This is a genomic window from Amycolatopsis australiensis (assembly GCF_900119165.1).
Lineage (GTDB): Bacteria > Actinomycetota > Actinomycetes > Mycobacteriales > Pseudonocardiaceae > Amycolatopsis > Amycolatopsis australiensis.
On sequence record NZ_FPJG01000006.1, the window covers coordinates 6364518 to 6478413 of the forward strand.

A 113896-nucleotide genomic window follows, 5' to 3' on the forward strand; every position below is an offset into this window, starting at 1 on the left:
GGGGAGAGCGCGATGACGGTGTGTCCGCAGTGGACGGTCGGGGCGGCGGGCCCGCCGGTGGGGCCGTTCGGTCTCGGCACGTCGGCGGCGCGGATCGGGACCCAGTTCGCCCCGGCGCCGGGGCCGGATCCGGCCTACGCGTACCTGCCGTGGGGTGACGGCAGCGCGTCGCCGTTGTACTGCCCCGTCCAGGGCCGCGTCGACGACAGCCTGGCCGCGGAAGTCGACCGGCGGCTGGTGGCGTGGGCGGCCGGCTGCGGCTTCACCGGCGAAGGCCTGGAGCAGATCGCGCGAGCCGGCTTCGGCAGGCTGGTCATGCTGGCCCACACCGACTGCGACGACCCCGACCGGCTGCTGGTCGCGGCCCAGCTGAACGCCACGTGGTGGGCGGCCGACGACTACTACGCCGACGACAGCACGCTCGGCGCGGCGCCCACCGAGCTCCCGCCGCGGCTGGCGCTCGTCATGGCGGCCATGGACCCGGTCGCGCCGGCCGGGGAGTTCACGGCCCCGCTGGAGGAGGCCCTGCGGTCGGACCCGATCCTGGTCGGGCTGCACTCGGCGATCGAGCACCTGGGCAGGCACGGCTCGCCGGTGCTGGTGCAGCGCGTCTGCTACGCGACGTTCTCGATGTTCGTCAGCTGGGACGCCTACGCGGCGTGGCGTCACACCGGCCGCTACCCGCCGGCGTGGGAGTACCTGGCCGCACGTCAGCACGACAGCTTCTACACGTCGATGACGCTCGTCGACGCCGTCGGCGGTTACGAGCTGCCCGCGCCGTTCTACTACGACCCGCGCGTGCGGGCGGCGATGATGCGGGCCGGGACGGCGTCGGTGCTGGTCAACGACCTGCATTCGGTCGCGAAGGACGCGGCCGACGAGAAACCGGTCTGCAACATGGTGCTGCAGATCGCCGCCGACCGCGGCTGCCCGGTCGGCGAGGCGGTGGAGGCCACCGTCGACCTGCACAACCAGATCGTCCACGAGTTCGAGGAGGGCCACCGGGAGCTGATGGCCGTGCCGTCCCCGGAGCTGCAGCGGTTCCTCGTGGGTGTCCGCTCGTGGATGGGCGGCGGCTTCACCTGGCACGCCACCAACCCGCGTTACCAGTCTTGACCTTGTTCCGACCAATCCTCATCGATGGGTGGTTTTCGCTGTGACTGTGACCGACCCGGTGGAATCCGACGAGCAGGCGCCGTTGAGTTTGGGGCGGGCCGCGGCCCGGACGTTGGCGACGACGACGAAGTCGGTGCCGCAGATGCAGGGCATTTCCTCGCGGTGGCTGCTGCGGGTGCTGCCGTGGGTGGAGGTCTCGGGCGGCACCTACCGGGTGAACCGGCGCCTGTCGTATGCGGTCGGGGACGGGCGGGTCACGTTCACCTCGACCGGCAGCCAGGTGCGGGTGATCCCGCCGGAGCTGGGCGAGCTGGCCCCGCTGCGCGGGTTCGCCGACGAGGAAGTCCTGGCCGAGCTGGCCGACCGGTTCACCCAGGCCGAGTACCAGCCGGGGGACGCGCTGGTGGAGTTCGGGTCACCGGCCGATCAGGTGTTCCTGATCGCCCACGGCAAGATCAGCAAGGTCGGGACCGGCGCCTACGGCGACCAGACCGTGCTGGGCACCCTGGCCGACGGTGACTACTTCGGCGAAGCCGCCCTGCTCTCCGGCGAGGAGATCTGGGAGTTCACCGCCAAGGCCGTCACCGCCTGCACCGTGCTCACCCTGCCCCGGGCAGCGTTCGAGGACGTGCTGTCCCGCTCGGAAAACCTGCAGGCGCACCTGCACGAATTCGCAGCACGCGGGTCGGGGGCCCGCAACGACCACGGCGAGGCGGAAATCGCGCTGGCCTCCGGACACGACGGGGAACCGGTCCTGCCGGGCACCTACGTCGACTACGACGCCCAGCCACGGGAATACGAACTGTCGGTGGCCCAGACCGTGCTGCGGGTGCATTCCCGGGTGGCGGATCTGTACAACCAGCCGATGAACCAGATCGAGCAGCAGCTGCGCCTGACCGTGGAAGCCCTGCGGGAACGACAGGAACACGAACTGATCAACAACCCCGGGTTCGGGTTGCTGCACAACGCCGACTTCGCCCAGCGCATCCCCACCCGCACCGGCCCACCCACCCCCGACGACCTCGACGAACTGCTCGCGCTGGTGTGGAAAGACCCCGGGTTCTTCCTCGCCCACCCCAAAACCATCGCCGCGTTCGGCCGGGAATGCACCAAAGCCGGCATCTACCCCGACACGGTCGACCTCGGCGGCCACCAGATCCCGGCCTGGCGCGGCATCCCCATCCTGCCCTGCAACAAAATCCCCGTCACCGACACCCGCACCAGCTCCATCCTGCTGATGCGCACCGGCGAACAAGCCCAAGGCGTGGTCGGACTGCACCAAACCGGGCTCCCCGACGAATACCAGCCCGGCCTCAACGTCCGGTTCATGGGCATCTCCGACCAGGCCATCATCTCCTACCTCGTCTCCGCCTACTACTCCGCCGCCGTCCTCGTCCCCGACGCCCTCGCCATCCTCGAAGCCGCCGAACTCGGCCGCGAAAGCTGACCACCATGCCCACACCCACCACACCCCCACGCCCACCCGAACACCAGCCACCCCACCCCAGCACCGGCCTGCCCCCCTCGGCACACGGACCCACCGGACTCGGCACCACCGCCACCCGCATCACCCCCACCCGCGCCAAACCCGAAACCGGCCAGCGGATCAATCCCGCCACGGTCCTCCCGCCAGCCACCACACCCACCGACGGCAAATCCCAGCCCGGCAGGCGGGTGGGCCCGTGACCGCCATCGAAGAGCGGCACACACCACTGTCACTGAGCACCGCCGCCGCCCGGACCCTGGCCACCACCACCAAAACCATCCCCCACACCCGGGCCACCAGCCCCCGCTGGCTGCTGTCCCAGCTGCCCTGGGTTGACCTGCCCGCCGGCAGCTACCGCATCAACCGCCGCCTCACCTACATCCTCGGCGACGGCAAACTCACCTTCTCCACCACCGGTGCCCACACCCGCGTCATCCCCACCGAACTCACCGAACTGGCCCCGCTACGCGGCTTCGCCGACGACAGTGCCCTGACCACCCTCGCCGACGCCTTCGAACAACGCCACCACGAGCCCGGCGACACCATCACCACCGAACACGCCCCGCTCGACGCCCTCATCCTCATCGCACACGGCAAGATCACCCGTCACACCACCGGCCCCTACGGCGACGAACTCACCCTCACCACCGCCACCACCGGCGACCACCTCGGCGCCGAACTGCTCACCACCTCCACTGCCACCTGGCCTTACACCGCCCGCGCCGCCACCCCGGTCACCACCCTCGTCCTGCCCGCCACCGCCTACACCCGCCTCCAGGACAGCCTGCCGACGCTGCGCAGCCACATCACGACCGTCCTCAGCCGACCGAAGCCGCCAGCGAACACCAAAGGCGAAGCCGCCATCGACCTCACCGCCGGCCACGACGGCGAACCACGCCTCCCCGGCACCTACGTCGATTACGACCCCGCGCCCCCCGAATACGACCTCGCGGTCGCCCAAACCCTGCTGCGCACCCACACCCGCGTCACCGACCTCTACAACGCCCCCCACGACCAGCTCCACCACCAACTTCGCCTCACCATCGACGCCCTCCGCGAACGCCAGGAACAGGACCTGATCACCGACCCCGGCTTCGGGCTGCTCCACAACGCCGCGCCCCAGCACCGCATCACCACCCGCACCGGCCCACCCACCCCCCACGACTTCGACGAACTGCTCACCCGCCGCCGCAAGACCAAGTTCTTCCTCGCCCACCCCCGCGCCATCACCGCCTTCGCCCGCGCCTGCACCCGGACCCGCACCTACCCCGCCACCACCACCCTCGACGGCAAACCCGTCATGGCCTGGCGCGGCGTCCCCATCCTCCCCAGCGACAAAATCCCGATCACGCCGTACGGAACCACCTCGATCCTCGCCCTGCGCACCGGCGAAAAGGACAACGGCGTCATCGGCCTGCGCCCGGAAACCCTGCCCGACCAGCACGAACCCGGCCTCAACATCCGGTTCGCCGGCACCAGCGACCAAGCCATCACCGGCTACCTCGTCTCCGCCTACCACTCCACCGCCGTCCTCGTCCCCGACGCCCTCGGCATCCTCGACGACGTCGAAATCGGGCGACCGTGAATCCGTAGCCGCGCCGGCGGGCGAAGTCAGAGCACGAAACCCGCCGGGAAAGGATCCTCCGGGTCGAGCAGATACGTGGCTGTGCCGGTGATCCACGCCCGGCCCGAGAACTCGGGGATCACCGCCGGCAGGCCGCCCACCGTCGTCTCCGCCACCAGCTCGCCGGTGAACGTCGTGCCGATGAACGAGCTGTTCTCGAACTTCGTGTGCAGCGGCAGCCCGCCGCGAGCGTGCAGCTGGGCCATCCGGGCTGACGTGCCGGTGCCGCACGGTGACCGGTCGAACCAGCCCGGGTGGATCGCCATCGCGTTGCGGGACGTGCGGGCGTCCGAACCCGGTGCGAGAAACTGGACGTGCTTGCAGCCGCCGATCAGCGGGTCGGCCGGGTGCTTCGGCGGACGCTGCTCGTTGATCGCGCCCATGATCGCCAGGCCCGCCGCAAGGATCCGGTCTTTCTCCGCCCGGTCGAACGGGATGTCCACCCGGGACAGTTCGAGGATCGCGTAGAAGTTGCCGCCGTAGGCCAGGTCGTAGCGGACCGGTCCGAGACCCGGGACCTCCACGACCGCGTCACGCTCGGCCAGGAACGAGGCGACGTTGCGCAGCTTCACCCGCGTCGCCCGGCCGTCGCGTACCGAGACCTCCGCGCGCACCAGCCCGGCCGGGGTGTCGAGGCGCACCACGGTCGTCGGCTCGGTGACCTCCACCATGCCGGTCTCCACCAGGACCGTCGCCACGCCGATCGTGCCGTGGCCGCACATCGGCAGGCAGCCGGACACCTCGATGTACACGACACCCCAGTCGGCGTCGTCGCGGCAGGGCGGCTGCAGGATCGCGCCGCTCATCGCCGAATGCCCGCGCGGCTCGTGCATCAGGAACTGCCGGATGTGGTCCAGGTGCGCCGTGAAGTACCGACGGCGCTCGGCCATCGTCGTCCCGGGAATCGGGGCGACGCCGCCGGTCACGACGCGCGTCGGCATGCCCTCGGTGTGCGAATCGACCGCCGTGATCGCCCGTGACGACCGCATCACGCCACGCCCAGCGCGGCCAGCGCGCGGCCCATGTCGGCACGGACCCGCGCGCGGACGTCGTCGGGCAGCGGGCCCCGCGGCGGCCGGCAGGGCCCGCCGTAGCGGCCCACCATGTCCATCCCGAGCTTGATCGCCTGGACGAACTCGGTGCGCGAGTCCCAGCGGAACGCGGCGACCAGCGGCTCGTACAACGCCTTCGCCTCGTCGAGCTTGCCCGCGGTGGCCAGCTCGTGCAGCCGCGCCGACTCGGCCGGGAAGACGTTCGGGAACCCGGCGAACCAGCCCGTCGCGCCCATGAGCAGGCTCTCCAGCACGACGTCGTCGGCGCCGCCGATCACCGCCAGGCCCGGCGCGCGCTCGCGGATCTCCAGCACGCGCCGGACGTCGCCGGAGAACTCCTTCACCGCGACGACGTTGTCGATCCGCGCGATCTCGGCCAGCAGAGCGGGGGTGAGATCGACCTTCGTGTCGAACGGGTTGTTGTAGACCATCACCGGCAGCCCGACGGACGCGACCGCTTCGAAGTGCGCGACCACCTCGCCGGGGTTGGCGCGATAGAGCGTCGGCGGCAGGCAGAGCACGCCGTCCGCGCCGTCCTCGGCCGCCAGCTCGGCCCAGTGGCGCGCCTGGTGCGCGCCCGGGGCGTGGACTCCGGCGACGACGATCCCGTCGGCGCCGACCGCCTCGATCGCGGTGCGGGTGACGCGGCGTCGTTCGTCGTCGGTGAGCGAGGAGTACTCGCCGAGGGAGCCGTTCGGCCCGACACCGCGGCAGCCGTGGTCGACCAGCCACCGGCAGTGCTCGGCGTAGGCGTCGTAGTCGACGGCCAGCCCGGCGGGCGCGGCGTCGTCGGCGCGGTAGGGCAGCGCGGCGGCGACGACCACGCCGCCGAGGTCGCGGGTGGGCATGGCTCAGGTCTCCTCCGGCTCGGCGAGCTCGCCCAGGCGGATCGGCTGGGCGATGGGGCGGTGGTGGCGTTCGGCGACGCCGCACAGCTCGGCGACGGTGGGGCCGCACATCCGGCCCTGGCACGGGCCGAGCCCGGCGCGGGTGCCGAGCTTGAGCGCGTGCGGGCCCGCCGTGAGCGGGTCGGCGGCGGCGCGGGCCAGCTCGCCGTACGGCGTTTCCTCGCAGCGGCAGACGATCGTGTCCTCGCGCAGCCAGCCGGGCCACGCCGCGCCGATCGGATGCGCGGCCGCCAGGCGACGGGCGAACGCTCGGGCGCGGTCACGCCTGCGCAGCAGGGCCCGGCCGGGCGTCCCGCCGGCCGCCGCACACCCCGCGACCGCGCCTTCCGCCGCCGCGGCGGCCGCGCCGCCGATCCCGGTGATCTCGCCGGCGGCGAACACGCCGGGGACGCTGGTGCGCTGGTCGCCGCCGACCCCGACGAACCCGCCGTCGAGCACGCAGCCGGCCGCGACGGCCAGTTCGGGCTGCGGCACGAACCCGTGCCCGGCACAGACGGCGTCGACCTCGAAGACCCGCTCGGTGCCGGGCACGACCGACCAGTCCGCGCGGACCCGGGCGGTGACGGCTTCCCGGACCCGGTCGTCTCCGCGGGCTTCGACGACCGCGCGGCCCAGGTGGTACGGCACGCGGTGACGAGCGAGCGTCCCGGCGTAGCGGGCGAGCTCGCCGAGCTTTCCGGGAACCTTCCAGCCGGTGAGGACCGTCGCCGCCGTGCCGGCCTCCAGGACGGCGACCACGCCGGCGCCCACGCCCAGCAGCGAGTCGGCGACGGGCAGCAGGAACGGTCCCGTGCCGGTCACGAGCACCCGCCGCCCGACGGCGACCCGCTCCCCCTTGGCCAGCGCCTGCGCGGCGCCCGCGGTGAAGACGCCGGGCAGCTGCCAGCCGGGGAACGGCAGGGTCCGGTCGTGGGCGCCGGTGGCGAGGACCAGCGCGTCGGGCTCGAGGACGTGCCGCTGCCGGCCGGCGCCGTCGGCCGGGCCGCGCAGGAGGTGGACCCGCCGGCCCTCCAGAGCCCACACCGTGCTCCCGGGCCACCACGTGCACCGGTCCAGCAGCTCCTCGAAACCGTGCCGGGCGCCCGGCAACGTCCGGTGGTACTGCCCGCCCGGCGCGTCGGCCTGGTCCAGGACGGTGACGTCGGCACCGGCGCGCAGTGCGTGTTCGGCGGCGGCCAGCCCGGCCGGCCCGGCGCCGACGACCACGACGCGCGTCACCGGTCCTCCCGGGACTGGGTCCGGATCTCGTCTCCGTCCGCGGCGCGGCGGCGGCAGGCCCGGACGTCGGCGACGCCGTTCACGGTGACCAGGCAGTCGAAGCAGGCGCCGATGCCGCAGAAAACGCCGCGGGGTGCGCCGGAGCGGGTGGTGCGCCAGGAGATCCGCCCGGCGGCCAGGAGGATGCCCGCCACGGTCTGGCCCGCGAGACCCGGCACGGTCTCGCCGTCGACGGTGATCGCGATCGGCCGCGCCGCCCACCCGCTCACGCCAGCACCGCCGGACGGTCCACAGTGAACTCTTCGGCCGGCATCGACGGGGTGGCTCCGGTGAGGAGCTCGCGCAGCAGCCGCGCGGTACCGACGCTCAGGCCGATGCCCGCTCCTTCGTGTCCCGTGACGTGCCAGAGGTTGCCCAGCCGCGGGTCTTCGCCGATCACGGGCAGATGATCGTCCACATAGGGCCGGAAGCCGCCGTAGGCGCGCATCACCGCGGCGCCGGCCAGCGACGGGAACAGCCGCAGTGCCTTGGCCGCGATCGCGCCGAGGACGTCCGGCAGGATCGCGCCGGCGAAGCCCACCCGGCGGCGGGACGAGCCGATCAGGACCGTGCCGCCGCGAGTGGCCTCCACGACGGCGGAGGTCTGCAGGTCTTCGTCGCCGGAACCGACCGCACCGACGTAGTCGGCGTCGTAGACCTTGTGCCGCACCACGCCGGGCATCGGGGTGGTGACCAGGACTTCGCCGCGCCGGGGCCGGACGGCGATCGGCGCGCCGAGGCGTTCCGACACGATGCCCGACCACGGGCCCGCCGCGTTGACGACGACGTCGGCTGCGAGGACCTCGCCGGGCACGCGGACCCCGGTGATCCGGCCACCGTGGACGACCGCGCCGAGCACTTCGGTGCCGGTGCGCAACCGGGCGCCGTGGCCGAGCGCCGAACCGAGCAGGGCCACTGCCGCGCCGGCCGGCTGGACCTGCGCGTCCTCGGGGTAGTGGACGGCGGCGGTCACGTCACGGGTCAGCGCGGGTTCGGCGGCCGCGACGTCCACAGCGGACATGGGCTCGGCCCGCACTCCGGCCGCGGACTGCCGTGCCGCGAACTCGGCGAGCGCCCGCGCGCCGGCTTCGGTGGTGGCGACGACGATGCCGCCCTTGGGGTCGAACTCCGCGGCGGCGGCCCGTGGCCCGAGTTCCGCGACGACCTGCGGCCACAGCCGGGCCGACAGCTGGGCGAGCCGCAGCTCCGCGCCCGGCCCCTTGTCCGAGACGAGGAGGTTGCCTTCGCCGTGCGAGGTCGTGCCGCCCGCCGGGTGGCCGCGGTCGGCGACCACGACGTCGAAGCCGGCGAGGCTCAGCTCCCGCGCGCAGGCGGCGCCGACGGCACCGGCCCCGATCACCACCGCGCGCGTTCGGTTCATCGACCCTCCGCTGTTCGGCAAAGCGAACGCTCGGAGGTTAGGTCGCGCGCGTCGGCGGTGTCAATCCCGCAGCACGGGGTGCGGCCGTCCGTCGAGGCGTTCGTCGGCGCGGTACTGCAGCAGCAGGACCGAGTGCACGGGCGCGGCGAGCGCGGTGTAGCTGTGCGGTTCGCGGGCGTCGAAGGCGACGTAGTCGCCCGGCCCGAGGTCGACGGTCCGGCCCGCGACCTCGACGCGCAGCCCGCCGGTCTGCACGACGGTGTGCTCGACGCCGACGTGCCCCTGCGAGCGCTGCGGCGCGTCGCCCCGGACGACCTGGTCGTAGACTTCGAAAACGCTGCTGTCGGCTTCGATCCGGCGCAGCGGCCGCAGGTCGACGCCCTCGCCGCGCAGGACCTCGACCTCGGCGGCCCGCACGACGGTCAGCCCGCCGCGCGGCCGGTGGTCGAGCAGGTCGGAGATGGCGACCTCGAGGGCGCGGGAGAGGCTGAAGACGGTCTCGATGGTCGGGTTCCCGGTGCCGGCTTCCAGCTGCGAGAGGGTCGCCTTGCCGATCCCGGACCGCCGCGACAGCTCGGAAAGCGACAGCCCGCGCGCCCCCCGTGCGGCCCGCAGGTTGACGGCGAGCATGTCCCGGATCGACGGTGCCTCGTCGGCGGCAGTGTTCGGTAAAGCGTCCATCGAGCCCTGTCTCCGTTCGGCTTGCCGTACGGGCCAGGGTCATGATGCCATGCCGCGTCGCGTGCCAGAATGAGCGCCGCCGTTTCATCGCACCGGGGGATGCTTTCCGTGGAGATCTCGCTTTCGTTCGTGGCCACGCCCGAACTGGCCAAGCAGTCGTACCGCGCCTGCCACCCGAGCGCCGCGGTGGCCCGGTGGCTGCCCGCCGCGATCTACGTGGTGCTCGGGCTCTTGGCGACGGCCGAAGCCGTCCGGGGCACGGAACCGGACCCGACCGGGCTCGGCGTCGGCGTGCTGGTCCTCCTCCTGGGCATCGCCTGGCCTGCCCTCCACGCGCGGCGCGTGGCCCGGATGCTGCGGCCGTACGCCGAGCCCGCGCCCACGCGGATCGTGCTGACCGACGCCGGGTACGCCGTCGAGGCGCCCGGCCGCACGATGACCCGGGTCTGGGCCACGTTCAAGAGTGCCGCCCTGGTCCGCGGGTTCTGGGTGCTGAAAACGGCGTCGGAGGGCTCGGTCGCGTTCCCGGCGAATCTGCTCGACGCCACCCGGACCGAGGTGTTCCGGGCCGCCATGCGAGAGAAGGGCCTGCTCACGCCATGACGGCTCAGAACCCGAGCCACCGGCGGTAGGCGGGCAGGTCGACGTTGCCGCCGCAGACGATGGTGACCACGTGCCGTCCGGCGAAGCGGGCGGGGTCTTCGAGGATCGCCGCCAGGCCGAGTGCCGCCGACGGCTCCACCACCAGGCCCGCCCGCTCCAGGAACAGCCGCATTCCCGCGATGATCGACTCTTCCCGGACCAGGACCGCGTCGTCCGCCACGGCGAGCAGGTCCGCCAGCACGTCCGGGATCGGGCGCCGGGCCGCGACGCCGTCGGCGATCGTGGCCGTCGAGTCCGTCGTGACGACCCGACGTTCGCGCCACGACAGCGTCGTCGCCGGCGCGCCCGACGGCTGGACCGCGATCACCTCCGTGCCCGGCAGGCACGCCTTCACGACGTGCCCGGCCCCCGTGGCCAGCGCGCCGCCGCCCAGCGCGATCAGCACCGCGTCGAACGGCCCCGCGTCCGCCAGCTCCAGGCCGATCGTCGCCGCGCCTTCACAGGTCTCGACGTCCAGGCTGTCCTCCACCAGCCGGACACCCCGCTCGTCCGCGACGGCCCGCGCCCGTGCGCGTGCCAGGTCGAAGTCGCCGTCCACCAGCTCCAGCCTCGCCCCCAGCGCGCGGATGCGCTCGAGCTTCGCCGCCGGCGCGGACGGCGACGACACCACGGTGACGTCCAGCCCGTGCCGCCGTCCGGACCAGGCCAGGGCCTGGCCGAGATTGCCCGCGCTGGCACACACCGCGGCCCGCTCGCCGCGGCCGGCGAGCCCGCTCACGACGACTTCGGTGCCCCGGCCCTTGAAGCTGCGGACCGGGTTCGCCGTCTCCAGCTTGACGCTCACGCGGCAGCCGAGCGCGCCTTCCAGGGGTTCGCAACGATACAGCGGGCTGTCGAGGAAGACGGGGTCGATCACGCGGCGGGCCGCCCGGATCCGGGCGAGGTCGAGGCGCGTTTCCGGCACGGTTCCGCAGCATAGCCTGGTTCCCGCGTCCGCAGCGCCCAGCGCGTCAGGCGCGGGATCGGCGCGACGGCGGCCAGGAACACCCCGGCGACGAGCACCCAGCCCAGCGCGCCGAGCCCGCCGACCGCCAGCGTGAACACGCCGGGACCGACCATCTGCACGGTCGCCGTCGCCGCTTCGCTCGCGCCCTGGTAGGCGCCCTTCGCCTCTTCGCGCATCAACCGCACCGACAACCCCCAGTTCGCGGCCACGTAACTCAGCTCGCCCACGACGTGCAGCACGGCCGCGAGCACCACCACCGTGACGGCCCCGGCCCCGGCGCCCCCCGCGGTCGTGGCGAGCAGCAGGCAGCTCGCCGCGAGGACCACGCCGGACACCACCGCGGTCCGCGCCGCCTGCGTGGCCGTGCGCCCGAACCGCGCGAACGGCACCTGGAACACCGCGATGCCGACCGAGCTGACCACCACCACGACGCCGCCGAGCCCGAGCGGCAGCCGCGTCGAGCCGGACAGCCACAGCGGCAGCCCGGCCGACAGCATGGCCCAGCACAGGGAAAGCACCGCGGTCGCGCCGGCGACGCTCAGGTACGGCCGGTCGCCGAGGACGGCACGGGCACCCGGCTTCCGCGCCGGGACCGGGGCGGGCGCGGGCACCAGCAGGGTCGCCGCGGCGAGGACGAGGAAGCTGGCCGCGTTGCCGGCGATGGCCAGCGTGTACGCCCACCGCGCGTCGGCGGTCAGGACGAGCGCCCCGAGGCCGGCGCCGGCCGCGTACCCGACGTGCTGCGCGACCCGCTGCTGCGCGAGCGCGCGCATCCGGCGTTCCGGCTCGGCGACCAGCCCGGTCACCAGGGCCGTCCGGACGGCCGTCCCGCCGGTCGCCAGCGCGGTGAACAGCACCGTGACGGCGAGGAACGACCAGGTCCCGCGCACCGCGAGGTACCCGGCCATCGCGGCGGCGCGCACGAGCGTCACCGTGACCAGCACCGGCCGCGCGCCGCACCGGTCGGCGAGCGCGCCCAGCGGGACCGCGGCCGCCATGCCGAGCGCGCTCGCCACCGCCAGTCCGGCGCCGACCGTGACCGGCGGCAGGCCGAGGACCCGGGTGAAGTACAGCGCCCAGATCGTGAACCACAGGCCGTCGCCGAGCGCGGACACGCCGCGGCCCCAGAGCAGGCTCTTCAGTCCCATGCATCCACCCTTCACGTCATCGTGAATGGTGACATACCCGCAATCACCGTTCAGCAATCCATGAAGAGTGCTAGGGTTGCGGTCATGGGCGGACTGGTCGATCCCGGCAACGCCGTCCAGGGCGCGATCGTGGCGCTGACACGCGAGCTGGCCGACCCGGTGCGGCTCACCGCGCTGCAGGTGCTGGCGGCGGAAGGCCCGCACACGATGGTGCAGCTGGCCGATGCACTGGGCGTCACCGCGCCACGGCTGGGCAACCACCTGGCGCGGCTGCGGGCGGCCGGGCTGGTGACGGTCGAGCACGCGGGGCGGCACGCGGTCTACCGCGTCGGCCGCGACGACCTGCTGCCGGTGCTCACCGCACTCGCCCGCTACGGCGGCAACGACGCGATCACGCCGCCGCGCGCACCGGAGTCCACTGTGGACATCGCGCACACGTGCTACGACCACACGGCGGGACGGCTCGGGGTGGCGGTGTTCGCGATGCTCGTGGACCGCGGCGCCCTGCGGCCCCCGGACGGCTCGGCACCCGACCTGACCCTGGGCGACGACCTGACGGCGTTCCACGACCTCGGCGTCGACCCGGCGGAGGTGCACCCGGCCCGCCGCCGGCTGGCGACGGCCTGCCTGGACCGGACGAACCGCATCCCCCACCTCGGCGGCGTCCTGGGCCACGAGGTGCTGGCGGCGCTGCTGGCCGCGGACTGGGTCCGCCGCGGCCCGCGCGACCGCGAGCTGCGGATCACCCCGCGCGGCCGCGACCGGCTCGGCGGCCTCCTGCCCGGGTTCGAGGCCGCCTGACCCAGTCGGTTCGGTGACGCGGCGGGATGCGCACTGTCCTTTCCGGCTTCCGGCCCGCTCGACCTCGGCCGCGCCCGCGGCGCGGCGGGATGCGCACTGTCCTTTCCGGCTTCCGGCCCGCATGACCTCGGCCGGGTCCGCGGCGCGGCGGGCCCTGGGGACAACCTCGACCCAGGCAGCGGCCAGCGGCCCTCCCCCGGTTCTTGGGCGCTCGACTCGACCGGGTCCGCGAGACGGCGGGCCACGGCACAGCAGACCTGGAGCCGGGCAGCGCCCGCGGCTACCGGCCCCGCATGACCTCGGCCGGGTCCGCGACCACCGGCCCGGCACCCTCCCGGCTTCCGGCCCGCGCAACCCGTCGTATCCCCGCCGCCGTTCGGTGCCTCCTGGATGCGGATGTAACCCGGGTCGCCGTCCCAGCGACTTCCCAGCATCCCGAGTGGAGCGAAGGTGAGCGGATGAGCGCGGCGGACCCGGGCAGGCGGCACCTCGTCGTCTGCTGTGACGGCACCTGGAACACGCCGGACCAGCTGCAGCAGGGGCAGCCCGCGCCGACGAACGTCGCGCGGATCCGGCACGCCGTCGCCGATCGGGACGATCAGCTGCGGTACTACCACCCCGGTGTCGGCACCGGGCCCGGGCTGGTGAACCACCTCGAAGGCGGGCTGGTCGGCAAGGGCCTCTCGGACAACGTCAAGAGCGCCTACGGCTGGCTCGCCCGGCACTACCGGCCCGGCGACGCCATTCACCTCTTCGGGTTCAGCCGCGGGGCGTTCACCGTCCGCAGCCTCGGCGGCATGCTCGGCCGGTGCGGGCTGCCCGCCGGACTCCGGGACGCCGGCCCGACCGAGTTCTGGGCCGCGGTCGACGCGCTCTTCGCCGACGGCTACCGGGCCGGGGCCGCCGGAGCGGCCGAGCCCGTGCCGATCGAGTTCCTCGGCGTCTGGGACACCGTCGGTTCCCTCGGCATCCCGGACTGGCTCGGCCCGCTGAAGCTGCTCGAAGACCACGTCGGGCACCTCCCCCGGTTCCACGACACGAAGCTCGGCGACCACGTCAAGCACGCCCGCCAGGCACTGGCGATCGACGAGATGCGCGGCCCGTTCATGCCGACGCTCTGGTCGAACCTGGACGAAGTGGACGGTGACCGGACCGCCGAGCAGGTCTGGTTCCCCGGTGACCACTGCGACGTCGGCGGCGGCCACGACCGCTGCGGGCTCTCGGACGGCGCTCTGCAGTGGATGATCGACGAATGCCGGTCCGTGACGGACCTGGTCTTCGACGACGCCATGTACAAGCAGATCGTGCCGGACCCCCAGGACGTGCTGCACAACTCGCTCCACGGCGTCTACTCCGTCCTGTGCCCCGCCCCGCGCGCGATCCCGTTCATCGCCGCCGGCCGCCCCGAGGTCGCGCCGTCCGCCGTGGACCGGCAGGCGACGCCGCCGATCACCAGCGGTCCGTACCGCGAGGGCCGCCGGCTCGCGGCAGGCGCATCCGCGACCGTCGACGTCTACGCCGGGAAGCCGTGGAACTGGACCGGGCTCTACCTCGAGCCGGGCGAATACCGGTTCACCGCCGAGGGCACCTGGCTGAACGGCAAGGTCGCCCACCACCCCGACGGGTCCGAAGCGGACGCCCGGCTGGACTTCCAGGACGTGCTGCACACGCTGGCCACGGCGTCGTCGTGGCTGCAGACCCAGCTCGCCCGGCTCAACGAAAGCCAGGCGCGGGCGTTCGGTGGCCGCCGCTGCCCGGACGCGCGCTGGATGGCGCTGATCGGCACGGTCGCGGCCCAGCAGCTGGACCAGGACGACGTGCAGCAGTCCTACGACCCGATCGTGCTCGGCGGCGGCCCGGTGACGTGGGCCATCGAGAAGCAGGGCTACTTCCACGCCTACGCCAACGACTCCTGGCTGGGCTACTCGAGCAACCGCGGCTCACTCCGGCTGACGGTCGAGCGCCTTTCCTGACCACGCCGCGCGTTCGCGATCGCCGGGCGAACGCGCCGCTGTAGCGGACCCGCGCCGGGTACACCTTCGCGTACAGCGCCGCCTGCGGGCCGCAGGTGAACCCGAGGCGACCGAGAACAGCACCAGCGCGAGCACCAGCAGGCCCACATTCGCTCGCCGGTGGACGGTCGCCGAAACCGAAGACACCGTCGCCGCGTGGCGCGGGCGGCCGGCTACGACGACCCGTCCGCGGCGCCGGCCCCCTCGGACTGGCGCCGCGGAGCAGCCCGGCTCAGTTCGTGAGCGTCGCCGGGTCGCTGGTGCTGGGCCGGCCCGTCTCCAGGTGGCCCGCCAGGCGGCGCAGGAACTTCGGGTCGCCGTCCGAAGTGATCGAGACGTCGTACCAGTTGTTCGCGGCTCGCGTGTCCACGTGCTCGACCACCCGCGCGCCCGGGCGCAGCTGCCGCGTCGCCGAACGGCGCCCGTACCCGTCCGAGACGGTCAGCCGCACCGGTGCGGTGCCGCCGTTGGTCAGGACCAGCACCAGGTTCCCGCCCTCCTGCCGCGCGCTCACCTCGGGCCCGGCGACGGTGCCGCGGAACTGCCGCACGAACCCGTTGGGCCCGTAGGCCGTGTAGTCGTACGCGCCCGGGGCGGGCAGCGTCGCCGGCAGCGACTTGCCGGCGCCGGCCGTGTACGTCCGCGGCTCACCTGACGGCGTCACGACGTAGAACGTCGCGCCCGCGCGGCCGTGGCTGGCGAAGTCCACCGTCAGGGTGCCGCCGGCCAGCCGGGCGTCCGCCGTGAGGTCGTAGGGCAACGCGCGCGCCGGCCGCAGCCCGCGTTCCTGCCTCGGCAGCACCGGGTTCGCCGGGACCGCGGGCACGTAGTCGGGGTGCCGCTTGCGGTCCGGCGGCTCGTAGCCCGCGGTGTCCGGCAGCGCGGGCACCCGCGCGTCCGTGCGGGCGAAGTCGAACGCCGATGTCAGGTCGCCGCAGACCGAGCGCCGCCACGGCGTGATGTTCGGCTCGTGGACGCCGAAGCGGCGTTCGATGAACCGGATGATCGAGGTGTGGTCGAACGTCTCCGAGCAGACGTAACCGCCCTTGCTCCACGGCGAAACCACGAGCATCGGGACGCGCTGGCCGAGCCCGTACGGCCCGGCCGGGTTCGCCGCCGACCCGGCGAAGATCTCGCCCGCCGTGTCCACAGTGGACTGCCCGGCCGACGCGTACGGCGGGACGACGTGGTCGAAGAAGCCGTCGTTCTCGTCGTAGGTGATCAGCAGCGCGGTCTTGCTCCACACGTCCGGGTTCGCGGTCAGCGCGTCGAGCACCTGCGCGATGTACCAGGCGCCGTAGTTCACCGGCCAGTTCGGGTGCTCGCAGAACGCCTCCGGCGCGGTGATCCAGGAAACCTGCGGCAGCTTCCCGGCCTTGACGTCGGCGCGCAGCTGGTCGAAGTAGCCCTCGCCGGCCTTCGCGTTCGTGCCGGTGCGGGCCTTGTCGTACAGCGGGTCGCCGGGCCTGGCGTTGCGGTAGGAGTCGAAGTACAGCAACGAGTTGTCGCCGTAGTTGCCGCGGTAGGCGTCGTCGATCCAGCCCCAGCCGCCGGCGGCGTCGAGGCCGTCGCCGACGTCCTGGTAGATCTTCCACGACACCCCGGCCCGCTCCAGCCGCTCGGGGTAGGTCGTCCAGGAGTAGCCCTTCTCGTCGTTGCCGAGGACCGGGCCGCCGCCCTTGCCGTCGTTGCCCGTGTACCCGGTCCACATGTAGTAGCGGTTCGGGTCGGTCGAGCCCATGAACGAGCAGTGGTAGGCGTCGCAGACGGTGAACGCGTCGGCCAGCGCGTAGTGGAACGGGATGTCCTCGCGGGTCAGGTACGCCATGGTGGTCGAGCCCTTGGCGGGCACCCACCTGTCGTAGCGGCCGCCGTTCCACGCGGCGTGCGTGTCGTTCCAGCCGTGCGGCAGGTCCTGGATGAACTGCAGGCCCAGGTTGTCCGCTTCGGGGCGGAAGGGCAGGATGTCGCGCTTGCCGTCCGACTGCGCCCACACGGTCTTGCCGTTCGGGAGGGTCACCGGCCGCGGGTCGCCGAAGCCGCGCACGCCGCGCAGCGTGCCGAAGTAGTGGTCGAACGACCGGTTCTCCTGCATGAGGACCACGACGTGCTCGACGTCCCGCAGCGTGCCGGTGCGCCGGGCGGCGGGGATCTCGGCGGCGCGGGCGATGCTGGTGGAGAGCGCGGAAAGGGCGGCGGTGCCGCCGGCCAGCTGGAGGAAACGCCGGCGGTTGACGTCCGTCATGGGAGCTCCGGGGGGGTCGGGGTGGCGAGCCGGGTCATTGTGTGCGGTCGATCGCGAACCTGTGCCGGGCCCGAGGCTAACTCCGCGCGAAACCCTGGTAAACGGCTCGGTCCCGACGACCGCCTCGCCACGCCCCCCGCGATCGCCGGTCCGGGTCCGGATCACCGCGGCGGGCCGCCGGTGGCTCGAGGAGCTCCGGCGGCCGGCGCAGCGGGCGATGGCCGCCCTGTTCCGCGGGTTCACCGCCGCGGAAACGACCCGGCTGGGGTACCGGTGCCTGCGGCTGGTGGAGTACCAGCAGCACCTGGTCCGGCACCTGGCGGACCGATGACCGACACGACCCGCAGCACCGTCCATGCCTGATCGGTGCGGGGCCGGCCGGCCGGTGACCCGGCAGCGGTGACCCGCCCGGGTGCCCGGGTCGTGGTGGCCGCGGGCTGAGCTCGAACTCCCGGGCGGGCACCGCCGCGGCCGGTTTACCCCGTGCCACCCGGCACAAACCCCGCACGCAGCGCGTACCGGCGCTCGGCGTAGGCGAGGTCGTCGCGCCACAGGCGGGCCGCCGTCCGGCGCATCAGCGGGCGGATCGCCGGGGCCAGCCTGGCCGCCGCCGCGAACCCCGGGCGCGCGGACGCCGCGATCGTCGCCTCGACGACCGCGGTCCGCGGGCGGCCGTCCGGGCCCGGGCCCAGCGGCGTCGCGTGCGTCTCGACGACGCTGCCTTCCCCTTCGCCTTCGACGATGCGCATCACCACCGTGCGCGGCTCGGGGCAGGTGAACTCCGCCAGCACCGGCACGCCCCAGCGCCCCGCGAGGCGGAAGGTCACCTCGACGACGAACCGGTCGTCGCTGTCGCCGGCGCCTTCGGGCGGCGCTTCGAGCACGCGCAGCCGGCTGAACGAGTACGGGTGGAACCAGGCGCCGTGCCACGGGTCGAGCCGGTTCGCCACGACGTCCTCCGGCTCGCACGTCCCCGTCAACGTCGCCACGGCGTCGATCCGCGCCCCGCCGGCAGGCCGGGCCGGGACCACCGGCGCGGCCGACGGCGGTTCCCCGCCGAGCCGGTCGAGACGCGCCCAGACGAGCACGCCGTCGTCGTGGGCGGGCACCGGCGACCACGTTCCGCGGCGGGTCCCGTCGAGGCGCAGGCCGTGCCACCGGCAGACCAGCCCGCCGCCGTCGACTCGCGCACCGGCGAGCGGCGCGCCCAGGTGCGGGCAGGCGCCCGGGCCGATCCGGACCGCGCCGTCCGGCCCGCGCCACGCGACGAGCTCGCGGCCGCCCACTGTCACGCCGGAAGGCCGGTCGGCGCGCACCGCACGGCTCGCGGCGACGACGAACCAGTTGCCGGACGGGCGGGCCGCCGCGCGCTTGCCCGCCGCGTCGATCAGCGCGGGCGAGCACTCGCGGTAGGTGGGTTCCTGCTTGGCCCACCGCGGTTCCCGGAACGGCTGGACGGGCCAGCGCCGCGGCCACCGCGCGGCGATCCGGTGGCTGACGTTCATGGCTCCATGGTGGCCGATCCGCATCGGACCCGCAACGCAGTGCTTCAGGCGGCAGGCGCTCGTTTATTCGAGCACAACCGGGGTACCAGCGTTACGATCCGGCGTGCCGCGACGTTCGCCGAGTTCGCGCATCGATTGTGCATCGCGACGGGGCGAGAGGAGCCCGATGACCGTGATACCCGCGGCCGCCACCGGGTCGGTGGCGTGGCTCGACGCGCTGCGCCGCCGGTGCGGGACCGACGTCCACGCCTTCGTCACCGACCGGGTCCGGGAACACTTCACCGGGCGTGCGGCGGAGACACCGGCCGTCACCGCGCTGCCGGAGTTCGTCACCGGCGGGAAGTTCCTCCGGCCGACCTTCGCCTACACCGGCTGGCGGTGCGGCGGCCCGGAAAGCGCGGCCGCGCTGCGGGCCGCGGCCAGCTTGGAACTGCTGCACTGCTTCGCGCTGGCCCAGGACGACGTCATGGACGGCTCGGCGCGGCGGCGCGGCCGTCCGTCGCTGCACGTGCTGTTCGCCCGCTGGCACGAGGGCCAGCGCCTGGGCGGCTCGGCGGCGCGCTTCGGCGAGTCGGCCGCGGTGCTGATGGGTGATCTGTTCCTCGTCTGGTCCGGGCAGCTGCTGCACGGGAGCGGGCTCGACGCCGGCGCGCTCGCCCGCGGCCGCCCGGTGTACGACCTGCTGCGGTCGGAACTGGCGGTGGGCCAGCTCGGCGACCTGGTGAACGACGCCCGCGCGCTGCCGTCCTGGACCGACGTCGTCGACGTGGTCCGGCGCAAGTCGGGCAACTACACGGTCCGCCGCCCGCTCGAGTTCGGCGCGGCGCTGGCGGGGTGTTCCGCCGAGGTCATCACGGCGCTCGCCACGTACGGCGGTCTGCTCGGCGAAGCGTTCCAGTTCCGCGACGACCTGCTGGGCGTGTTCGGCGATCCGGCGGTGACGGGGAAGCCCGCGGGCGATGACCTCCGCGAGCGCAAGGCGTCGAGCGTGGTGGTGCTCGCCCGGGAGCTGGCCGACCACCGGCAGCGCGCCGGGCTCACGGAACTGCTGGCGGCGACGGAGATCGACGACGGCGTGGTGGCGCGCTGGCGGGACCTGATCACCGCGACGGGCGCGCGCGACCAGCTGGAGAAGATCATCGACGACCGCGTGCGCCGTGCCCTGGAAGCGATCGACCAGGTGCCCCTGCCCCGCCAGGCGGCTTCGGCACTCACGGTCCTCGCCGGCCGCTGCACGGAGAGAGCCCGATGAGGACGGTCACCGGGCGCACCGACCGGGTCGTGGTCGTCGGGGCCGGGCTGGCCGGGCTCTCCGCCGCCCTGCACCTGGCCGGGCGCGGGCGGCAGGTCACCGTCGTCGAACGCGATCCCCGCGCCGGCGGGCGGACCGGCCGGGTGGTCGTCGACGGCTACCACCTCGACACCGGGCCGGCCGTGCTGACCATGCCGTCGATCCTCGCCGAGGTGTTCGCCGCCGGAGGTGCCGACCTCGCCGGCCACCTCTCGCTCACCCGGCTCGACCCCGCCTACACCGCCCGGTTCGCCGACGGTTCCGCGCTGCGAGTCCACACCGACCCCGGCCGCATGGCCGACGCCGTGCGGGAGTTCGCCGGCCCCGCCGACGCGGCCGGGTACCTGCGGCTGCGGGACTGGCTCACCCGGCTGTACACCGCGGAGTTCGACCGGTTCGTCGCGGGCAACATCGACTCGCCGCTCGGGCTGCTCACCCCGGACCTGGCCCGGCTCGTCGCGCTCGGCGGGTTCCGGCGCCTCGACGGGAAGATCGGCACCTTCCTGCGCGACGAACGGCTCAAGCGCGTCTTCACCTTCCAGGCGCTCTACGCCGGCGAGTCGCCGATGCGGGCGCTCGCGCTCTACGCGGTCATTTCCTACATGGACACCGTCGGTGGCGTGTACTTCCCGGCGGGCGGGATGGCCGCGGTGCCCCGGGCGCTGGCGGACGCCGCCGCGCGCGCCGGGGTGGAGTTCCGGTTCGGCGAGACCGTGACGGCCCTGGAACGCCGGGGCGCGCGGGTCACCGCCGTCCGCGGCACCGGCGGCCGGATCCCCTGCGACGCCGTCGTCCTCACCACCGAGCCGCCCGAAAGCCACCGGCTGCTCGGCCGCGCCCCGCGCCGCGTGGTCCCGCTGCGCCCGGCGCCGTCGGCGCTGGTGCTGCACGCGGGCGGCCGCGCGGACGAGCCGCCCGGCCACCACACGATCTCCTTCGGCGACGGCTGGCGCTCGACCTTCCGCGAGCTGATCACCGAGGGACGGCCGATGAGCGACCCGTCGCTGCTCGTCACCTGCCCGACGGCGACCGACGCCGGGCTGGCGCCGCCGGGACGGCAGCTGTTCTCGATCCTGGCGCCGGTCCCGAACCTGCGTCGCGGCCCCCGCGACTGGGACCGCGAAGCCGGGCCGTACGCCGAAGAAATCCTCGGCCACGTCCGGGCCCGGCTGCTGCCGGGTTTCGAGCCGGAGTTCCGGTTCGTTCTCAGCCCCGCGGACTGGCAGCGCCGGGGCATGGTCGCGGGCACGCCGTTCAGCTACGCGCATTCGTTCGGCCAGACCGGGCCGTTCCGGCCGCGGAACCTCCCGCGGGGCACGGAGAACGCCGTCCTCGCCGGCGGCGGCACGGTCCCCGGTGTCGGCGTCCCCACCGTGCTGCTGTCCGGCAGGCTGGCGGCCGACCGGATCACCGGCGCCGTGCCCGCCGGCCTCGTCCGGGAGGGCGCCCGGTGACCCGCCGCGAACTCGACGCCGCCGGCATCACCCGGCCCGAACTGCGCCAGGCGTACCGGCGCTGCCGCGAGCTCAACGCCCGCCACGGCCGCACCTACTTCCTCGCCACCCGCATGCTCAGTCCCGCCCAGCGCCCGGCCGTCCACGCGCTCTACGGGTTCGCCCGCCGGCTCGACGACCTCGTCGACGAGCCCGCGCCCGGCGCCACCCCGGAGTCGCTGGCCGCCACGCTGCGGGAGGTCGAAGCCGGCTTCCTGGAAGAACTCGCCGCCGGGCGCAGCGACGACCCGCTGCGGGCCGCCGTCATCGACACCGCCGCCCGGTACGGCATCCCGGAACCGTGCTTCCGCGCGTTCTTCACGTCGATGCGGATGGACCTCACGGTGACCGGCTACCCGACCCGCGCCGCGCTCGACGAGTACGTGCACGGCTCGGCCGAGGTCATCGGGCTGCAGGTGCTGCCGGTCCTCGGCACCGTCGTCCCGCGGCAGGAAGCCGCGCCGCACGCCGCCGCGCTCGGCAAGGCCTTCCAGCTGACCAACTTCCTGCGCGACGTCGCCGAAGACCTCGGCCGCGGCCGCGTCTACCTGCCCGCCGACGAGCTCGCCGCGTGCGGTGTCGACCGCGACCGGCTGGCCTGGTGCGCCCGCACCGGCCGGATCGACCCGCCCGTGCGGCGGGCCCTCGCCGGCCAGGTCGCGCGCACCCGCCGCGTCTACGCCGAAGCGCGGCCCGGCATCGCCATGCTGCACCCGGCTTCGCGACCCTGCGTGTCGACCGCGTATGCCCTCTACGGCGGGATACTCGACCGCGTCGAAGCCGCGGAGTACAACGTCTTCGCCGGCCGGGCGCGCGTGCCCCGCCGCCGGCGGCTGGCCGCGGCCTGCGACGCGCTCGTCCGCGCCCACTGGGCCCGGCGGCGGCACCCGGTGGTGACCTGACGTGGGCCGCGCCGAATACCTGCTCGTCCTCGGCGCCTGCGTGCTCGTGACGCTGCCGCTGGAGCTGGCCGGCGCCCGGGTGTACCGCCGGCCGGCCCGGCTGGCGCGCGCCGTCCTGCCGGTGGCGCTGGTGTTCCTGGTGTGGGACGCCCTGGCCATCGCGGCGGGTGTCTGGGACTTCGACCCGGCGTTCGTCTCCGGGCTGCGCGTGCCGTTCGGGATCCCGCTCGAAGAAGTGCTGTTCTTCGCCGTGGTGCCGATCTGCGGGGTGCTCACCTACGAGGCCGTCGGGCTCACCGGACGGCTGCTGCGGCGGGTGCGACGCTGATGCCGTGGGGTTACACGGTTCCCGCGGCCGCCGCCGTGCTCACGGTCGTCGCGGCCGAGCTGTGGCTCCTGCGGACCGGCCTGTTCCGGCGGCCCGCGTACTGGGTCACGATGGCGATCGTCGTCGCGTTCCAGATCCCGGTCGACGGATGGCTCACCAAGCTGTCCGCGCCGATCGTCCGCTACTCCCCCGGCGGCATCACCGGCTGGCGGTTCCCCTGGGACATCCCGGTGGAGGACTTCCTGTTCGGCTACGCCCTCGTCACCGCGGTCCTGCTCCTGTGGGAACGCGGGAAGCCGCGAAAGGACCGTGCATGAACCCCGACGGCCTGCCCCGCACCGAAGTGCCGGCGGCGTTCGACGCGGGCGCCGCCGCCTACGACCGGCTCGTCGGGCTGAACCCCGGCTACCACCGCGACCTGCGGATTTCGGCGCGCCGGCTGCTCGGCCGCGGCGGACGGCGGATCCTCGACGCCGGCTGCGGCACGGGCGCGTCCACGGCCGCGCTGCTGGCGGTCGCTCCGGGCGCGCGCGTCACGGCGATCGACGCGTCGGCCGCGATGCTCGCCGAGGCCCGCGCGAAACCCTGGCCGTCCACTGTGGACTTCCGGCACACGCCGGCCGAAGAGCCGCCCGAGGGTCCGTTCGACGCGATCTTCGCCGCGTACCTGGTCCGCAACCTCGCCGACCCCGACGCGACGCTGCGGCGGCTGCGGGGGCTGCTGCGTCCCGGCGGGACGATCGCGCTGCACGAGTACTCCGTGCGCGACTCCCGCCGCGCGCGCTGGGTGTGGAACGCGGTGTGCGGCGCGATCGTGATCCCGCTCGGGCGCGTCGCGACCGGCGACGCCACGCTCTACCGGCACCTGCGCCGCAGCGTGCTGGCGTTCGACGGGCTCGCCGACCTGGGCGACCGGCTGTCCCGGGCCGGCTTCACCGACGTCCGCACCGGCACCGTGCCCGGCTGGTCGCGCGGGATCGTCCACACGGTCCTGGGCACGGCGCCGTGAGCGCGGGACGCGACCGCCGGGCGGAGACGCACCCGGCACCCGGCGGGGTTCCCGACGCCGGGCTGCTCGGCCGCCGTCCGCGCGCCGCCGTCGTCGGAGGTGGCATCGCGGGGCTCGCCGCGGCGACCGGGCTGGCCGAACGCGGGGTCGCCGTCACGCTGTTCGAGCGCGAAGCCCACCTCGGCGGCCGCGCCGGCGGCTGGCCGGAGCGGCTCCCGGACGGCACCGCGGTCACGATGAGCCGCGGCTTCCACGCGTTCTTCCGGCAGTACTACAACCTGCGGGCGCTGCTCGCCCGCACCGACCCCGGCCTGGACCGGTTCGCCCCGGTGCCCGACTACCCGCTGGTCGACCCGCACGGGCGCACCGACACGTTCGCGGGGCTGCCGCGGACGCCGCCGGTGAACGCGCTCGCGTTCGCCCTGCGCAGCCCGACGTTCCGCGCCCGCGACCTGCTGCGCCTCGACGGGCGGCGGGCGCTGCCGCTGGCCACGGTACGGGTGCCCCGCGTCTACGAGCAGCTCGACCACCTCGACGCCGCGTCCTTCCTGAGCGCGATCAACTTCCCCGCGGCGGCACGGCACCTCGCGTTCGAGGTGTTCTCACGCAGCTTCTTCGCCGACCCCGGCGAGCTTTCGGCGGCCGAGCTGGCGACGATGTTCCACCTGTATTTCCTGGGTTCGTCCGAAGGGCTGCTGTTCGACGTGCCGGCCGAGCCGTTCCCGCAGGCGCTGTGGAATCCCCTGGCCGAGTACCTCGCGGGGCGCGGCACCGACATCCGCTGCGGGACCGCCGTGGACGGGATCGTCCGGGCGGACGGCGGGTTCCGGGCCGGCGGTTCACGGTTCGACGCCGTGGTGCTGGCTTGCGACGTCCCGGGGCTGCGCCGGCTGGTCGCGGCGTCTCCGGAGCTGGGTACGCCGGCGTGGCGCGCGGCGATCGACGGCTTGCGCACGGCACCGCCGTTCGTGGTGCGGCGGCTGTGGCTCGACCGGCCGGTCGCGGCGGACCGGCCGGCGTTCCTCGGCACCGGGGGTCTCCCGCCACTGGACAACATCAGCGTCCTGGACCGGTACGAGGGCGAAGCCCGCCGGTGGACGCGACGCACGGGCGGCTCGGTGGTGGAGCTGCACGCGTACGCGTCGGACGGGGCGGGGCTCGACAAGCGCCTGCACGAGCTGTACCCGGAGACGGCGGGCGCCCGAGTGCTGGGGGAAATCACGCTGACGCGGCAGGACTGCCCGCTGTTCCCGGTCGGCGGTTTCGCGCACCGGCCGGGTGTCGCGACGCCCGAGCCGGGTCTGGTTCTGGCGGGCGACGCGATCCGGGTGGACCTCCCGGTGGCCTTGATGGAACGCGCGGCGACAACGGGCTGGGCGGCGGCGAACAGGCTGCTGACGGAGTGGGGCGTGGCGGGCCACCCGCTGCGCACGGTCCCGAACCACGGACGGCTCCGCTGGCTCGACCGCCTCACCCGGGCCAGCCCGGACACAACCTGACGGGCGGCGGCGCTCGGCCCGGCCACCGCCCCGCGGCCCGCCGGGCACAACCCGACCGGCAGCGACCGCTGGGACCGCGGCCGCCGCCCGCCGACGGGCCGGGTGAGGGCTCAGCCGGTGATCCGGACGATGACCTGCTCGTTGGCGTAGGAGTAGCCCTCGTAGCTCACCGACACCCCGGTGCGCTCGACGTACTCCCGCAGCGCCCGGTACTCGTGCTCCTGCCAGCCCGGGAAGTTGAAGAACTCGTCGAACACGAGCACCGAGCCCGGCCGCAGCCGGGGGCCGACCAGGTCCAGGACCGTCTTCGTGGAGCTGTAGAGGTCCGCGTCGACGTGGACGAAGTCGACCGGTCCGGGGTGGGCGTCGAGGAAGCCCGGCAGGGTGTCGGAAAACCAGCCGACGACCAGTTCGGCGCCGGCGACGTCGGGCAGCCCGTCGACGCTGAAGCTGCCCGCCGGGAAGTCGACGCGCCAGTCTTCGGGCAGGCCCTCGAAGGAGTCGAAGCCGAACACGCCGCCGGAGGTCCGGGCGGCCGCGATGATCTTCAGTGTCGAGCCGGTGTAGACGCCGAATTCGAGCGCCATACCGCCGGTCGGCGCGAGGGAAAGCGCGTGTTCGAGGGTCCGGTGCGGATCGTCGAACCGCGGCGCGTCGGGCATGTGGGCCCGGACGAATTCGGCGGATTCGTGGGCGGCTTGCCGGTCGGCCGCGTAGACGACGTCGCGCCGCGTGCGGATCTCGAACTCGATGAGCCGGTCGTAGATCCGCCGGTTCTCGGCCCGCAGTTCGGCAAGCTGCTCTTCCTGCCGTCTCAGCAGAGGGACGACGGCGTCCGTGACGGCGTTCATCAGCCGTGCCCGGATCGGTTGCAGCAGTCGGTCCCGCCAGGATGTGCCCATTGCCGAAGGGAGTCCTCTCGTCGCAGGCTGCGGAGTATAAGGCATCTGCCGAAGCGCGTTGCGAGACTCCGCCCGCCGGGCGAAATGTCCGACCTCAGCGTTCTCTCAGGAAACGCGCCGCCCGTCATCGGACGCCGGCGTCCGGGCGGCGTCGAGGATGAAGCCCCTCGCGGAGGCGGCCGCCGGCGGAGACCTCGGCAGCGGGCGGGCGATGGGCGTGGCCTGCGACAGTTCGGCGACGCCGGGTTCGCGGCCGGTGAGCGTCGGCTTTCCGGAGCCGGGCCGCGCGACGATCGCCAGGGCCTTCGTTCGCTCAGCTTCCCCTCAACAGCCTTGTCCTAGTCTCGATCGTGGCGCACCGGTTCGGGACGGGAGGTCTGATGCCAGCAGGCGTGATCGTGGCCGTGATCTGTTCCCTCGGCACCGCCGCGTTGCTCGTGTGGGGACCACGGCTGATCTCGGCCGGCATTTCGACGGAGCCGCACGCGCATCTCCCGCGGCCACCCGTGGCTGCGGCTGAGCAGCCTCGTGACCGACCTGCCGGCCGCCCGCGCCGGTGAGGCACCGGGCCGCACCCGCGTCCGGGCTTCCCGCTCCTACCTGTCCTTCACCAACGCGACGGCCTTCAGCCCGACCGACGTCCTGTTCAAGTGACGGCGGCGTGGCGCGTAGGGTACCGGCGCCGGCAGGCGCAGCAGGACGCCGAACTTGCCCGGCCCGTGGTGGCGCAGCGCCGCGACCGCTTGGGGCTCGTTGCGGGCGCAGTTGGCCAGGATGCCGAACAGCGCCATGGTGGCCAGGATCGACGATCCGCCGTAGGAAACCAGCGGCAACGTCACCCCGGTGACCGGCAGCAGCCCCACCACGTACCCGATGTTGATCGCCGCCTGGGCCACGACCAGCAGGGTCAGCGTGCCGGCGACGATCCGGATCCACGGGTCGAGGTTGCGGCGCGCGATCCGCATCCCGGCGATCGCCACGCCCGCGTACAACGCGATCACGAAGACGCAGCCGACGAAACCCAGCTCCTCGCCGATGAGCGCGAAGATGAAATCGTTCTGCACACCCGGCAGGTAGCCCCAGTTCGCGCTGCCCCGGCCCAGTCCCCGGCCGAAGAAGCCGCCGTCGGCCAGCGCGTACAACGCCTGGGTCGTCTGGTACGCATCGGCGCTCGGATCCGACGAGGCCGACAGGAACGACAGGACGCGCGCCGTCCGGTAGCCGGCACTCAGGGCGAGAACGGTGAACCCGGCGGCCGCGCCCACCAGCAGTGCGGCGAACAGCCGCGCCGGGATGCCCGCGAACCACAGCAGGCCCAGCATGACGATGCCGAGGGTGATGGTGCCGCTGAGGTTGGGCTGCGCCATGACGAGCGCGAACAGCACCAGCGTCACCGGCACCACGGGGACCATCAGGTGCCGCCACTTGTGCAGCAGGTGGTGCTTGGCGACCAGGACGTGCGCGCCCCACAGGGCGAGCGCCAGCTTGGCCAGCTCGATCGGCTGCACGGACTGCCCGGCGATGACGAACCAGCGTTGCGCGCCGCCACCGGTCGACCCGAGCGGGGTCAGCACGGCGACCAGCAGACCGGCCGACAGGGCCATCGCCTTCCCGGCCAGCCCGCGGATCTTCGCGATCGGCATCCGCAAGGCGAGCCAGAACACCGCGGCACCCAGGCCGACGTAGGTGATGTGCTTGAAGAACAAGCTGTACTGGCCACCGCCGGTGCGCGGGTCGTAGGACGACACCGACGAAGCGCTCAGCACCATCACCAGCCCCATGACCACGAGAATCCCCGTCAGGGCGAGCACCAGGTGGAAGGACGCCAGCGGGCGCGTCAGCCAGCCGACCAGTCCTTCGCGCACGGCGCTCATCCGTGACGCGGCCGTGCCGTCGCGCGCGGCGGACGGCGATCCGGGTCGGGCCGTTGGCAATGGACACTCCTGTGGTTCGGCGCTTTCCCGGACCGTAGCCGGGCCCCGCTGACAGGAGGCTGAGAAAGCGGCCCGGGGTGCGCCGAACCGTCAGCCGATGCCGAGCACGGACTCGGCCGTCGTCCAGTCGGTGAGCATCGCGTCCTGGGCGGCGGTCAGCGTGACCCGGCCGGCGCAGACCGCCTTTTTCACCGCGTTCTCGACGGAGTCCTTGGTGTAGGAGTTCTCACTGCCGGCGTGCGGCTCCGGCCACAGGTTGCGTGGATCCCGCGGCGCGCCGCCGAGTTCGAGGGGCAGGAAGTGGTCCTCTTCGTAGTCGGACATCGCGGTGTCGGCGTAGCCGTAGTCGCGGATGCCTTGCTGTTTCAGGCTGTTGGTGTAAGTCGTCGGCGGGCGGATCGTCGCCGTCCAGCCGGACACGCAGATCGTCGAGCCGATCGTGGCCTGGGTGACGTCCGGGTTGAGCGCCCCGGGGGTGCAGGCCGGGTCCGGCAGCGGCAGATCAGCCTGCGAGCACGTCGAGGTGACCGTGCTCGCGTGCGCCGCGGGAGTGGCAACGCAGGCCAGGACGAGAGCGGCCACGGGCGCGACGGACCGCAAAAGGGTGACGGACATGGGAATCCTCCGGCAGCGGCGGGGACGGTGGACCGGACGCGTCCAGAGTCGGCGCCGCACGTGCCGGTCACCACCTACGTCGGTAGGGAATCGCCCGCCGACCAAAGTAGGTGGGGGTCAAAACGCCGGACCCGACGAAAGTCTGAGGCGGTTCGCGACGAAAGTCGGGCCCGCTCGCCCGTCGATTCGTCCCGTTCGAGTCCGAAGGGGACGGCCTGGCCGAATGGTCCGCGGACCATTCGGCCGAACCCCCGTGGTGGCAGCCGATGCCGATTGCGTCACCGCCGTCCACGAGCCTCCGGCGACTGTATAAACAGGACACCCATGGGATCCCCTGCCGATCGTCCGCATTCCCCCAGGAGGGATCGATGCGCCGTCCGTCCCGAAGAATCCTCGCCGTCGCCGGCTTCGCGGCACTGGCCCTGACCACGCCCGCCGTGCCCGCCACGGCATCGCCGGCCACCGGCACCACCGTCCACCCGACCGAACACGTCTGCGCCCAGGTCGCGAAACCGGGCATGGCGACGTGTTTCGCCGAACGGCAGACCGACACCATGCGCGCCGCGCTCGCGCCGAACGCCCTGCCGAGCGGGTTCGGGCCGTCCGGGCTGCGCTCCGCCTACAACCTCACGGCGAGCGGCAGCGCGTCCGCGACGGTGGCCATCGTGGACTCCAACGACGACCCCAACGCCGAGTCCGATCTGGCCACCTACCGCTCGACCTACGGCCTGCCCGCCTGCACCACGGCGAACGGCTGTTTCAAGAAGGTCAACGAAAACGGGCAGAGCAGCCCGCTGCCGGCCGCCGACAGCGGCTGGGCCGGGGAGATCTCCCTCGACGTCGACATGGTCTCGGCGATCTGCCCGAACTGCCACATCCTGCTCGTCGAAGCGAACCAGCCGAGCATGGCCGACCTCGGGACCGCCGTGAACACCGCCGTGTCGATGGGCGCCAAGTACGTCTCCAACAGCTACGGCGGAAGTGAAGACGGCACCGAGCCCAGCTCCGACTCGAGCTACTTCCACCACCCCGGCGTCGCCATCACCGCCAGCACCGGCGACAACGGCTACGGCATCAGCTACCCGGCCTCGTCCCAGTACGTCACCGCCGTCGGCGGGACCTCGCTCACCCAGGGCGGCGGCACGCGCGGCTGGACCGAAACGGCGTGGAGCGGCGCCGGCAGCGGCTGCTCGACCAGCGTCACCAAGCCCGCCTTCCAGAACGTGAGCACGGGCTGCGCCAAGCGGGCCGACGCCGACGTCTCCGCCGTCGCCGACCCGCAGACCGGCGTCGCGGTGTACCAGACCTACGGCGGCAGCGGGTGGGCCGTCTACGGCGGCACCAGCGCGTCCTCGCCGATCATCGCCTCGGTCTACGCGCTCGCCGGCACGCCCGGCGCGTCCGACATCCCGGCCGCGTACCCCTACTCGCACGCCGGCAACCTGAACGACGTCACCTCGGGCAGCAACGGCAGCTGCTCGGTGACCGTGCAGTGCCAGGCGGGCGCGGGGTGGGACGGCCCGACCGGGCTCGGCACCCCGAACGGCACCGCGGCCTTCACCGCGGGCACGTCCACCGGGGGCGTCACGGTGGCGAACCCGGGCAACCGGACCAGTGTCACGGGGACCGCGACGAGCCTGCAGCTGTCCGCCTCGGGCGGCACCGGCAGCTACACCTGGACCGCCACCGGCCTGCCGGCCGGCCTGTCGATCAGCACCTCGGGCCTGATCTCCGGCACGCCGACCACCGCCGGGACCTACTCGGTGACGGCCACCGCGAAGGACTCCTCCGGCGCCACCGGCAGCACCACCTTCACGTGGACGATCACCTCGTCGGGTGGCTGCTCCGGCCAGAAGCTGGCCAACCCCGGCTTCGAAAGCGGCGCGACGGCGTGGACCGCGTCCAGCGGCGTGATCACCACCTCCGCCGACGGCGAGGCGCCGCACTCCGGCACCTACCTCGCCTACCTCGACGGCTACGGGACCACCCACACGGACACGGTTTCCCAGTCGGTCACCATCCCGGCCGGGTGCCACGCGACGCTGTCGTACTACCTGCACGTCGACACCGCGGAAACCACGACGACGACCCAGTACGACAAGTTGACGGTCAAGGCGGGCTCGACGACGCTGGCGACGTACTCCAATCTCGACCAGGCGAGCGGCTACCAGCAGCACTCGGTCGACGTCTCGGCGTTCGCCGGGCAGACGGTGACGCTGACCTTCACCGGCACCGAGGACTCGTCGCTGCAGACCTCGTTCTGCCTCGACGACACCGCGCTGACGGTGAGCTGATCCCCGTGCCGTGCCGGTCCGCCGACCGGCACGGCACGGTTTCACCGGTCGCTCAGCGGCGGGCGCTCAGCGCCCCGCGTTTGACGATCCCGATCACGCCCGTCGCGACGAACAGCACCGCGCCGACGATGATCAACCAGAAGAGCCCCTTGACCACGATGCCGAGCACCACCAGAACGGCCCAGATCACCAGCAAACCCACCAGCAGTCCCATGAGGACTCTCCTTCCACACCGTCGGCTCCGGACGCAGCGGACATACCCGCCGCCCGGGTGGTTCACGCCCGGTGCCGTGGCCACGCTCTCAGCGTCCTCACAGGAGAACTCCGCGAAGGTGGCACGAGGCCGAAAGGAGGCCGGCGTGCGGACGTCCGCGACAGCGCTCACAGTGGCCTTGACCTGGGCCGCGGTCACGGGCTGCGCAGCGGCTCCCGCCGGGCCGCATCCCTTGGCCCCGCCGATCCCCGGCGACCCGATCGACCTCACCGCGTTCACGGCGTCGCCGTGCGGGCTGCTGGACGCCGGCCAGCTCGCGCACTACTACGTGACAGCACCCGGCACCGTGCAGCACGCGGCATGCGTGTGGCAGCCCGGGGACACGACGGGCCTGACGTACGAGGCGTCCGTCGACACCACCGGCGGCGGCCTCGAATCCCTGTACCGGCACCGCGCCACCGTGAACGGCTTCGACCCGGCGACGGTGCACAGCTACCCGGCGATCCACCGCGACAGCCACGCCGGCCGGTGCACCGTCCAGGTCGGCGTCGCGAACGACACGCTGCTGACCGTCGTCGTCGAGGCCACCGACACCGCTCTCAGTGCTCATCAGGACCCTTGCGGTGAAGCCGACCGCTTCGCCGGAAGCATCGTCGGCTACCAGGGGCACCGCGCGCCTTAGCCGCGGCGGCCGGCTCTCACGGGAGCAGGCCGAGGCGCCGCGCCTGCGTCACGGCCTCCATCCGGCCCCGGGCGCCCAGCTTGGCGAGAAGGTTCTTGACGTGGTCCTTCACCGTGTAGACACCGATGCCCAGCCGCTCGGCGACGGCCTGGTTCGGCAAGCCCGTGGACAGCAACGCCAGCACGTCCTGTTCCCGTGCCGTCAGGTGGGGCGCGTCCGCCGGCGCCGGCTCGCCCACCAGCAGGCCCGCGGTGTTCAGCAGGCGCTCGCGTAGCCGGGGGTCGCCGACCTCACCGGCGAGGGCCCGCAGGTCCGCGTAGGCCTCCGCCACCCGTGAACGCCGCATGCTGTCGTCGGCGGCGTGCCGGTCCCGCAGCCGCCGGAGGACGTCGGTGACGGCCAGGTCCTGTTCGAGGGCGCGCGCCTCGTGCGAAACCGCGTCGAGCAGGCGGCCCATCTCCTGCTGGCTGGTGCGCAGGGCGACGTAGAGCACCGCGACCGTCCGCCGCGCCACGACCACCGGGGCCGCCGCCATCGCCCGCAGCGCCTCCGCCCGGATGACCTGGTCGTAACGGTGCGTGATCGCTCGTGAAGCGACGTAGTCACGCAGGGACAACGCGCGCTGCTGGTAGGCGACCCGGCCGCCCACGCCTTGCCCGGCGCCGAGCAGGACTCCGCGCAGCGGCCCGACCACGGGACCGTCGAACGCGTTCAGCAGCACCCCCGATCGTGTGACCTGCCCGGCGAACGCCAGGTTCACCCCGGTCCCGGCGCGCAGCCGGGCCAGGGCCGCGGTCACCGCCGGGGCCAGCGGGTCGACCCCCCTCTTCGGAGGGTGGGCAGCAGCGTCGCTCACGGCGACAGTGTGACCCGGCCGGTGAGCCGCTGACAATCACCCGCCGTCCGAGCCGGACCAGAGAAGCCCCGGAGAGCCTGATGCAGCCTGGAACTCGCGATGTACCGCCGGTCGTCGACGCCTGGCTGGCGGCGTACGACACCGCCGAGGCGGACGCCGCCCACCTGCTGTGCGACCGCCACGACGCCGAGGCCGTCGCCTTCACGTTCGTCGAACCGGACCTCACCTCGCGCGATGTCACGTACGGGGAACTGGCCGACCGGTCCCGGCGGCTCGCCACCGTCCTCGCCGGGCGGGGCGTCGCGCGGGGTGACCGGGTGCCGGTCCTGATGGGCAAGCGGCCGGAACTGGTGACGACGCTGCTGGCGATCTGGCGGCTCGGCGCCGTGCACGTCCCGCTGTTCACCGCGTTCGCCACCGGCGCCATCCGGATGCGCGTCGAAGCCTCCCGGGCCCGGCTGGTCGTCACCGAGCCGTCGCAGCGGGCGAAGCTCGACCCTGTCCCGGGCATCGACGTCCTCGAGACGGGCGAAGCGTTCGACCGGCTCCTCGACGCCGCCGAGCCCCTCGCGACGTCGGTCGCGGCCGGCGGGCACGGGACGATGCTGCAGCTGTTCACCAGCGGCACCACCGGAAAGCCGAAGGGTGTCCCGGTGCCGGTCCGCGCGCTGGCGTCCTTCCACTGCTACCTGCACTACGGGCTGGACGTCGGCGAGGACGACGTCTTCTGGAACGCGGCGGACCCCGGCTGGGCGTACGGCCTCTACTACGGCATCCTGGCCCCGCTGGCCGCCGGGCGCCGCAACCTGCTGCTCACCGCCGGTTTCACCCCCGAGTCCACAGTGGCCGTCATCGAGAAGTTCGGGGTCACCAACTTCACCGGCGCACCCACGATGTACCGGGCGCTGAGCAAGAGCGGCCTGGCCCGGGACCTCCGCCTGCGCCGGGCCTCTTCGGCGGGCGAACCGCTGACGCCCGAGGTCGTCGACTGGGCCCGCGAAGCGCTCGGCGTCGAAGTCCGCGACCACTACGGCCAGACCGAGCTCGGCATGGTCATCAACAACCACTGGCACCCGGACGTGGCCCGGCCGGTCAAGCCCGGCTCGATGGGACAGCCCATGCCCGGCTACGCCGCCGGCACCGTCGACGGCCAGATCGCCGTCGACGTCGCAAACAGCCCGCTGCTGTGGTTCACCGGCTACCACGAGGAGCCCGGGAAGACGGCGGAGCGGTTCACCGCCGACCGGCGCTGGTACCTCACCGCCGACTCCGGCCGGATCGACGAGGACGGGTACTACTTCTTCACCGCCCGCAACGACGACGTGATCCTGGCCGCGGGCTACCGGATCGGGCCGTTCGACGTGGAGAGCGTGCTGATCACCCACCCGGCGGTCGCGGACGTCGCGGTCGTCGGCCGGCCCGACCCGGAAGGAGTCCGCGGCGAAGTCGTCGAAGCCTTCGTGGTCCTCGGCGGCGAGGCCGAGGCGAACGACGAGCTGGCGCGGGAACTCCAGCAGCTGGTTCGGGACAAGTACTCCAAGCACGCCTACCCGCGCACGGTCCACTTCGTCGACGCGCTGCCGAAGACCCCGAGCGGCAAGGTCCAGCGGTACCTGCTGCGGCAGCGGTGACCGGCGCCTGGCCGGTCACGGCCAGCTCCAGCGCATCCCCCGGATGCCGGGCCCGACGCCGGTGGCGAACTGGTGGGCGGGCGAAGCCGGCGACAACGGAACCGCGGTGACGTCCCGTTCCCGGTCCCCACGGGCGTCCAGCCGGTAGGCGTGGCATGCCGCCGGCAGCGCGTCGCGGGCGAAGTGGACCTCCAGCAGGTGCTCGGCCACCGGGTGGCGGAAGCGGCGGTCGTAGCTCGTGTCCGGCACGCCGTCGGTGTACTCGAACTCGTACTCCAGGATCGCCGTCTCCCCCACCGCCATCGACCGGCCCGGCACCAGCTCGCTGAGCACGAAACCCGGCTCCGGCAGCACTTCGGTGCGCACCGGCCGGCAGTACCGCGTCGCAACCAGCCGCGGCGGGCGTCCCGGAACGCAGCCGCGCAACGCCACCACCCTCGCCTGCACCGGTTCTTCCACCGCGCGGACCACCTCGCGCACCCGCAGCCGGGTGAGGCATCCGCGGTCGTCGACGTGCAGCGCCTCGTGCAGGCTGAGCACCAGCAGCGACGTCTCGTCGGCCGCGTCGAACGAGTGCAGCACCGGCAGGACGTCGTTGCGGGGACCCCACAACCGCTCCCACCGCACGGGGTCCGGGGCGCCCGGCGGCCCCGGCCGGGCCAGCAGCTCGATCAGCGAACGCGCCGGCACGCCGAGGACGTCCTCCAGCACCGCCACCGCGCGCAACGACTCCGGCCGTTCCGGGCGGGTCCGGCCGGTGCGCCAGTAACTGAGCGTCGTGGTGCTGACCGGGACGCCCGCCGCCGCCAGCCGGCCCCGGAGGCGGGCGAGTCCCAGCCCGCTGCGGTCGATGGCCAGCGACAGCGCGCGGCTGAACGGGCCGGCGGCCAGTGCCTGCGCCAGCTCCCGCCCGGGAGCTTCCGGCGGCACCGCGAACATCGGCATCGGCGGTCCTCGGCGTCGGTGCGGAGAAACGGGTGCCGTCCGGCGGGTCACGCCGTCGCGGCCGGAGCGTCCGGTGGTGCCGGACCGGCACCGGTCTAACAGCCGCGGGCGGCGGCTGTCAGCCGACGAACGTCGGCGGACCACCGCGCAACCCGCCGAAAGAACCGTCTTGTTCCGTTGATCGGCTCGGATCCTCGGACGGTTACCAGTGTCGCACCGGCCGCTTACGTTCGGTGAGTCCCCACCGGTTCTTCCTGGCGAAGGAGTCCCCATGCGCAAGTCCTCCGGCCGGTTCGCCCGCGCCGCCGCGGCGCTCGCCGGTTCGTGCGCCGCGTTCGCGACGCTCGCGGCCGCCCCGGCGTCGGCGACCACCACGGTCACGCCGATGCCGCCCGGCGCCCAGCCGTCGATCATCGATGGCAGCACGGCCCAGAACCCCGGTTACATCACCCGGTTCAACGGCCACGCCAACGGCTACACGTTCTTCTGCACCAGCACCTTGATCGGCGCACGCTGGGTGCTGACCGCCAAGCACTGCATGTACGACAACACCGGGTCGCGCCTGAGCGACATCGACCTCTACATCGGCTCGAACAGCGCTTCCGGTGGCGTGCACGCGAAAGCGTCGTCGACGTACGTGTACTCCGGCGGCGACCTCGCGCTGATCAAGCTGGACACGACCGGCGGCAGCACGTTCTCCCGGCTCGCGAGCAGCTCCTCGGACGCGCAGGTGGGCGACGCCGCCCGCGTCTACGGCTGGGGCGCCACCCAGGCCACCGACGAAGGCAACCACCAGTCGTCGGTGCTGAAGCAGGCCTCGGTGCAGATCTCCGACACCTACGCCGACGACTACTTCGGCGGCCCGGGCATCGCCGCCGACACGCTCGACGGCGCCGTGGCCGGCGGCGACTCCGGCGGCCCGATGATCGACGACGGCGTGCAGGTCGGCGTGTGCTCGACCAGCGACCGGTCCAGCACCACGACCTACGCCGGCGTCGCGGCGGGCCGCGACTGGATCCGCCGGATCACCGGCATCTGACGGGCAGGGGCGCCGGCCGGCGGGATCCCCGGCCGACCGGCGCCCAGGCGAGAAAGCGCTTACCCGGCCGTCCTGCGATGGAAGCCGGCGAGCTGGCCGGAAGAGCTGCCGCCCCGGTGGTCGCAGGCCCGGGCAGGCGGTCGCCGATCGGGCGCCGGCTCGGGGAAGTCACCGGAGCGCCGGAACAGCTCGCCGGCGTGCTGGACCAGGAGGAGGACCTCGCGGTGGTCCAGTGGCTGTGTCACCAGGCCGCGCCGGCGTGTCGGTCACGGCGGAGGACGTTCCCCCGCTGCGCCGTCGGCGGACGGTAGCCGTAACGCCGCAAATTCGGGGTACCCGGAGGCCGGACGAAGGGGGGTGCTGCGGATGGCGGCACAAGACAGGCCGACGTCGGCGCGGCGGCTGGCCGGCTCGGGCAGGCGACGGCCGGCGCAGCCGTCGAGCGTTCTTCCGTGGTCGCTGCGTGTCGCCGCCGAGGCGGCCTGGCGGTTCCTGGTCGTGGTCCTCGCCGTTGGCGTCATCGGCTGGCTGTGCGGCTACCTGGCCGCCGTCACCGTGCCCGTCGGGATCGCGCTGCTGCTGGCCGCCCTGTTCGCGCCGCTGGTCGACCGCCTGGTCCGGTGGCACGTCCCGCGTGGTCTCGCCACGGTGATCGCCATCGTCGTCGGGCTGGTGGTCGTCGCCGGGGTGCTGACCCTGGTGATCACCACCGTCGTGGGCGCCCTCCCGCAGCTGCAGAGCCAGGTGAGCACCAGCCTCACCGACATCAACTCCTGGCTGCAGCGCGGGCCCTTGCACCTGACCCACGACCAGATCCAGCGCCTGCTCGACAACACGATGAAGAGCATCCAAGGCGACACCTCCCAGCTCGCCGACCGGGCGCTGACCACGGCCGCCACGGTCGGGAGCACCCTGACCGAAGCACTCCTCGCGCTGTTCACGCTGATCTTCTTCCTCTACGGCGGAGCGCAGATCTGGCACTTCACGCTGCGCATCGTGCCCGCCGACATCCGCGATCGCACCGACGTCGCCTGCCGGCGCGGCTTCGCCTCGCTGGTCAGCTACGTGCGCGCCACCGTCGCCGTCGCCTGCGTCGACGCCCTGTGCATCGGCATCGGCATCTGGCTCGTCGGGGTGCCGCTCGCGGTACCGCTGGCCGCGCTCATCTTCATCGGCGCGTTCATCCCCATCATCGGCGCCGTCGTGACGGGCGCGGTCGCCGTGCTCGTCGCGCTGGTCACCAACGGCTTCGTCGCCGCGATCATCGTGCTGGCCATCGTGATCGCGGTCATGCAGCTGGAAAGCCACGTGCTCCAGCCCCTGCTGCTGGGCCGCGCCGTGCGCCTGCATCCCCTGGCCGTGGTGGTCGGCATCGCCGTCGGCGTGGAGGTCGCCGGGATCGCCGGAGCCCTCCTGGCCGTGCCGATCCTCGCCGTCCTCAAGTCCGCGGTCGGCTCGCTGCTGCGCGACCCCCACGAGCTCCCACCGGGCGACGTCGACGCGCTGCAGCCGATCGAAGCGCGCCCGGCACCCGACCGGGAGGAGGAACCGGAAGAAGCCGGCGACGCCTCATCGGAGCAGCCCCGGGCCTGACGAATTCCGGTGAGATTCAGCGGTGCGTGAATCGTTTGGTGCCCCCGCCCCGGTGGCGGCATGCTGGTCCGGGCCGGAGGGGGCGAGGGTGTGATCGAGTTCGAGCTGAGTGTCGACGCGCTGGGGGCCACGCGGTGGGGCTACTCACCGCTCGGCGAACTCGCCTGCAGCCTGCGAGCGCCCGTGGCTCGCGCCTTCACGCCGTGGCTGCCGCGCGTGCCCGCGGACGATCTGCTGCGGCTGGCGGTCCCCGAGCGCGGGCTCGTTCCCGACTTCCTGTACCCGGCCGAAACCGACCCTGGCGTTTCGCTGGACGACCAGCTCGCCGGCCTCGCCTCGATGCCCGTGTCCCAGTACGAGGCCGAGCTGGCGGAGTGTGGGCACCCGAGCCCGTTCCGGCTCCGCTGCGCGGCGGAAGCGGCCGGACCCGCTTGGTACAGGCACTGCGCGGCTACGCCGAGCACACGCTGGCTCCGGTTCGTTCACACCTGCGTGCGGCGCTGGACGCCGAGATCGCGTACCGGGCCGAACGTGCGTTGCGCGACGGTCTCCACGGCCTGTTCACCGACCTGCACGCCGAAATCCGCGTCGACCGCGGGCGGCTCGTCATCGCCAAGGAGCACCACGCCTGCGCCGGCGTGGCAGGCACCTCGATCACGCTGGTGCCGTCGGTGTTCGCCTGGCCGCGGCTGATCGTCGTCGACCGCTCTCCGGCCACCGTCCAGCTGCACTACCCGGTGCGCGAGATCGGCCGGACCTGGCTCGACGCCGGCTCGGCGGGCCGGAACGAGGATCCGCTGGCCGCCCTGATCGGCTCCACGCGCGCGCGCATCTTGCGGGAACTGGCCGTCCCCCGATCGACCAGCCAGATCGCCCGCCTGCTCGGCACCAGTCCGGGCGGGATCAGCACCCACCTGTCCACGTTGCGCCGCAACGGCTTGGTCACCGCGACGCGGGACGGGCGCAGCGTGATCTACCGGCGCACCACGCTCGGCGCGTCGATCGCCACCGTCAGCAGCGACATCGGCGAAGCGCGCTGAACCACCACGAAAGTGAGGAGAGAATCCATGGCCGCCCTTCGTATCGCGACCGTCGTCGCCATGGCCGCCGGGACCATCGCCGGTCTCGGTGAATCCGCTCTCGCAGCCACCGCGGCACCGGCCTCGGCGTCCGCGTCTTTCCAGGGCCCGTACGTCAGCTACGACCAGTGTGAACGGGCGCAGGACGCCTTCTTCAGGACGCACCGGGGCTGGAAACTCGTCGGCGACTGCTACGACGACGCCTACTACGGCGGCTGGGTCTTCGTCGCCGAGCCTCGTTGACCCGGCTACAGCGTTCGCCCGCACCAGGCTCGGCCGCGTCGAGCGGACGGTGAGGTCGCAATCCGGCCAGCATCGTCCAGTGCCGCTTTGTAGGTTTTCCGGTGTGAAATCCGCACCAGCCACAAAGACCGGGACTTCATTACGTGGTCCTGTCGTCCTGTTCATGTCGCTTGCCGCCGCGCTCGGGACGTCGGCCATCTACCCACTGCAGCCCGCGATGGCCGATGTGGCGGATTCGCTGGGTGCGCAAATCGCCGGGGTCGGCGGCGCGCTGGCGTTGGGGCCGGTCGGTTATCTGGCCGGACTCGTTCTTCTCGTGCCTCTGGTCGACCGGCTGTCGCCATCGCGGGTACTCGCGACCCAATTCGGGGTCTTGGCCGCCGCGTTGGCGTTGAGCGCCACTGTGAGTGACGTGGTCTGGCTGGGGTTCCTGATCGGCGTGGCGGGAGGCGGTCGGCGCGGGGCTCAGTTCGCTGGCGGGCCGGCTCGCCCCTCCGCGTCGGCGGGCGACGATCCTGGGCACGGTGACCGCGGGAATCTCGGCCGGGATCCTCGCCGGCCGGATCGCCGGCGGCCGGCTGGCCGACGAGATCGGCTGGCGCGAAATGCTGCTGGTGTTCGCCGCCGCGTGCGTGCTCGCCGCGGTGTGCTGCTTGGTGTTCCTGCCCGCCGGACGCGCGTCGGCCGATCGCCGATATCTGACGACTCTCCGCTCTCTTCCCGGGTTGTTCGTCGGATACGCCGCCCTGCGAATCGCCGCGTTCCGCGGCGCGTTGTGGTTCTTCGCGTTCTGCGCCATGTGGGCCGGACTCGCGGCAGCCCTCTCAGCGCCCCCGTACTCGTATTCCGCCGAGCGAATCGGCCTGTACGCCTTGGCCGGAATATCCGGCATTCTGGCAACTCAAGTCGCCGGAGCCTGGACCGACCGGGTCGGCGCCCGCAAGGTGATCCTGGCCGGCCTGGTCCTGGCGTGCGCAGCCGCGATCGTCGCCGGCTTCACGCTGGCGAGCACCGTCACGACTCTCGTCTGCCTTGCGCTCTTCGACGCCGGGCTCTTCGCTGCCCAGGTCGCGAACTAGAGTGTCGTCCTCGCCATCGCCCCTGCGGCGCCGGCACGGTTCAACAGCGCGTACATGGTGGTCTACTTCGTCGGCGGAAGTCTCGGCACAGCCTTCGGCGCGGCAGCAGCCGAATGGGCCGGCTGGCCGATCACGGCCGCGGTCACGGCATCCGCGGCCGGAGCCGCAGCGCTGACGACCGCGATCGCCCGTCCAGTGCCCTGAGGCGGCCGCGCCTGGTACTGGCAGACCCAGGTTGCGCCGGACCTGGTCCACCGGCACGGCCGCCATACGATCAAAACCATGACGAACAGCATGAAGGCGGTCAGCATCCCCGAGTTCGGCCCGGCCGAGGTCCTGCGGCTCGGCGAGGTGCCGGTTCCCGAACCCGGCCCGGGCGAGGTCTCCATCGACGTCGCCTACGCCGGAGCCAACTTCGCGGAGATCCTCTACCGGCAGGGTGTCGTCGACGTCCCGCTGCCCTTCGTCCCCGGAATCGAGGTCTCCGGCCGGATCCGGGCGCTGGGTGAAGGCGTCGAGGGACTGCGGGTGGGCGAGCCGGTCGCCGCGCTGACCATTGTGGACAGTGGTGGTTACGCCGAGGTCGTCACCACCGGCGCCGCGTTGGTCGCGCCGCTGGGCGACGCGGGGTTCGAGGTCGGGGCGGCGGTGCCGTCCAACAGCACCACCGCGTTCCTGGTGCTGGAGCGCGTCGCCCGGCTGGACCGCGGGGAAAGCGTGCTGGTGCACGCCGCCGCCGGCGGGGTGGGCAGCCAGCTCGGTCAGGTGGCCCGGCTGCTGGGCGCCGGCCGGGTGGTCGGCACGGTGGGGAGCGAAGCGAAGATCCCGGCGGCGAAGGCGTTCGGCTACGACGAAGTCGTCCTGCGCGACGACGTCGCCGGCACCGGCGAGTTCGACGTCGTCGTGGACATGGTCGGCGGCCCGGCGCGCCGGGCGAGCCTGGACCGGCTGGCGCCGATGGGGCGGCTGGTGGTGCTGGGCAACGCCTCGGGGGCCGAGGACGTCGGCATCTCCGCGAACGAGCTGTGGTTCACCACCAAGACGGTGTCCGGCTTCAACCTGGCCGCGTTCTCGTCGGTCGCCCCGGACGTGGTGGGCCGGGCACTGCGCCGCGCCATCCGGGCCGTCGCGGACGGCGACCTGCGCGTGGAGGCCGAAGCGCTGGGATTGGACCAGGCCGTGGCCGCGCACCACCGGATCGAGTCCGGCTCGACGACGGGCAAGCTGGTACTCCGGGTGCGGTGACGACGTTGCCGCACCGATGCCCTGGACCGCCGATCGTCAGCGCTCCCCGAGGTCGATGACGACCTTCCCGTGCACGTGCCGCCCCGCCTGGAGTTCGACGGCCGCGCGGATCTGCTCGACCGGAAAGCCGGCCGCGATCGGCACCCGCAGCCGGCCCGCCGCCACCAGGCCGGCGATCTCGTCGATGGCGCCCGGGGCCGCGTTGGCGCCGTTCGCCGGCGTGATCCCGTCGACCTGGGCGGCGATGGTGGTGATGCGCTCGTCGGGCACGCCGAGCTCGCGGGCCGCGTGGACCGTGTCCGTCCCGTGCAGGTCCACCGCCGCGTCGACACCTTCGGGGGCCAGCGCACGGACCCGGTCGACCAGGCCATCGCCATAGGTGACCGGCTCGGCCCCCAGTGCTCGCAGGGCGCCGGCCGAGGTCGCCGACCCCGTTCCGATCACTCGCGCGCCCGCGAGGCGCGCGAGCTGGACGGCGAACACGCCCACCCCGCCTCCCGCGCCGCCGATGAGCACCGTGTCACCCGCGCCCGGTTTGACCACGGCCAGCGCCGCGGCCGCCGTGCAGCCCGCGATGGCGAGGGTGGCGGCGGTGCGGTCGCCGACACCGTCCGGGGTGCGGTGCGCCTCCCCGCCGACCGCGATGGTCCCCGTCTCCTCGACGACGACATAGTCGGCGACGGCGCGGGACAGGACGCCACCGAACACCCGGTCGCCGACGGCGAACGCGCGCACGCCGTCCCCGACCTGATCGACCACGCCGGCGAAGTCGGTGCCGAACCCGCACGGCAGGCTCAACCCGAACCGCGCGGCGGTCTCCGCGTCGGAGGTCATGAACCAGTCCATCGGGTTCAGCCCGGCCGCGGTGACGCGCACACGGATCTGCCCCGCCCCGGCCTGCGGCACAGGTACCTCGCGGAGGCGCAGGGCCGCCGGCCCGCCGAACGACTCGAACTGGACCGCCCGGCCCGTGGCCACCGGTTCTTTCATGCTCACCCATCTCCTGGAACGGCTCGTGGAGCACGTAAACGGATCCTGCTTCGGTTACGTGCTCCACGGTAGCACAAGTGGAGCACGATCCGTTTCGGTCGCCGCAGCGGCGCCCCGGCCGGTGGCGAAGATCCACGGCCCCCACCGGCGCGCCGTCGCCATCAGGTGTGTCGCCCAGGAAAGCGGGTAGCCCGCGGCGAACAGGTTCCGCCGGCGCCTGACGGTGGATCCGCACCAGTTCCCGGTGGAGCGTCCATGCACCCCATTCCCGCTGTCGTGGACGGAGCGACCAGACGGTCCGGCTTCCGGCCGGACGTGGAGGGCCTGCGAGCCGTCGCGATCGCGGCCGTGCTGCTCTTCCACGCGGGGATGCCCGGGTTGCCGGGCGGTTTCACCGGCGTCGACGTGTTTTTCGTGATCTCCGGTTTCCTCATCACCAGGCTGCTGTGGCGCGAGCTCGACGACACCGGATCCGTCCGGCTGGCGCGGTTCTACGGCGCGCGGGCCCGGCGCTTGCTGCCGGCGGCCGGCACGGTCGCGGTGACCACGTCGATCGGGGCGGTCGCGCTGCTTCCGCCGCTGCAGGCCCGCGACGTCCTCGGCGACGGGATCGCCAGCGCGCTCTACGTCGGCAACTACCGGTTCGCCTGGCAGGGTACGTCCTACCTGGCCGCCGACACGCCACCGTCACCGTTCCAGCACTACTGGTCGCTCGGCGTCGAGGAGCAGTTCTACCTGCTGTGGCCGGCCCTGCTGATCGGCACGGCCGTGCTGGCCCGGCGCGCGACCCGCCCGTCGGTGACGCCTTACCTGCTCGTCCTGACGTCGATCGCGGCCGCATCGTTCGTCGTCTCCGCGACCTGGACCCGCGTCCTGCCGCCGTGGGCCTTCTTCTCCCTGCCCGCCCGCGCCTGGGAGCTGGCCGCCGGCGGCGTCGTCGCCCTCTCCGCCGACCGCTGGTCCCGGCTGCCGCCGTGGCTGGCCGGTGTGCTCGGCTACGCGGGAATGGCCGCGATCGTGCTGGCCTGCGTGCGGCTCGACGCGCGCACGCCGTATCCCGGTGTCGCCGCCGTGCTGCCGGTGCTCGGCACGGCCCTGGTGATCGTCGCCGGTCCCGAGCGCGGCGCCGGCCGCGTCCTTTCCGCAGCGCCGATGCGCGCCCTGGGGCGCCTGTCCTACTCGTGGTACCTGTGGCACTGGCCGGTGCTGCTGTTCACCCCGCCGCTGCTCGGTCACCCGCCGTCCCCGGCCCAGCGGCTGGCCGCCGTGGCGGTGTCCGGTGTGCTGGCCGTGCTGACGCTGGTCCTGATCGAGAACCCCGGCCGGTTCGCCAAGCCACTGCGGCGGTCACCGGCGCGCAGCATCGTGCTCGGCGGGCTGGTCACCGCGCTCGCCGCCAGCACGGCGCTGGTGCTGTCCGTCCTGGCGCCCACCCCGGCCGGACACGGCCTCGCCGCTCCCGTTCCGACGATTCGGACCCCGGCCGCGCCCTCGTCGTCGACGCCCGACGCGCGCGACACGGTCCTCCAGCAGATGATCGCGCAAGTGCAGGCATCCGTCGCCGCGTCAGCCGCCGCACGCCAGGTTCCGGCCAACCTCACTCCCCCGCTGACCCAGGCGAAGAACGACAAGGCGGCCGTGTTCGTCAACGGCTGCGTGCGCTCGTGGCGCGACCTCGGACAACCGCCGTGCCGCTCCGGCGATCCAGGGTCGAGCACCACCGTCGCCCTGGTCGGCGACTCGCACGCGGCCATGTGGAGCCCCGCGTTCGAAGCGCTGGCCCAGCAACGGCACTGGCGGCTGGAAACCCTCGGCAAGGTCACCTGCCCGATGCTGGATCTGCCGCTCACCAGCCCCTATCTGGGCCGGGAGTACGTCGAATGCGAGCAGTGGCGCGGTCAGGTCCTCGACCGGCTCCGAACCGAACACCCCAGCCTGGTCGTCCTCGGCATGTCCCGGCGCTACGGAGCCGACTTCGGCTTCACCGTCTACAGCCGCTCCTGGCTCGACAGTCTCGCCCGGACGGTGGCGCAGCTGCGATCGACCGGCGCCGCCGTCCTGGTCCTCGGACCGGTCCCGGATCCCCAGTCCACCGTGCCGGCCTGCCTGTCCGCCCACCTCGACGACGCCACCGCCTGCACACCACCCGAACCGGTCGCGATGAGCAGCACCGGAGTCGCCGCCGAAGCCACGGCCACCACCGCCCGCGGCGGCGACTACGCCGATCTCACCAAGGCCTTCTGCACCGCCGAGCGCTGCCCGGTCATCATCGGCAACGTCCTCGTGTACCGCGACGACAACCACCTGACGACCAGCTACGCCCGAACACTCACGCCACTCATCGGAGCGCTCGCCGACCAAGCACTCACGCGCGGGTGAACCGCGACGCAGCTGTCCGGGCTCCTGCGGTGCTGCCACGGCCCGCCTTCCGCGCCGGCCTCGGTCAGTAGTAGCCCTTCGTGCCGTCGAGCAGCTCCCGGACGATGTCCGCGTGCCCCGCGTGCCGGCCCGTCTCCTCGATGAGGTGGATCAGCATCCAGCGGAGGTTGGCGCCCCCGGCGCGGTAGCCGGCATGGCGGCCGACATCGTCCAGGGAGGCCGCCACGACGATCGCGTTGCTGCGGGCGCACTGGGCCTCGTATTCCGCGAGGAGCTCGGCGAGCGGGCGGCCGTCTGTTTGCCAGTCGGCGTCTTCGGCCGACTCGTCGAAGGACGGGTTCTCCTTCTCGTCGCCACCGAGGAACAGCACCTCCAGCCAGGTGTGCTCGGTCCAGCGCATGTGCGAGACGAGCCCTGCCATCGTCATGGCCGGGGAGGTCGGGATGACCGAGCGGTGCGCGTCGTCGTCGTTCAGCCCCTCGCACTTCCAGCGAAGGATCTGCCGCTGCAGGTCCAGCCAGCCGATGAGCGCGGTCCGTTCGTCGGCTTGGAGCGGAGGACGTGCCAGTTTCGATGCCATGCCGACGGACGCTATCCGGAACGGCGTCGACCGAGCACCTCGATTTACGGGCCGCCGCGACGGGCCGGCGAGGCCGGACGCGCCACCGTTTCGCCCCGCGTCGTTCACCCGGACGTGGTGGCCGCCGACGCGACGATCGGCGAGGGTTTCGGGATGACCGATGACGAGAAGATCTTCGCCCGCCACTTCGACCGTCGCGGCTTCCTCGCCGCGGCCGGCGCGACGGGCGTGGCGCTGTCGGTCGGGCCGCTCGTCGGGACGGCGGACGCGCAACCCGCGACAGACGCCCTTACGAGTCCGGGTGCGGACCCCACCACGACACCTCCCGTCGAGGGCCTGCACCTGCAGTTCGGCGCCGACGCCGCGAGCGAGGTCGTGGTGTCCTGGCACGCGCTGCAGCCGGCCCGCAACCCGCGTGTGCTCGTCGGACGTCCCGACGGCCGCTACGAGCGAAGCGTCCCGGCGAAGACCGTCAGCTACACCGACGCGAAGTCCGGCCAGGTCGTCTACGCGTTCCACGCCCCGCTGCGCGATCTCCGGCCGAACGGCGAGTACGTCTACGTCGCGCTGCACGACGGCGCCGAGCCGGCGCTCGCGACGTTCCGGACCGCTCCCCGGGGACGGGCGGCGTTCACCTTCACCAGCTTCGGCGACCAAGGCACCCCGACCCTCGGCAAGCGGTTCGTCCCGCCCGCCGGGGTCACCCTGCCGAACCCGCCGCTGGTCAACGACAACCTCGGCTCGCCCGCGGCGGGCGACACGACCGCCGGTGTCGAACGGGTGCAGCCGCTGTTCCACCTCTTCAACGGCGACCTGTGCTACGCCAACCTGGCCACCGACCGGGTCCGCACGTGGTGGGACTTCTGGACGAACAACAGCCGCAGCGCGCGGAACCGGCCGTGGATGCCGGCCGCCGGCAACCACGAGAACGAACTGGGCAACGGCCCGATCGGTTACGCCGCCTACCAGACGTACTTCTCGGTGCCGCCGGCCGCCGGCCAGACCGACGTGACACGCGGCCTCTGGTACTCCTTCACCGTGGGTTCGGTGCGGGTGATCAGCCTGGCCAACGACGACATCTGCTACCAGGACGGCGGCAACTCCTACGTCCGCGGCTATTCGCAGGGTGCGCAGAAGGCGTGGCTGGAGAAGGAACTCGCGACCGCACGCGCCGATCGGGAAGTCGACTGGGTGGTCGTGTGCATGCACCAGGTCGCGGTCAGCACGGCCGACCGGTTCAACGGCGCCGACCTGGCGATCCGCGAGGAGTGGGTGCCGCTGTTCGATCGCTACGGTGTCGACCTGGTGGTGTGCGGCCACGAACACCACTACGAACGCTCCCACCCGATCCGCGGCGCGGCGGCCACCCCGACCCGCACCCCGCTGCCGGCGGCCACCCGCACCGACGTCGTCGACACCGGCAAGGGCACCGTCCACATGGTCCTCGGCGGAGGCGGCACGTCGGCACCGTCGAACCAGTTGTTCTTCACCCCGCCGCGCTGCCGGGTGATCACCGCGGTGGGCGACCCCGACCCCGCGACCGGCAAGCGCCCCCCGGTCTACGTCACCGAGGACGCACCGTGGTCGGCCGTCCGCGACGCGGCCAACTCCTACGGCTTCGCGGCGTTCACCGTCGACCCGGGCACCCGCCGGGGTGGCGTGACGACGATGCGGGTGACGTACTACGACGTCGTCGGTACCGGCGGTGAGCTCAAGCCGTTCGAGACGTTCACCCTCCGGCGCCCGCGCTCCGACGCCTGACCGGCCGGTGGGCATGCCGATGTGCCATCGTCGGCAACCCCCGGTCAGTTCGCCTTCCCGGCGACCCCGAAAAACCGGGGACCGGTACATGCGGGCGATCGACAAGTCGGCGGCGCCGCCGCGGGTCTCGGAAGCGGTCGCCGCACCGTGTCTTCGCCGGGCCGGCCGACTACCGTCATCGCGACCGGCGCCGTCCGCGTCGAGCCGATCGAGAGGTGTCCGCCGTCGGCGGAGACGCGCGCGGCCGCATCCACGGCAAGCTCGCGATCGCTGGTCAGGTCACCCGGGGACGGGAACGGGTCGAAGCCGCGCCGGCCCGGGACCGATCGGCGGGTGCGGCGCTACTCGCCGAGGTTGGGCATCGGCCGGTTCGAGCCCCACCTGATCGGTGGATCGAACGCGCCGCTGATCGTGTCCAGCTTCGTTCCCTTCGGCGGGAACTCCGGCAGGAAGTTGTCCTCCTTGTTGTGCTGGATGAACTTCTGCACGTCGGAGGTCAGGCCCCGGTACTCGGCGTCGAGCCTGACGTGGTGCCGGATGCCCCGTTCGGCGGGGTTGACGGCGTCCTTCCACTTGACGTTGTCGCTGGCCGTGACCGCGTAGTCCACCTTGAGGTCGTTGGCCTGCTTGCGGAACTCCGCCGGGGTCGAGGTCATGCCCCACTCGCGCATCTTCCGCTGCAACGTCTCGTCGCTCATGTTGTTGACGGTGTCCTTGAACTGGCCGATCCGGATGTCGGCCTGCTTGAGCTTGTTCTCGAAGTTGCCGGACATCTGGGAGTTCGCCTTGCGGGACAGCGTGGTCATGTTGTCCGCCGTGCCGGAGCCGCCGAGGTCGTTGTTCTTCAGGTGCCCCTTGATGAAGTAGCCTTCGTCGGAGTCGGGCTTGTACCCGTTCTTGTCGTTGGGGTTGCGGAGCTTGTCGAGCTCGCCCTGCAGGCGCGGGTCGTAGTTCGCGTGCTTGGTCGCGTTCAGGTCGTTGACGTCGGTGAGGTGGTTGCCCGCCGGCGTGGTGCCGCCGGGGTACTTCCCCTTGCCGGAGCCGTCGATCGAGCCGCTGCCCGACTTCCCGCCGCCTTCCATCACCGTGCGGCTGGAATCGCCGTGCGGCTTGTTGGCGTCACCGGTGAGCGGCGGGTCGTAGCGGCCGGTCCGGGGCTTCTTGGTGGCGGACCCGGTCCCGGCGGCGCCGGTCCCGGCGCCGGGGTTCGGGTTGGGGCGCTTCTTCGAGGCCCGCTTGCACGGGGCCTCCGCCGCGAAGGTTTCGTCGTCGTCGAGGAACGCGGTCGGGTCGTCGGCGTAGTTGACGACCTTGCCGTTGTTCCTCGTCAGGCCGAGCGGGTCGGCCGCGAGGAACGGGTCCTCGACGTAGGTCTCGGGGTTCGGCGCCGGGGTCAGGCCGAGCGGGTCCGGTGAGATGTAGCGGGCGTTGGCCGGGTCGTAGTAGCGGAAGACGTTGTGGTGCAGACCGGTTTCCGCGTCGAGGTACTGCCCGGGGAACCGCAGCGGTGTCGGCGGGCGGACGCCGGCCGCGGTCAGGCCCCACACGCTCGTCCGCACCGGGCTGACCGTGCCGTGGTCCGCGCTGACCAGCTCGATCGGGGTGCCGACCTCGTCGGTGATCACCGCGGACACCTCGACCCGCCCGTCGGGCAGCGTGCGCGCCTGCGCCACCACGCGGTCCTCGCCGGGGTGGTGGATCCAGGTCAGGGTCTCCACCGGCACGCCACCCGCGGTGTGCCGGGCTTCGACGAGGTTCGTGCCGTCCCAGGCGAAGTCGACCCGTTCGGCGACCGCGCCCGTGGTGTCCAGCCGTTCCTTGGCCGTGCGCCGGTCCAGCGCGTCGTAGCGGTAGCGCCACCGCGTGCCGTCCGGCGTGCGCACCGCGATCAGGTGGTCGTGCGCGTCCCAGCCGAACGTCCAGGTCAGCGGCGTTCCGTCCGGTGCGGGCAGGGTCCGCTGAACGAGCCGGCCCTGCGCGTCGTGCGCGTAACGCACCGCGCCCGCCGCGGCGAGTACGCCGCCGGTGTACTGGCGCGGGCCCGCCTCGGGGCCGGTCCCCGGTGAGGAGGAGATCAGGTTGCCGAGCACGTCGTAGGCGTAGCGCTCGGCTCCGCCGCGGTACACGGCGGCGGTGACGCGGCCGGCGTTGTCGAACTCGTACCGCACTCCCCCGGCCGGGTCCTCCCGGCCGGCGACGCTGCCGTCCGGGCGCCGGTGGTAGCGCGTGACACCGGCCGGGGTGTGCTGCGCCGCGAGCCGGCCCACCGCGTCGAACTCCTGCCGCAGCACCGGGTTCGGCCCGGCGAAGAGGCCGAGTGTGCGGCCGGCGGCGTCCTGGCGCAGGGTCAGCTCGGTGCCGGCGATCCGCAGCACTTCGGCGCCGTCCGCGCCCTGTCCCCAGTGGACGTCCACTCCGGACGGGGTGCGCCGGGTCTTCGCGCCGTGGGGGTAGCCGAAGGTGGTGGTCCCGGCCGCGGTGGTCTGCCGCGTGACCCGGCCCAAGCCGTCGTGTGCCAGCTCGAGCACACCGTCCGGCCCGGACGCGTACACGAGCCGGCCGACCGGGTCGTAGCGGTAGGTCTCGGTGCCCGCCGGGCTGATCCGCTCGGTCAGGTTGCCCAGCAGGTCGTACCGGGACTCCACGGTCTCCCCGGCCGGGCCGGTGAGCCGCACCCGCTGTCCCGCGGCGTCGTACTCGCACCGGGTGACCCGGCCGGCGAAGTCGGTCTGGGACAGCAGCCGGTCTTCGGCGTCGTAGGTGTAGTGCCAGGTCCGCCCGGCGGGGTTGGTCACGGCGACCAGCCGCAGCTCGGTGTCGTAGCGGTGGGTGGTGCGCGCACCGGCGGCGTCGACCGTGGCGACGACCGTGCCCATCGGGCCGTTTTCGGTGCGGACCACCCGGCCCAGCTCGTCGGTGAAGGACGTTTCTTCGCTTTCGCCGTCGAACGTCCACTGCCGGCGGGTTCCGTCGACGGCGAGGACTTCCCGCAGCGAGCCTTCCACCGTCCACGCGTACGCGGTGCGGCCGCCGGCGCCCTCGACCGCCCGCGGCCGCCCGAACAGGTCGGCTTCGACGCGGGGCCGCTCGGTGAGGTCCGGGGCGCCCCCGGCGTGCTCGAGATGCTGGTCCTCGCCGACGCCGAGCGGGTCGGTGTAGGGGTCGGGCAGGTTCGGGGCCGGATAGCGGCGGCGGAAGACGCGGTCGCCGTCGGCCACCTCGATCACCAGCTCGGTGTCGCTCCGCTCGGCGATCAGCACCCGGGAACCGTCGGCGCGCAGCACCGCGACGAGCCGCCCGTCCGCGTCGTGCTCGAACTCGGTGCGCCTGCCGAGCGGATCGGTCCGCGAGAGCAGCACGTCGCGCGGCCCCCACTCGCGGCGGGTCACGCCGCCGAGCCGGTCGGTCAGCGCGATCGTGTTGCCGTCTTCGTCGAACTCGTACACCGTGTGCCGGCCGAAGGAGTCGGTCACGGTGGTGCGCCGCTCGGCGTAGGCGAGCGTGCAGTCGAGGTAGCCCTGGTCGCCGGCACCCCGCACGCAGCGGCCGTGCCGGTTGTAGACGTAGCGGTACCAGGCGCCGACGTGGTCGGTCCAGCCGGTGATCCGGCCCTCGGGGTCATGGGTGTAGCGGGCAGGCCGGGGCGAGGAGTTGGCGCGCAGGGCGAGGTGCCCGTGCGCGTCGTAGTCGTAACGGGCGACGAGGACGTCACCCGCTTCCGACAGCGCGCGGACGGCGCGGATCCGGCCGCCGGCGACGTCCACGGCGATCCGCGCGCCGCCGGAGTGCGTGAGCAGCACGGGCGCGCCGTCGGCGTCGTGGTCCAGCTCGACGTATCCGCCGCTCTCGGAGCGGATCTCCTTGAGCAGGTACAGGTCCGGGTTCCCGTCGGCCGCGGCGAACCGCCGCAGGGTACCGCGCGCGGGGTCCTCCAGGACGTACGCGGCCCCCTGCCCGTACAGCCGCCGCAGCGGACCGTGCGGGGCGGTGGCCGCGGTTCCCGGCGCGGGCACCGGGAACCGGAGGATCATGGCGTCGGCGCTGTAGTAGGTGACGGTGCCGTTCGCCACGGTCAAGCGCTCGTCCACCAGCGACGCCCAGGACGGCCCGAACCAGCGCCCGGCCCGGTAGGACGAAACGTGGTTGCGGACGATGAGCTGTCCCAGCGGACCGGGCACGACGAGGTCGCTTTCGGTGACCAGGACGTCGCCGGTCTGGACGTCGATCGGGTCGCCGCTGCCTTCCTTGCAGCCGGGTTCCTTGGTCTCGGCGGTGTTCCGGTCGGACCCCTTCGCTCCGCCGGAGCCCTTCGCGCCGGCGGACGTGGTCGAGTCGCCGCCCGGCGGGTCGTCGAGGCCGCGCGAAGCCGGCGGCGGGTCGTCCTTCGCCGGCGGCGGATCGGTCTTCGGCGGCGGGTCCGTCTTCGGCGGCGGGTCGCTCTTCGCACCCGAAGGCGTGGTGCCGCCGCCTTGCGGCGGCGGATCGGTCTTCGGCGGAGGTGCGTCCGGACCACCCTTGCCGCCGGGGCCGCCGAGGCCCTTCGGGTTGCCGTCGATGTCCGCGTGCTTCGGCGGTGGCGCGCTCTTGCCCGGCTTGATGTTCTTCAGCGCCTTCGCCGCGTCCGAGAACAGGTCACCGGCCCGCTTCAACAGCGGAATCAACGCCTGCAGCGCCTTGACCAGACGCTTGGTCAGGTCCGCGATCTTCGACGCCGTCTTCGCGACCGCGGCGATCACCTGCGGGACGACCCACGTCATCCCGATGCCGAGCGTGAAGACCACCTGCAACGCCCAGCTGATCAGGTGCCCGACCAGCTCGGCGATGATGTCGCGGACCAGCGCCCGCACCGCCGCGACGACCTCGCCCGCCGTCTTCACACCGCTGGACGCGCCCTCACAGCCCTTCTGGGCGGTCTCCAGCAGGGTGACGGTGTCCTGTGCGCGCTCCCGGTAGGCGTCGGCGGCGGTGCCGGTCCACGACGAGACGTCCGTTTCGACCATGCGCGTCAGGTCCTGGCCGATGCTGCCGAGTTCGGTGGCGACGTTCTTCCAGGTTTCCGACTGGGCGGCGATTTCGTCGACGTTGCCGGTCAGGCCGTCGAGGGCTGCTTTGAGCGGGCCGACGTGTTCGATCAGCCACCCGACGCCGGCGGCGAGGATCGCGCCGAACGGGTCCATCGCCATGGAAAGGGCGTCCAGCGCGGTGCCGACGGCGCCCATCGCGACCGAGGCCCAGTCCCCGCTCTCGATCGCCGACTTCAGGTCGTTCGCCGACTCGAGCAGCGAAACGCCCGAATACGCCGTGGTCGAGTCCTTGGTCTCCGCGACCAATGGATTGCTCATCCGCCCCCCGCCTCGGTCCCCGACCCCAGGTGCCCATCAAAACACACCTGACCGGGCGCGCCGCGAGGGACCGATGATCACGGGCCGGCCGGTGGTGCCGCGAGCTGCGCCGCTGCCCATGGTGATCGCCAAGACGTCGAGCACACCTCATCGGCAGATCAGCTCGACGCGTTCCGCCGCCATCCCGGCGGCGGTGTCGACGACCAGGTGGTCGCGGTCCCGCGGCTCGTACGCCCGTTCGGCGACGTCCCCACGCCGCCTTTCACCTCCGCGCTGACGCGCCGGTTCGGGCCCCGCCGCGGGTGTCGACGGAGACCACCGCGTCCGGCGGCGGCTCCACGACCGTGGTGCCGGTCAGCGCGCCGTCGCCGATGCGGGTGGCGTGGCCGGCGCAGGCCCGGGACGTCGGTCGAGGCGTTGCGCTCGCCCGCGGTGCCGGGTGCATCAGGAAGATCCGTATCTTGAGGGAGGCCGAGATGGTCACGCACCCGGATCGCCGGCCTGCGCACCGACGCGGCCCCGGACCGCGTCACGATCTGGAAGGACTCCGATGACCGACCTCTGGCACCAGCCGCTGCGGCACATCCGCGGCGCGGACCTGACCGGCGACACGAACCAGACGACCGGGATGACCCGCTTGGAGGCCATCTCCGGCAAGACCGTCGGCTCGTCCAAGGTCTGGATGGGCGAGACGCACGTCGCGCCGGTGACCAATTCGGGCGATCACCACCACGGCGAGGCGGAGACGGCGATCTACGTCAAGTCCGGCCACCCCGTGTTCGTCTTCGCCGACGGGGACGAGGAGGTCCGCATCGAGACCGGGCCCGGTGACTACATCTTCGTGCCGCCGTACGTGCCGCACCGCGAGGAGAACCCGGCCGACGAAGAGGCCGTCGTCATCATCGCGCGCAGCAGCCAGGAAGGCATCGTGGTCAACCTGCCGAGTCTCTGGTCCCCGGTCGACGTGCCCGAGGACTGAGGCGTCGAAGCTCGCGCACCGCATCGGTTTCGCCGGCCACGTGACGCCCGTGCTCGCGCTAGATGTTCATCACCACCCAGAACTCCACCCAGGCCGCGGCCGCGAGCAACGCACCCAAGCCCGCGCCGCAGAGGACCCGGCGTGTGTGTCGAGCAGCCGTTCCGGCCTGCTCGCGTTTCCTCGATCCCGTTTGGCTCATGCGGCCAGTCTGCGCGACCGAGCCCGGTTCGCCGTGGTTCGGCTCCCAGGCGGGCGACCCCACGCGGGGGACCCCGGAAGCATGGCGTTCCTCGCGCGAACCGGCGGCGGACGGCTAACTTCGCCACGAATACCAGCCGTGTTCACCAATGCGAGGGATCGATGACCGCCGAAACTCCCGCTGCGGCTGCGGTTCCGGAAGTTCTGCACGACCTTCTGTGCCGGGTACGCGTCCTCGGTGTGGCGGCCACGGTCGCGCCCGACGCCGGCCTGCCGCCGACGTTGATCACCGAGATCGAGCCCGCGGCACGCGCCGCCGCCCATGCCTTGGCGCAATGGGCGCCGGAAGCCTTGACGGCGCTCCGCCGCGCTGTCGATTCGGCCCGGACGGGCCGCTTCGCCGACAGTCACACCGAACTCCTGGTCGCGCACGGACATCTCACCGCCGCACTACGCGGCTGCGCTCGCCGGTGACGGCTTGATCACAACCGTGCCGCAGAAAGGCGTTCCATGGCACAAAAGGTTCTCGTGGAACTCGTCGACGACCTGGACGGCGGGGCCGCGACGCAGACGGTGCCGTTCGCGCTCGACGGGGTCTCGTACGAGATCGACTTGTCCGCTGAGAACGCCCAGGCGCTTCGCGACGAGTTCGCGCGGTACGTCGACGCCGGTCAGCGCACGGGCGGGCGCCGGAGGAAGCTCGCTCCCGGACAACCGGCGACGAGCAACGGCAGCGGCCCGAGGACCTCCGCGAGCCGCATGCGCAGCCGCCGAACGCGCGACTGGGCACAGGCCAACGGGTACGAGGTTTCCGAGCGGGGACGGATTCCCGACGAGGTTCGCACGGCTTTCGAAGCCGCGGAAGCGACCCGGACGCGACTGCCCGCCCAGGGATAGCGCCGGGAACTACCACGGGCGGGCGCCGCAGCAGGCTGCGGCGCCCGCCCGCATCGCGGCGCAGGTTCCTGCACCCGGGTCGCCGCCGCCGGCTCGCCGCGGACGAGCCGGACCGGCGCCCAGGGTCACTGCGCGACGCTGATCTGCGTGTCCAGCGCTTCGGCGCCTTGTGCTTTCTCGTTGCCGCTCGCGTCCTGCACGACCCGGTCCTTGCCGACCCCGAGCCCTTCGAGCGCGGACGTGATCGCTTCGGCCCGTTTCTCCGACAGCGTCTTCGCCTTTCCCGCGTCGGGGTAACCCGCATGGGTCGCGACGCTGATCTTCACGCTGTTGCCCTGCAAGGCCTTGGCGATCTGACCGAGAGCCTGCGTCGCCTGCGCGGGCAGGTCGGCCTTCTCCGGCGCGAAGGTGATCGGTGCCTGCTGCAGCGCCTGCTCGATCGACGCGCTCACCTGCCGGGCCGCGTCCCCGGCGCCCTGACCGGGCGGCTGCGGTGCGGCGGTCCCGCTGGACGAGCTGAGATCCGGGCCGGCCGATGCGCCCGAACCGGCCGTGCCGTCCGAGCCGCACGCCGTGACCAGGCACGCCACGATCGCCGCGCCCGCCGCCGTCTGGACAATGTTGCTGCGCATGAACTCCGAACTCCCTTTACGCGGTACTTCGCCGATTCGGCCGACGCCGGGATACCAGCACGGAGAATGGCCGGCGGCAACCACCACCGGCACCCCGCGACGCGATTCCCGGCGCGGGACGTCCGGGAACCCGCTGTGTCGCAACGGATCTCGCCGCCGGCTCACCCGGTCGGGGAAATGTGGCCGTCCACCCACCTGAGGGACCATCGTCACCCGCATTCCTGTCAGGCGAACGAAATACGGCGAACGCGGCAGGGTAACTCCGTCCGCACCGATCGCCCAGCCACGACGGCACTCTTCACCCACGCGCCCGGCTCGAGTTGCACGCCGGGGCCGGGCGGCTTTGATGAAGCCCGTCACCCGGCCTCGTAACCGGACAATGGAGAAGGAGTTCCCATGGGCATCGACTTCGACGACGTGAAGAACGCCGTGAGCGGCGAAAACGTCGATCAGGCCGCCGAATTCGCGAAATCCCGTTTCGGCGAGCACGCCGACAAGATCGACGCGGCCGCCGACAAGGCGAAGAGCTTTTTCGACCGCGGCCAGCCGGGCGAACGCGACACCGACAACACGCCGTCCGGCGAGTCCGACCACCGGCAGGGCAACGAATACGGAGGCCGCGAGGACGGCGGCTACGACCGGTCGCCGGGCACCGAATACGGCGGCAACCGGCAGCCGGGTGGCGACTACGGCCGGCACGCCACGGCCGAACACGACAATTCGTCCTTCGCGGAGGAACCCCGGGCCGAGGAAGCCGCCACCGGCGGCTACGGCGAATCCTCGTACGACACCGGCAATGCCGGGAGCGGCTACCGCGACTGAGCACGCTCCGCGGGCTCGGCGCCGGCATCCGGAAGCAAGGTGCACACCATTTGCCGGCCGACGCGTCATCGCCGCGTGTTTCCTCCGTCTCCAGAGTGCCGGGGTGACCCGGGCGGCCCTCCCCCCAACCCCTGGGCCACCCCGGCCTGCCACTCGTTCGAGTTCCCCCGCGGCGGGGGATTCCTGCGAAGAATCTTCACCGAGCTGCCGGAGAATGGATCGTCTTGGGGCAAGATGCGCCCATGAAGGAATCGACCACGTCCCTGGCAACGCGCGGGGACCTGGGACCGACCCCCGATCTATGACACCCTCGCCGTGTTGCTGCGGACACAGCGGTACGCCGCGCCGCCGGCAGAGCAGCCGCCGGCAACGTCGGCGACGCACGAGGAGTGCCGGGCGCCCGAGCAGTCGAATCCCGAGTAGCCGCGGACTGGCGGCGCGCCACCGTCGACGCCGAGGCGCCGGCTGTGCCGTCTGCCTCGCCGCGGACCACCGCGAGATCGGCGCGCAGCTGTTCCTCGGCCGAACTGACCCGCGTCATCGGCCACGCGCCACAGCCGTTGCCGCCGGACGTGCCGCAAGGAACCCGACCGGGGAGTTCACCACCCGAAGCCGGGTGGACCATTTCGGGGGAATGCACGCGGCCGTGCGGCGGACGTCGGAGACCGGCCCCGAGCGCCGTGGCGTGGCGCGGAAGACGGTCTTTCGATCCGACACCACCCCATCGGGTGACGCGCCCCGGCCTGGGAGGGCTCCCAGGCCGGGGCGTTGCTTTGAGTACCCCTCACTGCCGGGGTACGCCACCCGTGCGCCGGGGGACTACCCGCGCCGGTCGGCCTCGCTCTTCCCGGGCCTACGCACAGTACGTCCGCCGCGGCCGTCAGCACTCCCGTGGCCGTCACCCGGGGCCGGAAACCCGCTTCCGTTCGCGTCATGGAGCCTGGTGCCGGTCCTCACCTCCACAAGTTCCCGCCGACCGAGCCCGAGGTGCACAGCAACCCATGACGACGATCGAAGCCCTCCCCCGGCCCGCCGGACCGGCCGCCCCCGCCGCGGTGCGGGTGCTGGTGATCGCCACCCAGCCACTGGCCGCCTACGGCCTGCGCGCCCTCGTCGCCCACACGAGCGGCCTCGCCTGGTGCGGGGCCGCACCCAGCGCCGAGAAAGCGCTCCCCACGCTCCGGCGCCTGCATCCGCACGTCGTGCTCGTCGACAGCCGGATCGACGGCGACGCCCGCGGAATCCACGCCCTGCGCCAGGCCCGGCCCGGCGTGCGGGTGATCGGCCTGGTGCACGACGACCAGGCGACCGCCACCGGCTACCTGCGGGCCGCCCGCGCCGCCCAGGTGAACGGACTGGTCTCCCAGTCGGCCGCGCCCGCGGTGCTGGTCGCGGCGATCCGCACGACCCACCACGAGCGCGCCTTCCTCGACCCGCAGCTCGCGCCGCTGCTCGCCGGCTCGGAGGTGACCGGTGCCCTGCCCGCGCAGGCCGTCCGGCTCACCCCACGCCAGCTGGAAATCCTCACCCGGATCGCCCACGGGCTCCGCAACGCCGAAATCGCCGACGAGCTGGGCATCTCGGTGGAGACCATCCGCACGCACGCCAAACAGATCATGCACCGGCTCACCGCCCGCGACCGCGCCCACGCCGTGGCCCGCGGCTACCAGCTCGGCCTGCTCCGCACACCCGGCACCGCCGCCCCCCGGCCGGCGTGAACCGCGAGCACCTGCCCTGAACTCCCGTCGCGATCCCGATCCGGTGTGGGCCAGGGAGAAACGCGGCCCGCCACCGAAAGTTCCCGCAGGCGACCGCCCGGTCCGTTACGGCGTTGCCGGCGGGCCGGCGAGTTCGGCTTGGTTGTCGGCTGCCCACTGTGCGAGCTGGGCCAGCGGCCCGTTCGCGAACGATTCGCCGAGCGGGGTGAGCCGGTAAGTCGCTCCGGTCCGCGGTGCCGGTTGCCCGGTGTCGCGGGCTTTGGTGACGAGCCCGCGCGCTTGGAGGCGCCGGAGAGCCTGCGTGAGGACCTTGTCGCTGGCTCCTGCGATGCGGGCGATCAGGTCGTTGCGCCGCGTCGGCCGCGCGCGCAGGGCCGACAGGACGACCGAGTCCCAAGTGTGCCTGATGAGGTCGATCGCCGTGCGCACATGGCAGTCGGAGACGAAGGTTTGGCAGGATCCGTCGATCACGTGCCGAGTCTCGCACAACCTCGCCTACCGAACGGTAGGAACCTGGCTCATAACGTTCCCGAGGACACCGCTTCCCTCTGAAGGAGATCGTTGTGAACGTGGGCATCTTGGGCACCGGGAACTTGGCCGTGACACTGGGTCGCGCGTGGGCGGCGGCCGGCCATTCGCCGGTGGTCACCGGGCGCAACCCGCTGCACGCCAGTGAAGCCGCCGCCCGGATGGGCGACGCGGCAAGGGCTGCCGACCCCGGCGATTTCGCGGGCACGGCCGAGGTGGTCGTGGTCGCGGTCTCCTGGGAAGGGCTCGAGGCCGCCGTTTCTCTCGTCGGGGGCCCGCAGGGGTCCTTGGCGGGCAAGACCGTGATCGACTGCACCAACGCGGTGGACTACGCGACCGGTCGACTGAAGCCCGCATCCGGCTCGGCGGCCGAACTCGTGGCCCGCTCGGCGCCCGGCGCGTCCGTGGTGAAGGCGCTCCACCTGTTCGCCGGAGCTTCGTGGCCGTACGCGGGGCCGGCGGAGACGGCGCCGGTCGTGGCGATCTGCGGCGACACGCAGCGCGCCCTCGATCTCGCCGCGGCGCTGATCGGGGACCTCGGCGCGCGGGCCGCCGCGGTCGGCGGGCTCGCCGGCGCCCGGCAGCTGGAGGAAGCCGCGGGATTCGTGATGCGGGTCGTGGCGGCGGGTCACAACCCGAGGCTCGCCGTGCCCGACGTGGACCCGGCACTGCCCGGCGTCGCGGGCACCACGGCCGGCTGAGCCACCAGGACCGCCGGAGAGGGCCTTGAACCGGTGTCATGGCCCTCTCCCGGCTCGCCCGGAAAGCCGCTTCCGGCACCGAACAGGACTTCGGCGAGCCGAGGGGCGCTCAGTGTCACCTCTCCCTCCGCCGGGTGAAACCACGCACCCCCACGCCGGGGGATTTCCCCCATTTCGACCCGGCCGGCCCGTAATCCTTTTCCGAGCCGCTGACCAGCCGCGAAGCGACTCGAAAGCGGCCCGGTGAGGCGCTTGCCGGAGGTTCGGGACCGGGTGTGGCGGGAATCGAATTCACCACTCGTTCGAAGTACTCCGAAGGCGGGGACGAGAGCCGCGCTGCTGGAAAGGACTCGCGTTCCTGGTCATCCTGGTGATCGGCTGGCTGGTCGCGAAGTTCCTGGCCAAGCTCGTCGGCAAGGTCCGCACCCGCGTCGGATTCGACCGGCTCGTCGAACGCGGCGGCATCAAGACCGCACTCGAACGCTCCTCGATGGACGCCTCCGACATCGTCGCGAAGATCGTCTACTACGCCATCCTGCTGATCGCCCTGCAGATCGCCTTCGGCGTCTGGGGCCCGAACCCGGTCTCGGACCTGCTGACCGCCATCGTCGCGTGGCTGCCGCGGGCCATCGCCGCGATCGTCATCGTCGTCGTGGCCGCCGCCGTCGCCGCCGCGGTCAAGAACCTGATCCGCGCCACCCTCTCCGGGCTCTCCTACGGCCGGGTGCTGGGCACGATCGCATCGGTGTTCATCCTCGCCCTCGGTGTCATCGCCGCCCTCGACCAGGTCGGCATCGCCACCACCGTCACCACCCCCGTCCCGATCACCGTCCTCGCGACCGCCGGCGGTATCGCCGTGGTCGGCGTCGGCGGCGGGCTCATCGGCCCGATGCGCTCACGCTGGGAACACTGGCTGAACAAGGCCGAACACGAAATCCCGAAGATGCGCGAGCACGCTGACGCCCAGGGCGGCACGTCCGGGCAGGCCCGCCGCCAGGCGGAGCAGACCCACGCCCAGTCCGCCCGCGCCGCCACCCCCGCCGGCCCGGCACAGGGTCACGCCGCCGCCACGCCGCCGACCAGCCCGATCCGCGCCGCCGGACCCGCGCCCGGCAGCCGGGAAGACGGGACGACGTACCTGCGGGCCGAAGGCCACTTCCAGCAGGCCCCGCCAGAGCAGGACGAACGCCCTACCCGGCTCGCTGATCGTTCGCCGGCCCGGGGAGTTCGCGTGCGGAACCGCCCCACCCGCGCGCGAACTCCCCTCCCCGCATCGCGGGGACGAGTGTTGGCTCGCGACGGTCCCAGCGGCTACGCGCACACCACGACCGGAAGCCTTCCGTCCAATGCGGACGGGAGGCTTCTCGCGCTCGGACGGCCGAAATACCGTCGCAGTCCGGCCCGGCGGGCCGATAGGAACCCCAGGGTCACCGGATGGCGAAAGGAAGCGTCGCGTCACCATGCCTGCGGCTCTCAAGGTGGTACTGACCGTGGTTCTGGCCGCCGCGGCGGTCTTGGTCGGCGCCGTGTCGTTGAACTCCACGGACGTCACCTGCGGCGGGGAGACCATGCACGCCGGCGACCGCTGCGTCACCTCGGCCGGCAGCCGCGGCCGCGACGAACAGCAGTCCGAGAGCGACTTGCAGTCGTGGCTGCTCGTCGCGGGCGGCGGCGTCGTCCTGCTCGGCATGGCGGGCTACGGGATCTTCACCTTGAACGAGCGCCGCCGTCGCTGACGGCCTGCCGCTCCGGAGCGGGGATTCGGGACCTCGATCGTCCGGGATCGGCGGCGGGGAGCGGATCGTCGTCGCGGAAAAGCCGTTGCCCGGCTAGGCTCGGAAGCCTGCGGCAGGTACGGGCAGCGTGGATCCGAGGGAGCTCACCGACGTGGCCGAGATGCACGACTCGTTCGCCCGGCCGCCGCGTTCGGTGCGGCCCTCGCCGGCCTCGGCAGCGCGACCGCCAGTGCTGAGCTCAGCCGCATGAGCCATCTGGTGCGGTTCACCGACGGGACGGGCGGCATCCGGGTCGGCCTGCTGACCGGTGAGCAGCTGCGGCCGCTCGCGGTGGCGTCGATGAGCGACCTGCTGCGCCACTCCGTGGCGGAGATCCGCGAGCTGGCCGAGACCGCCGGGGAGCCGGTGCCCACGGCCGGGACGCGGCTGCTGCCGCCGCTGGACGGGCGGATGGAGGTGTGGGCCGCCGGCGTGACCTACCTGCGGTCCGAAGAGGCCCGCCGCGAGGAAAGCGCCGACCAGGACGTCTACGCCCGGGTATACCGCGCGAAGCGGCCGGAGCTGTTCTTCAAGTCGTCCGCGTGGCGGGTCGTCACCGACGACGAGCCGGTCGCGATCCGCACCGATTCGGCCGGCGACGTCCCGGAACCGGAACTGGGCCTGCTGCTGACCGGCACCGGCGAGATCGCCGGCTACCTGGTGGTCGACGACGTCAGCTCACGCAGCATCGAAGGCGAGAACCCGCTGTACCTGCCCCAGGCCAAGATCTACACCGGTTCGTGCGCGGTGTCGGCCCGCGTCCGGCCGGCGTGGGAGGTGCCGGACCCGCGATCGCTGGACCTGCGCATGCGCATCCTGCGCGACGGCGACGAGGTGTTCACCGGCGAGGCCAGCACCGCCCAGCTGAACCGCGAGCCGGCGGAGCTGGTGGAGTACCTGTGGCGCGACAACGACTTCCCCGACGGAGCCGTCCTCTCGACGGGCACTTCGGTCGTGCCGGGCCTCGACCTCGGGCTGCGGCCGGGAGACGTGGTGGAGATCGAGATCGCCGAGGTCGGCGCACTGCGCTCCCCGGTGGTGCTGGGCGCGGACGAAGTGCGCCGGGTGCTCGCCACGCGCTGAACGGCGTCGAAGCGGCCGAGCTTGCGTTCGAGCGCGCTCGAAGCCTTAGCGTCGCCGCCATGACGACACAGACCTGGATCATCACCGGCGCGACCCGCGGCCTCGGGCGCGCCTTGGCGGAATCGGCTCTCGCGGCGGGCGACAACGTGGTGGCCGCCGTGCGCCGGCCGGAGCGCGTGGCGGACCTGAACACCAAGTACCCCAACTCCTTTCAGGCCGTGCGGTTCGACGTCCGCGACACCGGCGCGGCCCCAGCCCTGGTGCGGACGGCGATCGACCGCTTCGGGCAGCTCGACGTGCTGGTCAACAACGCCGGCCGGGCCGTGGTCGGCGCGGTCGAGGAGGTCGGCGACGAGCAGCTGCGTGAACTGATGGACCTGCACCTGTTCGGCCCGGCCGCCCTGGTCCGCGCCGCGCTGCCGCCGATGCGCGAGCGCGGGACCGGGACGATCGTGCAGATGAGCAGCCAGGGCGGGCGCCAGTCGTTCCCGGGCGTGGCCGCGTATTCGGCGTCGAAGTTCGCCCTCGAAGGCTGGTCGGAAGCCCTGGCGGGCGAGGTCGCCGGCTTCGGGATCCGGGTGATGCTCGTGGAGCCGAGCCGGTTCCGCACCGGGTTCAACGAGGCCGACGTGCTGGAGTTCGCGGAGCCGTCCGAGACCTACCGCGACGCGCTCGCCGCGGTGCGCGCGGACATGGCCGGGGCCGGCGGCCGCCAGGAAGGCGATCCGGTGCGGGCCGCGGACATCATCGTGTCCCTCGTGCACGGTGACGACGTGCCGCTGCGGCTGCCGCTGGGCAGCGAGGCCGTCGAGCGGCTCACCCGTGCCTACCGGCGCGACCTCGACGGCGTCGAGCGGTGGGCCGAGACCGCCCGCAGCGCCGATTTCGCCGACGCCCCGCCCGCTTCGCGGCCGATCTAGGCTGGACGGTATGGCCACGGACGAACTGCTGACCAGGGCGCTGGCGATGCTGGGCGACGACGACGTGTCGGTCGAGGCCATCCACCGGCTCACCGACGCGGGCGCGATGACCGAGCCGATGACGATCGCCGAGGTCGCCGACATGCTCGACATCTCGCCGCACACGCTCCGCTACTACGAACGCGCCGGGCTCGTCGACGTCGGCCGCGACAGCAGCGGATACCGCGTCTACGACGAAGAGGCGGTGCGGCGCCTGGTGTTCCTGACCCGGATGCGGCTGTCCGGGATGCCGATGCGCGACCTGCAGCACTACGTCGAGCTCGTGGACGCCGGGGAAGACACCGTGCCCGAGCGCCTCGACATGCTCGTCGAGCACCGCGACACCATCCGGCGGCGCATCCGCGAGCTGACGCTTTCCCTCGCCGCGACCGAGTACAAGATCGCCACGTACGGCGGCTCGACCGGCCCGGAGACGACCTCCGGCCCCGCGCGAGCCGAGGCCCCCTGAGTCGCTCATCGGGGTTCGGTCCGCAGGCACGAGTCGACCGGCGACCAGCGGCAGGCGATCGCGCCGATCCTCCCGGGAACCCCCGTCGCGGCCACCCGGCACCTCACCCGTCGTCGTCCGGTGTTCGGGTGAGGTCGCTCGGGGCTTGCGTGGTGCCCGGCCGCGAAGTCTTCGGGAGCGCGGGGCTCGGCAGTGCCGTCAGGCCGGCGGTGAAGGCCGGGACGACGCGCGGCGGGCGGCGGGTGGTGACCGTGTAGACCTGGATCCGCAGCGGCAGCCACGGCACGGGGGCGACCGTGACGGGCAGCGCGGGCGGCACCAGGGCGGGCACGGCGCGTGCGGGCAGCATGGCGATACCGAGGCCGGCGGCGGCGAGGTTGACCCGGACGGCCAGGTCAGCGGCCTGGTAACGGATGTCCGGGGTGAACCCGGCGTCGCGCGCCGCGGCGCGGAACCGCTCGATGCCTGCCGGCGCGCGCTGGTCGGTGATCCATGCCTGACCGTCGAGGGCGGCCGGGCGGGGTGCGTGGGCGGCGGGGTGGCCCGCCGGGATCACGAGCGCGACGGGGTCTTGCAGTACCAGGGTCCTGACCAGGTTCGGGTCGGCCGCGGGTGGCGGGGTGTGCACCAGCGCGACGTCCAGTTCGCCCGCGCGGAGCCGGTCGATCAGTTCGGGGCTGTGGCCCAGCGTGACCGTGGTGCGCAGGCCCGGGTAAGTGTGCTCGGCCGCGCGCAGGCCGGTGGCGAGCAGTCCGGTGTGCACCGCGGCGTCCACGCAACCGACGGCGAGCCGCGTGGGCGGCTCGCCGAGTTCGGTCCGCACGTGTTCGGCGAGCTGGTCGGCCGCGGCCAGCACCTCTCGTGCCCGGTCCAGCAGCCGCGCGCCCGCCTCCGTGAGCGTCAGCCGGCGCCCCTGCCTGGCGAACACCGGCAGCCCGAGACGTGCCTCGATCAGCCGGATCTGCCTGCTCAGCGGCGACGCGCTGACCCGCAACCGGACCGCCGCCCGCGCCAGCGTGCCCTCCTCCGCCACCGCCAGCAGGTACCGCAGGTCACGCAGGTCCACGTCGGACCCGCCAGGTCTGATCACGGACCCATTGTGTCCTGGACAGTCCGGACGCCGCCAGGTGTGCTGGCACCATGGTTTCCGCAGCACCACGCGCCGAGGTCCGGATGGGCGACACCACCGTGACCTACCTCCCCGACGGCGAAGCCCGCATCGTCCCGGCCGCGGCCTTCCCCGGCACCACACCGGACCAGTGGTCCGGATTTCTCGACGGCGACGGCCGGCTCACGTTCAGCGCCGGCTCGTTCCTGATCCGCACCCCGGCCACGGCGGTCCTGGTCGACCTCGGCCTCGGCGCGGTCGACTTCGAGGTGCCCGGGGTCGGCCGCTACCGCGGCGGCGCCCTGCTCGCCGGCCTGGCCGCCGAGGGGCTGCGCCCCGCCGACATCGACGTCGTCGTGTTCACCCACCTGCACTGGGACCACGTCGGCTGGACCGGCACCGCCGACGGTGACTTGACCTTCCCCGCGGCCAGGTACGTCGCGCACGCCGCCGAGTGGGCCCACTGGACCAGCAGCGACAGCCCGGCGGGCCCGGACCGCGCGGCCGTGCAGCAGCCGCTGGCCGACCGGATCGAGTTCGTCCGGGACGGGGAGGACCTCGCCCCCGGCATTCGGGTGCTGGCCACCCCCGGCCACACCCCCGGGCACCTCAGCGTGCTGGTCACCGCGCCCGGCGGGACCGGCCAGGTGCTCGTGCTCGGCGACGTCCTGCACTCGCCGGCGCAGGTCGCGCACCCCGAGCGGGCCTTCCGGTCCCATCACGACCCGGCAGCGGCCGACCGCGCTCGCGGCCGGCTGCTCGCCCAGGCACACGGCACCGACGCCGTGCTCGCCGCCGGGCACTTCGCGCCGGCCGTGTTCGGGCGAATCCGCGACCGCACCTGGCTGCCCCTGGGCGGCGCATGACTTCCGCTCTCAACGAGTCCAGCAGCGATGGCGAACCTCGACCCCGGCGGCTGCGTCCATCACCAACAGTCAGAGGCGTGTCACGGTGCGGACGAAGCCGGCTACGGCGGTGGACCGGCTGTGGGGCGGCCAGGCGATCACGGTCGTGACAGCCGGCGCGTCGCGCACCGGCACGCCGACGTGGCCGTCGCGCAGCTGGTCACGGAGCGCCTCGGGCACGAACGCGCAGGCCATGCCCAGGCCGATCAGGTGGAACAAGCGGGTCTGGTCCCGGACCCGCGGCCCGGGGCCGTCCGGGTAGCTGCCGTCAGGCCGTGGCCAGCGGGGGCAAGGGCAGATCCGTCCGCGCTTCGAGCTCGGCCGTCGACAGCTGCGTCCGGCCGGCGCACAGGTCCTCGGTGTCGAATCCGGCGGTCGTGTCGTGGGGCCGGTGGAGCAGGGCGGCATCGGCACGACCGTTGCGCAGCAGGCGTTCCGGCTCGCCGGGCGCGCAGAGCATGACCTCGACCGGCACCGCCCCCGGCTCCGCGGCGTAGGCGTCCAGGAGCTTCGACAACAGCTCTCGCGCGGCTCCGGCCTTCGTGGCCAGCACCAGGCCCGGCTGCCCGGTCGCGGCGCGGCGGCTTCGACCGCATCGAGCGCGGCCCGGGCCTCCCGCAGCAGCACCGACCCGCTTCGGTCAGGGCGACGGCGTGGGCGGAGCGGTGCAGCAGCAAGACCCCGGGCCGGCGCTCCAGCTGCTGGATCGCCCGCGACAGCGGTGACTGCGCCATGCCGAGCCGCTGCGCCGCCCGGCCGAAGCGCAGTTCCTCGGCGACGGCGACGAAGTAGCGCAGCTCTCGTGTCTCCACCAGGTCACGGTATCCGCCAGAGGCGATACCCCTGCGGTATCGCCGGCCACCGCATCGGTCTTGGACGTACCGGCCGGGTCCTCACCAGGATCGGCGGCACGAGCGAACAGACGATCGCGCTGGTGACCGAGGCGAACAAGGGCGTGCTGGGCGTCTGTGGGAAGGGGCTGGTGATTCCGGTGTTGGTGACCAGGAAGTCGAGCCCGCCGGCGCGGTCGGCGATGAGTCCGGCCGCAGCGGGCGCTCTGGCGTCGTCGGTGACGTCGAGAGGTACGCCGAAAGCGTCCGCTCCGCCCGCACGCAACTTCTCCACCGCCGTCTCGCGGCGCTGCTCGTCCCAAGCAGCGCCCGCTCCCTCGCCCCGCAGACCACGCCCGACATCGACATGGGCCCGGTTCCGGCGGCCTGCCTGGCCTCGGAAACCTTCCTCAACGCCCTCACCATCCAGCACGCCAAGGAGCTGAGCGCCACCGGTCCTGGTCAACTGCGGCTGCCCGGGCTTGACGGCGACCGACCTCACCGGCTTCCAGGGCGATCGCACCCCGCGCCAGGGCGCGGCCATCGCGATCCGCCTCGCGGCCCTGGTCGGCGACGGCCCGACGGGCGGGTTCTTCGACGACGCCGGAGCAGTCCCGTGGTGAGGGAACGCACGACGATCGCGGGTTTGCGCGAAGGGCGCCGTTGGTGCAAGTCTGACCGGAACAGCCTACGCATCGGACACGACATGGAATTGCTGACGCCCTGGGACGGCTCGAAGGTCGGGTTGGACCAGGAGGAGATGCGTCGACACAACCGCGGTGCTTTTCTTCGCCTCGTGCACCTGAGCGGCGGGATCTCGCGCGCCGAACTCGCGAGACGGATGAACCTCAACCGAAGCACGATCAAGACGTTGACGGCGGAACTGAGCGCGGCGGGCCTGGTCCGGGAAGTGTCGCAGACGGACAATCGTCACCAGGGCCGCCCGTCGCTCGTGGTGTGCCCGGAGACGCAGCGTTTCCACGTACTGGCGTTCGATGTCGCGGTGGACCGGTTGACCGCCGCCCGGATCGGCCTCGGCGGTGTCATCCTGGACCGCAAGGTCGCCGCCCGGCGCCGATCCGGAGTCGATCTCGACTACGTCGTCACGACGCTCGCCGGGCTCGGCCACCAGCTGACCGAGGCGGCGCCGTCGACGTCGACCTGCGTGGGGCTCGGAGCCTCGTACTGCGGAATGATCCGTCCCGGCGACGGAACCGTCCGGTTCGGCCCCGACCTCGGATGGGTCGACCAGGCGTTCGGCGCTGAACTGGCACGCCGGCTCGGACTGGGACTGCGGGTGCCGGTGGGGAACGAGGCGCATCTCGGAGCGCTCGCCGAGCACCTTCGCGGGGCCGGGACGGGGGTGCAGAACCTTGTCTACCTGCACGGCGACGTCGGCGTCGGTGGCGGGATCATCGTCGGCGGCACCGTGCTGGACGGCGACGCGGGGTACGGCTGCGAGCTGGGCCACATGGTCGTCAACCCGCACGGCGGGCGACCGTGCGGCTGCGGCTCCAGCGGATGCCTGGAGGCGGAAGCCGGGGAACGGGCCTTGCTCGACGCCGCGCGCAGGCCGGCGGAGGTCTTCGGCCGTGATGCCGTGCGGGCGGTGGCCGACGACGCGGCCGCGGGCGACGCCGACGCCCGCGCGGCGCTCGATTACGTCGGGGACTGGCTGGGCATCGGCGTGGCGAACCTCATCAATCTCTTCAACCCGGCCGTGGTCGTGTTCGGCGGGATGTTGCGCGATGTGTACGCCGGTGTGCTGCCGCGAGTACGCAGTCGCGTCGCACGCAATGTGCTGCCGGTGGCGAAGGAAAAAGTGCGCCTGAGTGTGTCAGCCCTCGGGGACGACACCACCCTGATCGGCGCGGGCGAGCTCGCGTTCTCGCGGCTGCTGCGCGATCCATTGGCGGAAACACAGCGGGTTTCGCCGACCGCTGGGTGAGCCGCCCGTGGCGTGTCACTCCGGGCCGCCCGGCCGGGCCCGGCGCGCGACGGCGTCGCGGCACCGGGCCCGGCCGTTCACGGCTCGATCACCAGCCCGGCGATGAGGTCGCCGTCCAGGGTGAACCGGAACCGCAGGTCGGCCACGCCGCCCGGGAAGTCGCCCTCGAGGTGGTTCACCGCCACGTAGTGCTCGTCGTCCACGCGGTGGGCCGCGACGAGCGTCGTCGTGTAGGTGTACCGGCTTGCCGCACGGGTGAGCCAGTCGCGGATCTCGTGCTTGCCGCGGTGGGTCCGGCCCTCGTCGGTGACGACGGCGTCCTCGGTGTAGCGGGCCAGCGCCGATTCCAGGTCGCGGGCCCGGTGGGCGGTCAGGTAGCCGGTGATCACCGCGGGGAGTTCGTTCGGGTCGATCGCTTCACTCATGCCGATCACGGTGGGGTCTCTCCCCGGGAGAGGGTCAAGCAGGGCACAGTGGTGGGGTGTCCCGCGGATTGACGATCGGCGAGTTCGCCCAGCTGACGCAGCTGAGTATCCGGACCCTGCGCCGGTACCACGAGTCCGGGCTGCTCGAGCCCGCCTCGGTGGACCCCGCCAGCGGCTACCGGTACTACACCGCCGAGCAGATCCCCACCGCGCAGGTCATCCACCGGCTGCGGGAGCTGGACATGCCGCTGGCCGACGTGGCCGAGCTCCTCGCCACCGAGGACGCGGCCCAGCGGGCGGACCTGGTCGGCCGGCACCTGCGGCGGCTGGAGGAGGAGCTGGCACGGACCCGGGCCGCCGTGGCCTCGCTGCGGCGGCTGCTGCGTCCCGCCGACGACGGCCTGGACGTCGAACTCCGCCCGGTGCCGGCGCAGACCGTCGCTGCGGTCGAGGGCGTCGTCGACCACCACGACGTGGTGCCGTGGTACGGCGAGGCCATGGCCGAGCTGGACGCCGCGGTCGCCGGCCTGCCACCGCTCGGCGCGCCGGGCGGGCGCTACGCCAACGAGCTGTTCACCGGCGGCCGGGGCACGGTCCTGGTCTACCGGCCCGTCGCCGACCCACCGGCCCGGGGACGGGTGCGGCCGGTACACCTCCCGGCGGCCGAACTCGCCGTGGCCGTCCATGCCGGACCCCACGACGACATCCAGGTCACCTACGGCCGGCTGGGCGCCTGGGTGGTCGACCACGCGCTCACCGTGGACGGTCCCGTCCACGAGACATACCTGGTCGGCCCGCGCGACACCCCGGCCCCGGCGGCCTGGCGGACGGAGATCGGCTGGCCGGTGTTCCGGCTCGCGTCCTCGCCCTGACCGGCGACCTGCTCGGCGAGCTCGCCAGCGATCTGCGGTTGCCGACCGGCGTGTCGGACGACGTCCACTACGCCACCCCCGTCGCCGACGCGGTCGCCGCCGTCAGAGCCGGCCGGTCAGCCGAGGAGTTGGACGGCCGGCGGCCCCCGGCGCGGCAGGCGTTCCCGCGCTCGGGCGCGGTCGGTGTCCAGCACGCTTTCCCGGCCCGTGTCCGGGTCGCCGGCGCGACCGACACCCCGCGGGCGTGCCGGTGGTCGTTATCGGCCTGCAGCATCGACTTCGGCGACCGCGCGCTCCGCGGCCCGGACGGCGCCCTCCATGTACGACTCGAATTCGACCGATGTCTCGGCACCCGCCCAGTGGACACGTCCGACCGGCGCCGTTGCCGCGTCGGTGTAGTTCGTCAGGACGCCTGGGGTTCGCAAGGCCGCTACTCCGGCTATCCACGGTTCGGCGATCCAGGACTTCTCCAGGTATCGCTCGGGCTTGCGCGCCTCCGCGCCGAAAAGCGTGACGAGGTCGTCGACGAAGGCGTCGCGACGGGCGTCCGCGTTGTCGAGGACCGCGTCGGTCCACTGGAAACTTCCCGAGGCCGCCGTGCCGATGAACGTCATCAGGATTCCCTTGGTGGCGTCGGGCGGGGAGTTGTCGACGACGTAGTGCGCGATCGGCAGGTCGGTGATGGCCGAGCCGTTGAGACCCCGGTCGCGCCAGAACGGCCGCTCGTAGACCACGCAGATCTTCCGTTCACCACCGTTGCGCCAGGCGCGTTGCAGCTTCGCACGACGCGTCGGCAGCTCCGGGAGGAACTTGATCCGGCCCGCGTCGGCCGGGGTCATCGCGACGACCACCCGCCGGCAGCGGGCTTCCAGACCTGCCGAGCGCACGAGCACACCGCGTGCGTCCTGCTCGATCGACGTCACCGGTGAGCCCAGCCTGACCCGGTCCCCGAGCTCGCCGGCGATCGCGTCGGCAACGGCTTGGGTGCCACCCGCCACGCGCGTCTCCTGGGCACCGTTCTCGGTGTTCATCATGAAGTCGATGCCGCCCGAGGTGCTGATCTGGTGCAACGCCTTGAGCAGCGAGACGTGGCTGAGGTCTTCGGCGAACACCAGCGTGAAACCGAGCTCGAACACGTGCCGTGCCTCGGCGACACGGCAGTTCCTGCGCAGCCAGTGCCCCAACGTGGTGCTGTCCCATTCGGCCGCCTTGCCGGCCCGCCAGGGAGCCGCGGCCGGCACGGTCGCCGCCATCCGCTCGAGCCGGAACTGGGCCTGGGCGAAGTCCAGCAAGGCGAGCGGCCGCATGGGCGGGATGGTGCCGCCGTACGTCCGTCGCCGGCCGCCCCGGAGGTAGATCGTCCTGCCGTCCGTGTACGTGGGGAACGTCTTGAGTCCCAGCTCCGACAGCAGGTCGGCCATGGCGGTGTGCTTCGGCCCGATCCATTGGCCGCCGCCCTCGCTGATCACCCCGTCACCGGCGTCGAGGTTGACCAGGCGTCCGCCGGCGCGGTCGTCGGCCTCGAGCACGAGCACCGAGTGCCCGCGCCGCACGAGCCGGCGGGCGGTGACGAGGCCGGACAGGCCGGCGCCGGCCACGACGAAGTCGGTGGTGAGCGTTTCGGTCACGTGATTCTCCGATCCTCAGGCGATCTCGCCGACACGGCCAATCGGGCGTACGGGACGCACCGGCTGTTCCCGCAGGGCCGCCGCGACCGCCGCCACCAGCCGGTTCGTGGCTTCCTTGCTGCTCCGGCTGACCGCGGTGAAGGCGATGTAGCCGTGCACAAGACCTTCCTCGCGGATCACGTCGACGCGCACGCCGCTTTCCAGCAAGGCGGCGGCGTAGGCGAGTCCGTCGTCGCGCAGCGGGTCGAACCCGGCGACCGTCACGATGGCGTCCGGCAGACCGGTCAGGTCGTCGGCGAGCAACGGGCACAGCCGCGGGATGTGCTGGTCGGTTCCCTCGGGCACGTAGTGGCCCATGAACCAGTCGATCTGCTTGGCCGACAGGGCGGGCGAATCGGCGAACTCGTCCTGCGAGGGCCGCCGCACCGAGATGTCGGTCACCGGCTGGACGAGCACCTGGAGCATCGGCTGCACCGGCTGCCCGCGCACCTGCTGGCAGAGCACGGCGGCGATGTTGCCGCCGGCACTTTCGCCGGCGACGACGATCCGGTTCGGGTCGATGCCCCAGCCGGCCGCGTGGTCGACGGCGTACCGCCAGGCCGCCAGGGCGTCGTCGTGGGCCGCGGGATAGGGGTCCTCGGGTGCCAGGCGGTATTCGACCGACAGCACGTCGGCGCCCGTTCCGTGGGCGAGCATCCGCGCCGGGGCGGCGTAGCCGGCCCGGCTGCCGAGCGCGAAGCCGCCACCGTGGAAGAACAGGATCAGGCCGCTCGCGGGACGTTCCGAGCTGTACCGGGTCGCCCACAGGCCGGCACTGACCTCGACCTCCTGCTCGACGGCGCAGGGAGCGACCCGGTCGGCGAACACGGCGGCGTCGGTCTCGGTGACCTTCCGGGCGTCGGTGACCGGCAGGTCGCTGTAGTCGTTCCCGGCCCCGGCGATTTTCATCAGCAGGGCGATGTCGGGGGCCATGCGCTCGCCGGCGCGGTTGACCGGCGGGCGGGCGAGCAGCCGGGCGATCGGCGCCGGTGTGCGGCACAGGGCGATGACGAAGGCTCGCTGCAAACGCTGTCCCAAGGTCAGGTTCATGATCCCGCCCCCACTCCGGTGAGCCCGCTGACGTCGGCGGTCCGAGCCGAGAACCGCAGGCTCTCGTCGATCAGCCGCCCCTTGAACAGCCGGTTGTCCTTCACGAACGTCGTGTGCATCCGCCACGGGAGGCCGGTGCCCTGCCGGGGAAGTTCGGCCAGCGCGCGCTGCATGTATCCCGCGCTGAGGTCGACGACGTCCTGCGTGGCCAGGTTTTCCGGCGCGACCGGCACCACGATCTCGTCGCCGGTCGCATCCATGTGACGGAGCACGTCGATGATCAGGCGACACACGTTGCTCAGGCGGAGGGTCCAGGACGCTTTGGTGTAGCCGAGCATCATGGCCCAGTTCGGCACGCCGGAGATCAGGGTGCCGCGGTAGAGCACGGTTTCCGGGATCTTCACCGGAACGCCGTCCACGGTCGGCCGGATGCCGCCCAGCAGCTGCATGACCAGGCCGGTCGCGGTGACGATGACGTCGGCCTCCAGCGTCCGGCCCGACTTCAGCAGGATGCCCTTCTCGGTGAAGCGCTCGATGTGGCCGGTGACCACGTCGGCGGTCCCGTCGCGCAGCGCCTTGAAGAACTCGCCGTCCGGGGTGACGCAGAGCCGCTGGTCCCACGGGTCGTACGGCGGGTTGAAGTGGGTGTCCACGTCGAAGCCGGCCGGCAGCTCCTTGAGCGCCAGCTTGCGGAGCAGCTTGCGACCGAAGGTGGGGAACTTGGACAAGACCGTGACGAGCAGGTAGTCCTGCCAGACGTTCTTCAGCCTGGTGGCCGCGTAGCCGCGCGTCGGCCCGAGCACCTTGGTGAGCTTGAGGGCGATGTTGTCGACACGCGGGGCCGAGGCGATGTAGCTGGGGGTGCGTTGCAGCATCGTCACGTGCGCCGCGGCGCCCTCGCCCACGAGCATGGCCGGGAGCATCGTCACCGCCGTCGCGCCACTGCCGATGATCACCACGCGTTTGCCGCTGTAGTCGTACCCCTCGGGCCACTGCTGGGGATGCAGGATGTCTCCCGCGAAGACGTCCCGCCCCTCGAAGTGCGGCGTGTATCCCTGGTCGTAGCGGTAGTAGCCGGTGGCACTGAAGACGAAGCCGGCCTTGACGGTCTTCGGGCGCTCGGCGCCGGCGTCGTCGGTGACGGTCACCTGCAGCGTCCACCGCGCTTCGGCGCTCGACCAGTCGGCCGCCGTCACCCGATGGCCGAGCCGGAGGATCCTGTCCAGGCCGAATTCGGTCACCGTCTCGTCGAGGTACTCGCGGATCAGGGGCGCTTCGGCGATCGCGCTGCGGTGCCGCCACGGCTTGAAGTCGTAGGCGTAGGTGTGCAGGTCGGAGTCGGACCGGACGCCCGGATAGCGGAACAGGTCCCAGGTGCCGCCGATCGAAGCACGGGCTTCGAGGATGAGGATCTTCTTGTCCGGGAACTCGGCCGTCAACTGGCGGCTCGCACCGATGCCGGAGACACCCGCGCCAATGATGACGATGTCGGCGCACTCCGTCTCGTTCGGATCCTTCATGTTGCTTCGTCCTTCCGGGTCACACACACTCGGAGTTCCACCAGTGTTGGTCATTTGATTAAGTCAGTTGACGCAGTGTGTGGCACGACCCACGGGACGTCAAGACCTGACGCCGAGGGTCTGCGCGATCGAGGGGTTGACAGCCCGGACCCGGTGACGCACTCTTCTTGGTCAGTCGATCCAGTCAGTTGACCATCTTCACTCGTCGCACTTCCGAGAGCGAGTCCATGACCCAGCACACCTCACCGGACCAGCAGCGAGACGGGCTGGCGCGCACGCTCGGCGTGCCCCAGATCGTGTTCATGGTCGTGGCCATGGCCGCCCCGCTCACCGTCGTCGCCGGCCTCGTCCCGCTCATGATCGCTTCGGGCAACGGAGTGGGTGCGCCGCTGGACTTCGTGGTCATGGGCTTCGTGCTCGTTCTTTTCACGGTCGGCTTCTCCGCGATGACGCCTGAGGTCGCGGACGCCGGAGCGTTCTACTCCTACGTGCAGAAGGGCTTGGGCAGGGTGGCCGGCCTGGGCGCCGCGACCCTGGCGATCGCGACGTACGCGGTGCTCCTCGTGTCGGTCGCGGCCTACCTCGGTGCCGCCGTGCACAACGCGCTCGTCACCCTCGCCGGCGCCTCCGTCCCGTGGTGGTCGCTCTCGGCCGGTTGCCTGCTCCTCATCGGATTCCTCGGCTACCGCAACATCGAGATGAGCGCGCGAGTCCTCGGCGCGCTGCTCATCGCCGAAGTGTGCATCGTCGCCGCCGTGGACCTGGCGATCACCGTGCGCGGAGGCGACCACGGACTGTCGGGCGAGCCGTTCACGTGGGGCGCGTTCAGCCAGGGAGCCGTCGGAACCGGCATCATGTTCGCGATCTTCGGGTTCGTCGGTTTCGAGGCGACCGCGGTGTTCCGCGCCGAGGCACGGGATCCCGACAAAACCGTGCCACGCGCGACCTACACGGCGGTGCTCGTCATCGCGGTGGTCTACGCGGTCTCCGCGTGGGCCGTCGTCGTCGGCGCCGGGACCGACAAGGTAGTGGACCTGGCCGTCGCACATCCGGAAGACCTCACGCCCGACCTGGCCACGCGATACGTGTCGGTCGTGGCGCACGACGTGATGCAGGTGCTGCTCGCGACGAGCTTCTTCGCCTGCGTGCTGACCGTGCACAACGTCGTTTCCCGGTACCTGTTCACGTTGGGCCGCAAGGGAGTGCTGCCACCGTCCCTGGGTGCGGCCCACCCCCGGCACCACTCGCCGCACGTGGCCTCCCTCGTCACGTCCGGGGTCGTCTGGCTCGCGCTGGCGGTCATGACCGTGCTGCGGCTCGATCCCGTGGTGCAGATCTACGCCTGGTTCGGCGGCGCCGGCACCCTCGGCCTGACGTTCCTGCTGGCCCTGACCTCCGTCGCGATCGTCGTCCACTTCCGGCGAAACCCGGGCGTGGTGTCGCGGTGGCAGGGGGCCATCGCACCCGGGCTGGCCTCGGCCAGCCTGCTCGTCACCCTTTTCCTGGTGGTGCGCAACTTCCCGCTGCTCATCGGCTCCACCGGGCTTGCCTACGCCTTCATCGCCTTCCTGATCCTCGCCTACGTCGGCGGACTGGCGTGGGCGCTGCGTCTGCGGGCGCGCAGGACGGCGACCTACGCGGCTCTCCTGAGCGAAAGGACCTCAGCATGACCGAGACGACGACGCTGCACGCCGGAGCACCTCCGGCGTCCGTCACGATCGAACCCGACGCGACTCCCCTGGTCCGGCTGATCGGGCGCACACTGCGCGACTCCGTCCGCATCGGACACGAAAGCGACACCCTTTCCCAGGCCACGGGAACCGTGGCGCTGCGCTCTCACGACACGCCGCAGGCCGCCACGATCACCTTCCGGGACGCCGAGATCGCCGTCACCAGCGGTGTTTCCGTCGAGCCCGACGCGACCGTCGTGGCCGATCTGCGGGCGCGGTTCTCCCCGGCCCAGGAGCCGGCCGGGAACACGCAGCTGGCCGACGTCGCGTTGCGCGCCTTGACACCGCCGCTCCCCCCGTGGCGCGAGGCGGCCCGGCGGTTCTGGGACCTCGCCCGCGGCATCACCGGAATTCCCGACGTCCTCGTCGTCGTGAGCGAAGGCGAGAGCGAGGAAAGGTTCGGTGCGGGCGCTTCCGAGTACCTGATCGCGGGTTCCCCGGACGTCCTGGCCGGGGTCCTCACCGGTGCGGACGATTTCCTCGCCGCGTTGACGTCCGGCCTGCACGTCAAAGGCACCTGGGCGCAGTTGTCCGTCATGACCGCCGCTTTCTGGAAGGTACGTTTCGATGTCTGATCTCCCTTCGCGGACCGCATGCGTCCGCCTCGAAGCGACGAACCACGACGGCAGCTTCCTCGGCAAGACCGTGTCCGCGGCGAAGTTCGCTTCCGGCAAGGAAACCGGCTTCGCCTTCGCCGACGCCCTCTTCGCGATCGACCTCGGCAACGAGCTCGTCCTGGGCGACGCCTATCCGGACTGGCGCGGCAATCTCTACGACATCCGCATGATCCCCGACCTGTCCACCCTGGTCGAGTGGAAACCGGGGCTGGACGCGGTGATCGGGGGCTACCACAAGAAGGACGGCGCCCCCGTGCCGATCTGCCCCCGGAACCTGGCCCGCGCCATGGTGGCGCGGCTGGACGCCCTGGGCCTCACCGCCACCACCGCCGTGGAGATCGAGGCGACCCTCTTCGAGGAGCCGATCCAGCAGGCCCGCGCACTCGGATACCGCGGTCTGACCCCGCTCGGCGGCAGCACGGGAGCCACCTACCACCTGGCGCGGTCGAAGGACTGGGTCGAGTACATGGAGGCCGTCACGGGCCGGCTCGACGACCTCGGGATCGGCTGGGAAGCGTGGACGGACGAGGCCGCCGCGGGACAGACCGAACTGAACCTGGCGCCGGCGAGTCCCCTCGCGCTCGCCGACTCCTGGGCCCGCACCCGGCAGGTCATGCGGGAAGTGGCGTTCGACCAGGGTCGCACCGTCACCTTCATGGCCAAGCCCACGGCCGGCTGGGGGCAAGGAGCGCACCTCAACCTGTCGCTTCAGCGTGACGGGGTGAACCAGTTCTTCGCCGACGGCGAACTGCCGGCGCTCATGCGGCACGCGATCGGTGGCCTGCTGGCCACCATGGCGGGCACCACGGCGATCGTGCTGCCGCAGATCACGTCGTACCGGCGGCTGGTGGATTTCTGCGGGCCGCCCACCACCATCAGCTGGGGAGTCGACAACAAGACGGCCGCGGTGCGCGCCATCATCGATCACCCGAAGTACTCCCGGCTCGAATACCGGGTGCCCGGGGCCGACGTCAATCCGTACCTGGCCGTGGCCGCGGTGCTGGCCGGAGTCGCCGCCGGCATCGAGCGCGGCATCGAGCCGCCGGCGCAGGTCACCGACATGGCGTGGTGCCTGCCGGACGGCCACGGCGTCACCCGGCTGCCGGACACGATTTCGAAGGCCGGCGCGGCCCTCGACGCCGACCCGCTCCTGCGCGAGTACCTCGGCGACGAGTTCGTCGACTTCTGGGTGGCTTCCCGCCGGTGGGAGTGGATGGAATTCCACACCAAGGGCGGTGATCCCTTCGCCGACCTGTCGGCCTGGGAGTCCAACCGCTACTTCGAGCTCCCGTGAGCCGGCCGCTCATCGGCGTCACCGGGCGCCGCTTCCGGCTGGGGCTCGTGGCCGGTCACGACCACCGGTACGCCGGACGGTGCGCCGACAGCTACATGGCGGATTTCGCCACCCGGATCGCGCGGGCCGGCGGTGTGCCGGTGTACCTGTCCTACGACGCCGCCCCGGCGGACGCCGCGGACTGGCTCTCGGGCGTGGTGATCACCGGCGGGCAGGACGTCCATCCGGCGCGCTGGGGCGGGGACACCGCGGTGGTCCGCGACGTCGACCCGCGCACCGACCCGATGGCCCACGATCCGGAGCGCGACGCGTACGAGATCGCGCTCGTCCGGGAAGCCGTGCGGCGAGGCACTCCGGTGCTCGGTGTCTGCCGGGGAATGCAGATCGTCAACGTCGCGCTCGGCGGCACCCTGGTCGCCGACCTTCCTCCCGGAGCGGTGCGGCACCTGTCCCCGGAGTCCGCGCCGAGCGACGGCACGCCCGATCACGTCGTGACGTTCGAGCCCGGCTCGATCGCCGCGGAACTGTTCGGCGCGCGAGCCGTCACCAACTCGTGGCACCACCAGGCCGTCGACCGGTGCGGTGCAGGACTCCTCGTGACCGGCCGCACGAGCGACGGGGTCGCCGAGGCGGTGGAGCTGGCGGACGCACCGCTGCTGGCCGTCCAGTGGCACCCGGAATGGATGGCGAGCACGGACCCGGCGCTGACCTGGATCGTCCGGGTGTCGGCCCGGCACCTGGCCCGGACCACGACCATCGACCACGAAGAGCAGGTACGGACATGAAACTCTCCCCTGATCGCCTCGGCGAGGATCCGCCGGTGCCCACGTTGACGGCACTTCTCGCCGAACGCGCCGCCCAGTCGCCGGACGGCGAGTTCCTCCGGTTCGGCGACCGCGCCTGGAGCTTCGCCGAGATCGACACCTGGACCTCCCGGCTGGCGCACCGGCTGATCGAGACCGACGGCGTCGGGATCGGCGACCGGGTCGGGATCATGCTGCCGAACGTCGTGCACTGGCCGGTCGTGTGGCTCGCGGTGCTCAAGGCCGGGGCGGTCGCGGTGCCGATCAACGCCGTGTACCGGCAGGCGGACCTCGCGTTCGTGCTGAAGGACTCCGGCGCCCGGGTCGTCTTCACCGACGGCGACCGGACACCGCTCGTGCGGAAAGTCGCGGACGACGGCCTCGCCGGCGTGCGGGCCGTCGACGTCGCCGAGGACGGATCCGCGGGGTACACCGGCACCGCGCCCGGCATCCCCGTCACCGGGGAAACCCTGGCCAACCTGCAATACACGTCCGGCACGACCGGGTTCCCCAAGGCGTGCATGCTCACGCACGACTACTGGGTCCGCCTCGGCTGGCTGTGCGCGGCGGCGGCCGGCCTGGGACCCGACGACGTCCTGCTCACCGCCCAGCCGTTCTCGTACATGGATCCACAGTGGAACGCCGCGGTGGCGCTCACCGTCGGCGCCCCGCTCGTCGTGCTGCCGCGGTTTTCGGCGTCGGGCTTCTTCGCGGACGTCCGCCGCCACGGCGTCACCTTCTGCTACGTCCTCGGAGCCATGCCGACGCTGCTGTACAAGCAGCCGCCGGACCCCGCCGACCGCGACAACGACCTCCGCCTGGTGTTCTGCTCGGGCATCCCGGTCGACCTGCACGCCCGGCTCGAAGAGCGCTGGGGAGCGCCCTGGCGCGAGCTCTACGGCATGACCGAGTCCGGCATCGACCTGGTCTCCCTGTCCGCCGACGCCGTGGGCAGCGGAAGCCTCGGGCTTCCGGTGCCGACCAAACAGGTGCGGGTGGTCGATCAGGACGGCGCCGAGGCGCGGCGCGGCGAGCTGACGATCAAGGGCAAGCCGATGATGACCGGCTACTGGAACCGACCCGAGGACACCGCGCGGGTCCTGCGCGACGGCTGGCTGCACACCGGCGACGTCGTCGTCCGCGGCCTCGACGGCGGCATCAGGATCGTCGGCCGGATGAAGGACATGGTGCGGCGCGGCGGCGAGAACATCGCCAGCGCCGAGGTCGAGGCGACGCTGGAGCGCGACGCCGCGGTCGTCGCCGCCGCGGTCGTCGCCGAGCCGGACGACGTTCTCGGTGAAGAGGTAAAGGCGTTCGTCCAGGTCGCCGACGGCGTCGCGCCCGACCGGGCGACCGCCGAGTCGATCATCGAGCGGGCCGGCGCGCAGCTCGCCCGCTTCAAGGTGCCGCGCTACGTCGAGTTCGTCGAGGACTTCCCGCGCACCCCTTCCGAGCGGGTGGCCAAGACCGAACTCAAGGCGCGAGCGGCGGCCGGCCCCGGCCCCCGCTACGACCTGGGCACCCGCCGGGCGACCTCGGTTCCCGGCTCTGTCCGCGTCGAGCTCGTCCGTGACGTCGCCGTGCTCACCCTCTCCCGGCCCGGGAAGCTGAACGCGCTGGACGTCGCGACCCGGCTCCGGCTCGCGGAACTCGTCCGCGAGTTCGGCGACGGCCGGAAGGCGCGCGGCATCGTACTGACCGGCGAGGGCCGGGCGTTCTCCGCCGGCGAGGACCTCCGGGCCGTCCCCACCTCACTCGCGGACGTCCGGACCGCGTTCGAGACCTTCCACGACATCACCCGCGCCATCCTCGGCACCGAGGTGCCCGTCGTCGCCGCCGTCAACGGCCTGGCCGTGGGCGGGGCGTCGGAGATCACGCTGTGCTGCGACACCCGGATCGGCACCCCGGCCACCGAGTACTACCAGCCGGAAAACGGCCGCGGTATCACGATTTCCAACGCGTCGAGTGTGCTCCTGCCGCGGCTGATCCGCGGGCACGCGATGCGCACGGTCCTCGGCTCGCCCCGGATTCCCGCCGCCGAGGCCCTGCGGATCGGGCTGCTCGACGAAATCGTCGAGCCCGAGAACCTGATCAGTCATGCCGTCGACACGGTCGTCCGGTGGACACCCGAGGGCAACACGACCGCCCTGCACCTCGCGCTGCTGCGTCCCCAGGCCGACGAGATCGAAGCGGCGTTCGCACGCGAGGACGAAGCGGCCCGGAAGACGTGGGAAAGCGGCGCCTTCAGCGCGGGCATCCAGCGCTTCTGGTCGACCAAGGCCACCGACGCCAGGCAGGAGACATCGGCATGATCGACACCCGGGCCGCGGTGCTCACCGCGATCGGCAAGCCCCTCGAACTGACGACCATCCAGGTGGACTCCCCGGAACCCGACGAGGTACGCGTCGCGGTCGCGAACGTCGGGCTGTGCCACAGCGACCTGCACTACCTGACCGGAACGGTCTCGACCGGCCTGCCGGTCGTGCTCGGCCACGAGGTGGCGGGCGTCGTCGAGGCCGTGGGCGCACAGGTCACCGGGCTGCGTCCCGGCGACCGCGTGGCCGGCGTCCTGACGCCCTCGTGCGGCCGCTGCGGCAACTGCGAGACCGGGCGGCCGACCCAGTGCCGGCGCGTCGACGAAGTCCGACGCCGTCCCCGGCCCGCGTTCCGGACCACGAGCGGCCAGGCCATCGGGCGGCTCGGCGACGTCGGCGCGTTCTCCCAGCACATCCTGATGCGCGACAACGCCCTGGTGCGATTGCCCGAGGACCTGCCACTGCCCGTCGGGTGCCTGCTGTCCTGCTGCGTCATCACCGGCGTCGGCGCCGTCTTCCGCGGCGCCCGGGTGCGGCCGGGCAGCACCGTCGCGGTCGTCGGGTGCGGCGGCGTCGGATCGGCCATCATCCAGGGCGCCCGGCTCGCCGGCGCCTCGGCCGTCATCGCGATCGACATCGACGACGCCCGGCTCGAAGCCGCCCGGGGCTACGGCGCGACAAGCGTCATCAACAGCGCGGCCGGGGATGTCGTGGCGGAACTCCACCGCTTGCTGGGCGACGGCGTGGACTACTCCTTCGAAGCGGTCGGCTCCGCCCGCACCGCGGCGACCGCCCTCGCCCTGCTGCGCCCGACGGGTACGGCCTGCCTGGTCGGGATCGCGCCCGACGGCACCGATATCTCCGTCCCCGCGGCTGACTTCTTCTTCCAGGAGAAGCGGCTCATCGGCTCCTACATGGGCTCGGGCCACGCCCGCCAGGACATCCTCCAGCTCGCGCGCCTGTACCGGCAGGGCCGGCTGCTGCTCGACGAAATGGTCACGCGGGTCATCCCGTTCGGCGAAATCAACGAGGGCTTCGAGGCGATGAAGTCCGGCGACGTGACCCGCGTCGTCGTCGACCTCCGGTCCTGACCCACCAGCTGTTGCGAAGGCGAACGTCATGACGATTCCCCAGCCGGTCAACTACATCGCCGGCGAGTGGCGCGAGTGCGCGACCGTGCCGGGCGCGTGGAACCTCGATCCCAACACCCGCACTCCGCTCCACCCTCTCGTCACCACCACGCCCGGCGACGTCGAACACGCGCTGCGGCACGCCGACCGGTGCTACGACGCCGGCCGCTGGGACGAGGACGCCCGGAGAGAACGCGCCGAGCTGCTCCGACGCGTCGCGGACAACCTGGCGGCCCGCGCCGAGGACCTTGCCCGGACGGACGCACTGACGAGCGGCACCCCGATCAGCGTCACCCGCGCACTCGCGGCCTTCCTGCCCGCGCGGCTGCGCGCGGCGGCAGCCGATCTGGAGACCATCCCGCGCGTCACGGCGCTGGCCGCCGGCGGCCGCGACGTCCGGCTCTGCAAGGTGCCCTGGGGCCCCGCGGCGATCCTCACCCCGTGGAACGGGCCGAGTTTCATCCCCGCCGCCAAGACGGCGAGCGCCGTCGCGGCGGGCTGCCCGGTCCTCCTCAAACCCTCCGAGCACGCACCCGGCAGCGCCCAGATCGTCGTCGAGTGCTTCGTCCAGGCGGGCCTGCCCGCGGGCGCGCTGCAACTGGTGCACGGCGCCGGCGACGTCGGTGCCCGGCTGACGGCCGACCCCCGCGTCAAGATCGTCTCCTTCACCGGCGGGCCGGGGGCGGGCCGCGCCATCGCACGGGCCGCCGCGGAGGACTTCAAGGTCCTGCAGCTGGAACTCGGCGGCAACAACCCGGTGCTCGTCCTCGACGACGCCGACCTCGACGTCGCGGCCGACGGCATCCTCGAGGGCCTGACCAAGCTCAACGGTCAGTGGTGCGAGGGGCCCGGCAAGATCCTCGCGCACCGCCGTCTGGCCGAGCCCCTGCTCGAAGCGCTCGGCGAGCGGATCGCGAAGCTCGTCGTCGGTCATTCGCTCGACGACGACGCCGAACTCGGGCCGATCTCCAACGCGCCGCATTTCCGGACGTTGCAAGGAAGAATCGAGCGGCTGCGTGACCTCGGCGCGGTCATCTACCAGCCTGCTCGACTGCCTCAGCTCGACGGATACTTCCTGTCGCCGACCATCGCCACCGGCGTCGACCCGGCCCACGCCACCGCCGAGCTGTTCGGTCCTGTCGTGTCCCTGCACGCTGTGGACTCCGACGACGAGGCAGTGCGCGTCGCCAACGCCCACCCCTCGGGCCTCGACGCCTACGTGTTCGGCGCCGACACCGGCCGCGCGATCGAGGTCGGGGCGCGCCTGTCGGCCGGAGAGGTACGGGTCAACGGCGCGAAACTCGCCGACCTCGGTGCCGGCTCGGCGCAGAGCTTCTGGGGCCCGGCCGGAATCGGCGGGCACGGCCCGGCCGAGTCGGTCCGGGTCTTCTGCGGTGACCGGGTCGTCGGCGTGGACTCCCCGGACCTCCCGTTGTGAAGGGCTCAGGTCGATCGGTTCGAGGCGGCCTTCACCCTGGACCGGCTCCTGGGCCGCTTCGCCGCCGCCTGCCCGATCCGGGCCGCGAGCCAGCTGTCCAGCACGGACGTGACGAGGTTCAGCTGCTCGTCGGCCAGCGTCTGCCCGCCCCGCGTCAGCCAGTTGATGGCGAAGCCGTCCGCCAAGGCGGCGATGACGTCGATGATGTCGTCGATGGCTTCGGCGGTGAGCTGCTTCTCCTGGTCCGCGTTGCGGAGGATGGTGCGCATCGTGTCGAACGCGCGCTCGTAGACCCCCGTTCCGCGGTTCTCCGGCTGCCGCTGCGCCCAGCTGAACAGCTCCAGTGTCGTCGCCGCGAAGCTGTGCGACTCGAAGTAGCAGCCGATGACCCCGCGCAGGAGCTCGCGGGCCGTCACGGCGAGGCCGGCGTGCGGGTCGCTGTCGGCGAGGACGCTTTGGAACCGGGCGGCCACGAAGTCGAAGACGTCGGCGAACAGGTCCTCTTTGGAGTCGTAGCAGTAGTGCAGCGTCGCGAGCGGTGCTCGGGCCTGTTCGGCGATCCGTCGCGTCGTGGCGCCGTCGATGCCATGGGCGGCGATGACTTCCACCGCCGCGTTGACGAACTCCTGACGCCGCTCGCCGGCCGGGACGCGTGGCATGCAGCCCTCCTGATCTTCACGTGCTGTGCGACTGGGACAGCTGACTCAGTCAACGCAACCCTACCAGTCTCACGCGACCGAAATATTGGTCAAACGTCTTGATCGCATGACCAAGAAGAGTTAGCGTCATGACGCAGCTCACGGGGGATCGATCGCAGGCCCGCCCACGTCATCGGAGACGAACATGGCAGAACTCCATCGGCCCGGACTTCCCCACGCGGTGCCCACTCGTCCGCCGGGCAGGGGACCGCTCATCGGAATGGGCGCTCTGCTGGTCATCCTGACCAACGCGGTCATCTTCGTGGTGCCGCCGCTCCTGCCGGTCATCGAGGCGCAGTACCACCTCGCCACGCTCGCCCGGACGACCTGGGTCTACACCTCACTCACCCTCGGTGGGGGCGCCGGCTTCATCCTGCTGCCGCGGCTCGCGGATCTCCGCGGCGATCGCCACGCGTCCGTGGTCGCCTCCGCCTTCCTCACGATGGGCGCGCTCGTTCCCGCCGTGGGCAACTCCTACCCGGCCCTGCTGGCGGGCTGCTTCGTGATGGGGTTCGGGGGTGCCGCCCAGCTGCTTCCCCTCGGATTCCTCCGGCGGAACCTGGGCCAGGGCGGGATCACGGTGGGCGTGGCGGTTCTCGTCGTCGCCACCGGGATCGGCATCGTCGCCGGCATGATCGGCGGCGGCCTGATCGTGCAGTACCTGTCGCTGCGGAGCTTCTTCGTCATCCTGACCGTCGCGTTCGCCGTGACGACGGTCGCCTCGTACGTGATCGTTCCGCACACCCCGCCCGCCGAGCCCCACGGCCGCATCGGCGTGGCCGGCACGGTCTGGATGATCGGCTGGGTGGCGGCGATCCTGCTGACGCTGACACAGGGTCTGGTGTGGGGCGCCGGGGCGTTGATCCCGTTGGTCGTCGGCACCGTCGGCGGGATCTTCTGGGTGCGCGTCGAGCGGAAGTCGGCCACGGCGGTCTTCGACGTCGCCTTGATGAAGGCCCGGTCGGTGACCGCGGCGTGCGTGTGCATCGCGCTGTTCGCGGCGGTGAACGCGGCCTACCTGCTCCTGGTCAGCGATTACGCCCAGGTCGTCCCCGGGGCCCTTCGCCCGGGCGACGCCTACGGCCTGGGTCTGAGCGCCCTTCAGACGGGCTGGCTCATGGTGCCGTTCGCGGTGACGTTCCTGCTCGGCGGTGCCCTCGCGGATCGTCCGGTGGCCCGTGGGCACGGCGTGCCGGTGCTGCTGGCCGGTGCCGGGGTCAGCGCCGCGGGTCTCGCCTGGCTCGCCCTCGCTCACGACCAGCAGTGGCACTACCTCGTCGGCGCCGCCGTCATGGGCCTGGGCTGCAGCGTCGGCTACGCGGCCGGCTTCGCGATGGTGCAGATGGCGGTGCCCGAGGAAAAGGCCGGCATGGCCGCCGGCGTCGCCGGGACGTTCATGGCGGTGGGTTTCGCCGTCGGCACCGCCTTGATCAGCGCCGACCTCAGTGTCGCGGTCGTCCCCGTGCCCGGCACGGGGCAAGCGGTCGCCGCGGCGGACCTCTACGGCTCGGGCTACTGGCTCGCGGTCGTCCTGGCCCTGCTCGTGGTGGTGCCGCTCGTCGTCTCCCGCGCACGCGCCCCCCGTCACCGTCTTCAACCGAACTGAACCGAAGGAACCCGAGATGATGGCTCTGCTGTTCGCCCTGGCCGACGTCTGGATGATCGTCGCGGGCTTCACCTGTGGCTGGAAGTTCATCCGGCGCTACGGCAACTACCTGCTGGGTCTGGAATGGATCGTCGTCGCCACGTCCGGAACGAACTTCCTGCTGTGGTCCCTGCTCGGCGGCGACGAGCACAGCTTCATGTACTTCGTCGCGTATTTCCTGGACGCGTTTTCGCGGTCCGTCGGCATCACGCTCATCCTCGTGCTGGGCCTCATGCGGGTGACGCACCGCTACAAGCCGTCCGTGGCAACGGACATCGCCGCGTTCGCGCTCGCCACGGCGGCGGGACTGTACCTCCAGCAGTTCCACCGGGGATTCCACGCCGGCCCGGCCACCTTCTACGTCGTCGTCAACGCCGTCACGGCGGTCTACCTCGCCTACTTCGTGTGGCGGCTCTGGCGGGTCGACGCCAAGGGCCGGGCGGTGGCGACCGCGCTGGCGACCGCGGCGGGGTTGACCATCGCGGTCCTGTACGACTTCTTCCCGATTCCGGACGACCAGTACCGCACGACCTTCTACACCCTCGCGCTCGCCACGTGGGGAACCCAGCTGTTCATCATGTTCCGGGCCTACCGCGCCCTGCACGACCACAACGTCGCCATCGGAATCGAGCCCGTCCGCAGCGTGGCGCGGGCCTGACCGGGATCGGAAGTGAGCTCATGAAGACAGCCGACGTCGACTACCGCACCTTCAGCGGCTGGATCGACCCGCCGTCCGATGTCCGGCCGCCCTTGACCCGGAGCCTCGATTGCGACGTCGCGGTCATCGGCGGCGGACTGGGCGGCATGTCGACCGCGCTGCGTCTGGCCGAGCGGGGCCGGGACGTCGTGGTGCTGGAAAGCGAGTTCTGCGGCCACGGCTCCAGCTCGCGCAACGCCGGTCAGCTGGCGAGCGCGCCGGGCGGTGACATCCAGTTGCTGAACCTCTTCTTCCGCAAGAAGATGCCGGCGATGTCGCGCTTGACCGAGCACGCGGCGCTCCATGTCGAAGACCTCATCAAGCGTCTCGGCATCGACTGCGACTACGAGCAGACCGGCAACACGTTCGCCGCGGTGTCGCGCGGGCAGATGGGGCGGGTGCGTCGCGTGGCCAAGATCCTGCGCCGGTCCGGCACCGAGGTCCGGCTCGGCACGAGCGAGGAGCTCGGCATCCCCCGCGGCTTCGTCGGCGGCATGCGCGAAACCGAGGGCGGGATCATGAATCCCGGCAAGTTCACCCGCGGCGTGCGCCGGGGTCTGCTGTCGTCGTCCGCTCGCGTCTTCGAGCGGACGAAGGTGACGGACGTCGTCCGTGACGGCGCTCGCGTCGTCATCTCGACGCCCCGTGGTGAGGTCCGCGCGAACCGGGCCGTCCTGGCGACCAACGCCTTCATGGGCGAGTGGAAGATCGCGCCCCGGCACCTCGCGGTGCCCCTGTGGGTGATCGAGGTGGAAACCGAGCCGATCGCCCCGGAGCGCCTGGACGCGCTGGGCTGGACCAGCCGTTCCGGGCTCGTCACCCAGCACAACATCATGGAGAACTACCGCCTGACCCCGCGCAACACGATCGTGTTCGGCGTCCGGCGGATCGAGCGCGGCCAGACCTTCCCGCTCCCCGCGGGAACGAAATCTCCCGACCCAGGCCTCGTCCAGGAGCTCGCGGACGCCTTCGCGACGCGCTTCCCGAGCCTGGCCGACGTGGCCGTGGACCGTGCCTGGGGAGGCTGGATCGCCATCACGCCGTCGTGGCTCCCGGTCGCCGGCCGAATCGGCGACAACGTCTTCTACTCGATCGCGTGCAACGGCCACGGCCTCGGCCAAGCGCCGTACGTCGGATCCCTCATCGCCGACCTCATCGTCGACGGCGAGCGCCCCGAAGACCTGGAAGTAGTGTGGACGAGGAAGCCCAAGTTCCCCCGCCCGGTCATGATGAGCCCGCTGGGACTGCGCACCATCTGGGCCATCGACCGCTTCAACGACATGATCAACGGCAGCCGGCGGAACGCTGCGAAGAATTCGCGTCCGGCGGCTTGAACGGTGATCACGCACGGCAGCCGGTCCCGCACGTCAAGCGAGTCTTCAGGCGGGGATCGAGTCGAAGCGACCTTTGAGAGACGCGCGCAACTCCTGCGTAGGCGTCCCAGCCGCCAAGCCGCCGCCGAGTTCGGCGAAGAAGTCTTCGAGACCGGCGGGGGTGACGAGGATCAGCGCGCGGGCGTCGGGGCTCGCCGTGAAGCCGTGACGCGTTCCGCGCGGCACGAACACCCAGCTTCCCGGTACCACCTCGACCTCCTCCATCCCGATCGTGAACGTGAACCGGCCCTCGATCACGTGGATGCACTCCTCCCGCTCGCGGTGGATGTGCGGGGGCGGGCAGGCGGCGTTGCCGCGGAAGTCGATCAGCTCGAAGGCGCCACCGGTCTGGGCGCCGCTCATCGCCACCCGGCCGAACAGCGGCAGTTCGCGGCCCTCGTCCGGGCCCACCACCCGCGCCTGCGGGGCCTGTGACTGTTGCTCGGTCATCGAAGTTCCTCTCTCGCAGGTCAGTGGCACACGACTGCTATCCTGACAGTTGAATGCCTTCATGGCACATGTGTGACATTAAGCCTGAGCGAGAGCGGGGTCAACACCGATGGGCCGGGAGAGTCAGAAGCGCCGGACGCGCAAGGCGCTCGTCGAGGCGGCGGGCCGGCTGATCGCCGACGGAGGGCGCCCGTCGGTTGCCGAGGTCGCCGACGCCGCCGAGATCTCCCGGCGCACGGCCTATCGGTACTTCCCCAGCGCGGAGCAGCTGTTCGTCGAAGCAGCCCTCGAGGCGACCCGGCAGAACATGGAACTCTCGATCGACCGGGGCCCGGCCGACGAGCCAGTCGCCGACCGGGTCGACCGCCTCGTCGACGCACTGTCCCGGATGACCTTGGACAACGAGCCGCTGCTGCGGCAGATGATCCGCCACACCATCGACCGCGACCCGATCGAGCCGGGAGTACCGCCGCGTCCGAGCCGTCGCCTGGAGTACGTGGAACGCACCTTGACCCCGCTGCGGGGCGCCGTCGACCAGGACGAGCTGGACCTGCTGACCCACGCCCTCACCGTGGTCATCGGCATCGAGTCGACGATCGTGCTGCGCGACATCTGCGGCCTCGATTCAGCCGGAATCCTCCGCGTCCAGCACTGGGCCGCCCGGGCACTGGTGACCGCGGTGAACACGGCACGTTCAGCACCGTCTTGATCCCTCACCGCACACGCCTCACCTGGCGGAATCACGAGCGCCACCTCGCGGTCCGAGCCGGCCCTTCGCCACGCGGTCGGCCGGAGCCGCGCACCGCCGAACAGGCGCTGCCGAACAACACCCCACCGACCCACTCCCGAGTCGGTGCCAGCATCATCCCGCTCTGTGCGGGCGAAGAGGAGCGAGATGGGAACCCGCCCACTGTCACGGCGGACACTGCTCGGCGTCACCGCCGGATCCGCGGCTCTGCTGACCGGCGGATGCGCCACTACTGAGCAGGCCCAGCCCGCGGCCCTGCCGCCCGCACCGGCCGGCGGCACCCTGATCATGATCATCAGGCACGCCGAGAAGCCGGCGGGCTCCGGCACACCTCAAGGCATCGACGTCGACGGCAACGCCGACCCGCACTCCTTGACCGTCGCCGGCTGGACCCGCGCGGGTGCGCTGGTGGAGCTGTTCGCGCCCGGCGCGGGCAGCGTCCGGGCCGGTCTCGGCCGCCCCACGGCGATCTACGCCGCCGGCGGCACCGGCGGAGAAGGCCGGCGACCCCGCGAAACCGTCAGCCCCCTGGCGGCCCGGCTCGGCCTCCCCGTCACCACCACCTTCGCCAAAGGCGGCGAGACGGCGCTGGCGGCCGAAGCCGCCCGCCGCAGCGGCGTCACCTTGATCAGCTGGCAACACGAAGAAATCCCCGCGCTCACCGAGGCGTTCGGGACGGTCAACCCCGCACCTCCTCACAAATGGCCGGACAACCGATTCGACATCGTGTGGATCCTGGCACCGGCCGGCGCGGGCTGGTCCTTCACCCAGGTCCCTCAGCTGCTTCTCGCCGGCGACAGCGCAGATCCGATCCGCTGACCGAGACGCTCGTCAAGCAAGCTCAGGCCGTCGATGACCGTGGCAGCTTCGCGTCCGGCGCCGGTGAACTCCAGGCTCAGGCGCTTGGCCACCGCGCCGCCGACCGGCTGGACGGTTGAAGCCACATCAATCGCCGCTCTGGCGACCGATGGAGCAACCGCATGGCACCGGCCGGCGCGGACATACCCCGCCACCGAACCACCGCCACACCGATCCTGCGGTCGCGATTGTGTTCCCATAGGGCTCGGGCGAGGACGAGGCCATGGCCACGCACGCGGTGCTCGTCGTCGACGCCGACGGCGTGATCCGGCAGTGGGACGCGGGAGCCGAGCAGCTGCTCGGCCACCCGGCGGCCGACGCCGTGGGGCAGACGCTGGACCTGATCGTGCCCGCCCAGCTGCAGGCCGCGCACTGGGCGGGGTTCCGGCGCGCGATGGCGGCGCCGAAGGTGAAAGATCTCGCGGCCGACATACCAGTGAGGTGCGCGGACGGCGAAATACGCACCTTCGCCGGGCGGCTGCTGGCGCTCAGCGACGGCCTCGGCGTCGCACTCGGCGCAATGGCGATCTTCACCGACGCCGGCAGCACCGGCGTCCGTCCCTTCGGACAGCGGAACGGTCGTGCACAGTACGTCTTCGACACCAGCGGCGCCGCGCCCAGCCTTGCCACAAGCTGTGTGACGACGACGCTGCCCTGCGCAACTTCGTTCACGTGCAAGCCGCAGGTCCCAGCCGAGCAGCGTCCCGGACTGTTCCGCCGAAGACGCGGACCAGCCAGGACACTTCACTCCTCCGGTTGACTCCGACCGGTCAGCCGACTCCACTCACCGGCCGCGGCCGCAGGATCGGCTGCCAGGGCCACCATGTCGACGTATCGAGGCCTTGCTGCGACTCGGATCCTGCCCTCCTTCGTACAGCCCAAGACCACACACCGCAGCTGCTGGCCCACTGACGGCCACGACCGTCCGGCTCGTCTGCGATGTCAGCCTTGTCCACGAACCCGACTTCACCGTCCTGAGATGCCGCGTAGGCAGTCCCGGTCTTGCTTGCGACTGATGACTCCATGGAGGTCGCGTGCACGAGTGAAGTGACGGGGGGTGGTTGCCGAGAGCAACCGCGACCTCTTCACACGGGCTCTTGGATTCGAGATCGAGTTCTTCGCGCGCGGCACCAGCACCGCACTGCGGTTCACCGACGGTCAGGGCCGCCAGACCGCAGGCTTCCCCTGGTGGGACGACATTTGCCAGGACTGCGGTCGTGGACCTCTACTGAGGTCCTCCTGGGCGACGTCAGCCGGCCGTACAGGGATCTCGACCAGTGCTGGCGCATCGTGATCTGGCGGCACGCCGACCGGGCCTACATCGCCGAAGGCGCAGACGAGTCGTCGTTCCGCAGCCTGCACTGGGTGACCGCTGCGGAGTACGCCAGCGCCTGGGCGCGGCCGGTGCGAGCGACTACGGCGGCTACGCACCGGGGGCCGGCGCCGTCGGGCGCGGACAGCGCCATCGCCAGTACCGGCGGCCCGCTCGAACGCCACGCATGGATCACCGATCACCACCTCGGCCTCGCACCATCCGTCACCTGCGCTCCGGCCAGTTCCAGAGTGCGACGGAGGTGCTCGCGCACCCTGTCGATGCGGCCCGCTTCCAGCAGCGCCAGTCCCCGCCCTTCGACGGGGGTCGCTTCCAGCTCGACGACAGGGCCGCATCCACCGCCGTGACCAGTTCCGGGTGGCCCGATGGTCCAAGTAGGCGAGAGAGAGGAAAACCCATGATCTTGCTGACAGGGGCGACCGGGCTGACCGGATCCGCGGTGCTGCGCGCGTGCGTGGACGGCGGGCTGCCCGTCCGCGCGCTGGTCCGCGACCGCGCGAAGGCCGCCGGCTTCCCGGACGGTGTCGACGTCGTGGCCGGCGACCTGCTCGCCCCACCGGCGAGCGCGTTCGACGGCGTCGACCGGGCCCTGCTGATCTCCTCGGCCGACGAACGGCTCGTCGAGACGCAGCAGGCGTTCATCGACGCCGCGGAGCGGGCCGGCGTGGGGCACGTCGTGAAGCTGTCCGGACGGGGGTGCCGGAGCTCGTCCGGCTTCCGGTTCGCGCGGATGCACGCCGAGGTCGAGCGGTACCTCGCCGGCTCCGGGCTCGCCTGGTCGGTGCTGCGGCCGAGCCAGTTCATGCCCGTGTACTTCCGCGAGGTGCCGTCGATCCGGCGCGACGGTGTGCTGGCGCTGCCGATGGGGGACGCGAAGCTCGCGCCGGTCGACGTCGGCGACATCGCGCGCGTCGCCGTCGCCCTGCTGCGCGGCGAAGGCGACGACGGCGGGCGGTACGAGCTGACCGGGCCCGAGGCGCTGACGATGACCGAGGTCGCCGCGCGGATCTCCGCGGTCGCCGGCCGGCCGGTCCGCTACGTCGACGCCGACCCGGCGGCCAAGCGGGCGGAGCTGCTCGCGGCCGGGATCCCCGCCTTCTTCGCCGACGCGATGGACGAGCTCTTCGCCGAACGGCGGACGGGCGCCGAAGAGTCCCGGGTGGACCTGGGCACGCACGAAAGGTTCGGGGTCCGGCCGACGACCTTCGCCGAGTTCGCCCGGCGGCACGCGGCGGTCTTCCGCGGCGAGGCACCGCCGACGCACCTGTGGGCCTCCGGGTGGCAGCCGGCGTGACATGCTGACCACCATGCCGGGCCGGGCCGCGTTCGAAGCGCAGCTCGGCCCGCTGCGCCGGGAGCTCGCCGGGTACTGCTACCGGATGCTCGGGTCGGCGTTCGACGCCGACGACGCCGTCCAGGAGACGCTGCTGCGCGCGTGGCGCGGGCTCGACCGGTTCGCCGGCCGGGCCGCGCTGCGGACGTGGCTGTTCACCATCGCCACCCACGTCTGCCTGGACGCCTTGCAGGACGCGCGACGCCGGGCGCTGCCGGCGAACGTCACCGACGAGCTCGGGCCCGCGCACCCCCGGGAGGCCTGGATCGAGCCGGTGCCGGACCGCTGGGTCCTCGACCCCGCCCGCGCGGCGGTGGACCGCGAGTCGGTCCGGCTGGCGTTCGTCGCCGCCCTGCAGGTGCTTTCGCCGCGCCAGCGCGCGGTCCTGCTGCTGCGGGACGTGCTGCGGTGGCGGGCCAAGGAGGTCGCGACGCTGCTCGACACGACCGAGGACGCGGTCAACGCGGTGCTCAAGCGGGCCCGCGCCGCGCTGCCCGCCCCGGACCCGGCACCGCTGTCCGGTGACGACCGAGCGCTCCTCGCCCGCTACGTCGAAGCGTTCGAGCGGTTCGACATCGACGCGCTGGTGGCGTTGCTGCACGAAGAAGCGACGCTGTCGATGCCGCCCTACGACGTCACGTTGCGGGGGCGTGCCTCGATCGCCGCCTGGTTCCGCTCCCGGCGCGCGGCCTGCGAAGACGCGCAGCTCGTGCCGGTGGACGTCAACGGCGGTCTCGGGCTGGCGCAGTACCGGCGAGGCAGCCCGTTCGCGATCCACGCGTTCACGACGGCGGCCGGCCGCATCACCGCCGTGCACACGTTCCTCGACCCGGCACTGTTCCCCCTGTTCGGGCTTCCGGAGGCGGTGCCGTAACCGGATACGCCGGCCCCCGTGGCAAAAACCATCAGCCCTGTCTTCGCATCTGCAGATCCGCTGAAAGGCCGGGCTGAACCCCAAGCCGGAGCCGGTCCACCCGCGCCCTGGCGGGGAGGGACACCGGGAATACGGCCGGTGGTTTCACCGATGCGCGAAAAGGGCGGCCGGACTTAGCGTCACGTCCCGAATACCCAGACCCAGGAAAGGGGTGATCGGGATGCGTCGCAGGCTTCTTCTCCTGCTGATACCGGTACTGGCCATGCTCGGAGGGGCGGTGGTACCGGCGGGCGCCGCAACGGTGTCCACCCAGACCGTGACCGTACGGTACGGCCCGTGGACGATTCCCGCCGGGACGATGGACCAGCCCGGTGAACTCGCCAACAGCTTCGCGCTCATCTCCAAGCCCTGCTCGTCCTGCGACATCGTCGGCGAGAAGCCGGATCTCGTCTACGCGGACGGCAGCACGGCGAACATGGACACCGGCCCGATGCTGCACCATTTCGTCATCAGCAACCTCTCGGGCAGGGACGCGGTCTGCGGAATGGCGGGCGACCGGATCTGGGCGTCCGGCAACGAGCGCACCGAGAAATCGTTCCCTGACGGGTACGGGCTGCCGGTCCGCAACCTCGACCGGTGGGGACTGCTGACCGACCTGATGAACTACTCCAGCACCCCCAGGACCGTCTACCTCAGCATCACCTACACCTACGCCGGGGCCGCCACCACCACGCCCGTACGCTCCCTCTGGCTGGACGCGGGAGGATGTCTCACCTCCGACTACAGCGTCCCCGCGGGGCCGAGCGTGCACACCTGGAGCTGGATTTCGGCGGTCGGCGGGCGGCTGGTGTTCGCGAACGGCCACATGCACGTCGGCGGCGTGCACGTAGCCGCAATCGACAAGACGACACGCACAACGCTGTGCGACTCCTACGCCGGGTACGACACGATGGCCGGAATGCGGGCGCTGACATCGATGGGAACCTGCTCGGGAAACCCCATCGCGACCGTGCACCTGGGTGACCTGATCACCGTCAGCAGCTACTACGACTCGCCGGCCGCGCAGGACGGCGTCATGGGCATCGTGCACGCCTACCTGGCAGCGGGGTGACCATGAGACGCCAGGTAACGGCCCTGACGGTCATCGGTCTTCTGCTCGTCGCCGCACCCGCCGGCGCCACACCGGTGCCGTACGTCGGTGGCTGGACAGTGGCGGGACAGAACCTCGGCAACACGCGCGACGCCGCCACCGAAACGCTGATCTCGCCGGCCAACGCCGGGACGCTGCGGCCGCGGTGGACCGCGTCCCTGGGCGGCGACGTGGCCGCCACGCCCACCGTGTCACTGGGCACCGTGTTCGCCCCCGACTACGGCGGAAACCTCACCGCCCTGAGCGCGCTGACCGGCACCGTGCTGTGGCAGCACCCGATCTCCTACTACAGCGGGGTGGCCGGTGACGTGTCGCGGACCAGCCCGGCGGTCACCCCGGCCGGCGTCATCTTCGGGGACGGGGTCTCCAGCGTGCCGAGCACCGGTGGCGCCCGGATCATGGCCGCCGACCGGATCACCGGCGCCCGGCTGTGGAGCACCGTCATCGACGCCGACCCGGCCGCGATGGTGACGACGTCGCCGGTGGTGGACGGTGGCACCGTCTACGTCGGTACCGCGAGCCGGGTGGAGTTCGGGGATCCGAACCCGATCCGGGTCCGCGGCGCGATCGTGGCGCTGGACGCGACCACCGGGGCGGTGCGGTGGCGGCGCTACACCGCACCCGACGGCTACACCGGCGCTTCGGTGTGGGGCAGTTCCTTCGTGGTCGACCATGCCACCGGCCGGCTGTTCGCCGCGACCGGGAACAACTACACCGTGCCCGACGGGATCTGCACCCAGCCGGGACAACAGGATTGCCGGCAGGCCGCGAACGACGACTACGCCGACTCGGTGCTCGCGCTGGACCTGAACACCGGGTCGGTGCAGTGGGCTTTCCGTACGCTCAGCGCCGACGTCGGAGCGGTGGACTGCGACACGTGCGGACCGGACTACGACTTCGCCCAGGCGCCGAGCCTGTTCCAGGTCACCAGGAACGGGGTCGTCCGGCGCATCCTCGGCATCGGGCAGAAGAGCGGGATCTACTGGGCGCTCGATCCGGCCACCGGCCACGAGTTGTGGCACACCGTGGTCGGACCCGGCAGCGACCTCGGCGGAATGGAGTGGGGGTCGGCCACCGACGGCACGCGGATCTACGTGGGCATCGGCAACGCCGACCACCAGCCGTACCGGATCACGGGCGCGGACGGGACCACGACAACCACCGACGGCGGATCGTGGGCCGCGCTCGATCCGGCCACCGGAGCCAAGCTCTGGCAGGTCGCCGATCCGTACGCGACCCTCGACGTCGGTTTCCTCAGCACCGCCAACGGCGTGGTGTACGCCGGTGGTATCAACGGGGCCGCCGACACCATGTTCGCGCTCGACGCCCGCAACGGCGCCATCCTCTGGCGGTTCAACAGCGGTGGCGCCGTGGTGGGTGGCGCGGCGATCGTGAACGGCACCGTCTACTGGGGTTCGGGCTACTGGTTCGGGTTGTGCGCCGACCAGACGTACTCCTGTGCGCACAACAACAAGCTGTACGCCTTCTCGCCTGCCTGACCCGGCCGGGTCCTGGCGGGCATGCATCCCGCCAGGACCCACGAGAAGTCACGGCGACCGCCTGCTGGCATCCCGTTCGCCGCGCGACCGTCAGGTGGTGCCGGGATGGGCGACAGGTGGTGCCCGCCGATGTCGGCGGGCACCACCGCAGCCCGGATCCGGGCGGGTCAGCTCACGCCGAGGCCGCGCAGCTGGGACACCACGAACGCGGTCGCCGTCTGGTCGTACAGCAGGGTGTAGTCCAGGTGCGCGCCGATGTTCGTGCCGCCGGCGCAGAACGGGTCGCCGAGGTCGCAGAAGGAGCGGATGATGTTCGCGAACGGCACCAGCGACTGGCTGGGCAGCCGCGGGAACAGGCCGGTCGCGCCGACGGCCGTGCCCCGGTCGAACGAGAGGTTCGGCATGTGCCGCGGGTCGCCGTACTGGACCACGGCCGCCACGTGGCCGGCGACCGAGGACGGGACCGGGCTGCTGGCCGGGCCGAGGCCGAGCACCCCGCCACCACCACCGAGCGCGTCCCCGATGATCTGCGCTCCCTGCGAGTAGCCCACCATGACGATCTTCTGGTCGGGGCAGGCCTGCACCTGGGCGGTCAGCTGCTGCTTGACCGCGGTGTCCCCGGCCGTGCTGCTGTAGTCGTACGGCGTCAGCAGCGCCGGGTAGCTGACCGAGGAGGTGCTGACCGTCGAGCTGACCGCGCTCTGGATCTGGGCGACCAGCGCCCCGATCGCGCCCGGCCCGGGCGCCTCGGTCGAGCCACGGGCGGCCAGGACGTGCACGGCGGCGCACGGGGACGTCGGGGCGGGCACAGCGGCGGCGACACCGGCGCCGAGGCCGAGGGAGACCAGAGCGCCGGCTCCGGCGATGGACGCCGCCCGGAACAGGCCGCGTGACCAGGTGCCGGTGCACGGGTTTCGGTGGGATGACATCACGAGCTGACCCCTTTGTCTGCTTGGCCGGGAGCGTGGCTGCCGGCGACTGCGATGAGCGGACTGGTGCGGTGGTGCCGGGCACCACGTCCTCATCCTGGGAGCAGCCCGGCACGGTCCGCATCGGTGCAATCACCGGTGTCCGGCGGGTCAGCGGAGCAGTGCGGCGAGCTCCGTGCGGGACCGCACGCCGAGCCGGGTGAAGATGTTGCGCAGGTGGTGTTCCACCGTCCGGTGGCTGACCAGCAGGCGCGCGGCGATCTCGCGGTTGGTCGCGCCGTCCGCCACCAGTTCGGCGATCCGGGCCTGCTGCGCGGTCAGCGCGGCCCGTCCCGGCCGGCCGCCGGCCACCGACTCGCCGGCGGCCCGCAGTTCCGCACGAGCCCGGTCCGCCCACGGGTGGGCCTCGTGCGAGCTGAACACCGCGAGCGCCTCCCGGAGCAGCTCGCGCGCCTGTTTCGGCCGGCGGCAGCGCCGCAGTTCGTGCGCGTAGAGCAGTTCGGTCTTGGCCATCTCCAGGCCGCCGTAGCCGCTGCGATGCAGCCGCACCGCCTCGCTGAAGTGTTCCATCCGGTCGCCCGGCCGCACGGCCAGCAGGGCGTGGCAGCGGTGGGACAACGCCTGACGCGGCACGCAGGACGACCGGCCGATCCACTCGTCGAACGTGCTCAGCGCCCGGCTTCCGGCCTCCGGCTGGTGACAGGGCACCGCGGCCTCCACCACCTGCGGTGCGGCCATCACCCGCAGCGCCAGGTGCGGGCCACCGGTGTCGTACGCGGACATGCGCAGCCGGACCAGCGCGTCCGATGGCCGGGCGTCGGCCAGGTCGGCGCAAGCCAGCGCCCAGGACGCCAGCGCCGCGGGCCGGGCGAGGCAGTGCGTGCGGATCGGGCCGTCCGCCGCACGCAGTCGCAGCAGCACGAGCTCCCGGTCGCCGCGCAGCGCGGCCAGGAACGCGAGAATGGTGAGATGGTCGGCGGCGCAGTTGCGCTGGCCGGTCGCGGTCGCCTCGGCCAGGCCCGCCGCGCCGGCGGCGGCCGCCGCGGCGTGGCGATCCAGCAGCAGCGCTCCCATGGCCAGGTACACCAGCGCCCACGGCCGCAACGCCCGCTGTCCGCGCAGTTCGGCGGCCCGGACGGCCCGGGTGGCCGATTCGACGACGGCGGTGGCGTCACCGAGGGTGTACGCGGCCTGGCTGGCCAGGATCGCGCCGAGCGGATCGTCCAGTTCGGCCGCCCGGCGCACGGTGGCCCGCAAGGGCCGGACCGCGTCGGCGTGCCGGCCTTCGTAGGTGGCGAGCATCCCGGCGAAGTGGTCCTGGGCGAGCGCCGCCAGCGGGCTCGGATTCGTCGTGCGCAGGGCGGCCGCGCGGTGGGCGACTGCCCGGAACCCGGCATAGTCGCCGGTCAGGCAATACGCCTCACCGGCCAGCACGGCCGCCACCACCGCCTGCTCGTGATCTGCTTCGGCCAACCCGGTGACAGCGGCCAGCAGTTCCTGCGCCGCCGTCACCGGCGAGCCGTCCCGCAGCGCCATCTCCCCGGACAGTGCCGCGGCGAGCGCCCGCTGCCGGGTCCCGATCCCGGGACGCACCTGCCGTAACAACGTCCGCGTGCGCAGCGGCCGGCCACCGGACCACGAGTCGCGCGCCGCGTTCAGCAGCCATCGCGTGGCCACCTCGGTCCGGTCGGCCAGCGCCGCCGCCCGTTCCCACGCGGTCGAGGAGGCTTCGACGTTGCCTGCCGTGGACAGCGCTTCGGCGGCGTTGGCCAGCTCGTCCCGGCATTCTCGCTGTTCGAGCCGGTCTTCCCGGGTGACGGCCCGGTGCCACATCCACCGGTCACGGTCGTGGGCCGGATGCAACACCCGGACCAGGGCACGATGGGCGTCCCGGCGCTCTCGTTGCGACAGCTCCGCGTGCAGCAGCACGCCGACGAGCGTCGCCGCCGGCACCAGCGCGCCGTCCTCGATCCGGATCAGCCCGCAGGTGCAGGCTTCATCGACTGCGGCGCCGGTGTGGCCGGCCAGCACGCGGTCCGCAGGCAACCGCTCCTCGAGCACGGCGAGCGCCACTACCTGCCGAGCAGCGGACGACAGGCCACGGAACCTGCGCAGCACCGCGGCCCGATACCGGCTGTCCGCGGGCAGTTCCAGCCGCTCGGCGGGCTGGGCGGCGCCCAGCTCCACCAGCGCCAGCGGGTTCCCCTCCGCGAGTTCGACGATGTCGGCCTGAGCGGTGTCCGTGACGCCGGCTGGTGCGCGCTGCGCCAGTAGCGCACTGGCGTCGTCGCGGGAAAGTCCCCGCAGCCACAGCCGGTCGACGCCGGCGAACGGATCGCCGGCCAGCTCGGTGACTTCGGGCCGTCCAGCCAGCACCATCGCGACCGGCGTGCCGGACAGGCGGCGGGCGGCCATGCCCAATACCAGTGACGAGAACGGATCCAGCCAGTGCGCGTCGTCCACGCAGCACAGCACCGGCCGGCCCGAGTCCGCGGCCGCCACCAGTCGGTCGCGCACCCATTCCGCGGCCGCGACAGGCGTCCCCGCAGGCAGGACGAGCGGCTTCAGCCCGAACAAACGGGACACGCCGCCCAGGCGGACCGTGTGCTCGGGTTCGACACCGGTCACGGCGAAAACCTGGAATCCCTCGGCACCGCGTCGTACCTCGGACAGCAACGCGGTCTTGCCCAGGCCCAACGGCCCGACGATCAGCACCGCCCCGCCCGAACCCGCCCGGGCGGCGTCGACGAGCAGCCGAAGGGCGGCAATCTCGCCTTCGCGACCGTGCAAGTCCTCGCCGTGGCAAGCCTGTGCACCGGTTCGTCCGCGTGGCGTCCCTGCCATGTCAGCAGTATGGAGGCCGCGGCACGGCCGCAACAGGCGCGTGCGCTCTGATTCCCTCGTATCGTGAAAACCTGAACCGAGAAAGACGGTCAGGTCGTGCGAAACACGAAACGCCGGTTCGATCCGGACTTCCGTGCCGGTGCCGGTGCGAATCGCGGCCGAACCGGCAAACCGGTCGCGCGCGATCCGAATCGGGTGCACGCGAACCGGCAGAACGACGGGCGGTCGCACAGCGGCTCGCCGGCCGAGGACAAGCACGAGGAACTGGCCAGGCTGCGTCCCTGCGCCGGTGGCGTAGGTGCGTATGAGTATCTTGCGACCGATGCGGCCGCCCCTCGGCGGTGACCGGAAACTGCCGCGAATCCGCGTTGCCTGGCCGCAGCAGCTCCCTCCTCACGCCACGGTAGGTCCCTTGAGGGTTGCCTGGCGGTGCGAATGAACCTTGTCTCGCCGAGACAAGCCTCTGTCGCGGGTCTGGTCCATCGGCGTGGCGCGGACCGGGTACCCGCGACCATCACCTCGCCGCCATGGTCGCCGGGCGTACGCGGCGCTGCGCGCGACCGTGAACAATGCGAGCATGGCGCGCCGACCACGGCGACGGCTTTCCACGGACGGGTACCAGGTTTCTCACTTGCTTTGTTCCTTGAGGCATTCGCTGTTTCAGGTGACATGCCGAGGATGCGCCCATCACAGCCGCGAGGCTGTCCGGACCAGGCCGGCCAAGGTGCGCGAGCGGCTGTGCGCCGGCCAGACGATGTGGGTGGTGACCGGTGGTGCGTCGGTCAGCGGAACGGCGGCGTGTTCCTCCCACAGCCACGTGCGTGCCGACTCCGGAAACACCGTCATCGTGCGGCCGAGAGCGATCAGCTGGGCCAGCTGTGTCTGATCGTGGACCTCAGGCCCCGGACCCGGCGGATACACGCCGCGGCCGGCCCAGCGGGCCGGCGGCAGGTCCGGGATGTCCGCGATCTCGTCCAGGGACAACGATTTCCGCGTCGCCAGGGGATGCTTCGCCGGCAGGATCGCCACTTGCCGCTCCGTCATCAGCTCCACGCTGTCGAACCCGGCGAGGGAGTTGAACGGCGTGTGCATCAGCGCGACGTCCGCGCGGCCGTCGCGCAGCATCTCCTCCTGCTCGCACGTGCCGCTGGGCAGGACGTCGATGTCGACCGCGTCCGGCTCGGCCGCGTAGGCGTCGAGAAGCTTGTTCAGCAGTTCGTGGAACGCGCCTGCCTTCACCGCGAGCACCAGGCCACCGTGCGACACGCTGCCGGCACGCCGGGTGCGCCGGACGGCGGCCGTCGCCGCGTCGAGAGCGGCGCGCCCCTCCTGCAGCAGGATCTCGCCGGCGCCGGTCAGTGCGACCCCGCGGCGGTTGCGCACCAGCAGCGCGACACCCAGGCGGCGCTCCAGTTGCCGGATCGCCCGGGACAACGGCGGCTGGGCGATGCCGAGGCGCTCGGCAGCCCGGCCGAAGTGCAGTTCTTCGGCGACGGCGACGAAATACCGCAGCTCGCGGGTCTCCAGCATGTCCACACCACAGCCTACCTCCCTGTGATACCTGCCCGGTATCACAGACCACCGGATCGGTGTTGGCCGCATCACCCGGCGGCGGACCACCATCGACGGCATGAGCACCAACACTGTTTCCCTGCCCGGTGGCACGTGGTCCCTGGGCGAGCTGACCGTCACCCGCTTCGGCTACGGTGCCATGCAGCTGGCCGGCCCCGGAGTCATGGGACCACCGGCGGACCGAGACGGCGCGATCGCCGTCCTGCGCAAGGCCGTCGACCTCGGTATCACGCACATCGACACCGCGGACGCCTACGGCCCACACGTCACCAACGAGCTGATCCGCGAGGCACTGCACCCCTACCCGCCGTCACTGCACATCGTGACCAAGGTCGGCGCCCACCGCGACGCGCACGGCGGCTGGTCCCCGGCCCGCCGGCCCGAGGACCTGCGCCGCGCCGTTCACGACAACCTGGAAACCCTTGGCCTGGAACGACTCGACGTGGTCAACCTTCGCCTCGGTGACGCCACGGGACCGCAGCCCGGCTCACTCGCCGAGGCATTCGGCACCCTGGTGGAACTGCAGCAGCAAGGCCTGATCCGGCACCTCGGCGTCTCCAACGCGACCTTCGAGCAGGTCGCCGAAGCCCAGGCGATCGCGCCGATCGTATGCGTGCAGAACATGTACAACCTCGCCCACCGCCACGACGACCCGCTGATCGACGAGCTCGCCGGCCACGGCATCGCCTACGTGCCGTTCTTCCCCCTCGGCGGATTCAGCCCGCTGCAGTCCTCGACACTGTCAGCGGTCGCCGACCGGCTGGGCACCACACCGATGTCGGTCGCCCTGGCCTGGCTGCTGCACCGCTCACCGAACATCCTCCTCATCCCGGGCACGTCGTCGCCGGCGCACCTGGCCGAGAACGTCGCGGGCGCGGCGACCCCGCTCTCCCGCGACGACCTGACCGAACTGGACAAGATCGGCTCGCCACACGAGAGGTGAACCGGCACGCTCGGCCGAACACGATCCCAAGCCGCGGGCTCCCGACCATCCCAACCTCGACGCGCCGGCGCTGCGGGAACCGAGCCGGGTTCCGGGGCCGGCTGGATCAAATCGTCGGCGAGGTGCTGGCGGCGCGATCGCCGGCCCGGCCTGTCCGGGCCGGTGGCCAGCCGGATGGCGGTGAGTTCGTCCGAGCGGCGTTCGGCCGCCTCGGCATTCAGCAGGTTCAGCACCTGCGAGTCCCATCCGTCGCGGCGCGCCTGCATGACGGTCATCGACGGCAAAGCCGACGCACTGACCACTCCCCTGCCCGGCGACTGCATATCGTCCAGCCAACATCCGCTTTCGGCCCCGAGGCGGTCGGCTGCGGACGACTGACGAGGGAGCGTCAGCCGGCGAAACGCTGTCCGACCGCCGCAGCCGCCTGCGATGAGCGCGGCGATCCTCGTCGCTACCGACGGTAGTCCGCCGATCCAGTCACCGCTTGGGACGTGTCACGAGATCCGCGGCAACGCGAGCCAGTCCTGCCAGGTGATGTCGCGGCCCAGAAATCGAGGCCGGCGGAACGGCCAGTCCGTGGCGATCCACCTCGGCACCAGCGCATCGAGCGCACGCTCCACTTCGCTGCCGACGAGGTCGTCCACCACCCACCAGGACACCTCGCCGTCGGAACCGGTGCGCTCGGGCGGGTCGATGTACACGCAGCCGAGAATCGCGGTCTCCTCCTCGTCCAGCAGCGCATAGTTGAACGACTGATGCGCGGCTATCTCCTTCTCGTGCCGCAACAGGTCGAGGCGGTCCTCTTCATAGGTCATCGTTTCCTTGGGCCAAGCCCAGGCCGGGCCGAAGATACTCCACAGACGCTCCCGGGAGCCCATCACCGCGGGATAATCGAGAGCAGTGTCCGCCTCGCGGATCGGCCGAAGGTGAAGCGCGGTGCCGAGCACGGGCGTGTAGACGGGGTGGACGAAGTCGTCGGGCAGCCAGCTCATAGCGGCAGAGGCTACACAACGTACCCGGAACCTGTGGCCGGTACTGGCGCGACCGCATTCGTCACGAGCCGTGCGTGAAGCAGCGGTGGTACGCGCTGACCGCGTAGAACGCGACGAAGATGCCGACGTCGACCCAGCTCAGTCCCCAGCCCAGGCGAACGGCACGGCCACCAGCGACGTGATCACGCCGAAGCAGGCCGACAGCTGCACGCCGATTTGCGCCGGCCGCCACCTGTTTACAACTATTCGCCTGTCGCAGCCGGTGATGCAACGTGCATCTCCGGCACAAATCCTCCGTGTGCGCATCGTAGCGGGATGACTGATCCGTATCGAAGGCTTGCTGGAATCGTCCGGCCGGCCATAGATTCGCCGGTCGGGAAAACACAACATTGGAGTCGTCCATGAGACCGGGTCGAATTCGTGTCGCCGCACTGCTTTCCGTCGCTGCTGCGGTAGCCGGCCTCTCACTGGTTCCCGACAGCGCGGACGCGTCTTCTCGAACGGAGTCCGTGACCAAGTCCGACAGCCAAAGCTGCCAGCTGGAACTCGCCGATCTCGGGAAGATCACCTACACCCAAGGCTTCACCGTCACGATCGACGCGCCGACCGAGGCGATCGCCGGAGTGCCGACCGACCGGATACCGTACCGGGGAACGGGCAGCACTTCACTCTTGTCAGGGCAAGCATCGCTGCGCACCGCGCTCGCTTCGGCCGGTGCCACATCGCTGGACGTCGAGGTCTCGATCGCCGTCGCCTATTACGGCTCGAACCTGCCGGATCCCGCCACCTCGCCGCACTGGTCGGCGACCGGGATCCCGCTGGCCGGCGACGCGGTGACGTCCGCAACCGGGTCCGGGACCCTTCCACCGATGTCGTTCGCCGACGCGGGGACCCGTGCCGGCTTGATGTACGCGTCGTCGTTCCGCGTCGCCGTCACTCCCCGCAAGGCGGACGGCACGGCCACTGCGTATGGCACCTTGTCCGGACTGTGCCTGTCACAACCGTGGTTCCAGGAATGGAGCCGGGTGGAAGTCCTGCCCCCGGCGCTCCACCAGCGGTTCGGCACGCGGGTGGTCACGCACCTGGCGAACGCCACCGGTGACACCGACTTCGGTGACACGACCCTGGACGTGGCGGGGAACCGGGCGACCGGCACGTTCTCCGCCGAGCTGGCTCTGGACAGCATCCGGCCGGTGTCTTTCCGGTTCTTGAATCTGATCCCCGCCACCGCCGTCCTCAGGCTGACCTCACCGGGGCGTGTCACGGGGAGTACCGAGGGGACGGATATCTCGGCCACGGTTCCCCTGGCCTTCGAGTTGACCGAGCTCTCGCTGTTCGGCGTACCGGCGCTGCGGGGCGGCAGGACCTGCCAGAACGCGACCTCGGCGGAGCTCACCGGGCACGCCTTCTCGCTCGACCACGGCGGAGCCCTGACCGGAACGTACCCGGTGCCGCCGTTTCGGGGATGCGACTTCGCTGCCGGCGTAGCCAACGTGGTTTTGAACGCAGACGGCAACACCATGACCCTCGCCCTGAGTCCTCGATGAGGCGAAGGAGAGCGATGACACGCCTCGAGCCGCGGCGGACGGCAAGCGGTTTACCAGGCACCGGCTGCTCCCGTGCGGCAGTACTGCTGGTCCGGCCGTTCGAGCAGCTGTCCGGCGAAGTCCGACCGGGACAGCGGATGGCGGCCGGAAACAGGGCGCGCACCATGCCCGGGTCCACGGGTATCGGGTGGACGCCAAACGGCTCGACCTCGGGCCCGAACGCCTCGAAGAAGCCCTCGATGCCCACTTGGCGACGTGATACGGCGACAGTCCCGGAAGCACGGTCCGGCCCGCCATGCTCGGCACCTGGATGAGGCACCCGCCGCCTCGTGCGCGCAGGTGCGGCGAGCCGGTCAGGTTGGCCGTGATCAGGATGTCGTGTCGCTCCGAGGATCGGTGGGTCTCGCGGCTGTGTTCCCGGCTCAGGCGAAGGCCGCGGCGTGCTCGGTCACAAGGTGTGCGGGTTGCGCGGCGCGGTGCCGGTGAGGTCGTCACGTCGCCGGTCAGCCAGGTCGGGCACGGACATGTCCCGCCGATGAGCGCCGCGGCCGGGAGCGTCCAGGGCAGCGAGTTGACCCAGACGAGACTGCTGCCGGTGACGGTCGGATAGTTCGCCAGCATGAGGGCCAGGCCGGCGATGAGGCCGACGCCGCCGAGCGCGGGGGCGAGCAGGGCGCCCCAGACCGGCTCTCCGCCGCGGTGCCGCAGGAAGTAGCCGACGGTGGAGGCCGCCGCGATGGCCTGGAGCAGCACGATCCCGAGGACGCCGAGCCCGTACAGGCTGGCGCTCATGCCCCGGTAGGGGTCCTGACCGGCGAGCGTGAACCCGATCGTGGTGACCGCCAGCAGGATGAGCTGGGTGGCACTGGCGGCGACGGGCGAGCCGTGTTTCGGATGAAGCCCGGCGAGCCTGCGGGGCAGCAGGCCGTCGCGGGCGAGGGCGACTTCGTATCGCGCGGTGTTGCAGTGGAAGGCGAGGAACGCCGCGAACAGGCTCGTCACGACCAGGATGCCCATGACGTCGGCATAGCCCTTGCCGAGGTAGTCGGCACCGGCGTTGAACACGAAGTCCTGCGGGTCGGCAGCGGCGGCCATCCGGGCCTGGTCCACGCCGTACGCGGAGATGGCCGCCCAGGTCGTCACCAGGTAGAACCCGGCGATGATGGCAAGCGCGAGGTAGGTGGCGCGGGGAACCGCGCGGTGCGGGTCGCGGGCTTCCTCGCCGTACAAGGCGGTGGCCTCGAATCCGACGAACGAGCCGAACGCGAGCATGAGACTGACGCCGAAGCCGCCACCGAACACGACGCTGGGCGGGTACACCTCCAACGAGAAGCCGCGGAAGCCGTGCTTGAGCAGGACTGCGACGTCGAATGCCAGCAACACCAGGACTTCGGCCGCGAGCGCGACTCCGAGCACCTTCGCGCTGAGCGTGACCTCGAAGTAGGCGAGCACCGCCACGGCCAGGCAAGTGACGAGCGCGACGAGCTGCCAGGGAACCGGGGTGCCGAGAAGCCCGGTCATCACCTGGGCGCCGAAGTCGGCGAGCGCGCCGAAGATCCCGATGGTGGCGGCGTTGTAGGCGAGCACTGCGATGTACGCGGTGGCGCCTCCGGCCCGGCGCCGACGGGATCGTCTCACCGCTGTTCCTCTTCGCCCTGGTCCTGGCCGGGGACCAGACCCAGGAACAGACGCCGCTCGACGCGCTCGCCACCGCGTTGCCCTTCGCCGTCAAGGCCGTGGTCGCCGGTGGGTGCTCGGCGGCCTCCTCGCGTGGCTGCTCGACCGCGCCCACCAGTCCGGTTGGATGACGCCGCAGTCCGGGCGCATCGCGGTGCTGATGGCACCGCTGCTGACCTACACCGCGACCGTCGCCGTCGACGGTAACGGGTTCGTGGCCTCGTTCGTCTGCGGGATCGCCTTCCGCTACGTGCACCGGCTGCGCAAAGCCCGCCGGGTCCGTGACGGCCGGGCCGACCGCGCGGAGGTCCGAGCCGACGCCATGGGCACGCGATCGGCGCCAGTATTGCGTTCTCCCGCAGCAGGCCCCGCTCGGCCAGATCGTGGAACTCCGCCCGGGAATCGAACATCGCCGCGAACTCCGCGTTCCAGGCACCGGCGTCCGCCGCCCGCTCCGCGACGTCGGCGTGGTCCTCCCGCCACGCTTCGGGCTCGGCGACGAAGACCAGGCACACCGGAGCCTCCGCCGGCTGCGGCTGGCCACCGGCCGCCCACGACAGGCCCTCCCGGCCCGTTTCGCCGGTGACGACGACGATCGAGCGATCCTGCATGTTCCAGGCACTCGGCGCCTCGACGGCCAGCTCGAGCAGCTCCTCCAGCAGCGCCGCCGGCACGGGATCCGGACGGTAGTGGCGGACCGTGCGCCGGGCACGAATCGCGTCGTTCGCTTTTGTTCAAAACAGCTGATATCGCGGCAGCCAACTGCGACGATCGCGACACGAGGAAGATGACTGGAGGGCTCGCGGCGGTGATGGCCGTCGCGAGCTACAGCTCGTCCGCAGCCTGCGAAGGCGCCGCGTCCGGGTACCGCAGCGCCGACGAAGCGGCCTACTGCTACTACATCGCCGGCGGTCTCGGCGACCCCCACCCCGTCCACCTCCAGGAGCGCGTGCGGGACGCATCCGCGGCAAAGGCCAGCTGCGAGACCAAGCTTCTGGCACGCCCGCGGCGGTCGGCGACTACCAGTCGTGCCCCGGGGAGCCGCGCAGAAACGGGATGATCGGCGGGTCAACCGCGGTTTCTTCCCGTACCTGCTGTGGGTGGCGCGGGCATTGAGCTTCACCGAGCGGGACGCCGACCGCCGCACGGCGGCGGATCTGCTGGAGCACGTCGCGGCCGGCCATGGACCTGAGTATGTTCTGATCATCGATTCCGACCACAGGAGGAACCGTGGCCAAGGGCTACTGGGTCAGCGTCTACCCCACCATCGCGGACCCCGAGAGTCTCGACGACTACAACGAGCTGGCCCGTCAAGCCGTCAAGGCGGCGGGCGGGCGGGTGCTCACCCGCGGCGGCTGCCGGGTCGTCGCACACGAAGCCGGAATCGCCGAGCGCGTCGTCCTGATCGAGTTCGAGAGCTTCGAACAGGCGGTCGCCGCGCGCGCGAGCACCGCCTACCAGGAGGCGCTGGCCAAACTCCCCCAAGGCTTCGAGCGCGATTTTCGCATCATCGAAGGCCTCGACTGACGATCGGGCACCGGTGTTCGGCCTCATACCTGCCGCGCGGACTCGTTGACCTCCTGCTCGCCGCCGCCCCCGGCCAGCCCGTCGACATGGGCGCGTACTACAGCCGGACCTGGCCGGGCGCCCGGTGACGTTCATCCGCTTCCCCGACGGCGTCGGCGGCCGGCAGTTCTTCGAAAAGAACGTCTCTAGGGCGTGTCCGACACGCGACGGTGGCGCGGTCGAGGCCGCGAACGGCGTCACCGGGCTCTCAGCCGCCGGGGTGGCCGCACTCTTCCACCGCGGCCACCAGGATGCCGGCCGCGGTGGCGACCACCTCGGCGGAGACGGTGAGCGGAGGCATGAGCCGGACCACGGTGTCGTCCCGGCCACCCAGCTCCACGATCAGCCCGTGGCGCAACGCGTGCGCCTGCACGGCCCGCGCGTAGCCGGTGGCGGTCAGGTCCGGGTGCGGGGACGCGAGCTCGACGCCCCACATCAGGCCCCGGCCGCGCACGTCCCGGACCCCCGGCCGGTCCCGCAGCGCCGACAGCAGCCCGCCGAGCTGCTCGCCGCGGCGCCGGACGTTGCCGAGCACGTCGTCGCGCCGCATGATCCGCACCGTTTCGGCGCCGGCGGCGAACGCCGCCTGGTTGCCGCGGAACGTGCCCGTGTGCGCGCCCGGGGCCCACACGTCCAGGCGCCGGTCGTAGAAGATCACCGCGACCGGCAGCCCGACGCCGCTCAGCGCCTTCGACGCCACGATCACGTCGGGCTCGATGCCGTACTGCTCGAAGGCGAACCACGTGCCGGTGCGGCCGCAGCCGGTCTGGACCTCGTCGGCCACGAGCGGGACGCCGAGGTCGCGGGTCAGCCGCCGCACCCGCCGGACGAACTCCGGGCGCGCGGGGATCACCCCGCCCTCGCCCTGCACCAGCTCCAGCACCACCGCCGCCGGCCTGGGCACGCCGCCGTTCGGGTCGCGCAGCGCCCGCTCGAGCAGGCCCGCGCAGTTGACGTCGCACGCGTCCGGGGTGAGCCCGACCGGGCAGTCGGTGCAGTGCGAGTACGGGAAGAAGTGCACGCCGGGCACGCCGTTGGGCACCGGCTGCTTCTGCGCGACGAGCCCGGTCAGCGCCATCGCCGCGTGGCTCGCGCCGTGGAAGCCGCCCTGGAACGCGATGACGTCGCCGCGGCCGGTCGCGGTCTTGCACAGCTTGAGCGCGGCGTCGACCGCGTTCGCCCCGCCGGGACCGCAGAAGTGCACCTTCATCCGGTCGCGCAGGCCGCCGGGCAGCATCGACAGCTGCGCCTCCAGGAACGCGTGCTTGGCCGGGGTCGGGAAGTCCAGGCCGTGCGTGAGCGCCCGCATCTGCCCGGCCGCCGCGCGGACCACTTCGGGATGGTTGTGGCCCAGCGCGAGCACCCCGGCGCCGGAGAGGAAGTCGATGAAGACGTTGCCGTCGACGTCGCGGACGTGGCTGCCGGCGCCCTCGGCCAGTGCGATCGGCAGGTGCCGCGGGTAGACCCGGGCGTTGGACTCCCAGCGCCGCTGGTGGGCGAGGAACTCGGCCGACCGCGGGCCGGGCAGCTCGCCGGCCACACGGGGCTGCGGTTCGGTCATGACTGGCTCCCCTGGACGAGTTCCGTGGCCGGGTTGCCCCGCCAGCGCGTGCGCGGCGGGGTCACGGAGCCCTTCATCAGGAAGGCGTCCGCCTCGACGACGGTCGCCTCCCCGAGCGTCACCCCGTAGTGGACGAACGCGCCGACGCCGACGGTGCACCCGGCGCCCAGCACGGTGTGGTCGGCCTTGAAAGCGCCGTCTTCCAGCGAGTGGCACTGGATGACGCTGCCCTCGTTGAGCACGCAGTCGTCGCCCAGGGTCAGCAGCGACTTCTCCGGCACCGCGCAGCCGTCGTCGTAGAGCCGCTTGCCGGTGCGCACGCCGAGCAGCCGCCAGAGCAGGTTCTTGACCGGCGTGCCGGCGAAGAGCACGAGATAGTGGCCCGGGCTGAGCTTCCAGAACCGTTCGTGACGCCAGAAGGCCGGGTCGTAGATCGAGCACAGCCGCGGCCGCAGCCGCCGGAAGCCCTGCGCGGCGCGTTCGGCCAGGATCTGGCCCGCGACCGAGAAAACCAGCGACGCCAGGAGCCCGCCGGCCGTGGCCAGGGTGCCGAACCGGGGATGCAGGCTGCCCGCCCCGGTCTCGAGACCGGCCACGCCGGTCACCAGCAGCCACCGCACGGCCAGGAACCAGCCGATCGTGGCCGTGTTGTGCCGCAGCTTGGCGGCGAGCCCGCGGCGCAGGGCGTCGCCGCTGCGCAGGTGGGCCAGCTCGGTGTCCCGCCGCACGGTGCGCGGGATCTCGAACGCGGGCGAGCCGAGCAGCCCGACGTCTTCGCGCACCGGCCCGTCGAGCGGGACGAGGACCTTGGTCGCCAGCAGGCAGTTGCGGCCGACGCGGGCCCCGGGCGGGTACGCGATTTCGTTGCCCAGGAACGCTTCCGGCGCCACGGCGGTGTGCCGCAGCCGGAACGACGCCGCCGAGTAGTCGGTGTTGAGGAAGGACAGCCCGTCCGACACCATCGTGCCCGCGCCGACCGCGCTGAGGAACGGGCTTTCGTGCTTGACCTCCACGCCGAAGTTGGACCCGGTCTGGCGCACCCGGCCCAGGTCGTAGCCCAGCGCGCGCAGGTAGTGGACGATGTAGCTGCTGTCGCCGAACAAGTAGGTGAACGTCCGGAGGTTGGTCAGCCGCGTGATCGCGCGCTGCGCCGCGTGCCGCCAGCCGTAGAGGGGGTAGACCCGGCCGGGCTCGAGGAACAGCGTCAGCAGGCGGGGCACGGTGAACACGATCGCGAGGCCGCCCGCCAGCACGCCGGCGTACAGCAGCGACGTCCCGGCGACCTCGTCGCGGTAGAACCGCCCGCTGCCGAAGTCCGGCGCCGCCGGGTAGCCGAACCGGACGAGCAGCACGAGGGCCGCGAGCGCGGCCGGCGTGGTCACCAGGAAGAGGGTGGCGATCTGGACGCAGCCGAACACCGTGCGCCGCAGCCGGCCCGCGACCGACGGCGGCAGCCCTCGGTAGTCCACTGTGGAGGGCCGGCCGGGCGAGCCGTGCCAGTGCTGCCCCGCCGGCACGGCCTGCCCGGCCGACAGCGACGAAGCGTGCCCGAGCTGCGCGTCGTCGCCGAGGGCGGTCCCGATGTCGAGAACGGCCTTCTCGCCGACGAAGGCGTGGCGGCCCACGGTGACCGGGCCCATCCGGATCCTGCCGGCTTCGGCGCGGTAGCAGAGCAGGTGCGCGTCCTTGCGGATCACCGCGCCGGCGCCGACGGTCAGCAGGTCCGGGCAGGCCGGCGGCGTCCGGGCCAGGATCACCGCGCCCGGGCCGATCTTCGCGCCGAGCAGCCGCAGGTACAGCGAGTACACCGGGGAACCGGCGAACAGTGCCAGCGGGCAGAACCGGGTCACCGTCCTGACCAGCCAGAACCGCAGGTACGCCGGGCTCCAGAGCCGGATCTCCCCCGCTTTCCAGCGGCCGACGAGCAGCCACTTCACCGCGATCGGCAGCACGCACAGGGCCCCGGCACCGCCGGCGCCCACGGCGACCAGCCGCAGGTATCCGCTCACCGGTCCCGCGGCGGCGGCCGGCCAGCCCTCGGCGAGGTCGAGGAACACCGCGGCGGTGAAGAGATAGGCGAGGAAAACCAGCCCCTGGACGAGCCCGCACAGCAGGTAGGCGGCGGTGCTCGCGCGGTACGGTTCCGGTGCGGGCGCGGCGGCGGCCGGTTGCGCGGGCAGCGCGGCCGCCAGTTCCCGCACGCTGGGGTGCCGGTAGACGTCCTGTATGGACATCGGCGCGAGTCCGCCGGACTCCCGCGCCCGCGCGCAGAACTTCGCCAGGGACAGCGAATCGGCGGCCAGGTCGTCGAAGAGGTGCGCGATCACCGAGACGCGCCCGACGCCCAGCACCGCGGCGAGAGCGCCGGCGAGCACGCGTTCGGTTTCGTTCCCCGGAGGCACGCACGCCGTCTCGGCCGACCCCGCCCGGGGGCCGCGCGGCGCGGGCAGCCGCGCGCGGTCGGCCTTGTGGCTCGGCGTCATCGGGATGCGGTCCAGCCGCTCGAAGTACACCGGCACCATGTACGCGGGCAGCTGCTCGCGCAGGCGGCGGCGCAGGGCGCCGGCGTCCACCTCCGCCGTGTCGGCGCGCAGGCTGTAGTAGGCGACGAGTTCCGTCGTGCCCGGCCGCGGGTGGTGGGTGCCGACGACGGCCTGGGCGATCCCCGGCTCCCGCAGCAGGAGCGACTCGATCTCGGTCAGCTCGACGCGGTAGCCGCGGATCTTGACCTGGGCGTCGCCGCGGCCGTGGTACTCGATCTCACCGTCGGCGGTGATCCGGCCCAGGTCGCCGGTGCGGTAGATGCGGCCGGACGGGTTGCCCGCCAGGCCGAGGAAGTCGGGCACGAACGCGCGCTCGGTGAGGTCCGGGCGGTTGAGATACCCGTCGGCCACGCCGATCCCGGCGATGCCGATCTCGCCGGGTTCGCCCGCGGGGAGAGCGACCGGGCGGTCCGGGTCGAGGATGACCACGGAGTAGGTCGGCAACGGCACCCCGATGGTCACCGGGCGGTCCGGGTGCAGCACCGACCAGGTCGCGGTGACCGTGGTCTCGGTCGGGCCGTAGACGTTGAGGAAGCGGCGGTCCGGGCGGTGCCAGCGGGCGACCAGGTCCTCCGGGCACGCTTCCCCGGACACCAGCAGGAACCGCAGGTCCGGCAGGTCCTCGTCGAGGGTGGCCAGCAGGGTGGGCACGCAGCACAGCGCGGTGACCGCCCGGGTGCGCAGGTACTCGTGCAGCTCGGCGCCGACCAGCGCGGCCCCGGCGGGTTTCGGCACCAGCGTCGCGCCGCACAGCAGCGGCACCCAGATCTCCTCGACCGAGAAATCGAAGGCGATCGTCAGGCCCTGGTAGACGCGGTCGGCGGGCTCGATGCCGTAGACCTCCGCCGCCACCCGGACGAAGTTGACGATCGCGCGGTGACCGATCGGGACGCCTTTCGGCCGCCCGGTCGAGCCGGAGGTGTAGACGACGTAGCAAAGTTCGCCCGTCTCCGGCTCGCGGTCCGCCGCGGTCAGGCGGGCGCCGGACCGCTCGGCGATCCGGGCCGCCTGCCCGTCCGGGCAGAGGATGCCGACGGTCTCGCCGTCGAAGCGGCCAGCCTGCGCCGAGGACGTCAGCACGAGCCGGACCCCGGCGTCCCCGGCGATGAAGGCGAGCCGCTCGTCCGGGAAAGCGGCGTCCAGCGGCACGTAGGCCGCGTCGCTCTTGAGCAGCGCCAGCATCGCGACGTAGGCCTCCACCGGCTCGCCGGGCAGCACCGCGACCCGGTCGCCGGGCAGCACGCCGTGTGCCAGCAGGTGCCGGGCCAGCCGGTTGGCCGCGGCGTCGAGCTCGCCGAACGTCAGGCGGGTGTCCCCGGCGTCCACGGCGAGACGGTCCGGGTGCGCGTCGCAGACGGCTTCGAAGAGGTGGTGCAGCCGCTCCCCGTCCCGCACGCGGACCCGCGGGTCGGCTCCCGCGCAGGTCAGGACGCGGCCGTCGGCGGTGAGCTCGCCCGCCGGCGTGGCGTGCGGGCTCACGGCCGGTCCTCCCCCGGCCGGTCGAGACCGAACGAGCGGTGCAGGGCCCGCACGGCCGCCTCGAGCAGGCCGCCGGGGAACACCGCGGTGAGCCGCCCGGCGGAGGTCGCCATGGCCGGCACGGTGACGCCCAGCTCGCCGGCGAGGCGCAGCACGTGCGCGACCGGACCGGGCGCGTCGAGCAGGCCGGTCCCGACGACGGAGACCGCGCCGAAGCCGCTGTCCACAGTGCACCGCACGCCCAGCGCCTCGAGCCGGTCCAGCGGCTCCGCGCCCCGCACGGTGAACCGCAGCTCGCCCCGCTCGGGCCAGCTCAGCGTGTCCGGCCGCAGCCCGCTCCCGGCCAGGTCGGCCAGCAGCCGCGGCCCGCCGCGGAGGCCGAGTCCCGGCTCGGCGACGCGCACCAGGTGCACGTCGCGGGC

At 72.3% G+C, this 113896-nt stretch carries 100 protein-coding genes and 2 pseudogenes (1 of these 102 running past the window's edge); 59 read left to right on the plus strand and 43 right to left on the minus strand.

What is annotated here, in order from left to right:
* Positions 1-12: 12 nt before the first annotated feature.
* From BT341_RS31045 to BT341_RS31055, 3 genes are all read left to right on the plus strand, one after another.
* A complete protein-coding gene (locus BT341_RS31045; protein ID WP_245805168.1) occupies positions 13-1116 on the plus strand; it encodes a family 2 encapsulin nanocompartment cargo protein terpene cyclase in 1104 nt (367 codons plus the stop codon).
* Between the two features lie 40 nt (positions 1117-1156).
* Positions 1157-2563, plus strand: a complete 1407-nt coding sequence (locus tag BT341_RS31050) for a family 2B encapsulin nanocompartment shell protein (protein WP_072479641.1) — start codon at positions 1157-1159, stop codon at positions 2561-2563.
* A gap of 235 nt (positions 2564-2798) precedes the next feature.
* The gene (locus tag BT341_RS31055; protein WP_072479642.1) at positions 2799-4187 is read left to right on the plus strand and encodes a family 2B encapsulin nanocompartment shell protein; all 1389 of its coding nucleotides are present in this window, start codon (positions 2799-2801) and stop codon (positions 4185-4187) included.
* Between the two features lie 26 nt (positions 4188-4213).
* Here the strand turns inward: BT341_RS31055 and BT341_RS31060 are convergent, their stop codons facing one another.
* The 6 genes from BT341_RS31060 to BT341_RS31085 are packed head-to-tail and all read right to left on the minus strand — an operon-like array spanning position 4214 to position 9505.
* Positions 4214-5215 carry a proline racemase family protein gene (locus BT341_RS31060; RefSeq protein WP_072479643.1) on the minus strand — a complete coding sequence of 334 codons (1002 nt, stop codon included), beginning with the start codon at positions 5213-5215 and terminating at the stop codon, positions 4214-4216.
* Positions 5215-6126, minus strand: a complete 912-nt coding sequence (locus BT341_RS31065) for a dihydrodipicolinate synthase family protein (RefSeq protein ID WP_072479644.1) — start codon at positions 6124-6126, stop codon at positions 5215-5217. The genes BT341_RS31060 and BT341_RS31065 overlap by 1 nt, the downstream gene beginning before the upstream one ends.
* A 3-nt stretch (positions 6127-6129) precedes the next feature.
* Positions 6130-7404, minus strand: coding sequence for an FAD/NAD(P)-dependent oxidoreductase (locus BT341_RS31070; RefSeq protein ID WP_072479645.1), 1275 nt, complete (start codon positions 7402-7404; stop codon positions 6130-6132).
* Positions 7401-7673 carry a (2Fe-2S)-binding protein gene (locus BT341_RS31075; protein WP_072479646.1) on the minus strand — a complete coding sequence of 91 codons (273 nt, stop codon included), beginning with the start codon at positions 7671-7673 and terminating at the stop codon, positions 7401-7403. The genes BT341_RS31070 and BT341_RS31075 overlap by 4 nt, the downstream gene beginning before the upstream one ends.
* Complete coding sequence (locus BT341_RS31080; protein WP_072479647.1) at positions 7670-8824, minus strand: NAD(P)/FAD-dependent oxidoreductase; 1155 nt, start codon at positions 8822-8824, stop codon at positions 7670-7672. The genes BT341_RS31075 and BT341_RS31080 overlap by 4 nt, the downstream gene beginning before the upstream one ends.
* 60 nt (positions 8825-8884) lie before the next feature.
* Entirely contained in the window at positions 8885-9505 is a 621-nt protein-coding gene (locus BT341_RS31085) for a helix-turn-helix domain-containing protein (protein WP_072479648.1), read from the minus strand.
* Positions 9506-9613: 108 nt separating this feature from the next.
* Between BT341_RS31085 and BT341_RS31090 the strand changes: the two genes are divergently transcribed.
* Positions 9614-10108, plus strand: coding sequence for a hypothetical protein (locus BT341_RS31090; RefSeq protein ID WP_143168683.1), 495 nt, complete (start codon positions 9614-9616; stop codon positions 10106-10108).
* 4 nt (positions 10109-10112) lie between these two features.
* Here the strand turns inward: BT341_RS31090 and BT341_RS31095 are convergent, their stop codons facing one another.
* Together BT341_RS31095 and BT341_RS31100 are read right to left on the minus strand one after the other, a co-directional pair.
* Positions 10113-11072, minus strand: coding sequence for a threonine ammonia-lyase (locus tag BT341_RS31095; RefSeq protein ID WP_072479650.1), 960 nt, complete (start codon positions 11070-11072; stop codon positions 10113-10115).
* Positions 11021-12262 (minus strand): MFS transporter, encoded by a 1242-nt coding sequence (locus BT341_RS31100; protein ID WP_084743044.1) that lies wholly within the window; start codon positions 12260-12262, stop codon positions 11021-11023. Before BT341_RS31100 ends, BT341_RS31095 begins: the two co-directional genes overlap by 52 nt.
* A gap of 84 nt (positions 12263-12346) precedes the next feature.
* Between BT341_RS31100 and BT341_RS31105 the strand changes: the two genes are divergently transcribed.
* Positions 12347-13063: an ArsR/SmtB family transcription factor gene (locus BT341_RS31105; protein ID WP_072479651.1), complete on the plus strand. Its 717-nt coding sequence runs from the start codon at positions 12347-12349 to the stop codon at positions 13061-13063.
* Positions 13064-13521: 458 nt separating this feature from the next.
* Positions 13522-15036, plus strand: a complete 1515-nt coding sequence (locus BT341_RS31110) for a DUF2235 domain-containing protein (protein WP_072479652.1) — start codon at positions 13522-13524, stop codon at positions 15034-15036.
* 271 nt (positions 15037-15307) lie between these two features.
* Here the strand turns inward: BT341_RS31110 and BT341_RS31115 are convergent, their stop codons facing one another.
* Both BT341_RS31115 and BT341_RS31125 read right to left on the minus strand, forming a co-directional pair.
* Positions 15308-17320, minus strand: a complete 2013-nt coding sequence (locus BT341_RS31115; protein WP_072479653.1) for a phosphocholine-specific phospholipase C — start codon at positions 17318-17320, stop codon at positions 15308-15310.
* Between the two features lie 476 nt (positions 17321-17796).
* Complete coding sequence (locus tag BT341_RS31125; RefSeq protein ID WP_084743046.1) at positions 17797-18825, minus strand: Rieske (2Fe-2S) protein; 1029 nt, start codon at positions 18823-18825, stop codon at positions 17797-17799.
* Between the two features lie 166 nt (positions 18826-18991).
* On the opposite strand from BT341_RS31125, the gene BT341_RS31130 reads away from it, so the two are divergent.
* From BT341_RS31130 to BT341_RS31160, 7 genes are read left to right on the plus strand one after another with little or no spacing between them, the layout of a single operon-like run.
* Positions 18992-20077 carry a polyprenyl synthetase family protein gene (locus BT341_RS31130; RefSeq protein WP_072479655.1) on the plus strand — a complete coding sequence of 362 codons (1086 nt, stop codon included), beginning with the start codon at positions 18992-18994 and terminating at the stop codon, positions 20075-20077.
* Entirely contained in the window at positions 20074-21570 is a 1497-nt protein-coding gene (gene crtI / locus BT341_RS31135) for a phytoene desaturase family protein (RefSeq protein ID WP_072479656.1), read from the plus strand. The genes BT341_RS31130 and crtI overlap by 4 nt, the downstream gene beginning before the upstream one ends.
* On the plus strand, positions 21567-22511 hold the full coding sequence (locus BT341_RS31140; protein ID WP_072479657.1) for a phytoene/squalene synthase family protein: 945 nt from the start codon (positions 21567-21569) through the stop codon (positions 22509-22511). Before crtI ends, BT341_RS31140 begins: the two co-directional genes overlap by 4 nt.
* Position 22512: 1 nt before the next feature.
* The gene (locus tag BT341_RS31145) at positions 22513-22839 is read left to right on the plus strand and encodes a lycopene cyclase domain-containing protein (RefSeq protein ID WP_072479658.1); all 327 of its coding nucleotides are present in this window, start codon (positions 22513-22515) and stop codon (positions 22837-22839) included.
* Entirely contained in the window at positions 22839-23156 is a 318-nt protein-coding gene (locus BT341_RS31150) for a lycopene cyclase domain-containing protein (protein ID WP_072479659.1), read from the plus strand. Before BT341_RS31145 ends, BT341_RS31150 begins: the two co-directional genes overlap by 1 nt.
* On the plus strand, positions 23153-23848 hold the full coding sequence (locus tag BT341_RS31155; protein WP_072479660.1) for a class I SAM-dependent methyltransferase: 696 nt from the start codon (positions 23153-23155) through the stop codon (positions 23846-23848). The genes BT341_RS31150 and BT341_RS31155 overlap by 4 nt, the downstream gene beginning before the upstream one ends.
* Entirely contained in the window at positions 23845-25347 is a 1503-nt protein-coding gene (locus BT341_RS31160; RefSeq protein ID WP_072479661.1) for an FAD-dependent oxidoreductase, read from the plus strand. Before BT341_RS31155 ends, BT341_RS31160 begins: the two co-directional genes overlap by 4 nt.
* Positions 25348-25457: 110 nt before the next feature.
* On the opposite strand, the gene BT341_RS31165 is transcribed toward BT341_RS31160, so the two are convergent.
* From BT341_RS31165 to BT341_RS31175, 3 genes are all read right to left on the minus strand, one after another.
* On the minus strand, positions 25458-26198 hold the full coding sequence (locus BT341_RS31165) for a class I SAM-dependent methyltransferase (RefSeq protein WP_245805169.1): 741 nt from the start codon (positions 26196-26198) through the stop codon (positions 25458-25460).
* 647 nt (positions 26199-26845) lie between these two features.
* Positions 26846-28123, minus strand: a complete 1278-nt coding sequence (gene ftsW, locus BT341_RS31170; protein WP_084743047.1) for a putative lipid II flippase FtsW — start codon at positions 28121-28123, stop codon at positions 26846-26848.
* A 150-nt stretch (positions 28124-28273) separates the two neighbouring features.
* Positions 28274-28798, minus strand: coding sequence for a hypothetical protein (locus BT341_RS31175; protein WP_072479663.1), 525 nt, complete (start codon positions 28796-28798; stop codon positions 28274-28276).
* A gap of 368 nt (positions 28799-29166) precedes the next feature.
* Here BT341_RS31175 and BT341_RS31180 point away from each other — a divergent pair, with 368 nt between their 5' ends.
* On the plus strand, positions 29167-31092 hold the full coding sequence (locus BT341_RS31180) for a putative Ig domain-containing protein (RefSeq protein ID WP_072479664.1): 1926 nt from the start codon (positions 29167-29169) through the stop codon (positions 31090-31092).
* Between the two features lie 52 nt (positions 31093-31144).
* On the opposite strand, the gene BT341_RS44535 is transcribed toward BT341_RS31180, so the two are convergent.
* Positions 31145-31306, minus strand: coding sequence for a hypothetical protein (locus BT341_RS44535; protein WP_143168684.1), 162 nt, complete (start codon positions 31304-31306; stop codon positions 31145-31147).
* Positions 31307-31451: 145 nt separating this feature from the next.
* Between BT341_RS44535 and BT341_RS31185 the strand changes: the two genes are divergently transcribed.
* The gene (locus BT341_RS31185; RefSeq protein ID WP_177328932.1) at positions 31452-31988 is read left to right on the plus strand and encodes a DUF3558 domain-containing protein; all 537 of its coding nucleotides are present in this window, start codon (positions 31452-31454) and stop codon (positions 31986-31988) included.
* Positions 31989-32004: 16 nt separating this feature from the next.
* On the opposite strand, the gene BT341_RS31190 is transcribed toward BT341_RS31185, so the two are convergent.
* Entirely contained in the window at positions 32005-32844 is an 840-nt protein-coding gene (locus BT341_RS31190; RefSeq protein WP_072479666.1) for a helix-turn-helix transcriptional regulator, read from the minus strand.
* Positions 32845-32924: 80 nt separating this feature from the next.
* Here BT341_RS31190 and BT341_RS31195 point away from each other — a divergent pair, with 80 nt between their 5' ends.
* Positions 32925-34475, plus strand: a complete 1551-nt coding sequence (locus BT341_RS31195) for an AMP-binding protein (RefSeq protein WP_072479667.1) — start codon at positions 32925-32927, stop codon at positions 34473-34475.
* A 15-nt stretch (positions 34476-34490) separates the two neighbouring features.
* Here the strand turns inward: BT341_RS31195 and BT341_RS31200 are convergent, their stop codons facing one another.
* Positions 34491-35420: a hypothetical protein gene (locus tag BT341_RS31200; protein ID WP_072479668.1), complete on the minus strand. Its 930-nt coding sequence runs from the start codon at positions 35418-35420 to the stop codon at positions 34491-34493.
* Between the two features lie 271 nt (positions 35421-35691).
* On the opposite strand from BT341_RS31200, the gene BT341_RS31205 reads away from it, so the two are divergent.
* Positions 35692-36459, plus strand: coding sequence for a S1 family peptidase (locus BT341_RS31205; protein WP_072479669.1), 768 nt, complete (start codon positions 35692-35694; stop codon positions 36457-36459).
* Between the two features lie 366 nt (positions 36460-36825).
* On the plus strand, positions 36826-38052 hold the full coding sequence (locus tag BT341_RS31215) for an AI-2E family transporter (protein WP_072482283.1): 1227 nt from the start codon (positions 36826-36828) through the stop codon (positions 38050-38052).
* A 144-nt stretch (positions 38053-38196) separates the two neighbouring features.
* Here BT341_RS31215 and BT341_RS45580 read toward each other — a convergent pair whose 3' ends face one another.
* The gene (locus BT341_RS45580; protein ID WP_072479671.1) at positions 38197-38436 is read right to left on the minus strand and encodes a hypothetical protein; all 240 of its coding nucleotides are present in this window, start codon (positions 38434-38436) and stop codon (positions 38197-38199) included.
* Between BT341_RS45580 and BT341_RS45585 the strand changes: the two genes are divergently transcribed.
* The 5 genes from BT341_RS45585 (at position 38427) to BT341_RS31240 (ending at position 41698) form a co-directional block, all read left to right on the plus strand.
* Positions 38427-39092, plus strand: coding sequence for an ArsR/SmtB family transcription factor (locus tag BT341_RS45585; protein WP_084743049.1), 666 nt, complete (start codon positions 38427-38429; stop codon positions 39090-39092). The genes BT341_RS45580 and BT341_RS45585 overlap by 10 nt on opposite strands.
* A 27-nt stretch (positions 39093-39119) precedes the next feature.
* Positions 39120-39374 carry a hypothetical protein gene (locus BT341_RS31230; protein ID WP_072479673.1) on the plus strand — a complete coding sequence of 85 codons (255 nt, stop codon included), beginning with the start codon at positions 39120-39122 and terminating at the stop codon, positions 39372-39374.
* A 515-nt stretch (positions 39375-39889) separates the two neighbouring features.
* Entirely contained in the window at positions 39890-40453 is a 564-nt protein-coding gene (locus tag BT341_RS46815; protein WP_245805370.1) for an MFS transporter, read from the plus strand.
* A 54-nt stretch (positions 40454-40507) separates the two neighbouring features.
* Positions 40508-40657 (plus strand): hypothetical protein, encoded by a 150-nt coding sequence (locus tag BT341_RS46820; RefSeq protein ID WP_245805170.1) that lies wholly within the window; start codon positions 40508-40510, stop codon positions 40655-40657.
* Between the two features lie 78 nt (positions 40658-40735).
* Positions 40736-41698, plus strand: coding sequence for a quinone oxidoreductase family protein (locus tag BT341_RS31240; protein WP_072479674.1), 963 nt, complete (start codon positions 40736-40738; stop codon positions 41696-41698).
* A 36-nt stretch (positions 41699-41734) separates the two neighbouring features.
* On the opposite strand, the gene BT341_RS31245 is transcribed toward BT341_RS31240, so the two are convergent.
* On the minus strand, positions 41735-42688 hold the full coding sequence (locus tag BT341_RS31245) for an NADP-dependent oxidoreductase (RefSeq protein WP_072479675.1): 954 nt from the start codon (positions 42686-42688) through the stop codon (positions 41735-41737).
* A gap of 255 nt (positions 42689-42943) precedes the next feature.
* Between BT341_RS31245 and BT341_RS31250 the strand changes: the two genes are divergently transcribed.
* On the plus strand, positions 42944-45067 hold the full coding sequence (locus BT341_RS31250; RefSeq protein WP_072479676.1) for an acyltransferase family protein: 2124 nt from the start codon (positions 42944-42946) through the stop codon (positions 45065-45067).
* Between the two features lie 64 nt (positions 45068-45131).
* Here BT341_RS31250 and BT341_RS31255 read toward each other — a convergent pair whose 3' ends face one another.
* Entirely contained in the window at positions 45132-45647 is a 516-nt protein-coding gene (locus tag BT341_RS31255; protein WP_072479677.1) for a DinB family protein, read from the minus strand.
* A gap of 153 nt (positions 45648-45800) precedes the next feature.
* On the opposite strand from BT341_RS31255, the gene BT341_RS31260 reads away from it, so the two are divergent.
* Positions 45801-47408: a metallophosphoesterase gene (locus BT341_RS31260; protein WP_072482284.1), complete on the plus strand. Its 1608-nt coding sequence runs from the start codon at positions 45801-45803 to the stop codon at positions 47406-47408.
* A 341-nt stretch (positions 47409-47749) separates the two neighbouring features.
* Here the strand turns inward: BT341_RS31260 and BT341_RS31265 are convergent, their stop codons facing one another.
* Positions 47750-52750, minus strand: coding sequence for an RHS repeat-associated core domain-containing protein (locus BT341_RS31265; RefSeq protein ID WP_245805171.1), 5001 nt, complete (start codon positions 52748-52750; stop codon positions 47750-47752).
* Positions 52751-53300: 550 nt separating this feature from the next.
* Here BT341_RS31265 and BT341_RS31275 point away from each other — a divergent pair.
* Positions 53301-53729 (plus strand): cupin domain-containing protein, encoded by a 429-nt coding sequence (locus BT341_RS31275; protein WP_072479679.1) that lies wholly within the window; start codon positions 53301-53303, stop codon positions 53727-53729.
* A 58-nt stretch (positions 53730-53787) separates the two neighbouring features.
* Here BT341_RS31275 and BT341_RS45590 read toward each other — a convergent pair whose 3' ends face one another.
* Complete coding sequence (locus tag BT341_RS45590) at positions 53788-53928, minus strand: hypothetical protein (RefSeq protein WP_177328933.1); 141 nt, start codon at positions 53926-53928, stop codon at positions 53788-53790.
* Between the two features lie 161 nt (positions 53929-54089).
* On the opposite strand from BT341_RS45590, the gene BT341_RS31280 reads away from it, so the two are divergent.
* Both BT341_RS31280 and BT341_RS31285 read left to right on the plus strand, forming a co-directional pair.
* Positions 54090-54401: a hypothetical protein gene (locus tag BT341_RS31280; protein WP_072479680.1), complete on the plus strand. Its 312-nt coding sequence runs from the start codon at positions 54090-54092 to the stop codon at positions 54399-54401.
* 36 nt (positions 54402-54437) lie between these two features.
* Positions 54438-54824, plus strand: coding sequence for a histone-like nucleoid-structuring protein Lsr2 (locus BT341_RS31285; protein WP_072479681.1), 387 nt, complete (start codon positions 54438-54440; stop codon positions 54822-54824).
* A 125-nt stretch (positions 54825-54949) separates the two neighbouring features.
* Here BT341_RS31285 and BT341_RS31290 read toward each other — a convergent pair whose 3' ends face one another.
* Positions 54950-55456, minus strand: a complete 507-nt coding sequence (locus BT341_RS31290; protein ID WP_072479682.1) for an OmpA family protein — start codon at positions 55454-55456, stop codon at positions 54950-54952.
* 396 nt (positions 55457-55852) lie between these two features.
* On the opposite strand from BT341_RS31290, the gene BT341_RS46830 reads away from it, so the two are divergent.
* Both BT341_RS46830 and BT341_RS31300 read left to right on the plus strand, forming a co-directional pair.
* On the plus strand, positions 55853-56278 hold the full coding sequence (locus tag BT341_RS46830; protein ID WP_072479683.1) for an antitoxin: 426 nt from the start codon (positions 55853-55855) through the stop codon (positions 56276-56278).
* 1001 nt (positions 56279-57279) lie between these two features.
* A complete protein-coding gene (locus BT341_RS31300; protein ID WP_072479684.1) occupies positions 57280-57996 on the plus strand; it encodes a response regulator transcription factor in 717 nt (238 codons plus the stop codon).
* Between the two features lie 105 nt (positions 57997-58101).
* Here the strand turns inward: BT341_RS31300 and BT341_RS31305 are convergent, their stop codons facing one another.
* A complete protein-coding gene (locus tag BT341_RS31305) occupies positions 58102-58467 on the minus strand; it encodes a winged helix-turn-helix transcriptional regulator (RefSeq protein ID WP_072479685.1) in 366 nt (121 codons plus the stop codon).
* 92 nt (positions 58468-58559) lie between these two features.
* Here BT341_RS31305 and BT341_RS31310 point away from each other — a divergent pair, with 92 nt between their 5' ends.
* The 5 genes from BT341_RS31310 (at position 58560) to BT341_RS31330 (ending at position 63511) form a co-directional block, all read left to right on the plus strand.
* Positions 58560-59225 carry an NADPH-dependent F420 reductase gene (locus BT341_RS31310; RefSeq protein WP_072479686.1) on the plus strand — a complete coding sequence of 222 codons (666 nt, stop codon included), beginning with the start codon at positions 58560-58562 and terminating at the stop codon, positions 59223-59225.
* A 370-nt stretch (positions 59226-59595) separates the two neighbouring features.
* Entirely contained in the window at positions 59596-61197 is a 1602-nt protein-coding gene (locus BT341_RS47940) for a mechanosensitive ion channel family protein (protein ID WP_072479687.1), read from the plus strand.
* Positions 61198-61207: 10 nt separating this feature from the next.
* Entirely contained in the window at positions 61208-62083 is an 876-nt protein-coding gene (locus tag BT341_RS31320) for a fumarylacetoacetate hydrolase family protein (RefSeq protein ID WP_072479688.1), read from the plus strand.
* A 59-nt stretch (positions 62084-62142) separates the two neighbouring features.
* Entirely contained in the window at positions 62143-63003 is an 861-nt protein-coding gene (locus BT341_RS31325) for an SDR family NAD(P)-dependent oxidoreductase (RefSeq protein ID WP_072479689.1), read from the plus strand.
* Positions 63004-63013: 10 nt separating this feature from the next.
* Positions 63014-63511 (plus strand): MerR family transcriptional regulator, encoded by a 498-nt coding sequence (locus tag BT341_RS31330; RefSeq protein WP_072479690.1) that lies wholly within the window; start codon positions 63014-63016, stop codon positions 63509-63511.
* A gap of 103 nt (positions 63512-63614) precedes the next feature.
* On the opposite strand, the gene BT341_RS31335 is transcribed toward BT341_RS31330, so the two are convergent.
* The gene (locus BT341_RS31335; protein WP_177328934.1) at positions 63615-64601 is read right to left on the minus strand and encodes a LysR family transcriptional regulator; all 987 of its coding nucleotides are present in this window, start codon (positions 64599-64601) and stop codon (positions 63615-63617) included.
* 50 nt (positions 64602-64651) lie between these two features.
* Here BT341_RS31335 and BT341_RS31340 point away from each other — a divergent pair, with 50 nt between their 5' ends.
* Positions 64652-65485: an MBL fold metallo-hydrolase gene (locus BT341_RS31340; protein WP_072479692.1), complete on the plus strand. Its 834-nt coding sequence runs from the start codon at positions 64652-64654 to the stop codon at positions 65483-65485.
* 69 nt (positions 65486-65554) lie between these two features.
* On the opposite strand, the pseudogene BT341_RS47455 reads toward BT341_RS31340, so the two are convergent.
* Together BT341_RS47455 and BT341_RS43730 are read right to left on the minus strand one after the other, a co-directional pair.
* A pseudogene (locus BT341_RS47455) lies at positions 65555-66336 on the minus strand (LysR family transcriptional regulator).
* Between the two features lie 4 nt (positions 66337-66340).
* Complete coding sequence (locus BT341_RS43730; RefSeq protein WP_245805172.1) at positions 66341-66787, minus strand: SDR family NAD(P)-dependent oxidoreductase; 447 nt, start codon at positions 66785-66787, stop codon at positions 66341-66343.
* A 49-nt stretch (positions 66788-66836) separates the two neighbouring features.
* Here BT341_RS43730 and BT341_RS47695 point away from each other — a divergent pair, with 49 nt between their 5' ends.
* Both BT341_RS47695 and BT341_RS31360 read left to right on the plus strand, forming a co-directional pair.
* Positions 66837-66977: a Rossmann-fold NAD(P)-binding domain-containing protein gene (locus BT341_RS47695; RefSeq protein ID WP_177328711.1), complete on the plus strand. Its 141-nt coding sequence runs from the start codon at positions 66837-66839 to the stop codon at positions 66975-66977.
* An 83-nt stretch (positions 66978-67060) separates the two neighbouring features.
* Entirely contained in the window at positions 67061-68302 is a 1242-nt protein-coding gene (locus tag BT341_RS31360; RefSeq protein ID WP_072479694.1) for an ROK family transcriptional regulator, read from the plus strand.
* A gap of 77 nt (positions 68303-68379) precedes the next feature.
* Here the strand turns inward: BT341_RS31360 and BT341_RS31365 are convergent, their stop codons facing one another.
* A complete protein-coding gene (locus BT341_RS31365; RefSeq protein ID WP_072482286.1) occupies positions 68380-68727 on the minus strand; it encodes a nuclear transport factor 2 family protein in 348 nt (115 codons plus the stop codon).
* A 56-nt stretch (positions 68728-68783) separates the two neighbouring features.
* Between BT341_RS31365 and BT341_RS31370 the strand changes: the two genes are divergently transcribed.
* A complete protein-coding gene (locus BT341_RS31370) occupies positions 68784-69599 on the plus strand; it encodes a MerR family transcriptional regulator (protein WP_072479695.1) in 816 nt (271 codons plus the stop codon).
* Positions 69600-69856: 257 nt separating this feature from the next.
* Here BT341_RS31370 and BT341_RS31375 read toward each other — a convergent pair whose 3' ends face one another.
* Genes BT341_RS31375 through BT341_RS31385 form a run of 3 tightly spaced genes read right to left on the minus strand, consistent with a single transcriptional unit; the run spans position 69857 to position 73836 of the window.
* A complete protein-coding gene (locus BT341_RS31375) occupies positions 69857-71227 on the minus strand; it encodes a flavin monoamine oxidase family protein (protein ID WP_072479696.1) in 1371 nt (456 codons plus the stop codon).
* A 15-nt stretch (positions 71228-71242) separates the two neighbouring features.
* Entirely contained in the window at positions 71243-72316 is a 1074-nt protein-coding gene (locus BT341_RS31380) for an alpha/beta hydrolase (RefSeq protein WP_072479697.1), read from the minus strand.
* Positions 72313-73836, minus strand: a complete 1524-nt coding sequence (locus tag BT341_RS31385; RefSeq protein WP_072479698.1) for a flavin-containing monooxygenase — start codon at positions 73834-73836, stop codon at positions 72313-72315. Before BT341_RS31385 ends, BT341_RS31380 begins: the two co-directional genes overlap by 4 nt.
* A 227-nt stretch (positions 73837-74063) precedes the next feature.
* Here BT341_RS31385 and BT341_RS31390 point away from each other — a divergent pair, with 227 nt between their 5' ends.
* The 7 genes from BT341_RS31390 to BT341_RS31420 are packed head-to-tail and all read left to right on the plus strand — an operon-like array spanning position 74064 to position 83163.
* Positions 74064-75506: an APC family permease gene (locus BT341_RS31390; RefSeq protein ID WP_072479699.1), complete on the plus strand. Its 1443-nt coding sequence runs from the start codon at positions 74064-74066 to the stop codon at positions 75504-75506.
* Complete coding sequence (locus tag BT341_RS31395; protein ID WP_072479700.1) at positions 75503-76141, plus strand: hypothetical protein; 639 nt, start codon at positions 75503-75505, stop codon at positions 76139-76141. Before BT341_RS31390 ends, BT341_RS31395 begins: the two co-directional genes overlap by 4 nt.
* Entirely contained in the window at positions 76134-77477 is a 1344-nt protein-coding gene (locus BT341_RS31400) for a glutamine synthetase family protein (RefSeq protein WP_072479701.1), read from the plus strand. The genes BT341_RS31395 and BT341_RS31400 overlap by 8 nt, the downstream gene beginning before the upstream one ends.
* Positions 77474-78262 carry a gamma-glutamyl-gamma-aminobutyrate hydrolase family protein gene (locus BT341_RS31405; protein WP_072479702.1) on the plus strand — a complete coding sequence of 263 codons (789 nt, stop codon included), beginning with the start codon at positions 77474-77476 and terminating at the stop codon, positions 78260-78262. The genes BT341_RS31400 and BT341_RS31405 overlap by 4 nt, the downstream gene beginning before the upstream one ends.
* 35 nt (positions 78263-78297) lie before the next feature.
* Positions 78298-80592, plus strand: a complete 2295-nt coding sequence (locus tag BT341_RS31410; RefSeq protein WP_245805173.1) for an AMP-binding protein — start codon at positions 78298-78300, stop codon at positions 80590-80592.
* Positions 80589-81686, plus strand: a complete 1098-nt coding sequence (locus BT341_RS31415; protein WP_072479704.1) for a zinc-binding dehydrogenase — start codon at positions 80589-80591, stop codon at positions 81684-81686. The genes BT341_RS31410 and BT341_RS31415 overlap by 4 nt, the downstream gene beginning before the upstream one ends.
* Before the next feature lie 28 nt (positions 81687-81714).
* Complete coding sequence (locus tag BT341_RS31420; protein ID WP_072479705.1) at positions 81715-83163, plus strand: aldehyde dehydrogenase family protein; 1449 nt, start codon at positions 81715-81717, stop codon at positions 83161-83163.
* A gap of 5 nt (positions 83164-83168) precedes the next feature.
* Here BT341_RS31420 and BT341_RS31425 read toward each other — a convergent pair whose 3' ends face one another.
* A complete protein-coding gene (locus BT341_RS31425; protein WP_072479706.1) occupies positions 83169-83822 on the minus strand; it encodes a TetR/AcrR family transcriptional regulator in 654 nt (217 codons plus the stop codon).
* Positions 83823-84081: 259 nt separating this feature from the next.
* On the opposite strand from BT341_RS31425, the gene BT341_RS31430 reads away from it, so the two are divergent.
* From BT341_RS31430 to BT341_RS31440, 3 genes are read left to right on the plus strand one after another with little or no spacing between them, the layout of a single operon-like run.
* Positions 84082-85467 carry an MFS transporter gene (locus BT341_RS31430; protein WP_218177785.1) on the plus strand — a complete coding sequence of 462 codons (1386 nt, stop codon included), beginning with the start codon at positions 84082-84084 and terminating at the stop codon, positions 85465-85467.
* A gap of 16 nt (positions 85468-85483) precedes the next feature.
* Complete coding sequence (locus BT341_RS31435; RefSeq protein WP_072479708.1) at positions 85484-86164, plus strand: transporter; 681 nt, start codon at positions 85484-85486, stop codon at positions 86162-86164.
* 20 nt (positions 86165-86184) lie between these two features.
* Entirely contained in the window at positions 86185-87537 is a 1353-nt protein-coding gene (locus tag BT341_RS31440; protein WP_072479709.1) for an NAD(P)/FAD-dependent oxidoreductase, read from the plus strand.
* Positions 87538-87582: 45 nt separating this feature from the next.
* Here the strand turns inward: BT341_RS31440 and BT341_RS31445 are convergent, their stop codons facing one another.
* Positions 87583-88026 carry a cupin domain-containing protein gene (locus tag BT341_RS31445; protein ID WP_072479710.1) on the minus strand — a complete coding sequence of 148 codons (444 nt, stop codon included), beginning with the start codon at positions 88024-88026 and terminating at the stop codon, positions 87583-87585.
* A 109-nt stretch (positions 88027-88135) separates the two neighbouring features.
* Between BT341_RS31445 and BT341_RS31450 the strand changes: the two genes are divergently transcribed.
* The 7 genes from BT341_RS31450 to BT341_RS31480 all read left to right on the plus strand — a co-directional run bounded on the left by BT341_RS31450 (position 88136) and on the right by BT341_RS31480 (position 95821).
* Positions 88136-88735, plus strand: a complete 600-nt coding sequence (locus BT341_RS31450) for a TetR/AcrR family transcriptional regulator (RefSeq protein ID WP_072479711.1) — start codon at positions 88136-88138, stop codon at positions 88733-88735.
* Positions 88736-88921: 186 nt separating this feature from the next.
* Complete coding sequence (locus BT341_RS31455) at positions 88922-89593, plus strand: hypothetical protein (RefSeq protein WP_072479712.1); 672 nt, start codon at positions 88922-88924, stop codon at positions 89591-89593.
* 262 nt (positions 89594-89855) lie between these two features.
* A complete protein-coding gene (locus BT341_RS31460; protein ID WP_072479713.1) occupies positions 89856-90392 on the plus strand; it encodes a PAS domain-containing protein in 537 nt (178 codons plus the stop codon).
* Between the two features lie 970 nt (positions 90393-91362).
* Positions 91363-92259 carry an SDR family oxidoreductase gene (locus BT341_RS31465; RefSeq protein ID WP_072479714.1) on the plus strand — a complete coding sequence of 299 codons (897 nt, stop codon included), beginning with the start codon at positions 91363-91365 and terminating at the stop codon, positions 92257-92259.
* Position 92260: 1 nt separating this feature from the next.
* Positions 92261-93172 (plus strand): RNA polymerase subunit sigma-70, encoded by a 912-nt coding sequence (locus BT341_RS31470; protein WP_072479715.1) that lies wholly within the window; start codon positions 92261-92263, stop codon positions 93170-93172.
* Between the two features lie 316 nt (positions 93173-93488).
* On the plus strand, positions 93489-94283 hold the full coding sequence (locus tag BT341_RS31475; protein WP_177328937.1) for a hypothetical protein: 795 nt from the start codon (positions 93489-93491) through the stop codon (positions 94281-94283).
* A 2-nt stretch (positions 94284-94285) separates the two neighbouring features.
* Positions 94286-95821 (plus strand): outer membrane protein assembly factor BamB family protein, encoded by a 1536-nt coding sequence (locus BT341_RS31480; RefSeq protein ID WP_072479717.1) that lies wholly within the window; start codon positions 94286-94288, stop codon positions 95819-95821.
* Positions 95822-95988: 167 nt separating this feature from the next.
* On the opposite strand, the gene BT341_RS31485 is transcribed toward BT341_RS31480, so the two are convergent.
* Complete coding sequence (locus BT341_RS31485) at positions 95989-96750, minus strand: cutinase family protein (RefSeq protein ID WP_072479718.1); 762 nt, start codon at positions 96748-96750, stop codon at positions 95989-95991.
* Positions 96751-96900: 150 nt separating this feature from the next.
* Entirely contained in the window at positions 96901-99540 is a 2640-nt protein-coding gene (locus tag BT341_RS31490) for a LuxR C-terminal-related transcriptional regulator (RefSeq protein ID WP_177328938.1), read from the minus strand.
* Between the two features lie 150 nt (positions 99541-99690).
* Between BT341_RS31490 and BT341_RS44550 the strand changes: the two genes are divergently transcribed.
* Positions 99691-99939 carry a hypothetical protein gene (locus BT341_RS44550; protein WP_143168688.1) on the plus strand — a complete coding sequence of 83 codons (249 nt, stop codon included), beginning with the start codon at positions 99691-99693 and terminating at the stop codon, positions 99937-99939.
* Between the two features lie 342 nt (positions 99940-100281).
* Here BT341_RS44550 and BT341_RS31495 read toward each other — a convergent pair whose 3' ends face one another.
* Positions 100282-101124 carry a LysR family transcriptional regulator gene (locus tag BT341_RS31495; protein ID WP_072482287.1) on the minus strand — a complete coding sequence of 281 codons (843 nt, stop codon included), beginning with the start codon at positions 101122-101124 and terminating at the stop codon, positions 100282-100284.
* 100 nt (positions 101125-101224) lie between these two features.
* Here BT341_RS31495 and BT341_RS31500 point away from each other — a divergent pair, with 100 nt between their 5' ends.
* Positions 101225-102109: an aldo/keto reductase family oxidoreductase gene (locus BT341_RS31500; RefSeq protein ID WP_072479720.1), complete on the plus strand. Its 885-nt coding sequence runs from the start codon at positions 101225-101227 to the stop codon at positions 102107-102109.
* Positions 102110-102603: 494 nt separating this feature from the next.
* On the opposite strand, the gene BT341_RS31505 is transcribed toward BT341_RS31500, so the two are convergent.
* From BT341_RS31505 to BT341_RS45605, 5 genes and pseudogenes are all read right to left on the minus strand, one after another.
* Entirely contained in the window at positions 102604-103101 is a 498-nt protein-coding gene (locus BT341_RS31505) for a GNAT family N-acetyltransferase (protein ID WP_072479721.1), read from the minus strand.
* A gap of 64 nt (positions 103102-103165) precedes the next feature.
* Positions 103166-103368 (minus strand): annotated as a pseudogene (locus BT341_RS46855) (hypothetical protein); the annotation flags it as partial.
* 980 nt (positions 103369-104348) lie between these two features.
* Positions 104349-106235 carry an APC family permease gene (locus BT341_RS31515; RefSeq protein WP_245805174.1) on the minus strand — a complete coding sequence of 629 codons (1887 nt, stop codon included), beginning with the start codon at positions 106233-106235 and terminating at the stop codon, positions 104349-104351.
* A gap of 47 nt (positions 106236-106282) precedes the next feature.
* Entirely contained in the window at positions 106283-107041 is a 759-nt protein-coding gene (locus tag BT341_RS46860) for a nitroreductase family protein (protein ID WP_084743054.1), read from the minus strand.
* Between the two features lie 303 nt (positions 107042-107344).
* Positions 107345-107509, minus strand: a complete 165-nt coding sequence (locus BT341_RS45605) for a hypothetical protein (RefSeq protein ID WP_177328939.1) — start codon at positions 107507-107509, stop codon at positions 107345-107347.
* Between the two features lie 46 nt (positions 107510-107555).
* Between BT341_RS45605 and BT341_RS31530 the strand changes: the two genes are divergently transcribed.
* Positions 107556-107852: a DUF1330 domain-containing protein gene (locus tag BT341_RS31530; protein ID WP_072479726.1), complete on the plus strand. Its 297-nt coding sequence runs from the start codon at positions 107556-107558 to the stop codon at positions 107850-107852.
* Positions 107853-108099: 247 nt separating this feature from the next.
* Here the strand turns inward: BT341_RS31530 and BT341_RS31535 are convergent, their stop codons facing one another.
* The 3 genes in view from BT341_RS31535 to BT341_RS31545 are tightly spaced (each overlapping or abutting the next) and all read right to left on the minus strand, a layout consistent with a single transcriptional unit that may run on beyond the window.
* Positions 108100-109452, minus strand: coding sequence for a diaminobutyrate--2-oxoglutarate transaminase family protein (locus BT341_RS31535; RefSeq protein WP_072479727.1), 1353 nt, complete (start codon positions 109450-109452; stop codon positions 108100-108102).
* Complete coding sequence (locus BT341_RS31540; RefSeq protein WP_072479728.1) at positions 109449-113474, minus strand: Pls/PosA family non-ribosomal peptide synthetase; 4026 nt, start codon at positions 113472-113474, stop codon at positions 109449-109451. The genes BT341_RS31535 and BT341_RS31540 overlap by 4 nt, the downstream gene beginning before the upstream one ends.
* Positions 113471-113896, minus strand: partial view of an aspartate kinase gene (locus BT341_RS31545; RefSeq protein ID WP_245805175.1) — the end only. It continues 762 nt past the right edge of the window; 426 of the gene's 1188 nt are visible here — the last part of the coding sequence; its start codon lies off the right edge, out of view; it ends in the stop codon at positions 113471-113473. The genes BT341_RS31540 and BT341_RS31545 overlap by 4 nt, the downstream gene beginning before the upstream one ends.

What these genes read in the sequence shown, in the direction of transcription:
- BT341_RS31425 (WP_072479706.1), bottom strand. Translation starts at nt 83,822, where the DNA reads ATGCCACGCGTCCCGGCCGGCGAGCGGCGTCAGGAGTTCGTCAACGCG.
- BT341_RS31325 (WP_072479689.1), top strand. Translation starts at nt 62,143, where the DNA reads ATGACGACACAGACCTGGATCATCACCGGCGCGACCCGCGGCCTCGGG.
- BT341_RS31285 (WP_072479681.1), top strand. Translation starts at nt 54,438, where the DNA reads ATGGCACAAAAGGTTCTCGTGGAACTCGTCGACGACCTGGACGGCGGG.
- BT341_RS31060 (WP_072479643.1), bottom strand. Translation starts at nt 5,215, where the DNA reads ATGCGGTCGTCACGGGCGATCACGGCGGTCGATTCGCACACCGAGGGC.
- BT341_RS31390 (WP_072479699.1), top strand. Translation starts at nt 74,064, where the DNA reads ATGACCCAGCACACCTCACCGGACCAGCAGCGAGACGGGCTGGCGCGC.
- BT341_RS31460 (WP_072479713.1), top strand. Translation starts at nt 89,856, where the DNA reads ATGGCCACGCACGCGGTGCTCGTCGTCGACGCCGACGGCGTGATCCGG.
- BT341_RS31155 (WP_072479660.1), top strand. Translation starts at nt 23,153, where the DNA reads ATGAACCCCGACGGCCTGCCCCGCACCGAAGTGCCGGCGGCGTTCGAC.
- BT341_RS31300 (WP_072479684.1), top strand. Translation starts at nt 57,280, where the DNA reads ATGACGACGATCGAAGCCCTCCCCCGGCCCGCCGGACCGGCCGCCCCC.
- BT341_RS31130 (WP_072479655.1), top strand. Translation starts at nt 18,992, where the DNA reads ATGACCGTGATACCCGCGGCCGCCACCGGGTCGGTGGCGTGGCTCGAC.
- BT341_RS31415 (WP_072479704.1), top strand. Translation starts at nt 80,589, where the DNA reads ATGATCGACACCCGGGCCGCGGTGCTCACCGCGATCGGCAAGCCCCTC.
- BT341_RS31080 (WP_072479647.1), bottom strand. Translation starts at nt 8,824, where the DNA reads ATGAACCGAACGCGCGCGGTGGTGATCGGGGCCGGTGCCGTCGGCGCC.
- BT341_RS31175 (WP_072479663.1), bottom strand. Translation starts at nt 28,798, where the DNA reads ATGTCCGTCACCCTTTTGCGGTCCGTCGCGCCCGTGGCCGCTCTCGTC.
- BT341_RS31455 (WP_072479712.1), top strand. Translation starts at nt 88,922, where the DNA reads ATGGGAACCCGCCCACTGTCACGGCGGACACTGCTCGGCGTCACCGCC.
- BT341_RS31445 (WP_072479710.1), bottom strand. Translation starts at nt 88,026, where the DNA reads ATGACCGAGCAACAGTCACAGGCCCCGCAGGCGCGGGTGGTGGGCCCG.
- BT341_RS31110 (WP_072479652.1), top strand. Translation starts at nt 13,522, where the DNA reads ATGAGCGCGGCGGACCCGGGCAGGCGGCACCTCGTCGTCTGCTGTGAC.
- BT341_RS31535 (WP_072479727.1), bottom strand. Translation starts at nt 109,452, where the DNA reads ATGACCGAACCGCAGCCCCGTGTGGCCGGCGAGCTGCCCGGCCCGCGG.
- BT341_RS31420 (WP_072479705.1), top strand. Translation starts at nt 81,715, where the DNA reads ATGACGATTCCCCAGCCGGTCAACTACATCGCCGGCGAGTGGCGCGAG.
- BT341_RS31115 (WP_072479653.1), bottom strand. Translation starts at nt 17,320, where the DNA reads ATGACGGACGTCAACCGCCGGCGTTTCCTCCAGCTGGCCGGCGGCACC.
- BT341_RS31105 (WP_072479651.1), top strand. Translation starts at nt 12,347, where the DNA reads ATGGGCGGACTGGTCGATCCCGGCAACGCCGTCCAGGGCGCGATCGTG.
- BT341_RS31330 (WP_072479690.1), top strand. Translation starts at nt 63,014, where the DNA reads ATGGCCACGGACGAACTGCTGACCAGGGCGCTGGCGATGCTGGGCGAC.
- BT341_RS31100 (WP_084743044.1), bottom strand. Translation starts at nt 12,262, where the DNA reads ATGGGACTGAAGAGCCTGCTCTGGGGCCGCGGCGTGTCCGCGCTCGGC.
- BT341_RS31340 (WP_072479692.1), top strand. Translation starts at nt 64,652, where the DNA reads ATGGTTTCCGCAGCACCACGCGCCGAGGTCCGGATGGGCGACACCACC.
- BT341_RS31450 (WP_072479711.1), top strand. Translation starts at nt 88,136, where the DNA reads ATGGGCCGGGAGAGTCAGAAGCGCCGGACGCGCAAGGCGCTCGTCGAG.
- BT341_RS31255 (WP_072479677.1), bottom strand. Translation starts at nt 45,647, where the DNA reads ATGGCATCGAAACTGGCACGTCCTCCGCTCCAAGCCGACGAACGGACC.
- BT341_RS31395 (WP_072479700.1), top strand. Translation starts at nt 75,503, where the DNA reads ATGACCGAGACGACGACGCTGCACGCCGGAGCACCTCCGGCGTCCGTC.
- BT341_RS31320 (WP_072479688.1), top strand. Translation starts at nt 61,208, where the DNA reads ATGAGCCATCTGGTGCGGTTCACCGACGGGACGGGCGGCATCCGGGTC.
- BT341_RS44535 (WP_143168684.1), bottom strand. Translation starts at nt 31,306, where the DNA reads ATGGGACTGCTGGTGGGTTTGCTGGTGATCTGGGCCGTTCTGGTGGTG.
- ftsW (WP_084743047.1), bottom strand. Translation starts at nt 28,123, where the DNA reads ATGAGCGCCGTGCGCGAAGGACTGGTCGGCTGGCTGACGCGCCCGCTG.
- BT341_RS31505 (WP_072479721.1), bottom strand. Translation starts at nt 103,101, where the DNA reads ATGAGCTGGCTGCCCGACGACTTCGTCCACCCCGTCTACACGCCCGTG.
- BT341_RS31195 (WP_072479667.1), top strand. Translation starts at nt 32,925, where the DNA reads ATGCAGCCTGGAACTCGCGATGTACCGCCGGTCGTCGACGCCTGGCTG.
- BT341_RS31240 (WP_072479674.1), top strand. Translation starts at nt 40,736, where the DNA reads ATGACGAACAGCATGAAGGCGGTCAGCATCCCCGAGTTCGGCCCGGCC.
- BT341_RS46830 (WP_072479683.1), top strand. Translation starts at nt 55,853, where the DNA reads ATGGGCATCGACTTCGACGACGTGAAGAACGCCGTGAGCGGCGAAAAC.
- BT341_RS31265 (WP_245805171.1), bottom strand. Translation starts at nt 52,750, where the DNA reads ATGAGCAATCCATTGGTCGCGGAGACCAAGGACTCGACCACGGCGTAT.
- BT341_RS45605 (WP_177328939.1), bottom strand. Translation starts at nt 107,509, where the DNA reads ATGGCCGGCCGCGACGTGCTCCAGCAGATCCGCCGCCGTGCGGCGGTC.
- BT341_RS31290 (WP_072479682.1), bottom strand. Translation starts at nt 55,456, where the DNA reads ATGCGCAGCAACATTGTCCAGACGGCGGCGGGCGCGGCGATCGTGGCG.
- BT341_RS31485 (WP_072479718.1), bottom strand. Translation starts at nt 96,750, where the DNA reads ATGTCATCCCACCGAAACCCGTGCACCGGCACCTGGTCACGCGGCCTG.
- BT341_RS31250 (WP_072479676.1), top strand. Translation starts at nt 42,944, where the DNA reads ATGCACCCCATTCCCGCTGTCGTGGACGGAGCGACCAGACGGTCCGGC.
- BT341_RS31470 (WP_072479715.1), top strand. Translation starts at nt 92,261, where the DNA reads ATGCTGACCACCATGCCGGGCCGGGCCGCGTTCGAAGCGCAGCTCGGC.
- BT341_RS31260 (WP_072482284.1), top strand. Translation starts at nt 45,801, where the DNA reads ATGACCGATGACGAGAAGATCTTCGCCCGCCACTTCGACCGTCGCGGC.
- BT341_RS45590 (WP_177328933.1), bottom strand. Translation starts at nt 53,928, where the DNA reads ATGAGCCAAACGGGATCGAGGAAACGCGAGCAGGCCGGAACGGCTGCT.
- BT341_RS46820 (WP_245805170.1), top strand. Translation starts at nt 40,508, where the DNA reads ATGGTGGTCTACTTCGTCGGCGGAAGTCTCGGCACAGCCTTCGGCGCG.
- BT341_RS31440 (WP_072479709.1), top strand. Translation starts at nt 86,185, where the DNA reads ATGAAGACAGCCGACGTCGACTACCGCACCTTCAGCGGCTGGATCGAC.
- BT341_RS31275 (WP_072479679.1), top strand. Translation starts at nt 53,301, where the DNA reads ATGACCGACCTCTGGCACCAGCCGCTGCGGCACATCCGCGGCGCGGAC.
- BT341_RS31215 (WP_072482283.1), top strand. Translation starts at nt 36,826, where the DNA reads ATGGCGGCACAAGACAGGCCGACGTCGGCGCGGCGGCTGGCCGGCTCG.
- BT341_RS31230 (WP_072479673.1), top strand. Translation starts at nt 39,120, where the DNA reads ATGGCCGCCCTTCGTATCGCGACCGTCGTCGCCATGGCCGCCGGGACC.
- BT341_RS31180 (WP_072479664.1), top strand. Translation starts at nt 29,167, where the DNA reads ATGCGCCGTCCGTCCCGAAGAATCCTCGCCGTCGCCGGCTTCGCGGCA.
- crtI (WP_072479656.1), top strand. Translation starts at nt 20,074, where the DNA reads ATGAGGACGGTCACCGGGCGCACCGACCGGGTCGTGGTCGTCGGGGCC.
- BT341_RS31280 (WP_072479680.1), top strand. Translation starts at nt 54,090, where the DNA reads ATGACCGCCGAAACTCCCGCTGCGGCTGCGGTTCCGGAAGTTCTGCAC.
- BT341_RS31245 (WP_072479675.1), bottom strand. Translation starts at nt 42,688, where the DNA reads ATGAAAGAACCGGTGGCCACGGGCCGGGCGGTCCAGTTCGAGTCGTTC.
- BT341_RS31495 (WP_072482287.1), bottom strand. Translation starts at nt 101,124, where the DNA reads ATGCTGGAGACCCGCGAGCTGCGGTATTTCGTCGCCGTCGCCGAAGAA.
- BT341_RS31385 (WP_072479698.1), bottom strand. Translation starts at nt 73,836, where the DNA reads ATGAAGGATCCGAACGAGACGGAGTGCGCCGACATCGTCATCATTGGC.
- BT341_RS31200 (WP_072479668.1), bottom strand. Translation starts at nt 35,420, where the DNA reads ATGCCGATGTTCGCGGTGCCGCCGGAAGCTCCCGGGCGGGAGCTGGCG.
- BT341_RS31365 (WP_072482286.1), bottom strand. Translation starts at nt 68,727, where the DNA reads ATGAGTGAAGCGATCGACCCGAACGAACTCCCCGCGGTGATCACCGGC.
- BT341_RS31125 (WP_084743046.1), bottom strand. Translation starts at nt 18,825, where the DNA reads ATGAACGTCAGCCACCGGATCGCCGCGCGGTGGCCGCGGCGCTGGCCC.
- BT341_RS31435 (WP_072479708.1), top strand. Translation starts at nt 85,484, where the DNA reads ATGATGGCTCTGCTGTTCGCCCTGGCCGACGTCTGGATGATCGTCGCG.
- BT341_RS31500 (WP_072479720.1), top strand. Translation starts at nt 101,225, where the DNA reads ATGAGCACCAACACTGTTTCCCTGCCCGGTGGCACGTGGTCCCTGGGC.
- BT341_RS31150 (WP_072479659.1), top strand. Translation starts at nt 22,839, where the DNA reads ATGCCGTGGGGTTACACGGTTCCCGCGGCCGCCGCCGTGCTCACGGTC.
- BT341_RS31085 (WP_072479648.1), bottom strand. Translation starts at nt 9,505, where the DNA reads ATGGACGCTTTACCGAACACTGCCGCCGACGAGGCACCGTCGATCCGG.
- BT341_RS31465 (WP_072479714.1), top strand. Translation starts at nt 91,363, where the DNA reads ATGATCTTGCTGACAGGGGCGACCGGGCTGACCGGATCCGCGGTGCTG.
- BT341_RS31045 (WP_245805168.1), top strand. Translation starts at nt 13, where the DNA reads ATGACGGTGTGTCCGCAGTGGACGGTCGGGGCGGCGGGCCCGCCGGTG.
- BT341_RS31205 (WP_072479669.1), top strand. Translation starts at nt 35,692, where the DNA reads ATGCGCAAGTCCTCCGGCCGGTTCGCCCGCGCCGCCGCGGCGCTCGCC.
- BT341_RS31430 (WP_218177785.1), top strand. Translation starts at nt 84,082, where the DNA reads ATGGGCGCTCTGCTGGTCATCCTGACCAACGCGGTCATCTTCGTGGTG.
- BT341_RS31065 (WP_072479644.1), bottom strand. Translation starts at nt 6,126, where the DNA reads ATGCCCACCCGCGACCTCGGCGGCGTGGTCGTCGCCGCCGCGCTGCCC.
- BT341_RS31360 (WP_072479694.1), top strand. Translation starts at nt 67,061, where the DNA reads ATGGAATTGCTGACGCCCTGGGACGGCTCGAAGGTCGGGTTGGACCAG.
- BT341_RS31480 (WP_072479717.1), top strand. Translation starts at nt 94,286, where the DNA reads ATGAGACGCCAGGTAACGGCCCTGACGGTCATCGGTCTTCTGCTCGTC.
- BT341_RS31165 (WP_245805169.1), bottom strand. Translation starts at nt 26,198, where the DNA reads ATGAACGCCGTCACGGACGCCGTCGTCCCTCTGCTGAGACGGCAGGAA.
- BT341_RS31380 (WP_072479697.1), bottom strand. Translation starts at nt 72,316, where the DNA reads ATGAACCTGACCTTGGGACAGCGTTTGCAGCGAGCCTTCGTCATCGCC.
- BT341_RS31400 (WP_072479701.1), top strand. Translation starts at nt 76,134, where the DNA reads ATGTCTGATCTCCCTTCGCGGACCGCATGCGTCCGCCTCGAAGCGACG.